Genomic DNA, 113,056 nt, shown 5'->3' with positions numbered 1-113,056 from the left:
ATTCTTTATAAGATAGACTCTCTTGCTCAAAAACAACCGCAGCGGTATCTTCCTTTAAAGAAACTTGTTCTTTAAATAAATCGATAATTGTTTTATTTATGTTCATAATATACTTGCGCTATTAAATTCAGTTAGTATTTTAGTTTTTTCAGTATCTGATAAAATTTCTATGTCTTTCAATAATAGTTCTGCATCATCTGATATATTATCTATAATTCGAATAAAGTAAGAGGCAAAACGTTCAATACTGTCTTTTATAAATAAGTCTGTGTTATAGTCAAAAAGAAAAATATGCCTATTATCTTCTTCAACTATCTTAATCGTCAAATCAAATTTTGATTCTATAGAAGGGTATTCTATTTTTGAAAAAATAGTATCTTGTTTTTTTAATTTGGACCAGTCAAATGCATAATACTCAAACATTATATTAAACAAAGGACTATTACTCTGAGTTGGCTTTAGTTCTAAATCATCTACTAAATTTCCATAGGTATATTCTTGTTTAGATAAACAATCAAGAACATTTTCATTAACTTCTTTAAGAAAACTTGAAAAACTAATATCTCCTTTTGGAAAATTACGTAATGCTAATAAGTTTGTAAACACTCCCATTATGTTTTCCATATCTTTATACCATCTCCCTGTTGTTGAAGAACCAATAACAATATCTTCTTGATACGTTATTTTATAAAGAAAAGAATAATACACAGTTAGTAAAAGAGTAAACATTGTCACTCTTTTTTCTTTACTTACTTCTATTAATTTCTTTCTTCTTTCTCCATCAATAACTATGCTTAAAGTATCATTATAAGCAACACTAGATTTCATTTTTTGAAAATCATAAGGTAGGCTCAACGGTTCAGGCATATCTTCAAATTGATTTAACCAAAACTCTTTTTGATTATTGAATTCAACTCCTAAAGTGAATTTTTTATGCCATTCTGAAAAATCTTTATATTGAAGTTTTAATTGCGGTAATTCCTCCATTTTATATAACGCATAAAACTCTTTAAATAGAATATCAAACGAAGCTCCATCAGATACAATATGATGAATATCTAAAATAAGTTTGTTTTGTTTTTCTAAAAAGAAAACTCTAAACAAAAGCGGTTCTTCTAAATTGAATGGTTTTATACATTTCTTTAATAGTTTATCAAAACCTTCTTCTACCATTTCGATATTTTGTATAGAAAAGTTAACAGTATCATGTACTTTTTGAATCAATTCGTTATTGTAAACATGAAATGAGGTTCTTAGTATTTCATGACGCTCAATAATTTTTTTAAAAATATTCTCACATAGTTGAACATCTATTTGATCATTAAAAGATAACACAACTGGTGTATTGTATGCTATAGATAATGAATCCATCTGATAATTAACAAATAACCTTTTTTGTATCTTAGAAATTGGATAATATGATTTTTTTGTAGAAACCTTAATCTCTTCTATAGGTCTAATGAATGAGTTTTCAATTAATTTTACTTGATCTTTAAAATCAATAGCAATAAACAACTCTCTAATATCTATATGAACTCCAAATTTTTCTTGAATTTTTGACACTAAAACCCCTAAACCGATAGAACTACCTCCTAAGTAGAAAAAATTATCCGTTACTCCTACTTCATCTATTCCAAAATAATCTTTCCAAATATTCGCTAATTTCTTTTCAACCTCAGTCTTTGGAACAACATAAGAATCCTTTTTTAAGTTATTTTCGTATTTAAAAAATACTTTTATAAACTCATTATAATCTCCATTAATATATCTTTCTCTTAAAACGTATCTTTGAATTTTCCCACTTGTAGTTCTAGGTATTTTTTTAACAGCTATCACCTTTTTTACAACAAGCCCGATTCGTTCACTAATTATTTTTTTTATTGCATCTGATATTACTAAAAAATCTTCAACTTCTCCTATATAATTTACAAATACAAATAGTTCATCTTTGTATTTTTCATTATTAAAAACGTTACATGAAATTGCTTGTTGAAATTTAATAGAGGCTAGCTCTTCAATAACATTATCTATATCATTAGGAAAATAGTTTTGCCCATTAATTATAATCATCTCTTTCTCTCTACCTGTTATAATTAAATGTCCTTTATGAGTAAACCCTATATCTCCTGTATTAAACCAACCACTTTTTGATATTAATTTATCGGTCATTTCTTGATCATTATAATATCCAGATGTAATTGCTGTACTTTTAAGTTGAATGATCCCTAAAGTATCATCTGACAAGCATTCTTCCTTTTCATTAATTATTTTTATTTCAGTCCCCTCAAAAGCCCCTAAATCTGCGAAAGAAGAAGTATTAGCAGATTTTGATTCTTTAAATTCAACTTTATTTCCTATTTTTAATTTATTTCGATTTAGAAAAAACTCTTTAAAACCATTTTCTTTATTACATAAAGACACTATTAATACCGCTTCAGCTAAACCATACCCTGGAGTCATACATTTTTCTTTAAAACCATACGGTTTTAATATTTCCACCAACTTTCTACAAACCTCAATAGAAACTGGTTCAGCTCCATTTGCCATTAACTTTATTGTATCAAAAGACAATTCTTCTAATTTTTCTTTCTTTATATTTTCAAGAACATGAACATATCCGAAATTAGGAGACCCTGAAATCGTTATTTTTTGTTTAGATAAATTTTCTAACCATATTTCAGGGTTAGAAAGAAACAACATCGAAGGCATTAAAAACTGTGAAACATTTCCTAACAATGGTAATAAGTGAAAGAAAACTAATCCCATATCATGTGTTAAAGGCATCCAACCTAAAAACCTATCAGACTCCTGAATATCACACATTTTTAATGACAGGTTTATATTATATATAATACTTTCTTGAGTGTTTATTACCCCTTTTGGATTTCCAGTAGATCCTGATGAAAATTGAATGAAAACTATATCTGAAGATTCTCCAGGAACAGAAGAAGCTTTCTGTGTATACGCTAATTCATCATAGCTAATATATTTAGATATAACATTATTTATCTTTAGGTTTTTTTCTTGACCATAGTCTTTAATAATTGTTTTTAAAGAAGAAAAATCTGTTATTATATATGGGTTTTTTAATTTCCTCCACACTCCTATAATTTTACTAATTATATCTGAAGTAGTTCCTAACACTATAGGTACTGGTATAAAATTACCTAATACACAAGCCCAAAAAGTAATAATAAGATTTTTATTTGATTGAAACTGAAACACTACCTCATTACCAGGTTTTATTCCTCTTTCTTGTAGAGCATATAATTTATAACTAGCTTCTAGATAAAGTTTTTTATATGATAAATACTGAACATCACCACTTCCTTCAATAAAAGTAATGCCAGATTCTTTTTTAGAATTGATATTTTTTAAAAATATTTCTTGTATTGTTTGACCTTTTAATTCCATAAATCTTTACAAGTTTTTAAATTTTAACCCCCTCTAAATCAAATCCTTCCACAACTTTATTTATCACCATCGTTGACAATTGATTTACAGACGGTAAAGCCAACAGTTCCATTGAAGTCATTTTTAAAGAAAACTTGTTATTTATAATTCTTAACAACTCAACAGACAGTATAGAATCAATTCCTAAGAAACCAATTCCTTTATCAGATTGAATTTTATCTTTCGGTAGTTTTAACATCTTCGACAAAGCTTCTTTTAAAAATAATTTAACAAACTCGTACTGAACTTGTGTTTCTAATGATAACATCTCATTTAAAAACTCACTTTGTTCATTACTTAATTCGCTATTAGAATTTACATTATCTTTTATCAGTTCTTGAAAAATAGATAATCCACTACCCTGTAAATTATTACTTAAAACTTCCCAATTCAAATCAAAAAAGCCTACTTGTGTTGGTTTTTCTCTTAATATTTTTTCTAACCCAAGTAAAACCTGTTCATTTGTAAAACTTCGAATTCCTACCCCTTGTAAAATCATTTCTAAATTTTCACTTCTTGAAACAACACCTGACTCTGCAAGAACTCCAAGATTAATTGTTGTAGCTGGTAACCCCATGCTTTTACGAAGATTTGCAAATGAATCTAATAATGCATTTGCAACTATATAATTAGCTTGACCTACATTTCCAATTAGAGATGAAATTGAAGAAAACAACACAAAATTATCTAGATTCAAACCTTTGCTTAAGTGATGAATATTCGTTGCTCCATTAACTTTTGGTCTTAAAACTTTTCTAAATCTATCTTCATTCATATCTATTAAAAAACCATCGTCTAAAACCATAGCACAATGAAAAATACTTACAATCTCAGGAAGCTCTTTTTTTATTTGAGAAAATACTTTAGCCATTTGATCTAATTCAGATACATCTACGGAATACACCTTAACGTTTACTCCTCTTTCTTTCATTTGATTAACTTCCTTCTTTGTATGAGAATCTTTGAGTCCGCTTCTACTTAACAGAGCTAAATTCTTTACTCCATTATCAACTAACCATTTTCCTATTTCTAACCCTAATCCTTTTGTTCCTCCAGTAATTAGATATGTTTTATCTGTTTTAAAAAGTACATCTTCTTCTTTTATTTCTATAAACTGATTTTTGAAGTTTATGATAACATTACCAATATTAGTAGTGCTTTCAACTAATTCAAATGCCTTTGAAATTTCTTTTGGCGTAAACACCTTATTTGGAATAGGTTGCAAAACACCAGATTCTAAATTCCTTAATAAATCTTTAAATAATATTGATATTACTTCTTGTTTATCTTTTAAAACTTGATCAATATCTACAGAAATGTATGAAATGTTTTTGTTAAAAAAACTCATAGAAAGTAAAGTATTATCAATAATGTCTTTTTTCCCTATTTCTAAATATCTTCCATAAGGTGCCAAAATGGACATACTTTGATGTAAAGTTTCCTTCGGTAAATCACTAAGAATAACATCTACTCCTTTTCCTTTAGTTGACACTAAAATTTCTTTAGAAAAATCAAGACTCTTAAAATTATATATATTACTTACTCCAATTGATTTAAGGTAATTCTGTTTTTCTTCAGTATCTACTGTAGCGTATACTTCAGCCCCTATCATATTTGCGTAATTAATAGCAGCCAATCCTACTCCTTCAGTTGCATTATGAATTAAAATCTTTTCTCCTTTTGTAAGGCTTGCTTTCTCTTTTAAGCTATATAAAGTAATTAGATAGTTTAGAGCAATATTTGCATCCGTTCCTTTCAATTTTTCAGGACATTTTATTGCTAAATTTTCAGAAGTAATTGTAAAAGATTGAAAAGTTCCAGCTGCTATTGCTATAACTTTATCACCAACATTAAACTTAGTCACTTCTGAACCTATCTTGGTAATAATTCCAACACAATCTAACCCTAATGAGTTTTCACCATAAGTACCTTCAATAATTTCTGATGAAACTTTATTTGATATTTTTAAGTAATCCTTAAAACTAATAGCTGAACTCTCTATTAAAATTTCTATCTCATCTGCCTTGGGTACTCTTCTTTCAGTTCTTCCGAAATATAAATTTTCAATATCATTATAATCAGGAGGCATCAATTTAAGTGCTCTATTTTTAAATTGTATAGACTCTATATTTGATTTAGTATTCTTTTCTTCCCACTCCTTCATTCCTTTTCTATAAACCTTATCTTCTCTAACTGCAATTTCTTCAAATGGTTTTGTTGAATTATACATTTTATTCAAAACATTTCCCCATTCACTCTCAGAGATTCGTGAGCAATTATTAGCTTCGAAATCAATCAACCTAATTTTCCATTTTGATAATTCATTACCTATTAACCTCCCTAACCCATGGACTACTGTAGATTCTATTGATAAAATTTTATCGTTTTTTGTAACCACCTGAGTTCCTTTAGTTATCAAGTTGAGTGTAAATTTATTTTCTGATTTTCTAGAGAAAAACTGTACTACTTCTAATAATGGATTTATTTGCTTCAAACACTTCTCGCTTACTATTGACACCTCTTTAAGTGTATCATTTTTTAACATATATATTAATGTCAAATCTGACTTTAAATCGTTTCCTAAAAACTTTGATATGCTATCTAAATTCTCAATATCAATTATATAATGATCTTCACTTAATTCTTTAAAACTAGATCCAGGCTGTAATACTGTAACCTTACCTTCTAATTTTTCTATAAGTTGTATACAAGAAGAATAATCATCAGCAAAAATGTATGTAATACCAGAAGTATTAGGATTTTTTTCAATATTTACATTTTCTTCAAACCAATCATTCTCATACAAGCAATTATGAATAAAATTATTGGTATCTAATTGACTTGTTACTAACGACTGGCATTTAAAATCTTTTATTTCTATTGCAACATTTCCTTCACTATCACATATTTTCATATCAATTATTACGGCGTTAGCTGTACGTGATATTAAATTTGCGTAGCAAATCAACTCTTCTCCTGGAGTAAAGTAAAAATACATTTTACCTACTGAAACAGGTACAAATTCAGAACTATCAAAAGCTATTGTTGATTGAAAACAAGCATCTAATAAAATTGGATGAATAAAATATTCTTCAGACATTTCTTTAACAATTGGATGTCCAATTATTTTAGCAACTATTTCATTTCCTTCATACTTAATTTCTTTTATAGCTCTAAAATAAGGACCATACTCTAATTTAGCTTTGCTCAATTTTGCATACACTTCTTCTTCGGAAAAACTCCCCTTTAACCGAGTCAATATTGATTTAACATCAATTGATGAAGCTGATTTTGTATAATTCCCTACAATAAACTTACCTGTAGATCTTTTTATCCATTGTGTGTCATTACCTACATCATTACTATGAATACTAAAATGATTACTTTTTGAATCATATGAAGTATATAAATCTTGAATTTTATGATCATCTATTACTAGTAATTGATGAAACTTAATATTCTCTAACCCAAAAGGAATTTGTTTACTTATTTCTTCCTGATACAGTGCAATACCAGCTGCTATATAACCAGCTCCCGGAAATACTACATTATCCTGAACAATATGATCGTTCATAAATGGGAAAAAATATTTATTAAGCTCTACACTATATGTTAATTGTGGAGAATGGATTTTTTCATTAAGAAACACACTTCTCTCTCCACCTATTCGATCCTGTATTGACTGATCAGACTCTCTCCAGTAATTTTCTTTCTGCCATGGATAAGACGGTAAAGACAAATGAGGTAATTTAGCTACCCAACGTTCCCAATTTATTTGGTAACCAAGTGTAAAAAGAGTTGATATATTTTCAAAAAAGTTTAGCTGTTCAGTTACCTTTCTATTTAAAGTTTGTAATAATTGAAAAGAATCTTGATTTTTAATACACTCTTTCATTGAGTTTTTTAAAACAGGATGTGGTCCTATTTCAATAAAAACCTTATATTTATCTCTTACTAAAGAATCCATTGTTTTAGAAAACCTAACAGGCTCTCGAACATTTTTCCACCAATATTTATTATTAATATTTTCTCCTGAAATTTTATCTGCTGTTACAGTAGAATACAGATCTATATTTGTTTCTTTTCCCTTAAGACTATTAAGACAATCCAAAAGGTTCTCTTTAATTGGTTCCATCATTGGGCTATGATAGGGAACAGTTACCTCTAACAAACGGTGAAATACCCCCATGGTTTCGTAATACTCCTCTAACTCTTCTAAACTTTCTTTTTTACCAGCCAAAGTAACCGAACCAGGACTATTAATAGCTGCTATAGAAACATCTTTATAGTTTTTCAATGAATCTTTTACATCAAATTCAGAAAGCCCAACCGCTAACATTGTTCCAGTTCCTGCAGTTTTATGCTGCAACCTACTTCTTTGATAGCTTACTAGTAAAGCTTCTTTAAGAGACAATGCTCCAGAGATATAAGTAGAAGCTACTTCTCCTACACTATGCCCAACAACTGCATTTGGTACTACTCCATAATGTTCGAGTAAACGTGTTAAAGCAATTTGAATAATTAAATTAGCTGGTTGTGCTATATAAGTTTCTTTAATTTTAGAAATCTCTTCTGGCTTTTTCATTTCTTTCATGATTGACCACCCAGATATTTTTTCAAATTCAATATCACATTCTTTAACAGCTTTATAAAAAACAGGTTCTGTCTCCATTAATTCAAGCCCCATTTTCCACCATTGTGGTCCCATTCCTGTATACACAAAAACAACTTCTGGATTCTTAGCTTGTACATTTCCTTTTACTACCCCTTTAACTAAAATATCTTCTTCAAAAGCTTCTATTTTCTCTAATAACTCATCTTTGGAAGATGCTACAATAGCTAGTCTATCTGAATGATGTGATCGTCTATAAATAGCATTACTAATTACTTGAGGAAAGTTTTCATTTCCATTTTGAAGATAATTTTTATATTTTGTTACTAATTCTTTTAAAGCTTCATTACTTCTAGCACAAATAGGAAAAATAAAATGATCTTCTTTTTCTAAATTATATGTTTTTTTACTAGTATTAAGAGGCACTTGTTTTAATACCGCATGGGCATTTGTTCCTCCATATCCAAATGAATTAATAGAAGCGTACGATATTAAATTTTGTGGTAATTTTTCTAACGAAGTGGGTACCTTTAAAATACTTTCTTCATAATTTAACGCTGGATTTGGGGTGTTAAAATGTAAATTAGCTGGAACTGAATTTTTATTTAAACATAGCGCTGTTTTTATTAAACCAGCAACTCCTGAAGCTGCTTCCAAATGGCCAATATTTGTCTTAACAGAGCCTACTAAACATTTAGATTTTGGATCTCTTTCTTCAGACAGTGCCTCATTCAAAACACTAAACTCTATTGGATCACCAACTGGAGTACCTGTTCCATGAGCCTCAACATAATGAATATCTTCTTTATTAACACCATTTTCTTCATACACTTTTCTAATTAATTTTTTTTGTGCTTCTTTACTTGGAACCGTTATACCATTGGTATGTCCATCCTGATTAACACCCGTTCCTTTAATCAAAGCATATACCCTATCCCCATCTTTTAACGCATCTTCATAGGGTTTTAAAATAACTGCTCCCCCTCCTTCTCCTCTAACATATCCACCTGCATCACTATCAAATGTTTTACAACGAGAATGCTTAGAAAGAAACTGACCTTTACTCATAAACAGAGATACTTCTGGCCTTAGCAATGCGTTAACTCCTCCAACCAAAGCCATTGAAGATTCTCCTCTCCAAATACTCTGGCAAGCATAATGTGTAGCCACTAAAGATGATGAACAAGCTGTATCTATAGTTATTGAAGGTCCTTTTAAATCAAAGAAATAGGATAATCTATTTGAAAGCATAGTCATTGACAATCCCACTGCTGTATGTGAATTTATTAAATGTCTATTTTCTTTTGATGTTTGTATAGAATAATTATCTAAAGTAAAGCCTCCCATAAATACACCTGTATTAGATCCTTTTATTTTATCTAAAGAAACTCCTGCATCTTCAAATGCTTCATAAGCTACTTCTAGCAAGATTCTTTCTTGTGGATCTAATGATTCTGCTTCTACTGGTGAAATACCAAAAAACAATGGATCAAAATCTTTTATTTTTTCTTTTAGAAAACCACCTTGTTTTGCCCTAATTTTCCCTGGTTTATTTTCATTTTCATCGTAAAACCGTCTATTATCCCACCTATCTGATGGTACATCAATTATACCGTCTGTTTCATTTAATAACATCTTCCAAAATTTCTCTGGAGAAGAACTAGAACCTGGGAATCGACATCCCATTCCCACAATAGCTATAGGTTTATTTTGATTTTTCATAATTAAGAATAAAAGAAATAATTAGTAGTATAATTTTGTATGACCATAAACTTATTCTTAATAAGCATTGATTAACCTAATAGCTATACCTAAATAAGAATTTTTTTTTAAAAAAGTTTATGGATTTAAAAGAAGAACTTATGCTTCTTTAATGTACTCTTATGACTGAAGTGAAAAGAGTTTTATTAGAAAATATTAGAAAATATTATTATCTTCTATATTTTATTCATTATTGATAGCGTTAATAGGGTTTTCACGAGAAGCAAACCATATTTTCCCACTTATTGAAATTAAAACAATAAAAAAAGTTATCAGAATTACGTTTAAAAAAACTAATGGTGTAACACCAACACTATATGGAAATATTTCAGAAAACTGTAGTACCCCAAAATAAGTTAAAATTAAACTTAAAGATGTTGCTATAACATATAAAACCACATACTCTTTTAAAATAAGTGTAAATAATTTTTTTGTACTTGCTCCTAAAATTTTACGAATAGCAATCATCTTCTTTTGAGTTTTTAAAGAAAATGAGATTAAGCTATATAAACCAATAACTACTAATAAAATTGATATCACAGAAAATAAAATAAATATTTTCATTACATTTTCTAATGCACTCATGTATCCTTTGTCAAATCCATCTTCCAAAAACCTAAATTCAACAGGATCATTTGTAAAACTTGAATTAAAAACTTCGTTAATTTCTCTTTTAGTTTCTACCCTATTATTATTATTTATTTTAATGCTTACAACTGCATATGCTTTATCTTCAGCAGTCATTGTAAACATTATTGGAGGTATTTTTTGAAATAATGAAAATTGATTAAAATCTTTAACAACTCCTATAATTTTTAGTCGCCCATTATCAATTGTTTTTCCTATTGGATCTTTTAACCCCATAAGTAAAACAGTAGTTTCATTAACAATACATGAATTGGTTACATCTGTTGAATATTCTTTCGAAAACCATCTCCCTTTTACTAAATTCATTTTAAATGTTTCAAGAAAATCATAATCTACAGCATATGAAGACAATCGAATTTTTTCATTATTTACACTTCCTTCCCATCCCATCTTTTTATTTCCTCCAGAACTAAAAAAAGGTGCTCCTTCAGATATTGTATAATTAAGAATATTTGGGTTTTGGAGTAAGGTGTTTTTTATAACTTTAAGATGTTCAGTTGATTCTTCATTTGGTGTTTTTATCCAGGTCATTAATAAATTTTCTTTTTTAAAACCTAAATCTTTCTCATTTAAATAATCAATTTGTGATATTATATAAATAGATAAAAATATTAATGGTATAGTAATAAACAGTTGAAATAAAACGAGGCCCTTTCTTAAATAACTTCTACGTTTAATGGATGTATTTCCTTGAAGAAAAGAAGTAATTTTTAAAGAAGCTAAATAAAATACAGGATATAATCCTCCGATACAACCTAACACTAAACTTATAAAAACTATTTTTAAGAAAAACCAATTACTCCCTTTAAATGACAATGAAAGATCTCTACCTACAACTTCACTAAAAAATGGCAATATAAAAACAACAAGTACACTAGAGAGAAGAATAATACTAAAAATCATAAACAATGATTCAATAATAAATTGAAACTGTAATTGATTTTTTGAAATACCTAACACTTTTTTCATTCCTATTTCTAGCTCTCTATTAACCAACTGCGTAGTTGTTAAATTTATATAATTAACGGTAGTTACAAAAGCTGTAAAAAAAACAACTATAAGAAATAAATAAATTACAATTACATTATTTCTTACTCCACCAACGGCGTCATTTCTTACATCAAGTGAATTCAAGTATACATCAGTAATTGGTCTAATACTTAATAACTCTGTACTTCCATCTTCAAACGTTACATGATCATCTAACAGATTTTTTAATTTATCAGATAATTTATCTACTTGAACACCATTACCAAGTAAAATGTATGTACACGAATAATTCGTATCCCATCCTTTTTCGTGTTTGATTCCAAACAATTCCTTATAAGAATTATACGAAATAATGTACTCCATACTAAAATGAGAATCTTGTGGATAATCTTTAAATACACCTGTAACAGTTACAAACGATTTCTTATTTACTTTAATAATTTTACCAATAACTTCTCCCTCTGGAAACAGTTTATTAGCCAGTGTTTCAGATAATACTATACTCTTTGGCTCAACCAATGCGTTATTTTGACTCCCACTTATAAAATGAAAACTAAACATTTTTAAAAAAGAATTATCAGCTATCAACCCTTCTTCTCTTGGGTATACTTCATTATCTATAGATAAATAATTCTTTGTTGTTCTAACACTAGAAGCATTTACAATCTCAGGAAAAGACACTTTTACTTTCTTGGCAAGTTCATAAGGTGTAGTATCAAATTTTTGATGCTCAATTTTATCATTAACTGTTCTTTCTATTCGAAATAACTTACCATGATTTTCATTAAAACTATCATAATTTCCTTCATAAGATATATAAAGAGCCATTAAAACAATTGAGGTAAAACCAATTGATGAACCGATTAAATTTACAAGAAAAGATTTTTTATCTTTCCTTAACTGTCGCAAAACGAGTAAAAAATTAAGTTTTAACATATTCTCTAATATTTTTATTACACATGAAACATTACAATTAATACTGGCTAGATAATGTAGTTAGTTCTTTATTTAAAACTGAAATTTTTCCCATATCCATTTTATAAATATTATCAGCTAAATTAAAATACTTGTCATCATGTGAAATAATAATTAATATTTTCCCCTCTGCTCTCATTTTCACAAGTAACTCGTTGTAAAAAAAGTCTCTAAACTCAGGATCTAAGTCAGCTGCCACCTCATCGAAAAAATAAACAGGTCTATCTTCTAAATATGACTTTAATATTGCCAAACGTTTGCGTTGACCTTTAGATAAATCTATTGTACTAAAGGCTCCTTCTTCAATTTTAACCTTTTCTGATAATTGAAGTACTTTTAACCATTCATAAACTTGATTAAGACGATCTTCTTTAATATCATATAACTTTTTAAATAAATAAAAATCACTATAAATAACTGAAAAACACTCACTTAAACTTCTATTTGTTACGTTTTCATCATTAATTAGGATACTACCTGAAGTCGGCTCATATAGCCCTACTAACAACTTAAGTAATGTGGTCTTACCACTTCCATTTCCACCAACTATAAAAACTAATTCACTTTCATTTACTTCAAAAGAGATTGGTCCTATACCATAGGTTAAAGTGTTTTCTTCACCCTCATAATTAAAACAAACATTTTTTACTGTTATTTTACCCACTTTAGGAATGGTAGTTTTCCCAACACTATCATTAACTGTAACCTCCTCAATTTCATCATCTCCTAAAAAAGCTTTAATTCTTTTCCAAGATACTTGAACGTTTATAATATGAGGAGCTGTATTAATTAGCATACCAACTGGACCCCATAAAAATAAAACCGCAATGACATAAGCTGTTGTAATATCTTTATCTGCTGGAAAAAGTAATGGGAAGAGTAGACAAGTCACACCTATTGCGGTAGTAAAAGAAAGTTCAGAGAACAAAGAAGAATCTATTTCTAAATTAACATTAGATTTACGAGCTTCGAAAGCACTTTTACTTGATTTTTCTATGTCTGTATAAAATCTATCTCTTTTTATTTTATGCAAGACTAGTTCTTTAAACCCATTAACCAATCCTGATACTAAATTATTAAAAAACTCTCTTTTAATTAGTACTTTTTGCCCTGCTTTTTTAAGAGGCTTAGACAAAAGAAAAAATATACTAAATATAAAAAGTGTTGCTCCTAAAAACATTAAAGAACTTATGATATTTAAAGTAAACATGTAAACTACAACTAAGATTGTAGTAACTGCCGCTATGTACATATTTACTGCATCTTGTGAAAAATAGAAAATCGCATTTACATCATCATTCAACATGGTATAAATTTTACCATTTTGTATTTTTTCATATTTTTGGTATGTACTTTTTAGCATTTTTTTAATAATTGTCATATTTACTTTATGAGCAATTAAAATTCCAAGATTTGCAGTTTGTCTTTTACTTATTCTAACTGTTACAATGTAAGTAAAGGTAGTTACTATGAAAAAAAACAAAAGATATCCAGCATTAACATCCTCCGAAACAAACTTACTTATAATCATCACATTAACAGCACTGGCTACTCCTGGAAATAAACTCAACAATAACAATTGTGGTGTTACATTAAAATAATGATTTTTATGTGGCATAAAGACAGAGAGTCTTACAACGGTATAAAAAGCTATAATCATAGCTCCAATAGATATTATTGATGTTTGTAATTCTAAATTTTCTAATTTTGTGCTTGACCAAAAATTTTGATCATAAAAAGCTACAGGAAAAAAATATATCGATACAATTATAGGTGCAAGTATTACAAATCCTAAAAAATAATTAACAATTTTTTTAAAGGAAAAATCTATCTTTCTTTCTTTTTTAAATATTTGATATAGTACGGTTCCGAAATACAATATTCCTAAAAAAGCTATGATTCCGCTTAATATGAATAATTTATTAGTTATATTTTCCATTGTATTAATTGGTTTTATTTTTTAATATGCTATAATATTTATTATGTTTTTTCTCTCTTTCAAATAAAATCTTATAAAGATTTATTGATGCTACTTTTAAGTAATCATTTCTTGTGGTTGTCCCATTGTGGTTAATGTAGTTCGCTCTCCTTCAAACGGACGTCTTCCATGTGAAAACATCATATTATCAAGTAGTAAGAAATCATCCTTTTCCCATTTAAAAACTATAGAATTTTCTTTATAGAAATCTATAAATTCTTTTATTACTTCTGGTTCAATTTCAGTTCCATCCCCATAATAAGTAGCAAAAGGTAAACTCTCCTCTTCAAAATATTCTAAAATAGCAGGATCGTATAAACACTTTAATCCAAAAAACATATGATTAAACCACATCTCATCATTAGTAATCGGATGTCGCTGTATCGCAGGAAGAGTCCATTTAACTCTCAAGTGACCTTCATTTACCCATTCAAACTCATGACCAAATGATGTAAGAATTTTAGCTACTTCATTTTTATCATTTGTTTGATAAATTGTTTGCCAACTTAATCCAATTCCAGGCATACTATTTCTAACATACTGAATTCCTTTTTCTCTAAATTTTTTTATAGTTTCATTTTTTAAACAAGCCAGAAGCTTTCTTTCATCTGCAATAGGTGTTTCTCCACCTTTTAAAGCAGGCACTAACGAGTAAAAAGCTATTATTCTATTATATAAATTAGAATAAGAATTTTCTGTATGCATATGAATAGTTTGATCACTTGGATGACTTGTAGAAGTATAAACATTATTATATACACGATCTCTAGGTGATGTTCTATTCTTATACTCTATTCCCTTGCCAGAAATAATTGAAAACAACTTATTAAAGTTTTTGGCTCCATCTATTTTAAACCCTCTTAAAAGTAGTGCTCCATGATCTAGAAGCATCTTATTTAATTCATCTTTGTACTGTTTTGCCCATATGAAAACATCTATATCTTCTTTTAATTTTATTGTTAGCGGGTTATTATTTGATGAAGTCTTTATATCAACATTTCTCCCTAGTTCAATTCCTTGTATCGTTTGTGACTCGGTAAATATTTCCATTTTGTAAATTTTATTTTTTGCCTATTCTCTAAAGGTTAAAGCTCAGTTTTTAAAAAAATCCTTTCTGAGCGTGAATTCTATTTTTCAGTTTCATTACAAAGAATAGACTTAAGTATATTATTCATAATAAAACTATTACTTCTTGATTTATTATCATTAAAAAATAATTAATCAATAAAGTATTTGGATTTACTTCTAAACAATCACTTACATCTAATTCCCCTTCTTTGTAAGTTAAAATCTCTTATGCTTCCAATAAAACACCTTTATTTAATTCTATAGCAGTATTTAAATAATTATTAGCAATTGCCATATCAAAAACAGCCATCCCCATAGGATTAAACATTATAGGTTGATTCTTTTTTAAAGTTTTAAAAAAACCATTTAAAACATCTTGCATAAGCTTTACTTGACTACTTTCTAAATGATTGACCTTATGAAACATTTCTATATCAGTATTTTCCCTACATACCTCATTCCAATCATCAACAATTATACTTTCAGCAAACCATGGAAACACGTCTGTCTTATAATCTCTTAAAGAAACATTTAAATGAAGAGAAGAATCTTTAGGCTTTTTATTTATATAAGGTTCTTTTGATACTGTACATGTAATAAATATATCGGCATCTGTATATGCTTCTTCCCAACTTCCAACTATATTAACTTTGTCTTTTAAAGGATAAGCAATTTCATCTTTAGAAATATTTTTCAAATCAAATAAAAGTACCTCTTCTAATGAATCACCAAGTAATTCATTACACATATTTAAATGATATTGTCCAATTGGGCCAAAGCCTATTAAACCTACTTTTACTTTTTTATGTCGCTTTAGTTCTAAAAATTTCTTTATGATTAAACCACTAACTGAAGCCGTACGGATTGCCGATATAGAACCACTATTTATTACACTAACAGGTTTGCCTGTTTCTGCTTCGTTCAAGACAATAACACTATGTGCCCTCGCAATTCCTTTTTGAGGATTTTCAGGAAAACTAGCAATCCACTTTATTCCAGATCTATTTATATCCCCACCAACAAAAGCTGGCATTGCAATAATTCTATTTTTGGGATTTCTATACCTTAAATAAGGTTTTATAGGTTGGGAAATATCTTCTGACTCAATACATCTAGTTGCCAATTCTATTGCTTTAATGTTTTGCTCCCAGTCTAATTTTAAATTCTTAATATTTTTATCTCCTAAGTATATCATTTTTTTATTAATTTTTATTTTTATATTGCTACAGCCTCTGAATAAACATTTTGATCATTATACTCTCTCACCATTTCACACCATTCATCATTATAAATAGTACTCATATACCTCTCTCCTCTATCTGCAAATACACACATGATATTAACTTTAGAGTCTACCTTATTTTTTTTAAAATATTTTTTAATCCCAGCATATACAGAACCTGATGAACCACCAGCATATAAATTATGTCTCTCCAACAACTCTCTACAAGAATTTATTGTTTCGTCTTCATTCACATACACTACATCATCAATTTTTGCGTGTTTTATTATTTCAGGCCTCATACTAGAACCTATTCCTGGAATAAATCTCTTCTGTGATTTCCCTCCAAAAATCACAGAACCGTTTACATCTACTGCAATAACTTTTGCATTAGGGTAGTTCTTTTTGACCCTTTGAGAAACCCCTGTAATTGTTCCCCCGGAACTAATTCCCATAAATAAGTAATCAACTTTTTGTCTAGGTGCCTCTAAACAAATTTCGGTCCCTAAAGAATTATAGTACGCCTGCGCATTTAATGGATTTGCATATTGATTTACCCAATAAATATTATCTGTTTTATTTAGTATTTCTTTTATTTTTTTTATTCTATTTAACAAATACCCCCCATGAGCATCAGGCTCTGTTATACGAATAACTTCAGCTCCTTGTAACCGAATTAACATCTCATTTACTGGCAAAGTAGTTTTATCAATTACACAAGTAAATTTTAAACCATTATGTTTAGCATAAGCAGAAAGTGCTACACCAAAATTACCAGAAGATGATTCAATTAATGTTGTGTTTTTATTTATCGTTCCTTCACTTAATAAACGATTTATAATATAACAGGCTGCTCTATCTTTTACACTTCCCGTAGGATTATAGAATTCTAATTTTGCAAAAACATTTAGATTTGGTTCGTTTGCTATCGGAAGAGATGCCATTGGAGTATTTCCAATTTTATTTAATATATTGTTTACCATGATTTCTGTAATTTAAAAGCTTGTTATTTTTTTATAAAGCATTAGAATAGATATACTACCAACATTTATAGTTTGGTAATTTTTATTTCAACTAAATAAATATTTAGTAGATGTATTGTATAAAATGAAAGTAAATCGTGTAGCTTATGAAGTCACGATCATTTTGATAATTTCCGATAGTAGAAAGCAAATTGATTATTGCATTATCGAAAATAAATTATATTAAACAGAAGCGGCTAATTCCTTATTTTCTTTAATATTCGCTCTGCTTTCAAAAGCTATCTTTCCATCTAAAAGATGAATAACTCTATCAGCATATTTGGCATCCCTATCTGAATGAGTTACCATGATAATGGTAGCTCCTTCTTTATTTAACTCACTAAGTAAATTCATTACTTCAATTCCATTTTTGGAATCAAGATTACCTGTAGGCTCATCAGCTAAAATTAGCTTTGGGTTAGTTACCACTGCTCTTGAAATTGCTACACGTTGCTGTTGCCCTCCTGATAATTGTTTCGGGAAATGTTTTGATCTATGATCAATTTGCATCCTTTTTAAAACCTTTTTCACTCGATTTCTTCTTTCTTTTTTACTTATATTAAGGTAGATTAAAGGCAATTCTACATTTTCAAAAACAGTTAACTCATCAATCAAATTGAATTTTTGAAAAACAAATCCAATATTACTTTTTCTAAGTTCAGCAAATTCTTTTTCATTGAACTTACCTATTTCTTGCCCATTGAATATATAGCTACCTGAATCTCCACTATCTAACATACCTATAATATTCAATAAAGTTGACTTACCACAACCAGAAGGTCCCATTATAGCAGTAAACTCTCCTTTTTTAACATTAAAACTGACATTATTAAGAGCCAAGGTTTTAACATCTTCTGTTATAAAACTTTTATTTAAATTTCCAATTTTAATCATTTTTAACAAATTTTAGTTATTAATTTACTGAGACTAACCCTTATTCAAGCGAATAGTTTTGCTCTTATTTATTTTAATATTATTTTTTCAACATCTCCGAAACTATCATAATTACTTATAATTACTTTTTCTCTAGGTTCTAACCCTTCAAGTACCTCATAATATTTAGAATTTTGTTTTCCCACACGTATATTACGTTTTACGGCTTCATTTCCATCAGGATTTAAAACAAAAATCCATTGTCCTCCAGTACTATGAAAAAAACTTCCTTTTGGTAAAAGAATTGCATCAGAAGATTCTCCTAGCTTTAACTTTAAATTATAACTTTGTCCTGTTCTAATAGTTTCTGGTTTATCATTCATGAAAACAAGATCTACCTTAAATTTCCCATTTCGAACTTCTGGATAAACTTTTCTTAAACGTAAAAAATAATTGGTTCCATTGCGTTCTAAAACACCTTGTAATTCTCTTTTTACTCGTTCAATATAATGTTCATCTATATTGGCTTCAATTTTAAAGTTTGTCAATACATTTATTTGACCTATGCGTTGACCTTGAGATATGTTTTGACCTATTTCAGCATCTAAAAAACCAAGCTGTCCATCAGCTGGAGCCCTTACATTTAAATAATCTAAACGCTTATACACCATCGCTAATGTTTTTCTCATCCTATTTAAATCAGTATCTAAGCCTGATAATGAAGTAGTTCTTAAATTATCATCATTATCTTTTTGTAATTTTATAATATTAAATTGTTCTAATGCCAATTCATAATCTTCTTTAGAAAGCAAATACTTTTCTTTAGAAATTAGTTCTTCTTTGTAAAGAGACTTATTTTGGGTAAAGTTTCTCTTTAATCTTTGAAGGTCTGTTTTTGCCGTTGCTAATGATCTTTTACCTTCTACTTGACGAGTATCAAATGTTAGCTTTGTAGATCTTAAATCATTTTGTTTTAAAGCTAAATTACTCTCACTAGCCATAATTTTTTCATAAAGATTCATATTTTCTAATTTCAGAATAATATCACCTTTTTTTACTGTTGCCCCTTCTTCAATCATTTTTTCACTAACTCTTCCCCCTTCATAAGCATCCATAAATATTGTTGTTATTGGAGCTACATTTCCATTTATTGTTATATAATCATCAAACTTTCCGTCTGTAACTTTAGCTATAGAAACCTTATCTCTTTCTATTCTATATGTAGAAATACTTGTTACAAAAACAAATTGATATCCTACAAAAAGAACTAACAAACAGAGGGCTATGTAGCCATAATGTTTTTTTCGAAATCCTTTTTTCTTTTTAATTTGTATATCCATAATTAAAAAAATATTGTTTATTTATAAATTTTATTATTATACACTTAAACCTTAGCTTCAAGTGTATTTGTATTAATTATTTTTATTTAGAGCCAATTGTAAAAACAGGTAATCCTTGGTAAAAATTTAATGTACTTCTATTCACTTCAAGTTTTAATTTCACCTGTAAATTCTGATTTTGAGAATTTGCAAAAAGGTTCTTAGCTGTAAAAAGTTCTATGGAACTAATCATTCCTTTCTCATACCTTTTCTGAGCAATAGTAAAAGCTAATCCCTGCACTTCTTCATTTTTAATAGTTTGCTTGTACTCAACTTGAAGGGCATGATATTCAAGCACCAACTCCTGAATAGTTTTATATAAAATTTGTTTTTGTATTAACAAATCATTTTTTGCGTCTAAAAAAGCGATTTTTTGTTGTTTTATATTAGAACGTGTTGCCCACCCTGTACTAATTGGAATATTCAGAGACAACCCTACAACTTGAAAAGCATTTTCTTTAATTTGTTTTCCAAAAGAAACAGTATTACCTAGATTATCCTTAATTGTTTCAGCATACGCTGTTCCATATCTTCCAAATAAAGATAAAGAAGGATATAATTTACCTTTTTCTATTGCTAATTGCTTTTTAACTGCTTCAATTTTAAACTCATGAGCCTTAATTGTTGGTATAAAATCTTTTGCTTTCTTAAAAATGGAGTCAGACTGTACTTTAGTAAGTTTTAACTCGTCTTTTTTAGTTATTTCTTCTACTAAAAAAATATCAGTAGCTTCCTCAAGATTCATTTCTTGAATCAAGACTAATTTTGCAGCTGCTAACCTATTAAATGTTGTTGTTACATTTAGCTTCTCTGTTAATAAAATTGATTCAGCCTCATAAAGATCCGCTCCAGCTCCAACGCCTAATTCTATTTTCCTTTTCACCAAATCATAATTAGCCTGAGATACTTTTGTTTGTTCTTCAGCTATATTTAAGGCACCTTTAAGAAACTGAACATCGTAAAATGCTTGCATAACTCTTAAAGCCAACAAATACTTTTGCTGTAAAGTTTCTTTTTCAGTTGTTTTGTAAATAAGATTAGAAGCTTTTATAGCGTTCAACTTCTGAAACCCTTTAAATAAATCTACAGTTGCTTCTAAAGAATAATTATTTATAAAAAAACTTGTATCAGAAATACTATTATCATTCGGATCAACTGAACGCCCAAAACGAGTAGCATAATCAGAAGTAGCGATTACAGATGGTAATAAACTTCTATATGATTGTTTATATTTTTCCCTATTAGATTCATTTTTGTATTTATTCTTCTTAATCTGTAAATTATGTTCAATAGCATACTCTACACATTTATTTAACGTCCAGCGCTCTTGCCCAACGCTCATCTTTGAGATCATCAAAAATGTTATTATAAATATTTGAAAATTGATTTTCATGGTTTTTATTTAAATAGCTAGTTTCTAATTCTACATACGGTACGCACTCAATAGAGCTTGGTTTTATTAAATTCATGCTTCTTATTAATTAATGGTTAATTTCTAGTTCGTATGTTTTTCATTTTAATGCTGTATTAAACCTGCTCCACCTCCTTGAAAGTAATGCAATGGCACAGTAGCTGATATATTTTGATGTAAAGAATTTATCCAAACATTAATTTTATGATTTTCATTTATTCTATAAACTTCACATTCTACTCCTGATAATTTTCCTTTTTCAATTTTAAGTTTATCCCCTATTTTTGGTAGTTTAACATTCGTTTCTACCTCTGTAATTTCTTTATCCTCAGTTAAAATTTTCATTTGTTTGATTTCCTTTTCAGAAACCCTCCCATATTCGTCTCCAAAACGGATATATGACCTTACAGAATCTACAGAAAGAGCTGTATGAAAATCTAGTTTAGATTTTATATTAACAAAAACATAACTAGGAAATAAAGGTGTATAAATTTTCTTTTTTCGATCACTCCATTGTCTTATTGTTAATCCCATTGGAAGAAATGATTCAACACCTAATCTTTTTAAATCATTATGCGCTTTTTTCTCATTATTAAACTTTACATGAAGCACGTGCCACCCTATATTATTTTTCATTTTTCCTGTTTTTTTTATCGACTGGATATGGCTTCGCCATTCCATGTCACATGGTTATTTCATTTAAAAAAGTTAGAGTAATCATTTTAATCAATACAATTTAGTACTGATTGTAAACATTGCGTTGTCAATTAAAGTTTAAAATATTTTTAAACGAGTTCTCTTGGCACACTCATCAAAAGAAGTTTTTTTAACTATCAACAAATCAATGAACTTATCTTTTACTTATTCTTTATTCAAATTTAAAGCACAACTCTTATTATTTAACTACACCAAAAGGTAGTTACATCGTTACAACTTAATTACTACACTTTTAGGTAGTTTCAATCTAATTTTTAAAATGACTTAATTAGTTACTACATGTTGTATTATTTTTCTTCTTAAGTTATTTTTATCGACTAAACATGGCTTCGCCATTCCATGTCACATGGTTGTTTAATTAAAAAATTAGAGTAATCATTTTAATCAATACAATTTAGTACTGACTACAAACATTGTTTTGTTAATCTAAGTTTAAAGTATTTTTAAACAAACTCTTTTAATATCCCTATTAAAAGAAGACTTTAACTATTAACAATTCAATGAACTTATCTTTTGCTTACTGTTTATTCAAATTTAAAGTACTTATGTAACTTTTTTGCTACACCATAAGGTAGTTACATTATTACACCTTAATTACTATACTTTTAGGTAGTGATATTAAAAATTGAACATTCTTAATATTCAAAAAAATTAACGGGACTTCAATACAAAACACTTCTATCATTAAAAAATGGAATTCTATGTTTTGTCAAAATTCTTAAAAGCTACTTATAGTTTTCAAAGTATTAATTAGAAATATATAATCCATCTAATTCACTTGTAAAACTCCTTTCAATATTTTCATTACTTAAATTCTTTAATGGTAATATGTTTATCACTTTTTATATCACAAAATATTAAGTAAAACTTAATATAATAAATTTATACTACGTCATTAAATAATACATTGACTTTTGGTAATTCATTAAAATCTTTTGATTCACTAATCAAATACTTATTCCCTTCATAAAAATTAATTAATCCATCATAAGACATACTTACTGGAACGGTTTCAGATCCCAAATAATTAATAGACTCTCCCACTACTTTGGTTTCAATTCCCATAAGTGACATAACACGTAGTAATTTAGCATCACATTCAGCAAAAGCAATGTTTCCTTTATTCATACAAACAGGCATAATTGCACAAACCATTAATTTTTTTAATAAATTAATATCACGTACTCCTTGTTTTATAGCAAATCTTCCAATATGCCATATCTCATTTATAGAACTCCCATTAGTACACATTAATGGATTTATTCCAAACATTTTTTGTATTGGAAGCATACTAATATAATCCCATTTTAAAACTCTTATAGTCCCTAGTATACTTTCGCTATTTTCTTTAATTACAAATATTTTTGAATTGTTCGAATAACTAACTTCTTCTTCATATACTGAACTAATTTCATTCTTATAATTTGTTGAAGAATTATTACCTGTATGATGCTTAAAATTCTCTGTAACGATAAATTTAGACATGTTTAAGAATTCATTTTTGCTTACTTTTGGTTGTTGATTTTGAACTAGCATAGTGGTTTTTGTTTTAGCTAAAATTATTACAACCAACATCCCAACACGCTACACAAAAGTTTAGTTATCAGGCAAATAACCAAAAACTACCCTTATAGGTAGTTTTTGGTTATTTATTAAAATATCATTTATAGGATAAATAAAACAACCAAAAACTAGTATAGTTTGGCTTCTTTTTAAATGTTAAAAAAAAACACTACTTTTAGGTTCCAAAAAAAATAGTACTATGCCAAATGAAAATGACTTTTTTACATCTCGTAACACTGTCAATGAAATTTCTGAGAATGAAATAAAACAAAATATGAACTATGTAGAAGCAATTAAGGCTTTCGCAAGAACTACATATAAGAGTATTTATGTTATTGATTATGAAAAAAAAGGATTTGAATATGTTTCTGAAAATCCATTATTTTTATGTGGACACACAGCTTCTGAAGTTCAAGAAATGGGCTATGCTTTTTATTTTAAATATGTCATTAAAGATGATTTAGACTTATTATTAAAAATCAATACTATTGGTTTTGATTTCTTTGAAAACATACCAGTTGAACAACGTATATACCACACTATTAGTTATGATTTTCATTTAAAAAACCCTGATGGAAAAAAAATTTTAATTAATCAAAAACTAACTCCAGTATACTTAACACAGTCTGGAAAAATCTGGAAAGCCATCTGTATTATTTCTTTATCATCAGAAAAACAATCTGGAAATATTAAGATCTATAAAAAAGGAGATAATAAAGTACTTAAATATGATCTGGAAGGTAACTTCTGGAAGACAATGGATAAAATAAAATTAACTGATCGAGAAAAAGAAGTTTTACAATTCTCTATAAGAGGTTATACTATTGGTGAAATAGCAGATGCTATTTTTGTTTCTCCCGATACAGTTAAATTTCATAGAAGAAAATTATTTACAAAATTAGAAGTAGCTAATATTTCAGAAGCTATTTCTTCAGCTACAAATAATAAATTAATTTAATTACTATAAAGCATCATCTATTACCTTTGACAAATAGAATTCCGGGAATTTTTTAAACTTTTTACCTGTTGCAATATTATAAAGTAAATGTGTACACATTGCTGCTACTGACCACGATGCAATTGACAGTTGTGGAGGAGATAATGTACCTTCTTCTTTTCTATATTTTTCTATAACATCGTCAATCCATTGTTGAGGGTTACCCCAAAATTTTAAATAACTTGAAGCGTACTCTACCATAACAACCTCGTTAAAATCTTGATCAGGTTTAGATAAAGTATCTAATGATAATCCATCTTTTGTTATAACGGTAACCAAACTACCCCAACCAATGTTATATGGATGTAAAACTGGGATATTTAACTTCTGGCAAGTTGTATCAAAAATCAAAGGCACTGGAGAAGAAAAATCCAAAGCATTTATTGCTGCTTTATGCCCTTCTATATGTTCTTTAACATTTTCAACAGTTAGAAAAAAATCTACGCATTTAATTTTTGCATTTTTATTAATTGATAATAAACGTTTCTTTAATGCATTCACTTTATTATCAGTAACATCAGCTTCAGTATAATTTTGACGATTCAAATTAGATTTCTCAACTTGATCTCCATCAACAACAGTAATTGTCTCAAAACCAAAACGTAATGCACATTCTGCTATAACACTTCCTATTCCTCCGCCCGCAAGTAATATTGGAAAATCTCTTATTATCTTTTGTTCCTCTTCATTCAAGTATATTCTATTCCTTATATATCTATCTTCCATTGTTATGTTTTATTATATCAAAAGTAAAGCAATCTAGATAATGTAATTTACACTAAAGGGTAGTTTTTAAATTTTAACTCTTTTATATTAGATATCTTACTTTAAACTATTATTAAATAATTTCAATGTATTGCAAAAAAAAACCTCTCAATAAATTGAAAGGTTTTATAAAATAGTAGCGGGAACTGGACTCGAACCAGTGACCTTCGGGTTATGAGCCCGACGAGCTACCTACTGCTCTATCCCGCGATTTTCGGTTGCAAATATACGTCTTTTTTATCTTTATAAACAAATAAAAAGCATCTTTTTATTCGCAAAAAACATAACCACTACAATTACAGACCATTAAAAATCCTTTTTGTTTTTAAAAACCATGTATCTTTGCCTCATGGTACACAAAGCAGGATTTGTAAATATTATTGGTAATCCAAACGTTGGTAAATCAACTTTAATGAACGCCTTCGTTGGTGAAAAACTTTCTATAATTACTTCTAAAGCACAAACTACTAGACATCGTATTTTAGGAATTGTGAATAATGATAATTATCAAGTTGTTTTTTCTGATACACCTGGTATTATAAAACCAGCTTATGAGCTACAAGAATCTATGATGGATTTTGTAAAAGCAGCTTTTGAAGATGCTGATGTGCTCATATACATGGTAGAAATGGGGGAAAAAGAGCTAAAAAACGAAGCTTTTTTCAATAAAATAATTCACAGTAAAATACCAGTAATTTTATTGTTAAATAAAATAGATAAATCTAGTCAAGAGGAAGTAGAAGATAAAATTAACTACTGGAAAAATAAAGTTCCAAATTCATTTGTTTATATAATATCTGCTCTTGAAAAATTCAATGTTGAAAATGTTTTTCAAAAAATCATAGAACTTTTACCTGAAGGCCCAGCTTTTTACCCTAAAGATCAATTAACAGATAAACCTGAACGCTTTTTTGTTAATGAAAAAATTAGAGAAAAAATACTACAACATTATAAAAAAGAAATTCCATATTCTGTTGAAATAGAAACAGAAAGTTTTACTGAAGAAGAAGATATTATAAAAATTCGCTCAGTAATTATGGTTGAACGTGATACTCAAAAAGGTATTATAATTGGTCATAAAGGAAGTGCAATTAAACGGGTTGGTACAGAAGCTCGTAAAGATTTACAGCGTTTTTTTGATAAAAAAGTTTTTCTTGATTTATATGTAAAAGTTAACAAAAACTGGCGTTCTAATGATAAACAATTAAAACGTTTTGGATATAAAGATTAACTTTATTTAATATTTTTTAAAATCTGCTTAGTAAATTCTTTAAGTTCATCCATCTGCTTTTTCCCAGTTGATTTACCTATACTTCCTATGACATAGAGTACAATCCATAGTAAAGGTAAAACGACAAGCATTACTATAGGAAAAAATCCACTTTTTTTTAAAGACCAATTACTATATGCAACTACAGCAAAAATTAAAAATGCAGTAGCAACACCAAAGTGTATAAACATAAACAATGTCCAAACCTGAGGCTTAGGACCAAACAACCCTTTAATTTTACTTGTATATTCAGTTAACTCTTCAATTTCTATTTGTAATTGCGGTGACCAATAATGGTTTTCTTTCTCAGGCACATCAACTATAATATGATTATCAACAACCTTCATTTTAAACTTCTGGTTTTCGTCTATGTTAGTTTTTATTTTTTCAAGTAATAAATCGGCTTTCATTTCAAAATCTATTTGAAACCTTGGCTTTAAAAAAATTTGATTGTATAATGTATTATCCATTACCTAGCTAATTGATTTTATCAAATTTACAATTTTAAAACAATTATTAACTAATCATAACAAATACTTACACTTACACTAACTTTTAGTTAAAAAAGAACTTACAGCTTTGCCTGAAATATAAAAACCATGAAAAATTTAGCACAAAGTATTATTGCATTATCTTTTTTATTCATTGCAAGTTGTAATGATGACTCTCCAGCTCCTGCCCTTGAAAACACTAATGTGAATTTTAAACATAAAACAACAATTAAAGTAGGCGGTGAAGGTGCTTCAGAAATAACTGCTTATGATGCGAAAACTAAAAAAATATTTATTGTAAATGTTGAAAAAAAAGAAATCTCAATTTATGACATAACAAATTTAAATACACCTGTAAAAAAGACACCAATAACAATAACAAGTGGATCACCTAATAGCGTTAGTATATACAATGGTAAATTAGCTGTAGCTATTGAAAATAACAATAAACAAAGTAATGGGAAAATTGCGCTTTACAATACAGATGATCAATCATTAGAAGCTTCTTTTACTGTAGGGGCATTACCTGACATGGTCACTTTTTCTAAAGATGGGAAAATGATTGTTTGCGCAAACGAAGGTGAACCTAATAAAGACTATACTAATGACCCTTTAGGAAGTGTTAGCATTATTTCTATTGAAAACAAACAAATAACTACTCTTGATTTTTCTTCGTTTAACTCTCAAGAGGCTGAATTAGAAAGTAAAGGTTTCAGAGTATTTGGCCCCAATGCTACTTTAGCTAAAGATGTTGAACCAGAATACATAACTATTTCAGATGATTCAAAAACTGCTTGGGTTTCACTTCAAGAAAACAACGGAATTGCCAAAATAAATTTGATTACAAAAACAATAGAAACTATTTATCCTTTAGGTTTTAAAGACTATAGCATAGCTAAAAACTCAATTGACCCAAGTAATAAAGACGGTAAAAAAGAATTACGACAAGTACCAGTTTACGGAATGTATCAACCTGATGCTATAACTCATGTTACTATAAAAGGAGTTGGTTATGTTATCTCAGCAAATGAAGGTGACGCTAGAGAGTATGATGGAACTCCTGGATTTGTTAATGAAGAAAGAATTAAAAAAATAAAATTAGACCCAACTGTTTTTCCTTCTATAAATGATTATCAAAATGAAGCTAATTTAGGAAGATTAAAAATTGCTTTAGATATAGGCGATACAGATAATGACGGAGATTATGATAAATTATATTCTTATGGTGCACGCTCTTTTAGTATTTGGTCTGAAAATGGAAATTTAATTTACGACAGTGGAAATACAATTGCTAAAGAACTACTAGCAACTACTTCTGATAAATTTAATGATGACGATAAAAGAAGTGACGATAAAGGTGCCGAACCTGAAAGCGTAGAAGTTTTAAATATAGCTAATCAACGTTATATTCTATTTGTTGGCCTTGAACGAACTGACCAAGTATTAGTATATGATATTTCTAATCCTGCTGCTCCAATATTTTTAACTATTCTATCTCATAATGGTGATGAAGCTCCAGAAGGATTATTAGCTATTCCTTCAAAGGATAGCCCTAATGGTAAAGATTTACTTATTGTATCTAATGAAGATAGTGGAACTGTTAGTATTTATGAAAATTTAAAATAAAACTAAAAAAAATGCAACTACACAACTATTGGTGAGCAATCAATAGTTGTTTTGTTTTATAGAAACACTACCTTTGCAAAATGAGTAATATTATAGCAATAGTAGGAAGACCAAACGTAGGTAAATCTACCTTATTTAACCGTTTAGTTCAACGTAGAGAAGCAATAGTTGATTCTGTAAGTGGTGTTACAAGAGACAGGCACTATGGAAAATCAGAATGGAACGGTAAAGAATTTTCTGTAATTGATACAGGAGGATATGTAGTTGGGTCAGATGATATCTTTGAAGGTGAAATTAGAAAACAGGTACAATTAGCTATTGATGAAGCTGATATTATAGTATTTGTGGTAGATGTAGAGCAAGGAATTACTCCTATGGATGATGCTGTAGCTAAAATATTACGCCAAGTTAAAAAGCCTCTTTTTATGGCTGTAAACAAGGTAGATAACGCCATGAGAGATGCTGATGCTGTAGAGTTTTACAATCTTGGATTAGGTGATTATTATACTATATCTTCTATAAATGGTAGTGGTACTGGAGAATTATTAGATGCTGTAGTTGAGGCTATTCCTGAACCAGATCAAGAAGAAGAAGAAAGTGAACTACCTCGTTTTGCTATAGTTGGAAGACCTAATGCTGGAAAATCATCTTTTATCAATGCTTTAATTGGAGAAGACAGAAACATTGTTACCAATATTGCTGGTACAACTAGAGATTCTATAGATACAAAATATAATAGATTTGGTTTTGAATTCAATTTAGTAGATACAGCTGGAATTAGAAAAAAATCAAAAGTTAAAGAAGATTTAGAGTTCTATTCTGTAATGAGAGCTGTAAGAGCAATTGAACATTGTGATGTTGCTGTTCTAGTAATTGATGCAACAAGAGATTTTGAAGGTCAAGATGAAAAAATATTTTGGTTAGCTGAGAAAAACAGAAAAGGAGTTGTTATTCTAGTTAATAAATGGGATTTAGTTGAAAAACAAACCAATACTATGCGTGATTTTGAAGCGCAGATACGTAAAAAAATAGCTCCTTTTACTGATGTACCAATTGTATTTACTTCTGTACTTACAAAACAACGTATATTCAAAGCTATTGAAACTGCTGTTGAAGTATTTGAAAACAGAAAACGTCGTATTCAAACTAGTAAGTTAAATGAAACTATGCTAGAAATTATACAACATAATCCACCACCAGCAACTAAAGGTAAATATATCAAAATTAAATACTGTATGCAGTTACCTACGCATACTCCCCAATTTGCCTTCTTTGCTAATTTACCTCAATATATTAGAGATCCATATAGACGTTATATAGAAAATCAATTACGTGAACATTATAACTATACAGGTGTTCCTATAAGTATCTATTTTAGACAGAAATAAGTTTAACATTTTTTTAATGAAACGTTAGTAGTTTTTTCTCGTCTTTTGTGCATTGAAATTTATATGTACAAAAACTATGAAAAAACTACTATATGCTTTTATATTTTTATTTAGCACCCATTTTTTTGCACAATCATACCCCTTTAAAATAACAGGGAAAATTCAAACAGAAAAAGAAAAAACAGCTATTGAAGCTGCGACAATTCACTTAGAAAAAATAAAAGATAGCTCAGTTGTTTCTTATACAATATCTGACGACAAAGGTTTTTTCTCTTTAGAAGGAAAATCATTTCATAAAAACCTTAAACTTTTTGTGTCTTTTGTTGGAATGAAAAATTACTCGAAATTAATTTCTCTTGACAAAAAATCATTATATAATCTTGGTAACATATCTCTAGATGAAGAAGGCACTCTTCTTAGTGAGGTTGTAATAAAATCAAGAGCGCCTATTACTGTTAAAAAAGATACTTTAGAGTTTAATGTAAAGTCTTTTAAAACAAAGAAAGATGCAAATGTTGAAGATTTATTAAAAAAACTTCCAGGTGTTGAAGTAGATGAAGCGGGTAAAATTACTGTAAATGGAAAACCTGTTAATAAGATTTTGGTAAATGGAAAACCTTTTTTTGGTAACGACCCCTCAATTACAACTAAAAATTTAACAAAAGAAATTATTGAAAAAGTTCAAATTACAGATACTAAATCTAAATCTGATGCTTTTAGTGGTGGTAAAGGAGATGCTAATAATAAAACAATAAACCTTACAATAAAAAAGGAAAATAACAAAGGATGGTTTGGAAGAATTTCAGCAGGTGCAGGAACTGATAAACGCTATGAAGGTGCCACAATGGTTAATCGTTTTAATAATGATAGAAGAATTAGTGTATTAGCTAGTACCAATAATATTAATTCTCCTGGATTTAGTTTTGGTGAAATTCAAAAAATGTTTGGAGGAGGTAACACATGGTTCAGTAGTAATGGATCTTTCAGTGTAAACGGAAGACGTTTTGGAGGCGGCCAAGGAATTATTAAATCTAAAACTGCAGGAGTTACTTATGCAGATACTTATAAAAAAGGTTTAGATGTTAATTTAAACTATTTTTATTCTGGTAGTTCTTCTAACAATGACTCTAAAAGAAATAGAGAAAATATTTTACCTGATGGTAGTCGTTATTTTTCTAACTCAAACTCTTCTACTTTTGATGAAAATGATAATCATAGTATAGATGCTGAATTTGATATAGAAATCGACTCAACATTTTTAATCAATGTTGCCCCTAGGTTTATAAAAAATGATAGAGAGGGAACTTATAACAATCTTCAAGAATCTTTTGATAAAGACAAAACATTAACCAATAAATCTTTTATCAACTCTCGATCTAAATCAAGTGCCAATAATTTTGAAAATGATATTGATATTACTAAACGATTAAATAGTAAAGGTTCTTTTATTAAAGCTTCTATTACCAATCAAATTGATAAAGCTAATACTGAAAATTACAATATTTCTAAAACAGAAATTTTTGGAACTTCACCTTCTGTAGAAAACAGAAATCAATTTAGTGATATTAAAAATAATTTAAATAGTTTCAGAACAAGTGTAAGCTATCGCTATGCAATAATTTCTAAAAAACTATTTTTAGATTTCGAATATCGTTATAGAAAAAATGAACGTGAAAATGTAAATAATACTTTTGACTTTAATAGTTCTTTAAATCAGTATACCGATTTCAATACAGATTTAAGCTCAAACTTTAAATCAGACGACATTACCAAAACCCCTTCTTTAGGTATTGCTTATAAAGTTAAAAAGTGGCGTTTTGACATTGAAGCTGGATATGTTAATAGAACTCTAAAAAACAATGATCAGTTAAGACCTAATTTAAACTTAAAGAAAGATTTTAATGCTTTAAAACTTAGAAGTACTTTTAGGTATCGTTTTGATTCAAAAGCATCAATATATTTCGATTATAATTTAGAAAATGATGCTCCTTCTATAACTCAATTGCAACCTTTTAAAAATGTTAGTAATCCACTAAATATAATAACTGGTAACCCTTCTTTAAAACCAATTAAAAGACATAGAGTATATCTTAACTTCAACAAATACAATTGGCAAAAAAGAACAGGAATGTTTATCTATGCTGGAGGTGATTTAGTAAATAACCAAGTAGTTTCTAAGAGTAGTATTGATGCTAACTTTGTTAGAACTACAACTTATGAAAATGTAAATGGCGGATACAACTTTTGGGGTGGCGGTAGCTACAGTAAACAAGTAAAACTAGATTCTATTACCACTATAAAACTAAGAATTGGAACTAATATTAACGGAAATAGAAGCATTAACTTCTTTAATGATATACAATATAAATCAACAACAACATCAATATCTCCTAATATTGGTTTTACGTTTGAATGGAATAAAATTATAAGTATTGAGCCTAGATATTCAGTATCGTTATCAAATACAACTTTTGATATTGATAATTTTAACAACTTAAACTTTACAAGACACAATTTAAATATTAGAACGAAAACAAACTTCCCTAAAAAATTAGAGTGGAGAAATGATATACGATATAGTTACAACCCCAATGTAGTAGGATTTAACAACTCTGCTTGGTTTTGGAACTCTACCTTAGCTTATTCTGTAATGAAAGATAAAGGAACAATCACTTTAAAAGCTTATGATTTATTAAAACAGAATAATAATGCCAGAAGAACATCAACATCTAACTATATTCAAGATTCTGAAAGTACTGTACTTCAACAATATTTTATGTTAGGGTTTAGCTGGAAATTTAATAGTTTAGGTAAGAAAGGAAAAATTCGAGACTACGGAAGTCATTTTTAATCAGCCTTAAAAACTCAATAAAAAGCCATTATATCCTATAATGGCTTTTTTTATTCACACAAATTCCTTTACAATGCAAGCTCACTTATCAAAAAACGACTATACCATTAGTATTTTGTAAATTTGCAAAAAGAAATTCACCCAACATGGAAATTAAAAGTATTACGGATATTCAAAACATAGAACTCCCTTTACAACTAAACATTAGTTTTAAAAGAGTTTTTGAAATATTTCAAAAGTATGCAGATAAAGCATCTAAGCAACATCCTTTCCATGAATCTGCTAAAGTAATGATCCGTGAAATTGAAAAAGCTCCTGAACTTATCAATGGTTTTTCAGATTTTTCATTATTAAAAAAACATGAAAACACAATCAACCATCTATTAGATGCCTTATTCCCTGAAATATTATCAAATAATGAAATTAAAGTAGCCACTATTCCTTTTTCTTTTACCACTTTTAAATACACTGAACGTTTTAAAAATATATTAGAAAATGCGGGTGATGACTACGAATTAAAAGTTCGGAATTTTGAAGATGATGTAATGTACATTTATGCTTGTACACTTATTTTAGGAACAGTATATAATTATCCTGTAGATTTAAAAAGACCTTTCTTTTTTGATATACCAGATAAAAAACTAGGAGTAACTAAGCATTATCGTGTTGCTTTCAATGGAGATTTCATGGATATTTCTCCATCTAAAAATGCTCCAGAAATCACGAAAGAAGACATCAAATTATTATTAGATAATTTTAATAATATTGATATTTGGAGAGAAAAATTTCCACCTAACTCATATATATTTAAAGGGTTTGGGATTATGAATCTTTTTGATGTTACAGCCGATGAAACACTAAGTGCTATTAGAACCAATTTACTTCAAAAAGATGACGGTAGTATAGTTGAGAAACTACAGAAAAATTTAAGTGAGTTTTACACTATTAAAGATTTAAAAGTAGGCTTTTCTGTATATGATGTTAGTAATATTGAAGTAGAACCTCCAAGAGTAAAAATTTCTGAAAGTATTTTAATTGAAAATGGAACAATAATTACCTGTAATGGTTTTTTCTGTGATCATATAATTTCTAAAATTTTCAATAAAAATGAAGAAGTAGTACTTTCTGATATTGAACAATATGGAATAAATTCAGGTGAAAATGATTTTTACCAAAAACTAAAAGAAAAAAATATAGGAAGCATTATATTAATTCCTATAAAAACATCTACCAACAGAGATCTTGTTTTACTTGAAATAGCTTCACCAAGACCTTATGAATTAAACTCAGTAAATAAACAAAAGTTAAAAGATATAATTCCAGTTTTTAAAGCTGCAGCAGAAAGAAATTCTGAAGAGTTTTTAAACACCTTAGAAGCTACTATCCAAGAACATTATACTTCTATTCACCCTTCGGTAAAATGGCGATTTTATGAAGCAGCTGAAAAATATCAAAACGCTTTATTTTCAAAGCAAGAAGAAGCAAAAATTGAACAAATTGTTTTTGAAAATGTATATCCATTATATGGTCAAATAGATGTTAAAGGATCTTCTATAGCTAGAAATACGGCTATTAAAGACGATTTAACAACTCAATTAACATTGGCAATTAATGTTTTAAATGAAGCTTGTAAAGCCGAAAATCTACCGATATATAATGAACTAACATTTAGAGTTAAAGAATATTTACACGAAGTAAAAAAGGGACTAAAAGCAGGTGACGAAATAGGCATTTTAGATTTTCTTAAGAAGGATATTTATCCAGTTTTTAACCATGTAAAAGAAATTAATCTTGAACTCACAGAGCTTGTAAAAACATATACTAACAGCTTAGATGCAAATTTACATGTAGTTTATGACAAACGTAAAGCCTATGAACAAAGCGTTACAAAGCTTAATGACAAGCTAGCAAAGTTTATTGACACTAAGCAAGAGGAAGCTCAAGAAATGTTTCCTCATTATTTTGAACGCTATAAAACTGATGGTGTTGAGTACAACATGTACATTGGGCAATCGTTAACAAGACAAAAAAAGTTTGATGAACTGTACCTCTATAACCTTCGTTTATGGCAATTACAAACCATGTGTAAAATGGAGAACCTTGCTAACACTACTAGAAAAACATTAACACATGATTTAGAAGTTGCTTCATTAATTTTAGTTCACAGTAATTCTTTAGCTATAAAGTTTAGAATGGATGAAAAACAATTTGATGTTGATGGAGCTTATAATATTCGTTATGAAATAATAAAAAAACGAATAGACAAAGCACATATAAAAAACACCAATGACAGATTAACTGTACCTGGTAAAATAGCTATTGTTTATTCACAAGATAAAGATGCTAGAGAATATCTTAAATACATAAAATATTTGCAGTCAAAAAATCAGCTTGGGAGCATAGAAAAATTAGAATTAGAAGACCTTCAAGGGGTTTCTGGTTTAAAAGCTTTACGAGTTGAAGTAATTTATCAAAATGATTTTACATCAGACAAAACAATAACTATAGACCAACTTTTACACGATTTCAAGCAATAGTATTTAGTGCAGTTACACTGCAGCCGCACCACTTTGCATATAAAAAGCTATTGCAAAAGATATTACACTTACTATAATTCCAATCATAAATACAGTATATGTTGTTCTTAATATACTGTATTTTCTATTTAACACTAATCCTAAGAAATATAAATCTTTAGTAAGTGAGCCGTATAAATAATCTCGATCTTTTAACATTTCATCCATTGCCCATTCAAATTCCGGCAAACTCATTTTATGAAAATTACCAAAAAATATTAAGTTTACTTTTTTGTTAGCAACATCTTCTTTTGAAAACTTCCCTTCAGTAACATTAGGCCGTGTAGCAAGAATAGATAGAATAATAGAAATTACTGTGAAAATTATAAAAATAATAGAAGGAACTAATAAGTAGCTATTTGATGGATTATCTAATTTAGGAATTAAAGTAGACAATGTCATGGAAATAATAATAGCATTTACCGATAATAAAATATTTGCTTTCGTATCTGCAATATCACTTAAAGTAATATGATTTCTAAGCGCTACTCTAAACATTGTTTCAATACCTCTTTCGGGTAAATCAATTTTATTTTTTTTAATAGCTAATTCTTCTTTTTTCTGCTTAATCTTAGCTAATTCTTGTTTGGTTTTCTTTAACCCTTTTAATAACTGTGCTAAGTTTTTACCTTTTTGCTTTTCCCAAGTTTTAATAGCTTTAACTGAATAATATTTATGATCTTGAGTTAAAAAATTAATATTATTAGTAAGCCAATCAATATCTGAAAACTCTAATCCTTTTGTTAATTCTAACTCTTTACGAAGTAATTCAGAGAACTCCTCATAATTCTTACTCCCTAAGTGAGAACAATCAGCATCTCTTACAATTTTTTCTAGTAAACTGTTAGGTACTACACCCATTTTTGTTGCTAAAATAATACGGGTAACCTCATCTATTATTTCTTCACCACCTTCTTTTTTTAAAAATTCAGAAGCTATTTTTACACTTTCCTCCTCATGATTATTTAAATCTACAGTGTACCCTGTATCATGAAACCAAGCAGCAGTAAGAAGTATTTCTGTATCTCTTTCATCAAGTAACTCTAACTCCGCTAATTCTTTTGACTTCTCTACTACTCGTTGCGTATGAGCTATATTATGATATACAAATTTCTTTTTTAAACCAGCGTTTAAAAAATTTATCACATAACTTTCTACTTTTTCTAATAAATTACTCATGAATTGGCTACTTTTAGAATGTAAAAATAACCAAACTTTAGCACAATTAATAATTGTAAGGAATTAGCCCCTGTACCGACTATTAATTACTTAAAAACATAGAATATGCTTACTTGGAAAAACATTATCAGTTTTACTACAAACGGAAATCCAATTCCAACGAAAAGAGTAGAAAAAACAAATGAAGAATGGAAGAAATTATTATCTTCAGAAGAATATACTATAACACGTTTAAAAGGAACCGAACGACCTTTTAGCGGAGAGCTTTGCTCATCTTTTACAGAAGGTAAATATAATTGTACTTGCTGTAATACTCCTTTATTTGATTCAAACATAAAATTTGATTCAAGTTCAGGATGGCCAAGTTTTACGCAGCCTGTAGAAAAAAACGCTGTTAAATATCATAAAGATACTACGCATGGAATGATACGAGTAGAAATTTTATGTAATACTTGTGATGCCCACTTGGGTCATATTTTTCCTGATGGACCAGAACCTAGCGGATTACGTTATTGTGTAAACTCATTAAGTATTAAATTAGAAAGTAATGAATAAACAGTTAGCAACATTAGGAGGTGGATGTTTTTGGTGTACTGAAGCTATTTTTCAAAAAATAAAAGGTGTAGAAAAAGTAGTTTCTGGATATGCCGGAGGTACTGTTCCAGGAAAGCCAACCTATAGAGAAATTTGTTCAGGATTGACTGGACATGCAGAAGTGATTCAATTTATGTTTGATGCAACAATAATTTCGTATGCAGAAATTATCACTATTTTTATGACCACTCATGATCCAACTTCTTTAAATAGACAAGGAGCTGATGTAGGAACTCAATATCGATCTGTTATTTTTTATCATAACTCAGAGCAAAAACAAATAGCCACTGAAGTAATACAACAGATACAACCTTATTTTGAAGAACCTATAGTCACTGAAATTAGTGAAATTCCTACTTTTTATGATGCTGGAGAGGATCATCAAGATTATTACAATCAAAATAGAGAACAAGGATATTGCAATTTTGTAATTACCCCAAAGTTAAGTAAACTCAGAAAACTATATGCTGACAAATTAAAATAAGCAATGATTATTAAATTATACGGAGCTCAAAGGTGTCATAAAACCATATATTACCAAGAATTTTTCCTTGCTAAGAATATTGATTTTATTTTTTTAGATGTTGAAAAAAATAGTGAGTATGCTCAAGAGCTCCGTAAATTATATGAAAATAAAAAATTGAATTTCCCTACTATTACAATTGGAAAAAAAAAACTCAGAAACCCTTCAGATAAAGAGTTAAATAAATGGATTGATAAATTTTCCATTAAATAAACAGCTAACTAGAAAAGAATACGTGATTTTAACTGGAAAAGAAATAAAAAATTATAGCATAGAGAAACTCATTGGTAAACCAATAAAGTTTTCTCTAAGAAAAATGAATACTATTGGTAGTCGTTCCTTTTTTGTTAAATCTATTAGTACTGAAAACAAAGAAATAAATGCTATTAAAATTAACACAAGATGCAATATTCAAAAATACACTAATGGAATTTTAATACGATTTAATTATTCAAACAAAATTTCAGTTATACCTGTTAATAATAATGACATTATTAAAATTAAACTCCAACGTGGAAAAGAAAAAATAACCCCATCTCTTTTTTCTTTATTTAATCTTTTAATTAAACTTAATGTACCTATAAGATATGCTAGATATCTAGCATGGAAAAAATATGAATATCAAATTTCAGAGACTACACTTTTATTAGAATTCAATGATGTAAAAATGAAACTCATAACCAATGGCTATAATTATGAAAATCAGCTATCTTTTATTGACTCTTTAAATTCAAAACTTAATGTATTTGAAAATCTTTTTGAATTACTTTGGCTTCAATCAAATAATGGAACTGAGTCTATAGAAAATATTTCAATATTATTACATGAGGTATCTAAAAATACTAATAACCCTAAAAAAACAATATTAAAACACTTTAAAATTCTTATAGACAAAGACATTATAAGATTAGTAAAAAATCAATCCTCTATTTTTGTTTTCACAGAAAAAGGAAGAAAAATCAAAACAATTAACAATATAGAAGAGCTAACAAATCATTACCATTATAGTAGTTTAAGAAACTTTTAATTAAAAAATTGCAATAAAAACTATATGAAGCTAGAAGATAAAAGAATAAAAAAACACCTAAAACAGCTACCTCTTGATCAATATACTGTTTATCATAGCCCTATAAAATCATGGTTTATTTTTATTTTTTTAATACTAATCATCATTAGTCCTTTTTCAATTTATTTTATAGGCTCATTATTCTCAACTTCTTTTAATATAATTATCATTTCTTTAATTATTTCATATTTCATTATATCATACGTTATCTCTGCCTATTACAACAATAGTTTTATTGTTTCTAACAATTATCTACTAGTTATAAACCCAAACTTTCCTTTTAAAACAATTAAAAAATATAATTTAAGCAGTATTAATGAAGTTATAATAGACAACGATAAAAGAACAGTAAATTCAATATTTTTATGGATCTTTTTCATAATTAATCGTAACCAAATTAAAATTAAACTGGGAAAAAAAATTGAAACTTTTTATTGTGTTAATTTAGATGTCGATTGCTGTGGTGAAAATTGGACTGAAAAGAATTTAGATGATTTTTATAACGATTTAAAATCAAAAAACATCAATGTCCACATGAAAATATAAAACTATGAAAAAACTATTTCTTGACGATATTAGAACTATTGAAATGATTTATGACAAATCAATGGAAAGTGAATTTGACATTGTTAGAACTTATGAAGACTTTGTAGCTTATATTACTACTAACGGACTCCCAAATTTTATTAGTTTTGACAATGACCTAGGTCTTGACGCTAATGGAAATATTGCACCCGATGGATTGGCTGCAGCTAAATGGCTTGTTTACAAATCTGGTTTAAACCTAAAAAACTTACAATTTAAAGTTCATTCAGCAAACCCAGTAGCAGCAGAACAAATTAGAGGGCTTTTAACAAATTATATTAACCATTTAAATAAACACACCACTTAAAACTATTTTAAAATAGTAAAAATTTCAAGCACTTCTTTTTTATGTCGTTGACTTAACGGAACTGTCATCTTATTTTTAAGAATAATATTATAATCTGCTGTATCAATCCTTTCTATTTGGTTTCTATTTACCAAATACCTTCTGTGAGTTTGAATAAATATATCTGTAAATTCTTCAGCAAAGCTTTTCAAAGTTTTTTGCACTAAAAATTGCGCATCTTTTGTATAAACATGGCAATATTTATCATCTACTTCTATATAATACACATCATTTTTAGATATTTTAAATAACGAATCTTTCTTTTTTATAAATAACTCTTCATTTACTTTTAGAACTGCCTCTTCTTTAGTAGATAATTGCCCTACTCCATTCACAAACTTTTCAAAAGCTAGTTCAATAGTAAATTTAATACCAAACGGATCTATAGGTTTTAACAAATAACTATGTGGGTTAGCGCTTTTTGCTGCTGTAAAACTAATTTTATCTTTAGCACTAGTTAAAAACAAAATGGGTATTGCTCTATTTTCATTAATATAAGTTGCAAACCTAGTTCCTTCTCGCTCTCCTTCTATAAAAATATCTAAAATTGCTAAATCAGGTTTGTGTAAATGATAAAAGGCAACAGCTTCATTATAGTTTGTAGCTACACCTACAACATCATAATGTTTAGACACTATATTTTCTACTATTTGTGCTTCTTCTTTACTATCCTCTAAAATTAAAATCTTAATTCTTTCCATACCTATTAGGCAATTATTTTATGAAGTATTGATATGTTTACTATCGTTCCTCCTTGGGGGTTATTTTCTATGCTTATCATTCCATCATTTAGTTCAATCATCGATTTTACTAGATGTAAACCTAAACCAGAACTTTTTCTTCCTTCTGTATCTTTTTGTGCTTTTTGAGCATCTAGCTCAAACAATGTTTTCAATACCGTTTCTGGTATACCAACTCCTGAATCTTGAATTCGTAATTTAAAAAACTCGCTCTCTACCACACCTGAAATCATAATAGTGCCACCAATTGGCGTAAATTTTATGGCATTATCTAAACAATTACGTAGTACAATTTTAAACAACTCCATGTCTCCAAAAATTAATACAGAATTTAAATCCTTACTAGTAAATTCTATCTTTTTTTCTTGTAATAATGATTGATATTGATGTTCTATTTGCTTTACAACCGGCAATAATGGAAACCAATCTTTTTGTACAAACAATAAATTTGATTGACTTAAGGACCAGTTCAACAAATTATCTAACAAAAAACTTAGTGAATCTATTACCGAAACTACATCTTTATTTATAGTTATCGTTTCTTTATTTTCTTTAGGCTCATAAACTTGAAATTTCTGTTTTAATAAAGCTACAGGACTTCGTAAATCATGAGCAACAATGCTAAATATTTGATTTTTTAATGCATTTACTTCTTTTAATTCTTCATTTAAAACACCTATTTGTTGATGCTTTTGTTGTAGTTTTTTGTAGAAAAAGTAAATTACTACTAACAGTAATAATGTAGCTATAGCTAAAACTATAAAAACATTACGTTGTGCAGTTCTTTTATCTATCTCAACTTGCTTTTTTTCAATATTGAATACTTCTTTTTGTTGTGCTACTTGCCAAATAGTGTTCTCTTTTTGAATTGAATCTTGAAAAACATTGTACTCTTTTAAATATTTAATAGCTTGTTTATGTTCTTTTAAAGCTTCAGATACAATGTATAGATTATGGCTAATATTACTTTTTATTCTAAGGTTTTTCAAAGGTTTAACTACAGTATAAGCAGTATCAAAATATTTCTTTGCTTTTTTATCTTGATATTGTTCAAAGTATAAATTACCTAAACTAGAAAAAATCCTTGCTAAAAAAAGACTATCATTATTTTTTTTACACTTCTTTAATAAAATTTTATAAGAAATTTCTGCTTTTCCAAACTGTCTTTTTGATAAATTAATATAAGCTAAACTTTCATGTACTTCATTTTCTAACTTATATGGAATAGTATTATATTTTAATATTTTTTTATAATACACAATAGCAGAGTCTTTATTTTTTTTCTCGTAAAAATCTGCCAGACTTTTCAAAATTAATAGATTATACTTTTCATTCTTCTTAAGAATAGAATCATTAAAATATTTTTTTACTTTATCATAAACACCTAACCTTAAAAATATATGACCCTGTAAAATATGTTTTTTTTCAATAAAACTATGCTTATCGCTTAATAGATAATAATTTGCTTTTTTATAATCTTTATTTTCAAAAGCAATATGTGCTTTATGCCAAGTAATTTTATCTTTATCTAATTTTTTTTGTTTAGCATTTAAACTTACACAGTAGTCACAATTATTAGAAAACCAATCATCTATATACCCTGTTTGAGAAAAACAGCCATAATGAAGAAAAACAAAAAAAACAGTATATCTTTTTATAGAAAACACATTTTACCTTTTAAGAAACAGTTTCAGATGAAGTTATTACTTTTGTACCTCTTCTTGGTTCATTAATAGATGGCCCTCCATTAAAATTGATATCAACTCTTACTTTATCAATCTCATTAAACTCCTTATCATGTATAGTGAATATAAAAGCTAATAAACATTGTTTTTCTGCTTTTGGATTAGTTTTCTTTTTAGGTTTGATTAACAATTCTAATTCTTTATTAAAAATAACTACATTAAAATCGAACTCTTCAACACCCCCCTCTATAACTTCTTCATCAAAAAAAGCAGTAACATATAAATAATTTAAACTACCAGTTTCTGTAATTCTTACAAAAGGACCTAAAGATGTATGCCCATCAATACTAATAGGGGTTTGATTTTTACTTATTTTTTGAATTTTAATTTCTTTAATTATAGAATATAATTCTAAGTTCTTTTTGTTTTCCATGATTAGTTAGTTTGATTATACTGCAAGATACTCTATTATGCAACAAACATCAACACATCAAACACTCAATTTCAAACGCTTACCTCCTTTTTTTTAACACTCACGTACTTTCTTAATTCACTCACTGAGATTAATCCATTAAAGTACTTGTTCAATTGTAATTTTACTATCAGAAACTTATTATTAGCGCTAAAAATAGTTTTCTAAAACCAAACAGAATAGAGTTCAGAAACTATATAACAACTTCAAAACCCTCAAATTGATAATTCTACTTGAGGGTTTTATATTTTTTTTAAATCTCTAAAAAAACTGGAATTTAAAAACTTAAATAAAATTTAGTATTATTTAGTAGGAGGAATAACCAATGTACCACGAGTAGGTTCTCTCAATAATTTATTTTTAATAGTTCCTTTTTGCGTATAAACGGCACTATTAAAATCTATAACTACATTAATTTTTTTAGTACCTGCCAGTTCTTTTTTATCTAATCCATATACTACTGACCATAACGATTGATTATTAGCATTAATATTAGTTTCTTCTTTCGCCGTAACAGTAATATTTAACATTCCGTTATTTATATAAGAAGTTACAGATAATTGATTTGAAAATGAGATTGCTTCATTATCGAAAAAAGCAGTGATATTAGCATAACTAACTCCTTCAAATTCATTTATAGTTACAAACGGCCCAATAATTCTATCTTTCCCTATCTGTAAAGGAGGTATATTGTTTTGTACTTTTTCAATATTTATCTTTTTAGTATTATCTAAAAGGATAACTTTATTTTCAGTAGCGTTTTTATTTTCAGTTTGAATATCTGCATCACTTCCACAATTTGAGCATAAGATACTTAAACAAAGTATTAATAGCATTTTTTTCATAAGTCATTGTTTTATAGATTATAATGCTAATGTAGTGTTTTTTCATGACAGAAAAAGAACTTACATTCCTTTACACTTTTTTTTTAATCATTCACGAATTTTTACTCTTCGTTTACGGCATACTTTCCTTTTAAAACTTATTAAATAAACAACTTTACTATCAGAAACTTATTATTAGCGCTAAAAAATAATTTTCTAAAACCAAACAAAGTAGAGTTCAGAAACTACAAAAACGAGGCGAATCCTGAAAAGCCTTACGAGTAAGGAATATTAAAACTATTTATTATGAGCAAATTATCAAACGGAGGACCAATTATTATTGACGAAACTAGAAAATTTAAGTTTAGTATTGTTGGAATACGTATAGAAGGAACAGCAAACATTAAAGTTTATGACAATAATGGTGGTTGTGCTGAATTTCACACTGATGTTTTTGTTAAAACCAATCGTGGTAGTGGAGGTAAAAGAGTTGTTTTAAAAGGAAATGAAACAAATACTTACCCAATAATGGGACCACTTTCTCTTGAAGTAACTATTTCTAAATGGCAATGTAATAATACTAAACTTAACTTCCACATTAAAGGAGTTGTAAAAGGTCCTTTCGGAATTAGAGAAACTATTATAAATACTGACCTTTCTGGTGATCGATTTAATCATGATTTATTAAATAAAGAACTAGAGTTATTACTTAATGAATCTGAAGTAGCATCTAAAGCATAAATTTTAAAATCTAAAAACCTCAGATTAGTTAAGCTAATCTGAGGTTTTTTATTTTTTATTAATACTCAGTTTATTTATTATAAGTGTAATAACTTTGTTAGTTGAAAAAAGAGAAGTAAAACCACACTCTAATGAAGCTACACCTAAATAATACTTTTAATAAAGAACTACCTGCAGATAAAGTTATAGAAAACACTCGCAGGCAAGTACTAGATGCTTGTTTTTCGTATGTAACGCCTAAAAAAACAGCTAATCCTTCATTAATTCATGTTTCTGAAGAAATGTTAGTTGAATTAGGTCTCACAAAAGATGATGCAAAAACGAACAAATTTCTAAGCATCTTTACGGGAAATGAGGTGTTAGAAAATACGCATCCGTATGCCATGTGCTATGGTGGTCATCAATTTGGGAATTGGGCTGGGCAATTAGGTGATGGTAGAGCTATTAATTTATTTGAAGTAGCTCACAGTAACAAACAATGGGCAGTGCAATTAAAAGGAGCTGGTGAAACACCTTACTCACGAACTGCTGATGGTTTAGCCGTTTTACGTTCCTCTATACGAGAATATTTATGTAGTGAAGCAATGCATCATTTAGGAGTTCCAACAACTAGAGCTTTGTCTTTAAGCTTATCTGGTGATGAAGTTTTACGAGATGTATTATACAACGGAAACCGAGCTTATGAAAAAGGAGCTATTGTTAGTCGAACTGCTCCTAGTTTTATTCGTTTTGGAAGTTTTGAAATTCTTTCTGCCAGGCAAAATCATACAGCTTTACAACAATTAACAGATTATACAATCAACCATTTCTACCCAGAAATAACTTCAACAGGAAAACAAAAATATCTTGATTTTTTAACCAAGGTTAGAGATAATACGATTGAAATGATAGTACATTGGCAACGCGTTGGTTTTGTACATGGTGTTATGAATACGGATAACATGTCTGTTTTAGGATTAACAATTGATTATGGTCCTTATGGATGGTTAGAAGGTTTTGATTTTGGATGGACGCCAAATACAACAGACGCTCAACATAAACGTTACCGATTCGGAAATCAATCCTATATTGGATTATGGAACCTATTTAAACTAGCGAATGCTTTATATCCACTTATTGAAGAAGCTGAACCTTTACAACATATTTTAGATGGGTACAATTCTCTTTTTAAAGAGCAATATGAAACTATGATGAAAAGTAAGTTAGGTTTAATTCAAAATAACGATACGGATTCTGAGCTTATTGGTAGACTAGAAGAAACGTTACATTTGATAGAAACGGATATGACTATATTTTTCAGAAACCTATCAAACATCACTAAAGAAGATTCTATTTCTATAGCCATTAAAAAAATAACAGAAGCTTTTTATAACCCACTAGAATTAAAAGACGAAATAAAAAAGCATTGGGAAACTTGGCTTACTCAATATATTGATAGATTACAACAAGAAACTCAAACTAATGAACAGCGTAAACAACATATGGATGGAGTGAACCCTAAATATGTATTACGTAATTACATGGCACAACTGGCAATTGATGATGCTAACAAGGGCGATTACAATTTAATTGAAGAATTTTATCAGTTATTAAAGCAACCGTATAGCGAACAACCTCAACATCATAAATGGTTTGCCAAGCGCCCTGAATGGGCACGTAATAAAGTAGGTTGTTCAATGCTTTCATGTAGTTCCTAAAAATTTGTACTTTTAAGGAAATGTTTTCTATTAATGACACACGAGTTTAAAGAAATTATTCAACAAGCTTTTCTTAATCAGCAAAAAGGAATCCAAAATGTATTGGCGACTGTTGTTGCTTTAGATGGTTCTTCCTATAGAAAGCCTGGTGTACAAATGTTGCTATCTTCTGCCGGAAAAATAACAGGAGCCGTAAGCGGTGGTTGTGTAGAAAAAGAAGTGCAACGAAGAGCTCAAACAGTTTTTAAAACAAGAACTCCAAAAGTTATAGCTTATGACGGTAGATATCGGTTAGGTTGTGAGGGCATTTTATATATTTTATTAGAATCCATTAATCTTACACCTGAATTTTTAAAAGAATTTTCTAGTAGTATCGAAAAAAGAATCCCTTTTAGTATAAACGCTCACTATAAAAAAGAAGATGAAATTGAAGGAAACTTCGGCACAGTAATTCAGTTTGGCAAAAAACCCTTCACCTTTTCTAATCATTTTAAACCTACGATAAATAATAAATCTTTAGTATTTACACAAACCATGCAACCGCTATTTCGTTTAGTTATCATTGGAGGAGAACATGATGCTGTAAAACTATGTAAACAAGCCACGTTATTAGGTTGGGAGGTTGAAGTCATAACTTCTATAAAAGACCCTAAACAATTATCAGATTTCCCAAGAGCAAAATCGGTAATTGCACAAACTCCAGAATTGGTTGAATTAACACACATAAATCAACATACTGCTATCGTTCTTATGAATCATAGTTTCACCTACGATTTACGATACATAATAAAACTACAAGAAACCAACCCTAGTTATATTGGAATATTGGGTGCTGCTAAGAGAAGAGAAAAACTATTCAATGAATTATTTGAACTATCTCCTGACGTTTCTGATAGCTTTTTAGATAAAATTCACACGCCTGCCGGGTTAAATATTGGCGCAATAACTCCAGAAGAAATTGCATTATCTATTGTTGCTGAAATATTATCAGTTATCAGAAATAAAGAAGTTTTTTCATTAAAAAAAATAACAGGTAAAATTCACACATAATTATAAATTCGGCATTGCGAAAGTAATGAAGCAATCTCTATATGGAATACTTTACTTCTTTAACAATAATTATTAAGAACAATGAATAAAACCGCTATCCTTATTCTTGCCGCTGGAAGTTCTTCTCGAATGGGAAGCTCTAAACAACTACTCCCTTTTAAACATACCAACTTATTAGGTTGGACGATAGAGCAAGTTTTAAATTTAAAAACAGGAACTGTTTATTGTGTTTTAGGAGCAAACTTTCAACTTATAAAAAAAGAAATTGAGCACTACCCTATCCAAATATTACATAATTATAACTATGAAAATGGATTAAGTTCAAGCATAGTAACTGGGATTAAATACATAGTCGACAAACAATACGATTCAGTAACGATACTTTTGGCTGATCAACCAAAAATTACTTCATTTTATATTCATGAAATGCTTCTTATGTCTAAAGAAAATCCTACAAAAATAATTGCTTCTAATTATGGTAAAAAAGTAGGTGTCCCAGCTATATTTCCGGCTACTTATTTTTCAGAATTGTTACAATTAAAAGGCGACAAAGGTGCTAAAGAGCTTCTTAAGAATGAAGAAGAAAATCTTGTAAAAATGACGCCTTTTAATTTGATAGATATTGATACTCCTGAAGACTATAATAAACTAACGAATTAATAGTATTTTTGTAATTCAATAAAACCACTTATGAACATTAGATTTTTCCTATATTTCATTGCCTTTATTTTTATAACTGGCTGTGCAACGTATAAAGCACAATATGCCAATAATAAAGCACCTAAAACAATTAAAGTTAATAAAGAGCTTTCTCACTCTTTTTATTTAATTGGAGATGCTGGTAATGCTGGCTTGGGTAAAAACTTACTTTCTTTAGAGTATTTTCAAAAAGATCTACAAACCTCAACAAAAAATAGTACAGCTCTTTTTTTAGGTGATAATATATATCCTATAGGAATGCCTAAAAAGAAAACTACTGAAAGAGCGTTAGCTGAACATAGATTACAAATTCAAATAGATGCTGTAAAAAACTTTAAAGGAAAAACTATTTTCACTCCTGGTAATCATGATTGGTATAATGGTTTAAAAGGTTTAAAACGCCAAGAAAAAATGGTAGAAAAGGCCTTGGGTAAAAATTCTTTTTTACCAGAAAAAGGATGTGGATTAAAAAAAGTAAACATCAATGATAACTTAACTCTTATTATTATTGACAGTAAATGGTTTATTACTGACTGGAATAATCACCCAACTATTAATGAGAATTGTGATATTAAAACACGTGAACATTTTATGGATGAACTATCTGGAATGTTTAAAAAAAATCGTTATAAAAATGTAGTAGTAGCTATGCATCACCCATTATATAGTAATGGACCTCATGGTGGTAGTTTTTCTTTTAAAGACCATATGAAGCCTATACCTGTTTTAGGTACTCTAAAAAATATGTTGCGTTCACATGCTGGTATTGAAACTGACAATTTTAACAAAAGTTACACAGATTTTATAGAACAAATAAAAACTATTGCTGATGACTTTAAAAATAACATTGTTTTTGTTGGTGGTCATGAACACAACCTTCAGTATATAGAAAATGATGGTTTCAAACAAGTAGTAAGTGGTTCAGGTTCTAAACAATCACCTGCTTTAGCTGGTTATAATGCTCCTTTCACCTATGGTAATCACGGATATGCTAAATTAAATTTTCATAAAGATGGTTCTGCTGTAATTGAATATTACGCTGCTAACACTACCGATAATAATAAGCTGCTATTTAGTAAAGAAATTATCGCTCCAAAAACAGTAAAGAAAGCTCCTGATTTTAGTGAATATAATGCTCATAAAAAAGTTATTGAAACTTCTATTTATCCTTCAGAAGCTACAAAAGTAAGTGGATTTCATAAATTTATGTGGGGAGACTTACACCGTGAAAAATATGGTAAAAAAATACAAGTACCTGTTTTAGAATTAGAGTCTGTTTTTGGTGGATTAAAGCCTATTAGACAAGGAGGAGGAAACCAAACAAATTCACTTCGTCTTGAAAATCCTGAAGGAAAACAATATGTACTACGTTCTATGTATAAAGATGGTAGTCGTATTATGGGAGGAATCTTAAAAGGGACTTTTTTAATTGACGTTGTACAAGATATTTTTACTATGTCGCACCCATATGCTGCATTTGTTATTCCTGATATGGCAGAAGCTGTGAATATTTACCATACAAATCCTAAGCTATACTATATGCCTAAACAACCAGCTTTAGGTAAATACAACACTATTTTTGGAGGTGGTTTATATTTATTAGAAGAACGTCCTGCTGGTAATAGAGAAGATGTAGATAGTTTTGGTAATTCAACGAACATTATAAATACTTTTGATGTTTTAGAAAAGATTCGTAAAAATGGAAAGCATACAGTAGATCAAGAATGGGCTATACGTTCTCGCTTGTTTGATATGGTAATTGGAGATTGGGATCGTCATGAAGATCAATGGCGTTGGGCTTCATTTAAAACCGATAATGGCAACACCTATTACCGACCTATACCTAGAGATAGAGATCAACCTTTTTCTAAATTCGACGGAGTTATGATTCCTTTATTTCAACAGTTTGCTCCTTTAGTTAAAAACATGCAAACTTTTGAAAATGATATTAAAAATATGAAATGGTATAACAATTACCCTCGTTTTTTTGATGCTGAATTTTTAAATGAATTAACTTTAAAAGATTGGTTAGCACAAGCGGATTATATTCAAAAACAATTAACAGATGATATTATTGAAGCTTCAATAAAAAAGTTACCTACCAAGATTTATGAACTAGACGGAAAAGAAACAATTGCAAAAATAAAATCACGAAGAGATAAATTAAAAAGCATTGCTCGTAGATACTATACAAAACAAGCTAAAACTGTATACATTCTAGGTACTGACAAAAAGGATATATTCTCAATAGAACGTATAAATAACACTGAAACTAGAGTTACTGTTACTCGTAAGAAAAATACAATCTATAAACGCACTTTTACGACCAAAGAAACGAATGAAATTCAAATCTATGGATTAAATAGTGATGATACTTTCACCATAACTGGAAAAGTTAAAAACGGTATTTTAGTTCGCTTAATAGGAGGACAAGATCATGATGTGTATACTGATGAGTCTTCAGTAGCTGGTTGGAGTAAGAAAACAAAAATCTACGATTATAAATCAAAGAAAAATACCGTAAACGGAAACAAGGAAACTGCCGATTTACGCTCAGACAATTACTATAGAAACACCTATAATCACCGAGATATAGATAACAACACTACTCTTGTTTTTCCTAGCTTAGGTAGTAATCCAGATGATGGTTTCTTTATTGGCGCCTCTGTAACCCATACACGACAAGGGTTTAAAAAACGTCCATTTGCAAGTCAACATTCTTTATCAGCAAACTATTTTTCAGCTATTAATGGTTTTGACATTGAATATAATGGTGAGTTTACTGAATTTATAGGAGATTGGAGTTTAGCAATACGCGCAAAAGCAACTAGTGATAATTATTCTATTAACTTTTTTGGATGGGGTAATAACAGTATAAACAATCAAAATTTTGATTTAGATTATTACCGTATTAAGAAAAGTGAATTAAGCTTTTCGCCAGCACTCTTAAAACGTTTTAGAGGTGGGTTTGCTGTTCAATTAGCTTCTTCTATAGAAGGTGTTCGTGTACAAAACACACCGAATAGAAACATTAGAAATCACAATCAAAGTGCTATTAATATTTTTGATACTAATTATTTTATAGGAAGTGAACTTGGTTTTACTCATAACAGAATTGACAATGTAAGCTTCCCCTCTAAAGGAATGAATTTTGAATTAGCAGTTGGAGCAAAATCAAAAATTAATGACTTTGAAAAGCGTTTTGGATATATTAAATCTTCTTTAGCTATTTATCAAAACTTGGTGCAAAATCGTTCATTAGTTTTTGCTTCTGAAGTTGGCACGCATATCAATATTGGTAATCGATTTGAAATATATCAAGCTGCTACTTTAGGTGGTGATAAAAGTTTACGTGGTTTTAACCGTCAGCGTTTTACAGGAACTCAAAGCTTTTATCATAGTAATGATTTACGATTGCGCTTTGGAGAAATTAAAACTTCATTTTTACCATTAAAAATGGGAGTTTCTGCTGGTTTTGACTACGGACGTGTTTGGAGTCCTAGAGAAGTTAAAAACTCAACTTGGCATACTAGCTATGGTGGTTCTGTTTGGTTAAGTGGAATTGATTTATTCACCTTAAATATTTCTTACTTCCAAGGAAACACTAACGAAAATAGAGTTGCTTTTGGTATTGGTTTTTCTTTTTAACACAATTTTTTAAAACAAATTATGACACAACAAACCATTTTATTTTTTGGAGCCATTTTTGGAATGCTAGCAGTTATTTTTGGTGCTTTTGGAGCCCATGCCTTAAAGAAAATTTTAACTGATGTTCAGTTAAAATCTTTTGAAACAGGAGTAAAATACCAAATGTACCATGCTATTGTTTTACTAACTATTGGTTTTAACTTCAAAATACCAAATCCATTATTAGGATGGAGCTTTATAATTGGAGTTTTGCTTTTCTCATTTAGTATTTACGGATTAGTTTTATCAGATGCCAAAGGCAAAAAACTACGTTTTCTTGGTCCAATTACTCCACTTGGTGGACTATTCTTAGTTTTTGGCTGGATCTTTTTATTTGTTGAAATTATTAACCTGTAGTTTATTCCAAGTATATTTTAACTTCATTAAGATTGAGGTCGAAAGAAGGAATCTATTAGTTATTCCTAAAAAATAAGTTGCATTTTTTGATAGCTAAGTATATAAATCAACTAATCTTTATTTTTTCCCAAGGGAAAACTCATATAACTTCCCTCCAGCTCCGTGAGATTGTTCATCAGTAATATAAAGTGTGTTATTATCTTTAAAAGTAATTCCTTCTTTTTGTGAAGTATGCCCTAAATCATGTTCAGTTACTACTCCACTGAAAAAATTATCATCAGTAAAGTCTGTAAAAATTAATACTTGATCATGAGTTAACAAGGCTACTTTTGTTTTATCAGGAGATATACATGCTGCAGTTACCCAACAGTGTATACTATTATTACAATTTTCAAACGTATCAATATATTCTGCAGTATATTTCCCTTTTGTGGTTGGTACTTTATATAAACTTGTTTTACCATACGCTCCTTTTACACGACTTTTAGTAAAAACATATAACCCTCCTTTAAAATACAATAATGATTCAGCATCAAAAAAACGTTTTTTCTTTTTGGGTGGAAATTTAGTTTGATTAGGATACTTAAATTTAATTTTTTTTGGTGTTATTATATTTTGAGACGCTAGCTCTTCTGCAGTTATTTTATAAATAACTAAATTTTTACGTTTGTTACCGTTATTCCCAAAATCAGCAATGTATAAATTACCTTCTTCATCTGAAGTAATGTCTTCCCAATCTTTATTTTTTGTAGTCAGTGCAATTGTTTGTTGTATTTCACCAAAAACATTTACACCATAAATATCAGCTTCATTTCCACCGTCATTATGCATCCATAAAATATCTGATCCTTTTATTTTTTCAACTCCAGACACCTCTTCTAGTTCATCTGGCACTGAGCCAACTATTTTTAATTGCCCATAATTTGTACAACTTGAAACTAAAAATATACTTAAAAAAAAATAGAATACCTTTTTCATTTTGAAGAATTACTTATAATAGTAAAGGTACTTAAAAAACAATTTCTAAGCCATACTATAAAGTTAGTTTATGTATAATATTAACTATCCAGTTATTCCTTAAATAACGCTATTGTATAATTTAACAATGAAGTATCTCCTTCATTACCATGCCCAGGTATCACCCATTTAGCATCTTTATATTTACCTTTTACTGCATTAACGGTATTTGACCACTCTTTAACATTAGCATCTGCTAAGTTCCCTTTTTTAGCCTTTAGTGTTTTTACTAAACAACCTCCAAACAATACCTTATCTTTAGAATAATATCCAATTATATTATCTTTCGTATGCCCTTCACCTAAAAACTCACAAGTAATCTTATTCTTACCTACTTTTAATTCAAAATTATTATGAAAGCCATGTTGTGGTATAATAGTACCCTGCTCTTTAGCTAATTTTATCGTTTTTAAACTAGCATATGATGGTATCTCTTTATGATGAAAAACTTGTAAACTTCCTAAACAATCAACATGAAAATGGGTAGGAATTACAGCTTTTATGGTTGCTTTTTTTTGGTTTTCTATCCAAGTAATTAATTCTTTCGCTACTTTATTTTCAGATGGTGTATCAAAAACCACTGCTTCATTATTATCTATAACTAACATACCATTACAAGCTACTTTACCCCAACTTTCTGTGTCTAAAAATGTAGTATGTACATACACATTATCGGTTAGCTGTTTTAATTTTAATGTTTCTGAAGAATATACTTCGTTAGATGCATCAATCTCTTTTTTACAACTAACAGTAATTAAAAATAGCAGTATAACACCTATACTATAGAAGTAGTTTTTCATAATAATTTATTTCTTACAAAGATACAATTATGAAAATACTTCTCTCAATTTACTTAGTATAAGCAACTCATTATTTTGAGAAATTTTCTAATTTAGATTTTATTATTCTGGGCATTTTCCAGCTATATTTTTCAAGTAAATCTTTATAAATCACTTTCCAAAACTCATCACTCTTTACTTCTTCTGATTGCAATTTACTTTTTAAGTATTTTTCTATTTCATACACTTGATGAAATGAATTATATGCATTTTCAGATTCAGAAAAAGCTAAAATAGCTCCTTCAATATCTTTATTTATCAATAATGTAAAACCTTCTAACTCTTTTTGTAGCGCCAATTTAAAGTTTTGAGGGTTTAGTTTTGTTATAATAGGAGATATAACACCTGTACCTTCTATCGTACTCTTTTTCAAAATTGCTTTTTCGCGTTCAATTTTCCCTTCTATAGTCGTTGTATCAGTTTTAGAAATAATTAAATCTTGTTTAGCTATTTCATTTTTATATTGCTTATCTAAAATATCATAATAGTCTTTCCATCCTTCTTTTAACTGACCAGACACTGTTACGTTTGAAAAAAACTCTGCTAATAATCTTCTCTCTGCTAACCCGTCAACCTTTGTTATTAATTCAACATATGTATTATATACTTTTATTTCTTCAACCCCTTGCTTTCGTTCATCCAAAATCCATGAAAAGAAAAAAGTTAATAATCCTATTACTACTGTATTTATAAACCATTTTATAAAATCTATTTTACTTTTTTCAGGAGCTTCTTTATTTTCCATTTTTCACTATTAATTAGTTAGAAACTAATATATAAACCATTAGTTTAATAATTTATTTTTTTTAATATTTTTTTTATAATCATAAAAAAACCACTGAAAAATCAGTGGTTTTATATTTGTATATTTTTTAAAACTGAAAAGTATTTTTATGTTACCATCCTCCAGTAGCACCACCTCCGCCAAAGCCTCCGCCTCCGAAGCCTCCTCCGAAACCGCCGCCACTAAATCCTCCACCAGAAGAACCTCCAAAGCCTCCGTTTCCGAAACCTCCTCTTCCAGAATTACTTAGTATGATAGTATCGAAGATATCTCTAGCTGGATCTGATCTTCTATATTTTCTTCCGCCGCCTCGACCTCCTCGGTTTCCGCGAGATATTATGATAAAGAATATAATAAGTATTATAATAAAAATAATAAAACTCGGGTCAAAACCATCTTTAGATCGCTTTCTTTCTCCTTTAAATTCTCCTTGAAGTACTTTAAATATCGAATTAATTCCACTATCTAAACCTGCATAGTAATTTCCTTTTTTGAAGTAAGGAATAATGTTGTATTCAATTATTTGACGTGAAACATAATCAGTCAATAAATGCTCAGTCCCATAACCAGTTCTAATAGTAATTTTTTTATCATCTTTAGCTAACAATATAAAAACACCATTATCTTCTTTCTCTTGACCTATTCCCCATTCATGTGCCCAATTTGTAGCTAAATAACCTATTTCTTCACCTTTCGTGGAATTAATAACAGCAAGTACTATTTGTGTAGAAGTAGTATCTGAATATTTAATTAATTTTTGTTCTAATGTAGTTTTCTCATGCGGAGTTAATAAACCTATATAATCAAATAAACTCGTCTGATCTTTTTCTTTTTTCGGCTTCTTTGGAATTTCAAAACCTTGAGAAAAGATATTAAAAACACTAAATAGTGAAAATATAAGGATTAAAGTAGAAATGGTCTTTTTCAATTTCATTTAGCCTTTTGATATTTCATTAGACAACTCATCTTCATCATTAGCCTGCCAAGGAAAATGTGCTTTTAGTTCTTCACCTGCTTTTAAAACACCATCAATAATCCCTTGCTTAAAATTGCCTTTTTTAAATTGCTCCTGCATGGTATTTTTAGTAGTGTCCCAAAAGTTTTTAGGTACTACAGTATCAATACCCTTATCACCATAAATTACAAACTTATGATCTTCAACAGCTACATAAATAAGTACTGCGTTTTCTTGCTTGGTATTATACATTTTTAAAGTACTAAATACTTCTAGTGCTCTATCATAATGAGAAAGTGTTGTACTCTTCTCAATATGTACTCTAATTTCACCAGAAGTATTTAGTTCAGCTTGCCTAATCGCAGAAACAATTTCTTGTTCTTCTTGAACAGAAAGAAAGTCTTCAACTTTAGACATCAATTAAAACTTAAAATCTACATTAGGAGCGTTTTCAGAACCTGCATCAGATTGGTATAATCTCATTTTAGTAAAACTTCTAAAAGAAGCAACTAAATTATTAGGAATTTTTTCAATAAATATATTATACTTCCCTGCCATTTTATTAAAACGGTCTCGAGCTATTTTTATTCGGTTTTCAGTACCTTCTAATTGACTTTGTAATTCTAAAAAATTCTTATTAGCCTTAATGTCTGGATAACGTTCAACTGACACTAATAATTTAGATAATGCACCAGTTAATCCTTGTTGAGCTTGCTGAAACTGTGCCATTTTTTCAGGAGTTAAATCTCCAGCGTTTATATTTACAGAAGTAGCCTTGGCACGGGCATTAATAACATCGGTAAGCGTAGATTTTTCAAAATCAGCAGCTCCTTGTACCGTTTTTACTAAATTACCTATTAAATCATTTCTTCGTTGATATGAACTCTCAACGTTAGCCCACTTTATTTCTGCTTCTCCTTTTAACTCTACAATCTCATTGTTAACTCCAATACCCCAACTTACTATAAAAAAACCGATAACAAGTATTATTATAGGCACTAACCATTTTTTCATAATTTTTGATTTTATAATTGATTTTTGATTTTTATTAATTCTGCTTTTACAGTTTCCAATCTACTAATTATTTCGTGATTGTTTACCACTTTATCTGGATTTCTCTTTAACTTTTGTTTAGCTCCTTCTAAAGTAAAGCCTCTTTCTTTAACTAAATTAAAAATAAGTTTAAAGTTTTCAATATCTACTTTTGTAAATAACCTATTCCCTTTTGCATTTTTTTTAGGTTTAATTACATCAAACTCTTTTTCCCAAAAACGGATCAAGGAAGTATTTACTCCGAAAGCATCAGCAACTTCGCCAATTTTATAGTATCTTTTTTCAGGTAACTCTACGTACATTTTTATTTTTTAATCATACGACTGCCCCTTTTGCTGAGACGCCTTTTGCATTGCTATAAATTCTTCAGGAGTTAAATCGCCATAATAAAAATAAATAGGATTTACTGGTCGTCCATTTTTATGAACTTCATAATGTAAGTGTGGCGCTGCAGAACGTCCTGTATTACCTACATACCCTATCAAATCTCCTCTTTTTACACTTTGTCCTTTCTTAGCCACCATTTTACTCATATGAGCATAAATTGTTTTATACCCATAGCCATGATCTATGTATACTACTTTTCCAAAAGTTGAACTTCTATGTGCTTTAATTACCTTTCCATTTCCTGATGCAAAAATTGGTGTTCCAGTAGGTGACGTAAAATCCATTCCATTATGCATACGCCAAGATTTTAAAATAGGATGTAATCGCATACCATACCCAGAAGCCATTCTTTTTAAATCTTCATTTTTCACAGGTTGTATTGCAGGAATAGAAGCTAGCATCTTTTCTTTTTCTTTAGCTAAATTGACTATTTCATCTAACGATTTTGATTGAACTACCATTTGTTTAGATAAAATATCTAACTCTTTGGTTACATTTTTAATCATGCTACTATTATCAAAACCATCAAGATGTTTGTATCTATTTACACCACCAAAACCTGCTCTACGTTGTTCTTCAGCAATTGGACTTGCCTCAAAATATGTTCTATAAATGTTGTTATCTCTTTCTTGTAATTCAGTTAAAACACCAGAGCTTTCGTCCATTCTTTTTGAAAGTAGTTCATAGTGTAACTTTAAGTTTTCTAGTTCTCTTTTTTGGGCTCTCTCTTTTGGTGTTAATAAAAACTGACTAAAACCTATGAATCCTAAAAAAGCGATTAATAATCCTCCTGTTACCACTAAAAAAGCTTTCTTATATTTTTCGGCTGATCTACTCTCTATTTTTCTATAAGATAACGTCTCTGGATCATAATAATATTTTACTTTCGCCATAATGCTAAATATACTATTTTTGTGCTCTTTAAACGAGCGCCTTTATTTAAGGGTTTATTGTTTGGAAACACACAAATTTACAAAATGTTTTAAAACTACTTATTTAAAGCGGTTTTTTAGTTAAAAATTAACAATTTTAAGATACTGGAGTGGTATGAAATCTCAAGAAGTTAGAGCTAAATTTTTAGATTTTTTTAAATCGAAACAACATGACATCGTTCCTTCTGCGCCTATGGTGCTAAAAAACGATCCTACCTTAATGTTTACCAACTCTGGTATGGCCCCGTTTAAGGAATACTTTTTAGGTAATGCCACACCAAAAAATAATAGAATTTCAGATTCTCAAAAATGTTTACGTGTTTCAGGAAAACATAATGATTTAGAAGAAGTTGGATATGATACCTATCATCATACTATGTTTGAGATGTTAGGAAACTGGAGTTTTGGTGATTATTTTAAAAAAGAAGCTATTGCTTGGGCTTGGGAATTATTAACCGAGGTTTTTAAAATAGATAAAGATATTTTATACGTAACTGTTTTTGAAGGTGATGAAAAAGACGGTACTAAAATGGATCAAGAAGCATACGATTTATGGAAGCAATATATTTCAGAAGATCGTATTTTAATGGGAAATAAAAAAGATAATTTCTGGGAAATGGGTGAGCAAGGTCCTTGTGGTCCATGTTCAGAAATTCATGTTGATATTCGTTCAGCCGAAGAAAAAGCTAAAGTAGATGGAAAATCATTAGTTAATGAAGATCACCCACAAGTTGTTGAAATTTGGAACTTAGTATTTATGCAATACAATCGTAAAGCTAACGGTTCTTTAGAAGGGCTTCCTTCTAAACATATTGATACAGGTATGGGGTTTGAACGTTTATGTATGGTTTTACAAGGAGTTCAATCTAATTACGATACTGATGTTTTTACACCTTTAATTCGTGAAGTTGAAACCATCACTGGGATTGAATATGGTAAAGATGAAAAAATAGATATTGCTATTCGTGTTATTGCTGACCACGTTCGTGCAGTTGCTTTTGCTATTGCTGATGGTCAATTACCAAGTAATAATGGTGCTGGTTATGTTATTCGTAGAATTTTACGTAGAGCTATTCGTTATGGGTTTACATTCTTAAATCAAAAAGAACCTTTTATTTATAAATTAGCAGAAACTTTATCACATCAAATGGGTGCTGCTTTTCCTGAAATTAAAAAGCAAGACACTTTAGTACATAATGTAATTAAAGAAGAAGAAGCCTCTTTTTTACGTACACTAGATCAAGGATTGTTATTATTAGATAAGGTTATAGAAGATACTAATGGAAAAACAGTATCTGGTAAAAAAGCTTTTGAATTATATGACACCTATGGTTTTCCTTTAGATTTAACTCAATTAATTGCTCGTGAAAAAGGATATGAGATTAATGAAGAGGAATTTAATGCTGGGATGAAAGCTCAAAAAGATCGTTCTCGTGCAGCTTCTGCAAGTGAAACTGGTGACTGGGTTACTTTAATAGAAGATGAAACTGAAGAATTTGTAGGATATGACACTTTAGAGGTTGATGTAAAATTAACACGTTACAGAAAAGTTACCACTAAAAAAGATGGTGACCAATATCAATTAGTATTTAACATGACTCCTTTTTATCCTGAAGGTGGTGGACAAGTTGGTGACAAAGGTGCCATTGAAACTCCAAATGGTGATGTTATATACATAACGGATACTAAAAAGGAAAATAATGTAATTATTCATTTTGCTAAAAACCTTCCTAAAAACTTAAATGACACGTTTAAAGCAGTAGTAAATGATGAGTTTAGACGATTATCCGCTAGCAATCACTCTGCTACTCACTTATTACACCAAGCATTACGTGCTATTTTAGGAACACATGTTGAGCAAAAAGGATCATTAGTAAGTCCAAAATACTTACGTTTTGATTTTTCTCATTTTTCAAAGGTTGACAAAGATCAGTTACAAGAAATTGAAGAATTTGTGAATGCTCGTATTCGTGAAAACCTTCCGTTAATAGAAAAAAGAAACATTCCAATGCAACAAGCTATTGACGAAGGAGCAATGGCATTGTTTGGTGAAAAATATGGTGATAGTGTTCGTGCTATTCGTTTTGGACAATCAACAGAATTATGTGGTGGAACTCATGTACAACAAACTGGTGATATTTGGTATTTCAAAATAAAATCAGAAGGAGCCGTTGCAGCTGGAATTCGTCGTATTGAAGCCATTACTAATATAGCCGTAGGTGATTACTTTGAAGATATTGAACGTAATTACACAGAAGTAAAACAAGTATTAAAAAACCCTAAAAACCTTACTAAATCGGTAGTTGCTTTACAAGATGAAAATGCTAATTTAAAAAAGCAATTAGAGCAATTATTAAAAGATAAAGCTAAAAACATGAAGGGTGACATCAAAAACCAATTACAAGAGGTTAATGGTGTTCACTTTGTAGCTACTAAAGTAGATTTAGATCCAACTAGTATTAAAACCTTACTATTTGAATTAGGTGGGGAAATAGATAATTTATTTATTCTATTTGCTTCTTCTGCTTCACCAGAAAAAGCAATGTTAACTTGTTATATTTCTAAAGAACTTGCAAACGAACGTGGGTATGATGCTGGTAAAGTAGTTAGAGAATTAGGAAAGTACATTCATGGTGGTGGTGGTGGACAAAATTTCTTTGCTACTGCTGGAGGTAAAAACCCAGGTGGAATTCCAAAAGTATTAGAAAAAGCAATTGAATACATCGGATAAAACAGATTAAAAATATTTTAAAAAAGGTTCAAAGTTTTCATTTACTTTGAACCTTTTTATATTTGTGAGAAAGAAATAAAGGTGAGCATTTTAAATTTAAGCACTAGAAAACTCTAATCTTGATTTCAAAAAAGACTTCCTTATATTATAATATCAAAGAGTTAATCATGAATTTACAAACTCAAATACCGTTAAAACCTCAACAGCATAATCAATTAGATTATCAATCGGAAGTTGTATTAATTGGTTCTTGCTTTTCTGAAAATATCGGAAATAAATTAACGTATTATAAATTTAAAACGCTACAAAATCCTTTTGGTATTTTATTTCATCCTAAAGCTATTGAAACAATAGTTAATAATGCAATTAACCAAAAAGAATATACTGAACAAGATATCTTTTTTCAGAATGAACGATGGCATACTTTTGATGCTCATTCTTCTTTAAGTTCTCCTAATAAAAACAAGCTATTAAATTGTTTAAATGAAGCAATAAACACAACTTCAAAACAGTTAAAAACTGCCTCACATATAGTTATTACATTAGGTACTTCTTGGGTATATCGATTTATAGAAAGTGACTCTATTGTGGCTAATTGCCATAAAATACCGCAAAAAAAATTTTTAAAAGAAATTTTATCTGTTGAAGAAATTTCAGAAAGTTTAGATGCTATTAATTCATTAATAAAATCAGTAAATAAAAATGCTTCAATACTATATACGGTATCACCTGTTCGTCATATTAAAGATGGTTTTATTGAAAACCAACGAAGTAAATCACATTTATTAACGGCTATTCATAGCATTATTGAGCCTCGAGATAAAACATATTATTTTCCTTCCTATGAAATAATGATGGATGAATTACGTGATTATCGTTTTTACACTGAAGATATGATTCACCCAAATACAACAGCTATAAATTATATTTGGGAAAAATTCAACCAAACTTGGTTTACAAACGATTCTTTACAAACAATGAATCAAATTGAAATTATTCAAAAAGGATTGGCACATAGGTCTTTTAACCCTAATTCAGAAGCACACCAGAAATTTATAATTAATCTTCAAGAAAAAATAAAAATCTTAAAAGACACACACACACATATTTCCTTTTAAAAACATCAACTTTATATTATATACAGGATAAAAAAAGGCAATCTGAGATATTATTTCAGATTGCCTTTTTTATTTTAAACAGTTTCTTAAAAGTAGTTTAAAGATGTTGATCTACATTTCCCCATGGACCACCGTTAATCACGTCAACTCCATGATTAGTTAAAAAATCAGTAGCCTGACCACTTCTTCCTCCACTTCTACAAACAGCAATTACAGGTTTACCCCATGATTTAATTATTTCTACATTTTCTGGTATTGTATTTAAAACAATATGCTTAGCACCTTCAGAATGTCCTTCATTCCATTCACCTAGAGTTCTAACATCTAATACAACTGCTCCTTTCTCTAAGTATTCTTTAATTTCGTTACTCATGTTTTTTTTTCTAAATAAATTAAATAATCCCATTTTATGCTTGTTGGTAATTGTTAAGCAAAAATAATCCGTTTTCTATTAATGTTTTGTAGCTTTTGTTACCTTTAAGTTTCTCCAAATATTCTTTTATGCTACTTTTTATTGAATATTCTTTATCAAAAGCTAACTCTAATAACTCTAACGGTAATAACCAATCGTTTTTAAATTGAGATTCTAGTTGTTCAAAAATATCTTTTATTTTAACTTCAGAAACCGTACCATTTTCCCTCATCTCTCTAACCGAATCATATAATGAATATAATTTCTCATCAGATTCTGAATATGCTATTTTATGAGTTTTGGTTTCTGACACTTTTCCTAAATCTTCAAAAGAGTTTACATCAGCTGGTCCTGCATAGGCAGAAACCACCTCAACACCAACAGCCATATCATATATACCCCAATCAGGATGGAATAATACTTTTTCTCCATATGTTACCGTACAATTTTTAAAAGAAATTAATAAAATCCTCCCTCTTAACTCTCTTGTACCAGTAATAACTTCTCCTTCTACTTTAACTCCTCCTTCAAACTCTAAAGAAACTTGTTTTCCTTCATAAATTCCATAAGCCTCTAAATCTCTAGGACTCATATTTTCAATTGGAATATTAATCCCTTTTAATTTTCCTATTGGACTTCCATACCCTTCAGCATGATAATTTATTCCATGTCCAATTAACTCTTTATCTCTATTTGATAATGCAGTACCTCCAGTTGTTTGAATATAAATAGGGCGATTTTTTTCATCAGATATTACATTTGTAAATACACCAGATATTTGGATACCTGTACTTAATTCAATAGTACCTAAATTATTAGAATCTATTAATTTTTCTACTCCTTTTAATCCACCTGTTCTTATTGCCATTTTATTAGCAAACTGTTCTAAGACTAAACTTAAATGTGCAAAATTTGGAGTTACAAATAATTGTGGTTGTGGTTTAGTGATATCAAAACTTACATCTGCAGCTTCAATTGAATAAGGTAATTTCTTAACCTCTTCCTGTAAACACCCCTTACTTTCACCAATTGAAGATAAAAGACCTGCTCCATAAATTTTTGGATCATCGACAGTACCTATTAATCCGTACTCAACAGTCCACCAGTGTAAATTTCTTATCTGGGCCATCTCAGACAATTCTCCCATATTATCTTGTAGCCATTCAACTTTCTTTTGTGCTTCTTCAATTGCTTCTTTTGAGGCATTAGGGTCTTCCTTTAATATTGATAGCAAACGAATGGCTTCATACATTTCAAAATCTTTAGAAGAAGAAATAGCTTTTGCACCAATTTCTCCAAAACGACGTAAATACTCAGCATATTCTGGATTTGCTATAATTGGAGCATGACCAGCTGCCTCATGAATAATATCTGGCGCAGGTGTATATTCTATATGACCAATTGTTCTCATATCAGAAGCAATAACCAATACATTATAAGCTTGAAATTCCATAAATGCATTAGGAGGTATAAAACCATCAACAGAAACAGCTGACCATCCTATTTCTTTTAATATACGATTCATCCCTTCCATTCTAGGAATATACTCTACTGAAATACCTGTTTTTTCAAGACCTTTTATGTATGATTTATGGGCAACCTTACCCAAATAATCTACATTCATTCTCATTACATAACGCCATACTGCTTGATTTTGCGCAGTATATTCATTATAAGGTTGTTTTACTATAAATTTATGTAAATGTTTAGGTAACTTTTTAGTTACTTCATTCAATTCAAAATGAGCCTCCATAGAATGGTATTTTAACTGCGTAAATTTAAGTTTTTTATGCTTCACAAAAAACTGATATCCGTTAAATTATATATTTTGTATATTTATAGCTAACACAAAAAATCAAAGCATAAAAATGAGAAATAGAGGCGGTTTTAAAATTCGTTTACTTATTGGACTAGTAATCGTTGCGTTTGCATATTTAAAAAAATGTAGTCAGCAAGAAGAAAATCCTTATACAGGAAAAACACAATCTATTAGTTTATCTCCAGAACAAGAAATTGCCATTGGTTTACAACAAGCTCCTTCTATGGCTCAACAACACGGTGGGTTATATCCTGACAACAGATATCAACAGATTGTTGATCAAATTGGTCAGAAATTAGTAAATAATACTGTAGCAAGAAAGTCTGGATACAAATATGATTTTCATTTATTAAAAGATCAAAGAGCTATTAATGCTTTTGCCTTACCTGGCGGTCAAATTTTTATTACTTATGCTTTATTTTCAAAATTAACAAATAGCAATGGTAGCTTGAATGAAAATATGCTTGCAGGGGTTTTAGGTCATGAAATTGGGCATGTTTTAGGCAAACATTCTAATGAAAGAATTACTGAAGCTAACTTTTGGAAACTCTTAACAATGGGAGCTTCTGTTGGTGCTGATTTAGGTCAACTTGCCAATAGTGTTGGTCAAAAAACTTTACTTAAAAATGGGCGTGGTGATGAACTAGAAAGTGACGAATTGGGTGTAAAACTTATGATTGATGCAGGTTACGACCCTCGCTACCTAATAAACGTAATGGAAATTTTAAAAGCTGCAGCTGGACCTAATCGTGTTCCTGAATTTCAAAGCACACATCCTGACCCTGAAAATAGAATTGAAAAAATTAAAGCTGCAATTAAAAAGTACAGCAAATAAAAACTTGCATAGCCATGAAGTAAAACAAATTTTACAGTTATACTTTTACTTTATGGCTATTTTAAAACACATTAAATAGAAACTGCAATTCCTTTAAACACCTCTCTTATTTCAGTAAAACTCCTACCCTGATATACAAATTTATTGATTTTACTTTTCAACTTCGTATTTATAACTAATTCGCTATTATCAATTTCTAATAAGATATTTTGTTTGTGCATTTCCTTAGTTATCTTTCCCATCAAATCGTTATTTTGATATGTATTTTTTAATTCTCTTAGTTTTATAGCGTCTTTGAGTGTTTTTCCGATATAAAAAGATTTCAAATATTTTCTAATCTCTTTTTCTATCCCGCTTTTACCTAATTCTTTTAATCTTAAAATTTTATGAAGACTATTATCTCCTACAACATTATCAAAATTTTCTTCATTTATTGATACTTCTTCCAACTTATCAAATAAAGAAACTCCATGAAGGTTTATATTCTTTATTTCACAAGAACTTTCAAAAGATGTATCAGCATTAAATCCACAAAAAATAAAATTATTAAAATTATTAATCTCACTATTTTTCAAATTCAGCCCACTAAAGTTTAATAATAATGTGAAGTTATCTGGAACATCCATTAAATAAAAGTTAGAGATAAAACTTCCTTCTTTATCTCCAAAAACAACTTTAATTAAATGATTAAAGTTTTCATTGCTATACTTCTCTTCATTAGAGTAATATTCACATAACAATAAAAACAAATTACTTATTGCCTTTTTATCAATAAACTTTAACTCTTCTCTATTTTGTTTTATATCATTAATTAACCCTCTTATAAAAACATAAAAATTATCTTTAGAAAAAGAATTATCTAAATTAACTTTATCAATAATACCTTTAGCTATGATAGAATTATAATTAGCTTCAAAAGCTAAAACTCTTATTAATTCATTACTAATTTCTATAAATGGTTCCTTTTTCAACAAGCTAAAAACACCAGTAACACAAAATTCAGATGCCAAAAATCGGTATATAAAAACATAATAATCATCTTGTTTTCTTATAAAAGGATGGTCTCTTAACCCTTTTGCTACTTTTTCAGAATTACTTATAAAATCAATTTGATTAACTATTTCTAATATTTCTTCTTCTCTTATTCTACCCATTTTTTCTATCGCCATAAGGGTAAAAAAAGCTACTTGACTATCAATACTTAAGTCATAACCATACTCATGTTTTTTTATCCCCTCCCTATTAAATGTTTGTTGAATAATAAAATCTAACCTATGGTTTGATAGTAAATAATTTGAATTAAACATCTCGGAATCAACCTCAAAATTCTCTTCAGAATTCATAAAATCAAGAACAACATCTAAAACAAAAGGAGGATATACATATTCATTACCCTTCTCTTTTTCCATTACAAATTCATGTAACAACGAAAGCCCCCTTTTTATTTTTGAAGGAGAAACCCCATTTAATGAAAAATATTTTTCGGCTAATTTTTTATTAAAAGGCATTAAATTATAAACAACAATAGCATTTCCATTACCATTAATTTTGTTTAAAAAAGTTTGAATATCTTTTACATATAAATCTCTACTGGTTAAGAGTATTTTCCCTTTTCCTATTTTCTCCCCTAATTCAGATAATTTAATTAAAAAAGAATCTAAGTTAAAACTTGTAATTGTTGACACTATTTCATCTACACCATCAATTATCATTAAAATATTTCCATAGTTAAAGTTATTATAAAACAACTGCTCATCTATGCTATTCCCTTGACTATGGCATTTCTTAAAAATAGAATACAAATCATATTCAGTTTCATCTGAAAAATCAGTATTCTTAAAACTTTCAATAAAAGCATTAGCTTCTATAAAAAGAACCAAATGTTTATATTCATTTTCTTTATTAATTAATTCATCATGTATTTTTTCAACTAAAGTTGTTTTTCCAATTCCTCCAGGCGCTTCAATGATTCCTATAGAAGGTGAACGCTCTTCAACAATCCAATGTAAAATATCTACTAAATGAATACTATTTGTTTCATGTTTGATTACTGGCGATACAAAATCATCAATCCCTAAAATTGGTAATTGATTAATATCATTTAGTGTTTCTTCAAACAAAAATTCTCCAATATAATACACGTTTTCTATCCTTATCTTATCTTTAAAAGTATCTAATACTTTTCTAGTTTTATGATTAGGGTTTTGAGGTACTAAAAGATTAATGTTTTTAAGTGGATATTTTTTTGAAAGGCCTTTCACATAAGCTATTGTAGAAATAGTTGAAAAACCATTTTTTAAAACTATATAAATAATTTTAACATCCATTTTATTTATATAAAATAAAATGGTTTTTTGTTGATTATTCTCTAGAAGTATTTTATGTTCAAATCCTTTACGAATACTTATTAAACTCTCTTTTATGTTTTCTGTATCAACTTTAAGTTGAGATGTATTAGACGACATAAAATTAACCACTAGATTTTCTGAAAACTCTTGAATATTTTTTTTATCGGTATCTAAGTTATTATAAACCCTAAACCGTTTATTTTTAATTCTATTTAAATTATTAATATACGGATTGAACGCTAATGTTTTAGATTTATAATTGTTATGCAATAACGTTTTAAACAAAACACAGCTTTCTTCTTCTATTAAATTTTTTTGAATGTATTGATTAGATATAATAATTAAATAATGATTAATATGACTAATACTTTTAACATCCTTAACTAGCACCAAATAATCAAAAAAACGATGATCTTTTAATTCATCATATAACTTTTTAGATGTAATATAAATGTTAATTCCCTGTTTTAAAAGACTTGAAACAAGTGTGTGGACATTTTCCATTTCATCATTCTCAAATGAAATTCCCAAAGAAGCAAAACTAGAAATCTTATTAATTGGTAAAACACCTAAAACATTATCAATTATTTCGATAACTTTAAGTATTTTAGGAATATCTGGAGTATCAAAATATAACTTTTGATAGATAGCCTCATAATCAATAAAATCTTCTTTTACATTTAAACTAAGTCCTTTTGTTTCTAATAATTTAGAAATTTCATTTATAGTTCCTTTATTTAATGATTTCACATCTTTTAAAAAGAAAAACTTTAAGTGCTTATGGTTTTTATGTAAATCGTTTTTTAAATACTTATTTATAGTAGAGATTATTTTTATTTTACTAAAAGTTGAAGTAATTTGAAGCGCAATTTCATTTTCATTATCCAAAGCATCAACTGCTGCAAAATTTAATGATTCTTTATTAGCGTTTATAAATTTATATCCATAAACGGTGTTTAAAATTTCTATCGCTGTGTTCTCTAACAATACTTGTAACCCAAAATCATTAACCGCATTTTCTATTTTCATTTTAGATTTTAAAAGTCCAAAACGCGTACTCAAACTATTAAATAATGTAGGTAAATTCATTTATTTGAAATCATTAATTTTATATACATTTTTTAATCTATTGCCTTCTAATAAGAATAAATAAGAAACAATTTTTATCACATAAGTAGTCTTCTTATATTTTTATGTAATAGTCAAAATTCTTTTCACAACGATTAATAATTTATAAAAATAACTATTTTACAGTACCTCTTTTATTATTTATATAAATTTTTCCTGTTGATGCAGTAAAAATCTATTTTCAAATCCATTAATTCATCTCATTCATTTATACAAATACTAATTTCTTTCTTACATTTACCATTCAATTCTTAAAATAATGAACAAGAAAGTAATTTTAATGATACTTGATGGTTGGGGAATTACACAAGACCCTAAAGTATCTGCTATTTACAATGCCAAAACTCCTTTTATTAACTCATTATATGACCAATATCCGAATGCCGAACTACGGACAGATGGAGAACATGTAGGATTACCTGAAGGTCAAATGGGTAATTCAGAAGTTGGACATATGAATTTAGGGGCAGGTAGAATCGTATATCAAAATCTTGCTAAAATTAATAAAGCAATAACAGAAGGAACTTTAGCGAATGAGCCTGAGTTATTAAAAGCTTTTGAATATGCTAAAACAAATAATAAAAATGTTCATTTTTTAGGATTAGTATCTAATGGAGGAATACATTCTCACATTAATCATTTAAAAGGACTTTTAACAGCCGCAAACGACCATGATTTAAAAAACGTGTATTTACATGCTTTTACTGATGGGCGTGATTGCGATCCAAAATCAGGTAAGTTTTTCATCAATGACATTCAAGAACACATGAAACAAACCACTGGTGAATTAGCTTCTATAACTGGACGCTATTATGCAATGGATCGTGATAATCGTTGGGAACGTATTCAATTAGCTTATGATGCCTTGACTCATGGAGATGGTATAAAATCTTCTAATGCAGAAAAAAGCATTCTTACTAGTTATGAAAATGGAGTTACTGACGAATTCATAAAACCAATTATAATGGTTGATGAAAATAATAGCCCTAAAACTTGTATTAAAGACGATGATGTTATTATTTTCTTCAATTTTAGAACCGATAGAGGTCGTCAACTAACAAATGCTTTAAGTCAAAACAATTTCCCTGAACTTAACATGAAAAAGTTACCTCTATATTTTGTTACAATGACAAACTATGATGAAACTTTTACCAATATAAATGTAATTTACAATTCTAAAAATATAGAAAACACTTTAGGTGAAGTTTTAGAAAAAGCAAATAAAAAACAAATTAGAATTGCAGAAACAGAAAAGTATCCGCATGTTACTTTTTTCTTTTCTGGTGGGCAAGAAAAAAAGTTTGAAGGAGAAAAACGATTATTATGCCCATCGCCAAAGGTTGCCACTTATGATTTAAAGCCTGAAATGAGTGCTTATGAAATAAAAGATGCTATTGTTCCAGAATTAAAAAAAGGAGATGTAGATTTTGTTTGTTTGAATTTTGCAAATGGAGATATGGTAGGTCACACTGGTATTTTTGACGCTGCTGTTAAGGCTTGCGAATCCGTTGACCTTTGTGTAAAAGAAGTAATTACAACTGCATTAGAAAATGATTATACTACAATTTTAATTGCTGATCATGGTAATTGCGAAACGATGATTAATCCAGATGGAACACCACATACTGCTCATACAACAAACCCTGTTCCTATGATTTTAATTGACAAAGAATTAAAATCAATAAAGAATGGAATTTTAGGAGATATTGCCCCTACAATTTTACAATTAATAGGAATTAATAAACCTAAAGAAATGACACAACATTCTCTTATCTAAAAACATATCTTTTTTATGAAAAAAATACTTTTTATTTTATCCTTTATATTAATAAGTTCATGTGCTTCAGTCCCTAAAAAACCAGCGACTAAAGATAAAGACGGTAATTTAACTGGAATAGCAACTCGTAAAGACTTCCAACAAGAACCTTACGGAAGTGATTGGTTTAATGATTTCTATTCTTATTATGAAATTGAAAAAGCAACTGCTCAAAAGTTAGAAAAAAACTTAAATGGGATTAAAATAAAAGCATTTATGGGAACATGGTGTGGTGATAGTAAACGTGAAATCCCTAATTTTTACAAATTATTAGACGAAGCTAAATTTAATTATAAAAAGCTTGAAATGATCACTGTAAATCGTCAAAAAAAAGCAGACGGATTAGAAGATGGCTTTAATATAATTCGTGTTCCAACTTTTATCTTTTATAAAAACGGGAAAGAAATTGGTCGATTCGTAGAACATGCTCTTGATGGCTCAACGATTGAAGGTGATATTTTAAAAATAATATCAGGACAACCTTATAAACATCCATATCAAAAATAAACGTAAATTTGCGCTTCAATATTTTTCAACATGATCAAACCAAAAACTAGAGAAGAAATAGAAATAATGCGCGAAAGTGCTTTAGTTGTTTCAAAAACATTAGGTATGCTTGCTAAAGAAGTTAAACCTGGTGTAACCACATTACATTTGGATAAATTAGCTGAAGACTTTATTCGTGAGCAAGGCGCTATCCCTGGTTTTTTAGGTTTATATGATTTCCCTAACACACTTTGCATGAGCCCTAACTCTCAAGTAGTACATGGGATTCCTAATAACACTCCTCTTCAAGAAGGAGATATTATATCAATAGACTGCGGTGCTATAAAAAATGATTTTTATGGAGATCATGCTTACACTTTTCCTGTAGGTGAAATTGCTCCAGAAACTCAAAAATTACTAGATATAACTAAAGAAAGCTTATATGTTGGTATACGTGAATTAAAAGTTGGAAATAGAGTTGGAGATGTTGGTTTTGCTATACAAAATTTCACAGAAAAGCATGGTTACGGTGTTGTTAGAGAACTTGTAGGTCATGGTTTAGGTAAAAAAATGCACGAAGACCCTGAAATGCCAAATTATGGACGTAGAGGTCGAGGGAAAAAATTTATTGAAGGAATGGTTGTTGCTATTGAACCAATGACTAATTTAGGTACTCATAAAATCCGTCAACATAATGATGGTTGGACTATTACTACTTTAGATGACAAACCTAGTGCTCATTTTGAGCATGATGTAGCTATAGTAGATGGTAAACCAGAATTACTTTCTACTTTCAAATACATATATGATGCTTTAGGTATTGAAAGTAACGAAGAAGATGAGTTTAGACAAAAACCTTTAATATTATAATAAAAGTGTCTTTTTTTAAAGCTATTTTAAATACTATACCTAGACCTATTTTAATAAAAGCTAGTTACTGGGCAAAACCCATTATTTCTTGGTGGTTAAAGGGTGATAATTATACAGATCCTATTGACGGAAAATCTTTTCGAAAATTTTTACCCTACGGATATGGTGTACAACGAGAAAATGCTTTATCTCCTTCTACCTTATCATTAGAAAGACATCGTTTATTGTGGTTGTATTTACAAAATGAATCTACTTTTTTTTCTTCAAAAAAAAAGTTTAGAGTATTACATATTGCCCCAGAACAGTGTTTTTTAGACATTTTTAGAAAACAAAAAAACTTAGAATATATTACTTCTGATTTAGAATCACCGATAGCAGATGTAAAAGCTGATATCTGTAACTTACCATTTGAAAACAATTCATTTGATGTTATTTTTTGTAACCACGTTTTAGAACACATTCAAGATGACACAAAAGCCATGAACGAACTTTTCAGAGTTATGAAAACTGGTGGCTTTGGTATTTTTCAAATCCCTCAAGATCTAAATAGAGAAACTACTTTTGAAGACGATACCATTACCGACCCAAAAGAACGGGCTAAAATATTTGGTCAATACGATCATGTTCGTGTATATGGTCGTGATTATTTTAACAAACTTCGATCTATTGGTTTTCAAGTTGATGAAGTTGATTTTACAAAAAAAATCGCTCCAGAAAAACTAGAACGATTTGCTTTAATGAAAGGTGAAATTTTACCCGTTTGTTTTAAAAATTAATTTATAAACTCCTGTAACTTATTATTCTTATCATTGTATAATAAAACAACCTTCAATTCAGGATGCTTTAACAAAAATTCTTTTGTTTTATCTAAACCCATTGCTAAAAACGCAGTGGCATAAGCATCTACATCAGCGCAATCTCCTTTTAAACGAACTGAAACACTTAACAAATTACTTTCTTGCGCTAAACCAGTTTTTGGATTCACTGTGTGCACAATTTTCTCCCCTTCTTCATTCATTTTGTATTTTCTGTAGTTTCCTGAAGTAGCCATAGATTCATCATCCAATTCAATTATTTTTTGAAGTGATCGTATACCATCAACATTTGGTTTTTCGATAGCTACCTTCCATAATTTACCTTCCTTTTTACCTCTTGCTCTAATTTCACCTCCTATTTCTACTAAATAATTATTAATCTTTTTACTCTCCAAAAACCACCCAATAACATCAATACCATATCCTTTAGCAAAAGCGTTCACATTAAATTCTATATTAGAAGTTTCCCTAAATACCTTTCTATTCTCTAGTTTTACTTTATCAAAACCTACCCCCTTCATAAGTCCTGTAATTTCTTCTGAACTCAAATTCTTTTTCTCTTTTCCCGATCCAAAACCATACGCATCAATTAAACGACCTATCGTAGGATCAAAATACCCATTAGTTTCTTTATGAATTCGTTTAGCTTTTTCAAAAACATCTACAAACATATCATCTACCACTACCGTTGAGTCACCTTTATTTATTTTCGATATATCAGAAGTAGGCATATAGGTAGATAACGAATTATTAACTAAATTAAATAAACTATCAATCGATTTTTGGTAATTTGTCTTATCTAAATAGGTAATATGATAAGTAGTTCCAAAAACAACTCCTTCGAGCTTAACAATCTCTTTTTGCTTTTTTTCACTACATCCAAAAAGAACAAATAACACTAGTGTACTTAAATAAAAACTCTTTTTTAGCATCAGTTAAAATATTTAAGCACAAAAATAATAGTTTCAATCTTCATAAAAGATTGTTAATTATCTTTTTTGTATTCCCATTTTTATAACTTTGCTTTATAATATTCAATCAAAGTAAATTTAATTTAAGATGAAAAAAGCATTTCTATTATTTGTACTAACCATATTAATAGCTTCTTGTGCTTCTACTAAAGAAATGGAAGCTTTAAAAGCTAAACATGAAAAAACACAAGAAGAATTACTTGCTGTAAAAACAAATTTAACAAAGTGTTTGGTTGAAAAAGAACGTTTTCAAGAAAAATCAAGTATCCTACAAACCACTGTTAATGACTTACGTAAAGACAAAAGTGAAACTCTAAAACAAGTAGGAAATTTAACTGTTTTAACTCAAGGAGCAAATGATAACATTAAAGAAACTCTTGCTCAATTAAGTAAAAAAGACAAATACATTAATAGAATTAGAGCAGCTGCCTCTAAAAAAGATTCATTAAACTTAGTTGTTGCTTTCCATTTAAAGAAAGAATTACAGCAAGGAATTGATGATGAAGATATTGAAGTGAATGTTGAAAAAACAGTAGTTTTTATTTCAATTTCTGATAAGCTTTTATTTAAAAGCGGTAGTTATACTATAACTGATAAAGCTTCTAAAGTATTAGAAAAAGTAGCAACAGTTGTTAATGCTCAGCCTAAAATGGATGTAATGATAGAAGGTCATACTGATGATACTCCTATAAAAGGTTCTTCAGTTTTAAAAGACAACTGGGATTTAAGTGTTAGACGTTCAACTGCAATTGTACGCCAATTACAAAATAAATACAACGTAGCTCCTAGTAGATTAATTGCTGCAGGTAGAAGCAGTTACGCTCCTTTAACCACTAATGATTCAGCTGCAAACAAATCAAAAAACAGAAGAACAAAAATTATTATTCTTCCTCGTTTAAACCAATTCTTCGAATTATTAGAGCAAAAAGCTGAATAATAAACAAAACATATAAATAAAAAACTGCCTAATGGCAGTTTTTTTTGTTTTAATAAAATTCTCGTTCTTTGCAACTTTACATTTTAATAACTTCATGCTAACAAAACTATTACCTAAAAGATTTCAGCTAGCTAAAACATTTGTACTAACCATACTTTTTTTTGCTTTCGTAATTAGATGTTCATTATATTTTTTAACGCTAAATACAATTGATTTTTCTATTATTAATCTATTCAAAATATTGGTTATAGGAATATTTTATGATATTGGTGTACTATCATATGTATTACTACTTTACACTATATATCTATTAATAATACCTAAGAAGTTCCATGGAAGTAAACTTGATAAACTCATAACAAAATTCACCTACGGATTATTATTATTTGTTTTTATATTTTCTTTTTTAGCCGAAGTTCCTTTTTGGCAAGAATATCAAAGAAGATATAACTTTATTGCTGTCGATTATTTATTATACACCTATGAAGTAGTTGAAAACATACATCAATCATTTCCTATTCCTTTGTTAGTAGGAGTTATTGTTTTAATATTAATAATCAGCATAAGATTTGCTAAAAAAAGAAATGCATATAAACTTACATTTGAAAGTGATGATTCTTTTAATAAAAAAATAATCCCTGCATTTTTCGCTGTTCTAATTTTTTCATTATTCCATTTTAAAGTTAAAAATACCAATGCAGAAATTTTTGACAATATCAATGAAAGTGAATTAGCAAAGTCTGGTCTATTTTCTTTCTTTGCTGCTTACAAAAGTAATGAGCTTAATTATAAAGAATTTTACGACACTATTTCAAAAAAAGAAGTATACGGCATATTAAGAAAAAACATAAAAGCCTCAAATGATAGTCTTATAAATTATGAAGGCATTAAAAGACATACAATTAATTTAGGAGAAGAAAAAAAACCAAATATAATATTTATTGGTTTAGAAAGCTTGAACGCTAGATTCATGACCACTTTTGGTAACGATAAAGTATGGACACCAACATTAGATTCTTTAGTTGGAGAATCAATATTTTTCAACAACTTATATGCTACAGGAACTCGAACTATAAGAGGTATAGAAGCTATTAGTTTATCAATTCCACCTACACCAGGAAGAAGTATTGTAAAACGTGAAAACAACGAAAACCTTTTTACCATAGGGGAAGTATTTAAACAAAAAGGATACTCTCGATCATTTATCTATGGGGGTGATGGCCATTTTGATAATATGACCGATTATTTTAGTTATAATGGATTTGATATTGTTGACAGAAGAAAATTACATCGTTTAAAAAAGAATTTACCTACAAAAAGAACAAGAATTGAAGATAAAGAAACAACTTTTGAAAATGCTTGGGCTATTTGTGACGGTGACCTTTTTAATAAGGTTATAAAGGTAGCTGATAAACAACACAAAGAGCAACAACCTTTTTTCAATTTTGTAATGACAAGTTCTAATCACAAACCACATACATACCCTGAGAACATCATAGATTTGCCTCCAGGTGTAGATATAAGAGGGTCTATGAAATACTTAGATGAAAGTTTGAGACGATTTTTAGCAGAAGCAAAAACAAAACCATGGTTTAAAAACACAATTTTTGTTATCATGTCAGATCATTGTGCTTTTAGTGCTGGTAGAACAGAAATAAATGTAGAAAATCATCACATACCAGCTTTTATTTTCAACATGAAAGAAAATAAGCCAACTGTAATAAATAAGCTTTCATCACAAATAGACATCTTCCCAACCCTATTCGGATATTTAAACTGGAGCTATACTTCAAATCTTTATGGAAAAGATATTAATAAAATGAACCCAGAAGATGAGAGAGCACTAATAGGCAACCATAGAAAAGTAGGATTATTAAAACCTGGTAAATTATTATTACTTGAAACTCAAAGAGGTCATGTTTTTTACGACTGGAATAAATTGAAAAATGAAATTACACCTATTAAAACTGACTCTACATTTTTAAAAGAAACAATTTCATACTATCAAGCTGCTTATGAAATGTTTAAAAATGAAAAACTCAAATTAAACTAACCTACTATTTGTCAATCAAATAAATAATCGTACTTTTGCAGTCCTTTTTAAAGGAAAATTTATTATTATTAATCATTTGACAAAAACTAATCGTGTAATTATGAACACATTAAGTTACAAAACAGTATCAGCTAACAAAAACACTGTTAACAAAGAGTGGGTTTTGGTTGATGCGGACGGGCAAACGTTGGGTCGTCTAGCTTCTAAAGTAGCAAAACTAATTAGAGGTAAATACAAAACTAACTATACTCCTCACGTAGATTGTGGAGATAACGTAGTTATTATCAACGCAGAAAAAATTAACTTAACTGGTAAAAAGTGGACTGATAAATCTTATATCCGTCACACAGGTTATCCAGGGGGGCAAAGATCACTTACTGCTACAGAAATGTTCGAAAAAGATCCTACAAGACTTATCGAAAAAGCAGTAAAAGGAATGTTACCTAAAAACAAATTAGGTAGTGCATTATTCAGAAATTTATATGTATATGCAGGTACTGAGCACGGACAAAATGCTCAAAACCCTAAAGCTACTAACCTTAACGATCTTATATAATGGAAACTATACACAAAATAGGTAGAAGAAAAACAGCTGTTGCTCGTGTTTATGTTTCACAAGGAAGTGGAAACATTACAGTCAACAAAAAAGAATATAAAAACTACTTTACAACAGGTACTTTACAATATAAAGTACAACAACCTTTAATGTTAACTGACAATTTAGAGTCTTATGATATTAAAGTAAATGTTTATGGTGGTGGTGTTACTGGTCAAGCTGAAGCTATTCGTTTAGCTATCACTAGAGCTTTGGTTTCTATTAATGAAGATCATAGACTAGTATTAAAACCAGAAGGATTATTAACTCGTGACCCTAGAATGGTTGAACGTAAGAAATTCGGTCAGAAGAAAGCACGTAAGAAATTCCAGTTCTCTAAACGTTAATATTTTCATTGTTGCCTTCCAAAAAGGCTTTCAATGTTTATTTTCAAAAGAGACTGTTATTATATATCAATTTTTAACAGTTTAGTATCTAAATATTTCAGACTTAATAACTACTGAAATATTGCGAAAACAGAACGTAAACACATTTATTAAAATGGCAAACATTCAAGAATTATTAGAAAGTGGCGTACACTTTGGTCACTTAACAAGAAAATGGAACCCTAACATGGCTCCATATATTTATACAGAACGTAATGGTGTTCACATCATCGATTTGTATAAAACATCAGCTAAAATTGATGAAGCTTCTAAAGCTTTACAAAAAATAGCTAATTCAGGACGTAAAATCTTATTCGTTGCAACTAAAAAGCAAGCTAAAGATATCGTTGCTGAAAAAGCGAAAAATGTAAACATGCCTTACATTACTGAGCGTTGGCCAGGTGGTATGTTAACAAATTTTGTTACTATTAGAAAAGCTGTTAAAAAAATGGCTTCTATTGACAGAATGAAACAAGATGGATCTTTTGATGCTTTATCTAAAAGAGAAAAATTACAAATCAATCGTCAAAGAGCTAAATTAGAAAAGAATTTAGGTTCTATTTCTGATATGACTCGTTTACCTGGAGCTTTATTTGTAATTGATGTAAAGAAAGAGCACATTGCTATTGCTGAAGCGCAAAAATTAAACATTCCAATTTTTGCTATGGTAGATACAAACTCTGATCCAAGACCAGTTGATTTTGTTATACCTGCAAATGATGATGCTTCTAAATCTATTGATAAAGTATTATCTTATGTTACTGATTCAATTGCTGAAGGATTAGCTGACAGAAAAGCCGAAAAAGAAAAGGCTAAAACTGAAAAAGAGGTTAAAACTGAAGCACCAGCTGCTACAGAAAAACCAGCTACAACTGAAGAAACAAAATAATTTTAACTTAAAGGTTTCATTACATTGGAATCTTTAGGTTTTTATATCTTGTACAACAAAAATATTTACAACTAAAAATAACGATAGAAATGTCAGTAAAAATTAGCGCTGCAGACGTAAAGAAATTAAGAGAAACTACCGGAGCTGGAATGATGGATTGTAAAAATGCATTAGTAGAAGCTGAAGGTAATTTTGATAAAGCAATTGAAATTTTACGTAAAAAAGGACAAAAGATCGCTGCTAAAAGAGCAGATCGTGAATCTACTGAAGGTGTAGCTATTACTAAAATTAGCGATGACAACACATATGGAGTTGCTATTGTATTAGCATGTGAAACAGATTTCGTTTCTAAAAACGATTCATTTAAAGCTTTAGCATCTCAATTTGTAGATATCGCTTTTAACTACAATACTAAAGAAGAATTTTTAGCTGCTGATTTCGGTGGAGTTACTGTTGCTGAAAAACTGATTGAACAAACTGGTGTTATCGGTGAAAAAATCGATATTACATCTTTCGAAAAAATTGAAGCACCATATGTAGGAGCATATACTCACGTTGGTAAAATTGCTGCTATGGTAGGATTAACTTCTAGCGTAGATAATGCAGATGCTTTAACTAAAGATTTAGCTATGCAAGCTGCTTCTATGGGAGCTACAAGCTTATCGTATAAAGATTTTGACCCTGCATTTGTTACTGCTGAAACTGAAGCAAGAATTGCTGCTATTGTAAAAGATAATGAAGAATTAGTTCGTTTAGGTAAAACTCTTAAAAACGTTCCTCAATTCGTATCTAGGTTACAGTTAACTGATGAAGCTTTAGCCAAAGCTGAAGAAGCTGCTAAAGAGCAATTAAAAGCTGAAGGAAAACCAGAAAAAATTTGGGATAAAATTTTACCAGGAAAAATGGAAAGATTTATTTCTGATAACACAACTTTAGATCAAGAACAATGTTTATTAGATCAAAAGTTCATTAAAGATGAAAAGAAAACAGTAGCTGACTATGTTAAATCATACGGTGATGTTGATATTAAAAGTTTTGTTAGAGTTACTTTAGGGTAATTACCATAAAACATTTACATTATATAAAAGCCATTCTTTTTAAGAATGGTTTTTTTATGCTTCAAAAAAAATCATTAATTTTGCCCAACTTTCAATAAAATTATGCAATATAAAAGAATCCTTTTAAAATTAAGTGGTGAAGCTTTGATGGGTGAACGCCAATATGGGATAGATCCTAAAAGACTTAAAGAATACGCACAAGAAATAAAACAGGTTGTTGAAAAAGATATAGAGGTTGCAATTGTTATTGGTGGCGGAAATATTTTTAGGGGCGTTGCTGGTGCTAGTAATGGTATGGACAGAGTTCAGGGTGATCATATGGGAATGCTTGCTACTTGTATAAACGGTTTAGCGTTGCAAAGTGCTTTAGAAGATGAGGGTGTTCAAACTAGATTACAAACAGCAATCGAAATTAAAGAAATAGCTGAGCCTTACATTAAAAGAAGAGCTAATAGACATCTAGAAAAAGGACGTGTTGTTATATTTGGAGGTGGTACTGGAAATCCGTATTTTACAACAGATACAGCTGCTGTATTGAGAGCTATTGAAATTAATGCTGATGCAATACTAAAAGGTACTCGAGTAGATGGGATTTATAACTCCGATCCTGAAAAAAATAAAGATGCCATAAAATTTAATAATATTACCTTTAAAGATGTTATTGAGAAAGGCCTTAAGGTTATGGATATGACTGCTTTTACATTAAGTGAAGAAAACAAGCTTCCAATTATAGTTTTTGACATGAACACTAACGGAAACTTATTGAAGCTTATATCTGGAGAAAATATTGGAACAATAGTTGATAATCAATAAAATATAATAATCACCTCTAAATTAATAAAGAGGCATTAAAATACATACAAAATGAACGAAGAAATTGATTTTATTATAGATTCAGCCAAAGAAGGTATGAACAAAGCAATTGATCATTTAGTAAAAGAACTAAGAACAATTAGAGCAGGAAAAGCTTCTCCTGCTATGTTAGCAAATGTTCAAGTAGATTATTATGGTTCAGCTACACCTTTGGGTCAAGTAGCTAATGTTAATACACCTGATGCTCGTACCATTTCAATTCAACCATGGGAAAAAAACATGTTACAAGAAATTGAAAAAGCAATTATGAATGCTAACCTTGGTTTTAACCCAATGAATAATGGTGAAAACATTATTATTAATGTTCCTGCCTTAACAGAAGAACGTAGAAAAGATTTAGCAAAACAAGCTAAAGCTGAAGCAGAACATGCAAAAGTTGGAATTCGTAATGCTCGTAAAGAAGCAAATAACGACATAAAAAAAACTGATATTTCTGATGATATGAAAAAGATAGCTGAAGGAAATATTCAAGATTTGACTGATCAATTTACCAAAGACATTGATGATAAATTTACAGTAAAAGAAAAAGAAATTATGACTGTATAATTTCTTTTAAATAAGCTTTTTAAAGAGTGTTTTTTAAGACACTCTTTTTTTTATTTTTATTACACCCATTTAACTACCTTTGCTAAAATTTTTTTTGAATGACTTTTTGGACCAAGATCGCAGGTTTTATATTACGTAATCGTTACTTTGTTTTACTTTTTATTGCTGTTATTACTGGGCTTTTAGTCACTCAAATGAAATATATGCGCTTCTCTTACACTGAAGCTAATCTTCTACCTAGTGATCACGAAGCTAATCTTAAGTACAATAAATTTTTAGAAATTTTTGGAGAAGAGGGTAATCTTATTATTCTTGGTATAAAAGACAGTACCATTTTTTCTCCAGAAAAATTTAATGCTTGGAATAAACTAACGAAGTCTTTTGAGGAAATTTCACAAGTAGATTTCTCTGTTTCAATTTCTGATGTTAAACAATTAAAAGCAGACAGGAAAAACAGAAAGTTCGTAGTAGAACCTTTATTTAGTAAACCTCCATCTACTAAAGAAGAAATTGACAAAATAAAAATACAACTTTTCGAAAAACTACCATTTTACGAAAATTTATTATATAATGATAAAGGTGTTTTACAAACTGCTATTTATTTAAATAAAGATATAATAAATACTCCTGCAAGAGCAGATTTCATTACCGAAATACTTATTCCTAAAATAGAAAAATTTGAAGAATTACAAAAAATTGATGTCCGCATTTCTGGAATGCCATATATACGAACCTTAAATTCTTTAAATATTACTAAAGAAATGGGGATTTTTGTATTAGGAGCATTACTTATTACGGCCCTTATATTCTTTTTCTTTTTTCGTTCATTTAGAGCAACATTTATCACATTACTTGTAGTTGGAATTGGTGTTGTATGGGCTTTTGGTTTTATTGGTTGGTTTAGATATGAAATAACAGTTCTTTCTGCTCTTATTCCGCCTTTAATTATCGTAATTGGAGTTCCAAACGCAGTTTTCCTTATTAATAAATACCAACAAGAAGTAAAAAAACATGGAAATCAAGCTAAATCATTACAACGAGTAATATCAAAAATTGGTAATGCTACTTTAATGACAAACATTACTACTGCATCTGGTTTCGCTACATTTGTTTTTGTAAAAAGTCAGCTACTTCGTGAATTTGGTATTTTAGCTTCTGTTAACATTATAAGTATTTTTATTCTTGCACTATTAATTATACCTGTTATTTATAGCTTTATGCCACTTCCTGAGAAGAAACATTTAACTCATTTGGAAAGAAGATGGATAGAAGATGTTGTAAACTGGATGGAACATACTGTAAAAACTCAACGTATTACTATATACATTACAACTGTTGTTGTTATAATACTAAGTATGATCGGTTTATACCAAATACGAGTTTCAGGTAGTTTAATTGAAGACATGCCCAAAAGCAAACAATTTTATAAAGATATTAAGTTTTTTGAAAGTGAATTTGGTGGTATAATGCCTTTGGAAATTTTAGTAGACACTAAAAGAGAAAAAGGAGTAATGAAGCTTTCAACTTTAAAAAAGATTGAAAAGCTTAATGAAACAATAGAAACGTTTCCTGAGTTATCTAAACCTATTTCAATTACCAACCTTGTTAAATACTCGAAACAGGCTTATTATAAAGGAAATCCGAAATTTTACCAATTACCCACATCACAAGAAAAAAGCTATATTTTTTCTTACACAAAAAATTCAAGTAGTAATTCAGGAATGTTAAAAAACTTTGTTGATTCAACAGGTAGGTATGCTAGAATCACAACCTTTATGAAAGATATTGGTACCGATAAAATGGATATCATTCAAGATAGACTACATGCGGTTATCAAAAAACAATTTCCTGAAGAAAAATTCAATGTTTCTATGACAGGAAAAGCACTTGTATTTCTTAAAGGAACAAATTATTTAATCAAAAATTTAGTTATTTCATTATCATTAGCCATAGTTTTAATTTCAATTTTTATGGCTTGGATGTTTAGATCTCCACAAATGATATTAATTTCACTTATCCCAAACATGCTTCCCTTACTAATAACCGCAGGATTAATGGGGTTCTTTAATATTCCTATAAAACCTTCAACTATTTTAGTATTTAGCATTGCTTTTGGTATTTCCGTTGATGATACCATTCACTTTTTAGCAAAATATCGACAAGAACTCCTAGCAAATAACTGGAGAATAAAGCCTGCTGTATACTCAGCATTACGTGAAACTGGAGTAAGTATGTTTTATACTTCTATTGTATTATTTTTCGGTTTTTTAGTATTTACTATTTCAAGTTTTGGTGGTACTATAGCTTTAGGAGGCTTAGTTTCAGTAACTCTATTATTAGCAATGGTTTCAAACTTAGTACTGTTACCTTCTTTATTAATTTCATTTGAGAAGAAAATTGCAAACAAAAAAGTACTAAAAGAAACTAATTTTAAAATTTTACCTCCAAAAGAAGAGGATAAATAAACTGTTTTTAAGCACTCTATTTCTTATATTCAAAATATCATTGCTCATCTTATTGCAAAAAAGTATATTTGCTTGTTTTTATACAAGAATTTAAGAAATAATGAACAGAAGTAGCGTAAAAGAACTATTACAGTCGGATAAGTTTTTACATGAAGTACATGTAAAAGGATGGGTTAGAACCTTTAGAAGCAATCGTTTTATTGCTTTAAATGATGGTTCTACTATAAATAATATTCAATGTGTAGTAGATTTTGAAAATACTAATGAGGCTTTATTAAAAAGAATTACTACAAGTGCTGCCGTTAGTATAACTGGTACTCTTGTTGAAAGCCAGGGTAAAGGACAAAAGGTTGAAATTAATGTAACTAATTTAGAAATTCTTGGAGATTCTAATCCTGATGAATACCCTATTCAACCTAAAAAACATAGTTTAGAGTTTTTACGTGAAAATGCACATTTACGTGTTAGAACCAACACATTTAGTGCTGTAATGAGAGTACGTTCTAAGCTATCTTTTGCAGTACATAAATATTTCCAAGACAACGGATTTAATTATGTTAACACACCAATCATTACAGGATCAGATGCTGAAGGTGCTGGAGAAATGTTTAAAGTAACAAATTTCGAAGCAAATAAAGCTCCTTTAAATGAAGAAGGACAAATAGATTATAAACAAGATTTTTTTGGTAAAGAAACTAACTTAACTGTATCTGGTCAGTTAGAAGCAGAAACTTACGCCATGGCTTTAGGTAAAGTATATACTTTTGGTCCTACATTTAGAGCTGAAAACTCAAATACTACACGTCATTTAGCTGAATTTTGGATGATTGAACCTGAAGTTGCTTTTATGGATTTAGATGGTAATATGGATTTATCTGAAGATTTCATTAAATCTGTTTTAGGGTATGTTCTAGAACACTGTGAAGATGATTTAGCATTTTTAGACCAACGACTAACTCAAGAAGAAAAAAGTAAGCCACAAGCTCAACGAAGCGATATGAGTTTACTAGAAAAATTAAGATTTGTTGTTGATAATAATTTCAAAAGAGTAAGCTATACAGAAGCTATTGATATTTTGCGTAACTCTAAACCTAATAAGAAAAAGAAATTCCAATTCCCAATAAATGAATGGGGTGCCGATTTACAATCTGAACATGAGCGTTTTTTAGTTGAAAAACACTTTAAATGTCCAGTGATTTTATTTGATTATCCTGCTGACATTAAAGCTTTTTATATGCGCTTAAATGAAGATGGAAAAACTGTTAGAGCTATGGATGTTCTTTTCCCTGGTATTGGAGAAATAGTTGGTGGAGCTCAGCGTGAAGAACGTTTAGACGTATTAAAAGAAAAAATGGCTGCATTAAATATTGATGAAAAAGAATTATGGTGGTATTTAGATACTCGTAAATTTGGTACTGCTGTTCACTCTGGATTTGGTTTAGGTTTTGAGCGTTTAGTTTTATTCACTACCGGAATGAGTAATATTAGAGATGTAATTCCTTTTCCAAGGACGCCACAGAACGCAGAATTTTAAAAAAATCATAAAACTTATATAAAACAATCGTCATTCCTCAAAGAATGGCGATTTTATTTTGCCTGAATTCATATATTTGTATTTATGCTAAAACAAAGTTTACATCACAAATTACTTCAAAAACTATCTCCTCAGCAAATTCAGCTGATGAAACTAATCCAATTACCTACTCAGGCATTTGAAGAACGTTTAAAACAAGAGATAGAAGAAAACCCTGCGTTAGATACGGGCAAAGAAGAGGTTGAAAATTTTGAAGACACACTTGCCAATGATACTGATTATGATGATGCTGGTAATGAAAAAATAGATGCTCAAGATATAAACATAGATGAGTATTTAAGTGATGATGAATACCCTAGTTACAAAACTCAAGCAAATAATTACTCATCAGACGATGAAGACAAACAAGTTCCTTATGCAGCAGGAACAACATTTCACCAATCTTTGAAAAATCAACTCAATACATTTAGAATTGATGAAGAGGAAAAAGCTATTGCTGAGTTTTTAGTTGGTAGTATAGATGATAGTGGTTATATAAGAAGAGAAATTATAGATTTGGTTGATGATTTAGCATTTACCCAAAACGTTTTTACTACTGAAGAAAAAGTAAACCACGTATTAATTAATGTTGTTCAAAAATTAGATCCTATTGGTGTAGGTGCTTTAAACTTAAAAGATTGTTTAGTTATCCAATTAAAGTCAAAAACAGAGAAAGAAAATAGAGATTTAGCTATTAAAATACTTGAAGATGCTTTTGATCACTTTGTTAAAAAGCATTATAAAAAACTTCTTGAAAAGTTTGATATTACTGAAGAAAAACTAAAAGATGTTATTACTGAAATTGGTAAATTAAATCCTAAACCTGGTAGTTCGTATGCTGGTAATAATAAAATTGCTGAGCAAATTGTTCCTGATTTCACAATTAGAATTATTGAAGGTATTTTGGAACTTACACTAAACTCTCGTAATGCTCCTGAACTACATGTATCTCGTGAGTACAATAACATGTTAAAAGGATATAGTGATTCTAAAGAAAAAAGTAAGGAACAAAAAGATGCAGTAATGTTTATCAAACAAAAACTTGATGCTGCAAAATGGTTTATTGATGCAATTAAACAACGTCAACAAACACTTTTAATAACTATGAGTTCTATTATGCATTATCAGGAAGAATATTTTTTAACTGGTGATGAAAGGAAATTGAAACCTATGATTTTAAAAGATATTGCTGATGAAATTAACATGGATGTTTCAACGGTATCAAGGGTAGCAAATAGTAAATATGTTACAACTCCTTACGGAACAAAATTAATTAAGGAGTTCTTTTCCGAATCTATGAAAAATGATCAAGGAGAAGATGTTTCAACTCGTGAAATAAAGAAAATTTTGGAGACTGTTATTGCTGAAGAAGAAAAAAGAAAGCCTCTTACTGATGAGAAACTATCTAAACTTCTTAAAGAAAAAGGATATCCGATAGCAAGAAGAACAGTTGCTAAATATAGAGAACAATTAGACATTCCTGTTGCTCGTTTACGAAAAGAAATTTAATGCGCTGGCACAAATTTATATCAACAATTTTACATCCAATAGTAATGCCTACTATTGGAATTCTATTGTATTTTATTTTTTCTCCAATTAATTTGAGCAGCCAGCAACAGTTAACTATACTCAGCATTGTCTTTATTTCAACTTATATTGTTCCGCTACTATTATTAGTGTTTCTAAAGGCAATAGGATATATAAAATCGTACCAAGTATTTAGTATTAAAGAAAGAAAGGTTCCTTTATTTTTTATGATAGCATTACTTTTCTTTTTAGCCGAATTATTTCAAAAACTAAATATTGTTAAAGATTTAAGTTACCTTTTTTACGGTATAGTATTAGGATTAACCATTACCTATTTTTTATTTTTTACACGTTTGAAATCTAGTTTACACTTACTTTCTATGGGAGGAGCTGTAGGTTATTTTTTAATATTTCAAGTAATACATGGTATTAATATACTACCAATAATTATCATTTTTATTATTCTTTCTGGGCTTTTAGCAACATCAAGACTGTATTTAAAAGCACATACCCCAAAAGAGGTGTATACAGGCTTCTTTTTAGGTTTTACCTCTCAATTTATTGTATACTTTTTATTATAACAGATAAAAACTTAATCCTAATTTAAATATTTTGGTGTTAATAGGTATATTATTTATCATAGTATCTTTAAAAATAGGAGTTAAACCGTAATACGCATAAAAATTAAATGTACCATACCCAGCAGAAATGGTAAGTCCTGTTTGCCATTTATTAAAGGAATCAATATTACTAAAATTAACAGTGGTACCGTTAGTAACATAACTAAACTTATTATTTAAATTGTATGTTATTTTAACACCTACATAAATTCTCCAAAAAGAATATTTATTAACCTCTGAAGATCGTATCCTAAACTGCAAAGGCATTTCAATATTATGAATTCGTAATTTATTATTAGGAATTGACTCAAGAAAGTCTTTTGAACTAACTTGTGATACTTTAACACCGTGATTAAAAGAATCAAAGCCATAACCTAGACCGACACCAAAAGCTAACTTTCCATTAGTAACAATAGGAATATCTTTTATATAACCTCCTGAAATTCCATAAGAAAACTTACTTGAACTTACTTCTTTTGGTTGTTTATACAATACATTATAACTAAGATTAATATACAATTGATCCTCTAAATACTTGTCTCCAATATCTAATGAATCCTTTTGACTATAAAGGTTATTACAAAGTATAAAAAATAGTATTATAAATATTTTTTTCATTTACTTAGAAATTATATGATAATAAAACTCTCATTTAATAAAAATCGTATAAATATAAAGCTATTGTATAAAAAAAGTGCAATCAGAATTGATTGCACTTTTGTATAATTATAAATAATTTACATTATTTTCTTATAGCACTTCCTTTGTGAGTAGATAAACTTAATTTAAGAGCATTAACATCTCTTAACTTTTCACGAATATCAGCTAACGTACCTACGCTAGATTCTTTATCAGCTTTAATTGAAGTTGTCATAAAAGGAACTTCAGCTTCAGAAACTTTACTTCTTTCATTAATTATAAAAGAAGGTACATCAGCAGCTGTAGATATCTTATCATTTAATTGAATTTTATCAAATCCAGTTCCATATTTAGTATCTTTAGCTTTACCAACATAAATAGTACTTACTAAACTCTTACGCTCTAATTTTTTAACCTCTGAAGCACTAGGTAAACGTGGTGCTTCAATCAGCAAGCTAGTTTCTCTCATAGTAGTTGTTACCATGAAAAAGAATAATAACATAAAAACAATATCTGGTAAAGATGCCGTTGACAAAGCTGGTAAGCCTTTTTTCTTTTTTCTAAATTTAGACATAATTCTTGCTTTTAATTACTATTGAACACTTGTTGGATCAGTATCAGAAATAACTTGAGGATAACTATTCTTAATATCCTTAACTTTTTTCCTTAATGATTCATCTTTTCTTGCACTATCTTTAAATGCTTTTTCAAGTTCAGTAAAGCTCATACCATATTTTTCTTGTGATAATCGATTACGTAATTCTGAATAAGCAGCTAACAATTCATTTTGTACAGAAACATAAGTACCATATTCCGTACCTCTATCACTCTCTACAGAAATAATAGCTTTGTTAGGATGATCAGAAGATTCTGGATCTCTTTCCCCTTTACAATATGTACAAGGACCAGTTTTCACACCATTTTCTTCTTTACCTTCTCCTCCACCATTATCTATAAAAGCTATTGTAGCCTTTCTAAGATCTTTTAACTCCATAATCTCTCCTTCTACAAAAAGATCGTTATTACGGTTTATACTAATCTCAAAAATATTTTTCTCCTTAATAATAGGTGGTTTAAAATCTATTGGAGGTTTTTCAGCTAATTTCTTAGAAACACCTGAATCAACATCCATCGTAGTTGTTACAAGGAAAAAGATAAGTAGCAAGAAGGCAATATCTGCCATCGAACCTGCATTAATTTCTGGGTTTTCTCTTCTTGCCATAGTATATTATGCTTTAATTAATCCTTTCAATAAATCCCAAACAAAAAACACTCCACCTACAACTAATAATATGTAGCTGAATATTAATCCTGTTCCTGACCACTTAGAAGTATCACCTTGAGGTGCTAATAATTCATTACTAGTTCCTATAACAGCCGCATCAGAAGAAGAAAAATAAGACACAGCAAATAAAACTCCTAATACTACAAGTCCTAATAATGTCTTTTTTAATGCTTCTGGATTACGTAGCAAACTTAAGATTGATAAAACAACAGAAATTACAACTGCTGCAATTAACAAGGTTAAAGAATAATCTACGATTGTCGATGTTGCAGAGCTCAAACTTTCTGAAGCTTCCTCTGCCATACCTACCATTACAAATAATACGATTCCTATTATTGCAATGATAGCTATTAATATATTTAATACTTTTCCGTTCATAAGAAAAATTATTTTTTGTACTTAGCTAACAAATCGATTAAAGAAATAGAAGCGTCTTCCATGTTGTTTACAATATTATCTACTTTAGAAACAATATAATTGTAAAAAATCTGTAAGATAATTGCTACTACTAATCCAAATACAGTTGTTAAAAGTGCTTGTTTAATACCAACAGCTACTACTGCAGGAGAAATATCATTCGATACAGCAATTGAATCAAATGCAGTAATCATTCCAATTACAGTTCCCATAAATCCTAACATCGGTGCTAAAGCTATAAATAAAGATAACCAAGAAATATTTTTCTCTAATAATCCCATTTGTACTCCACCATATCCAACAACAGCTTTTTCAGCAGCGTCAATACCTTCATCAGCTCTTTCTAAACCTTGATAAAAGATAGAAGCAACTGGCCCTTTAGTATTTCTACATACTTCTTTAGCAGCTTCAACTCCACCTGAACTTAATGCTTCATCAACATTAGCAACTAACTTTTTAGTATTAGTTGTAGCCATGTTTAAATAAATAATTCTTTCAATTGCAATTGCTAAACCTAAAATTAAAGCTACCAATACAATTCCCATAAACCCAGGATCTCCTTCAATAAAACGTTGTTTTAATTCTTGACGAAAACCTTCACTTTTTTTAGCTGCTTCCTGAGCTTGAGTTGATTGAATAGCTCCTAAAAACATAAATCCTGCAATAGTTAGGATATTTACTACTTTCTTCATTTTGTTATAATTAATTTTAAATAGTTAACGAGTTAAAAATACAAATTTTACTGTAATTTTAATATAAAAAAACTAATAAGTGGCATATTTAGTTACACTTATCGTATTTTTTCATTTTTAGAGTGGCAAGTAACAAAAAAATGTTGGTTCTTAAAAAAAAATTAACGGTTTTATATATTAACATTACCACTTTAGTCTTTTCACAAGGTATTCAGGCATTTATAGCAACAAAAAACATACCATTTTTGCTTATTTGTTAATTTCTCCTCTAAGTGGTAACTCAAAATATTCTTTAAATTGGTCTTTTGTTAAGTTTTCACCTAATAAATACATCATTTTTGCTACTGCAGTTTCAGTAGTTATATCCTTCCCGTCAATAACCCCTATTCTCTTTAAATCTGAACTTGTTTCATAATGTCCCAAAATAACACTTCCTCCTTCACACTGAGTTACATTTACAATATAAATTCCATTATTTACAAATTCTTCTAATAAATTCAGGAACCATTTTTGAGTTGGAGCATTACCAGAACCATAGGTTTCTAAAACTATACCTTTTAAACCGTCAATATGCTTATAGCTTTCAACAACTTTTTTAGTTATACCTGGAAATAATTTCAAAATAGCAATGTTATTATCTAACTTTTTTCTAAAAATCAACTTTTCTTCTTTATTCTTAGATCTTAATAAAATTGGATAATTAAAATTTAAGTGCACTCCACTTTCAACTAACGGAGGGTAATTCATAGAAGCAAATGCTTCAAATTGTTCTGCACTAATTTTTGTTGTTCTATTAGCTCTGTATAGTTTATACTCAAAATACAGCCCTACTTCTTGAATTACTGGTTCATTATTTTCTAATGTTGACGCAATTTGTATAGAAGTTATTAAATTCTCTTTAGCATCTGTTCTTAAATCTCCAATTGGCAACTGTGAACCAGTAAAAATCACAGGCTTCTGCAGGTTTTCTAACATAAAACTAATAGCTGAAGATGTATAAGACATAGTATCCGAGCCAGTTAAAACTACAAAACCATCAAATATCGAGTAATTATCTGCTATTATTTCAGCTATACTTACGTAATAATTTACGTTCATATTAGATGAATCTATAGGTTCATCAAACGATATAGTTTTTATATCACAATGTAACTGTTGTAATTCTGGTATCTTATTTGATATTTGACTAAAATCAAATGCTCTTAACGCTCCTGTTTTATAATCTTTAACCATACCAATGGTTCCACCTGTATAAACAATAAGTATTTTTGGTTTTTTTGTCATTTTGACATTTTATTATTAGTTATTATATTATGGAATAATTTATGCGGTAAATTTATTAACTTAAAAAGAATTAAATTACAAAAAACTTAAAATTATGGGTTTAGAATATTATATAATTATTGGAGTTATGGCTCTAGTAAGCTCGTTAATTAGCAATACGTTAAAACAAAAGTTTAAAAAATACTCAAAAGTTAGCTTGCGCAACGGAATGAGTGGTGCTGAAATTGCTCAAAAAATGTTGAATGATCATGGTGTTTTTGATGTTCAAGTTATATCAACTCCAGGAATGTTAACTGATCATTACAACCCTAAAAACAAAACAGTTAATTTAAGTGAAGGTGTATACAATCAACGTAACGCCGCTGCGGCCGCTGTTGCAGCTCACGAAGTAGGACACGCTGTACAACATGCAAAAGCATATAAATGGCTAGAAATGCGTTCAAATTTAGTACCAATGGTAACTGTATCTTCAAGATTCTCTCAATATTTAATCATGGGAGGATTAGTTTTGGGTGCTGCTTCAAGTTTAGGGTATTGGGTTTTAGCTGGTGGAGTTGTATTAATGGGAATGAGTACTTTATTTAGTTTTATTACCCTGCCTGTTGAGTATGATGCAAGTAATAGAGCTTTAGCTTGGTTAAAAGCCAAAAATATAGTCACTAGAGAAGAATTCGCTGGATCAAAAGATGCTTTAAAATGGGCGGCAAGAACTTATCTTGTAGCTGCCTTAGGCTCTTTAGCTATGCTTGCTTATTGGGCAATGAAATTAATGGCTGCTAGTAGAGACTAATAATTAACTTTTAAATTTTGTAAAAAACTTCGGGAATGCCGAAGTTTTTTTGCTTTAAGGCAACTATTTATAAAATTCATGTGTCTTTATTTTCATAGAATATGAATATCTGTTCATCGGAAAAATAACCTAATTCATCAGATTTCTATTTCAATACTTTAATTAACAACGCACTTTTGAAGTGTAAAAATGAAAAAAAGATTAACATGAAACTTTTAACTACTACTCTTTTATTATTCTTTATAATAACAACAACTTTTTCTCAACATAGCATTAGCGGTAAGGTAATTGATCAAAACAACACAACTGTTCCATTTGCTAACGTAATTTTAAAAGAAAAAAAAGGAAACAAAACTCCAAAAGGAACTGTTACTGATGAAAATGGTAACTATAAATTTGAAAACATCTCTTCTAATACTTATCAAATTGAAATTTCTGTTTTAGGTTTCAAAATAGAGAAATCTAAAGAGTTTAAACTTGACAGCAATAAAACTTTAAACTTCACTTTAAAAGAAGAAAGTCAAACATTAAATGAAGTAGTTATTAAATCTAAAAGACCAGTTATAAAACAAACTGCGGAAAAATTAATTGTAGATTTAGAAAAAACTGAAATGGTTAATTCTAGCTTACAGGATGTAATGCGAAAAGTTCCTGGAGTTTTAGTAACTAATAGTGGAATTACCATAGCTGGGAAAAGCGGCGTACGAATTCTTATTAATGGAAAAACAACTGAATACATGGATGTTGACACTTTATTACGTGATTTTCCTGCTGATAATATTTCTAAAGTAGAGGTCGTAGAACAACCCGGTGCCGAATACGATGCTTCTGGGTCAGGAGCTATTATAAATATTATTCTAAAGAAAAACGTTAGTTTAGGAACTCATGGTAGTGTAATGGGATGGATTGGTGAAGATGAAGGTTTTGAATATGGAACTAGAGCCTCGATAGCTAGTTATAAAAACAAACTAAACTGGCAAACTAGTATTAGTCATTCACAACCAACATGGAGAGATGATTTATTTTTAGTAAGAACCGTTGGAAATGAAACTTATGATCAAGCAACCAAAGAACCGTATAACCCTAATAGATTTACAGTTAGCGGTAGCTTAGATTATTATATTAATGATAAAAACTCTATAGGTATTGGTGGGCGATGGAATAACAGAAAATCAGACAGGATTGCCTCAAGTAAAACTATTATATCTAGAACTAATACCACTGATATATTATTTTCAGAAAATAGTTTTGATAGAGATAGAGTTGACTTTAACATCAACCCATATTACGAGTACAAATCAGACACAGACAAACTTTTAATCGATTTTAACTATATTGATTATAAAAACGATAATACAAACACGTTATCAGATGTTCCAGGAAGCACAATTCCTTTTCAAGACCGTAGGTATCTTCAAGATGGTAAATACACTATTAAAACGTATAGAATTGACTATAACAAAACCTTCTCTGATAACTTTAAATTAAGTATCGGTAGTAAATACGCTATGGTAAATACTGATAGTGATTTAAAATCATTTTTAGAAAACAACACTGGAACATTTGACTTTGATCAAACAAATAGTAGCCAATTTTTAGTTAATGAAAATATTTTCGCCATATATTCAAAAATTAATGCCAACTACGGAAAATGGTCTTTTTCTGGTGGCTTACGTTTTGAAGATAGTAACACTGATGGTACTTCAGTTTTTTTAAAAAATGGCCAAATGGTTACAGAATTAAAGAAAAGACCTATAAGTAAATTATTCCCTAGCGCTTCAATTAGTAGAAAAATTACTGAAGAAATAGGAAGTAGTTTATCTTATAGTTATAGAATTAGAAGACCTTCTTATAATAGTTTAAATTCATTCGCTACTTACCTAGACCCCTTTTCAGCTGGTGAAGGAAATCCAGCCTTAAAACCTGCCTTTACTAATAACTACCAATTTAATTTAACTTACAAAGGGCAACCTTTCTTTACAGTTGGTTACAGTAAAACCAATGATGTTATTTTTGATTTAATTAAACAAGATAATAGCAACGCACAGATTAGACAACAAGCAGTAAATGTTGAAAACTTCACCAATTGGAACTTTAGATTATTCGGTCCATTAAACTTTATTAAAGGAGTTGAAGGTTATACTGGTTTTATAGTTAACAAAAATAGCTACAACTCAATAATACATGGAGTAGATTTATCAAAGTGGAATTTGTTTTGGTTTATTCAAGCTAGCTACAAACTACCTTGGGATGTTAACTTTGAAATGAGTGGTAATTACGGAACTGGAGCTTTACAAGGACAAATTGATGTTGATTGGCTTGCTGGTTTAGATTTTTCACTTGGAAAAAAATTTTTAGATGATAAATTAAAAGTTAACCTAGGCTTTAATAAAATGTTAAACCGTGGTTTTAACGGAACAATTGATTACGGAAACGGAACTGCCAAAGTAGAAAGTAATGGTTCACGTCAGAACATTCAACTACGATTAACCTATAGTTTTGGATCTAAATTTGGAAAGAAAAAATCAAAGCGTAACTCTTCTAGAGATGAAGAAAACAGGATTCAAGATAATAATTAATACTTTCGTACAAAATGAACTTTAAACCTTTTTTTATTGCCGGATTACTTTTTGAAGCTATTGGTCAACTATTATTAGCTCAAGGTAATGAATTTGTATATGCCTTAAAACCTATAGACTTCGCTCATTGGTCATTATTCCTTGGGGTTACTTTATTAATACCTCAACTAGGGCAATTTCCTAAAAAAACATATAGTTACCTAGGAATTCCTGTTATTATTATTGGAATAGTTTCTATCATAGGAATGTGTGTATTGGATTTTATTTGGTGGAGCCAACCTACTCAAGAAATACGGAATGAATTCGCAGGGCATATTTCTAAATTTCCATCAATATGGAAACCATTTATAACCACTGGCCCTAACTTTTTAAATATTGGTTTATTACTTTTAGCTTTAAATTATTTAAAACAAAATAAACTAGGTGTAATACTTGTAGTAGTTGCAACTCTAATTGCATTTTTTGGTAGATTTATACCTTCAAGGTTAATCTATGTATATGTAATTACTGCTATTGGATATGCTATAATATTTTACAAAAACAAATCGATTAATGAATACCAAACTCAATAAATCAGATTTTATTCTTCTTAGTATATATTTCATTGTTTCATTTATTATGCAAGCAAGAGATTACTATTTAAGAGAAGCATTACTTCGAGAGTACCTTATTGATTTTCCTATAGAGATTTTCATGATTAGCTCTATTGTTTTCTTATATATTTTTTGGCTAATACCTAAGCTAATGATTAATAAACAATACTTCTTATTCACTTTATTTGGAGTTTTTATTCTTGTTTTTTTTTCAGGAATAGATTATATTATAGGGTATTGGTCTGGGAATAATGATTGGTCAAAATTCCCTAAGCCTGTCGATTTCTTTTTTAAGATGATAGATCGCGCAACATACTCTACAGCTTTTCCTTTTGCTCTTTTATTAACCAAAAAATTCTACGAAGGGCAAAGTCAAATATTAAAAATAGAAAAACAACAAAAAGAAAATGAGCTAAAGCTATTACGCTCACAAATAGACCCACATTTTCTGTTTAACAACTTAAACACATTAGATTCATTAATAGATTCTGACTCAGAAAAAGCAAAAGAATATATTAATCGCTTATCGTTAATCTATCGATATCTTATCCAAACAAAAGATGCAGAAGTTATGGAATTACGAAGTGAGATTCAATTTGCAGAAAACTATATTTTTTTAATTGAAACTCGCTTTGGTAACGACTATAAGTTTACTATTGAAAAAGAAGGCGATATTACAGATAAATTTATACCAACTGGAGCATTACAAGCACTATTAGAAAATGTAGTAAAGCATAATAAAGCTAGCAATAAAGTTATAAAAACTCAAATTAAAGTAACAAATGACTGGCTTACTGTTAATAACACAAAATCTAACACCTTAAACAAAGAAAGTTTAGGAACTGGATTACAAAATTTACAGACTCGTTATGAGTTGTTATCTGACAAAAAAGTAGATATCAAAAATGCCAATAGTCGTTTTGTTATATCTATTCCAATAATCAAATTGAGTGAAGAAAACTAACAACATGTTTTAAAATGAAAATACTAATTCTAGAAGACGAAATACCTGCATATCAAAAATTAGTAAATTACCTGAATGATACTTTTGAAGAAGAATTTGTTCATGATTTAGCACGTTCTAACTCAGAAGGAAAAAAATTACTAACTCAAAACAAGTATGATTTTATTTTATCCGACATCCAATTATTAGACGGAATATCCTTTGATTTATTTGATGAAGTAACTATAAAATGCCCTATTATTTTTTGTTCTGCACATGACGAATACTTATTCAAAGCTTTCAATACCAATGGAATTGCTTACATATTAAAGCCTTTTTCAAAATCTGATTTTAAAAAAGCAATAGAAAAATATCAAGCTTTATTCAACAAAGGAAGTTATAACAAACTTAACACTAACACAATATCAAACCTTAAATCTGCATTAAAAGAAGAGAACACTTCCTATAAAAAACGATTTGTTATTAAAAAAGCTAAAGGAATACAACTTTTAAACGTTACTAATGTAAGTTTAATAGAAGCCTCTGGTGACTTCTGTATAGCTACAGATAATATAGGAAAACGACATACAATATCTCAAAGCTTAGGTTCAATATTTCAACAATTAAACCCTAATAAGTTTTTCAAAATAAATAGAAGTCAAATTATTAGTATTGATTTTATAGAGAATATTGAAAATCATTTTAAAAACAGACTACTAATATCATACACTGGAGGAAAAGAAAAAGCAATGACAAGCTCATCTACAACCTCTGATTTTAGAAAATGGCTTGAGAAGTAAAAATCACTGCATAAAAAAGAAAATCTCAAAAACAAATGTTAGTGTTTTTGAGATTTTTAAACTAAATTATTTTTTAATCATTCAGTTTTAAGACAGCCATAAATGCTTCTTGTGGAATTTCTACGTTACCAACTTGACGCATTCTTTTCTTTCCTTTTTTCTGTTTCTCTAATAATTTACGTTTTCTAGAAATATCACCTCCATAACATTTCGCTGTTACATCTTTACGTAAAGCTTTTGTAGTTTCTCTTGCTATAACTTTTGCACCAATGGCAGCTTGAATAGGAATATCAAATTGTTGTCTTGGAATTAATGTTTTTAATTTCTCTACAATTTTCTTACCTATTGTGTAAGCATTATCTGCATGTAATAAAGCAGAAAGTGCATCTACTGGCTGAGCATTCAATAAAATATCTACACGAACCAATTTAGAAGACCTCATTCCTATTGGTGAATAATCAAAAGAAGCGTAACCTTTCGATACTGTTTTTAATCGATCATAAAAATCAAAAACAATTTCAGCTAAAGGCATGTCAAAAGTTAACTCAACTCTTTCTGTTGTTAAATATGTTTGATTAACTATTTCTCCTCTCTTTTCTATACATAAACTCATTACCTGACCTACAAAATCAGATTTTGTAATTATAGTTGCTTTAATAAAAGGCTCCTCTACTCTATCCAATCTTGACGGATCTGGTAAGTCAGTTGGATTATTCAATAATACAATTTCATCAGGATTTTTCTTTGTATATGCATGGTAAGAAACGTTAGGAACTGTAGTGATAACTGTCATATTGAACTCGCGTTCTAAACGTTCTTGAATTATTTCCATATGTAACATTCCTAAGAACCCACATCTAAAACCAAATCCTAATGCTGCTGAACTTTCTGGTTGAAATACTAACGAAGCATCATTTAGTTGTAATTTCTCCATTGAATTACGTAATTCTTCATAATCCTCAGTATCAACTGGATAAATACCAGCAAAAACCATTGGTTTTACATCCTCAAAACCATCTATAATATCTGTAGTTGGGTTTTCAAAATCTGTAATAGTATCTCCTACTTTAACTTCTTTTGCTGCTTTAATTCCTGTTATTAAATACCCAACATCTCCAGTATTAACTTCTTTTTTAACAACTTGTTCTAGTTTAAGAGTACCTACTTCATCAGCAGTATACTGTTTTCCTGTAGCTACAAACTTTATTTGCTGATTTTTTTTGATTGAACCATCAATAACTCTAAAATAAGTTTCAATACCTCTATAGGAATTATAAACACTATCGAAAATCAATGCCTTTAAAGGCGCATCAGGATTTCCTTCAGGTGCAGGAATTTTATCTATTATTGCTGATAAAATATTGTCTACACCAAAACCAGTTTTACCACTTGCATGAATTACATCTTCCGGATCACATCCTAATAAATCAACAATATCATCAGTTACCTCTTCTGGGTTTGCACTAGGTAAATCTACCTTATTAAGTACCGGTATAATTTCTAAATCATTTTCTAATGCTAAATATAAATTAGAAATTGTTTGAGCTTGAATACTTTGAGCAGCATCCACTATTAATAAAGCTCCTTCACATGCTGCAATAGAACGAGATACCTCATATGAGAAATCCACGTGCCCAGGAGTATCAATTAAATTTAAAACATAAGGCTCTCCATTATGAATATAATCCATTTGAATAGCATGTGATTTAATAGTTATACCACGCTCACGCTCTAAATCCATATTATCTAATAATTGATCTTGCTTTTCACGTTCAGTAACTGCTCCTGTATAATCTAACAATCTATCTGCTAATGTACTTTTCCCGTGATCTATGTGTGCAATGATGCAAAAATTTCTAATGTTTTTCATGTATCTAAATCTATATACTGATGACCGACAAAGATACGCTAATTACATGCTTAAGCAAATAAAAAATTAACAGTTAGTCCCCTATAAAAAGAGCTATTTAATTTTTTTTACATTTTGGTAAAAAATTTACTTATATTTATTCCAAGGAAAATAAAACCTTGAAAAGTAATTTTACAACTAAATAATAATTTATTCCATTAAAAAAATATGTTTTCTTTATCTCCTTCACCATTCTTTTTTCCTTTTCATAGGTATATTTTTCCCCCTCAACCACCATATCCATATATAACAGACTGACTTTTAGTTTATTTGTACCAAGACAAGATTTTTGAAAAAAATCAAAAATTATCACGTAACAAAAAAACTAATCATTTAAAATTCAGAATTCATGAAAAATCTCACTGCTTTTATTCTATTTTCTTTACTAACAATATCATTAACTAGCTGTTCTTCTTCAGAAGTACCGATAACTCCGCCTATTACAGAAGAAATTACTTATAGCAAAAATGTAAAAGTTATTATCGACAATAGTTGTGCAACCTCTGGATGTCATTCTGCTTCAAGTCCAGCAGCTGGATTATCTTTAACAAATTACACCCAAGTTAAAAACGCTGCTCAAAATGGTAATTTACACTTTAGAATAGACAATAACACCATGCCTCCTAGTAGTCCACTTGCTACTGACAAAAAAAACGTTATAGACAAATGGAAATCGGACGGATATATTGAATAAAAACAAGAACTCATGAGACTATTAATTATATTATTATTTATTGGACAAACCATTTTCGCCCAAAAATACTTTACTAGAACTGGAATAACCGAATTCAAAGCTTCAGTTGATGCTTTTGAACCAGTTGAAGCAATTAATAATAGTACTTCTGCTATACTTACTAAAAATGGCGATGTAGCTTCCCAACTTTTTGTAAGTGCCTTTAAATTTAAAGTTGCCTTGATGCAAGAACACTTCAATGAAAACTATATGGATTCAGACACTTACCCAAAAGCTGTTTTCAGAGGTAAAATTGAAAATTTTGAATTTGATAATCTTAATTCTGAAACTACTTATTCATTGAAAGGTAAATTAACTATTAGAGGTATTTCAAAAGAAGTTTCATTTCCTGTTTCATTAGATAAAATAAACGACAAAATTAAATTGACAGGAAATTTCAATGTAAGCCCTAAGGATTATAACATTGAAATACCTAGCATTATTAGAAAAAAAATAGCCAATAAAATAAACATTATCATTAATTATGAGCTTTCAGAAAAAAAGTAAGTGGATTTTATTAGCTATAAGCATTATTTTCATAGGTGGAGTAGTTATATACAAGCAAGTATATAAACCTCATAAAACTACAGAAGAAATTGAAGCAGTTTACACCGGAAGTTCTGAAAAATTCATTGAAGAACTCCAAAAAGGTTTTGATAAATGGAACACTAAAACAATTGAATTAGAAGGAACAATAACTTCTGTTGTAAATAACGGTTTCATTCTAGACGACTTTATTTTTTGTCAATTAAGAAAAGATGCTCGCTTAACAAAGAAACAACAAGATAAAATAACAGTAAAAGGAACTGTTATAGGATACGACGAATTACTAAACGAATTAAAACTCAACCAATGTATTATAAAATAAATGATCTAGGAAAAACACTACTATCTTTAACCTTTTTACTTGTTTCGTCTTTTACTTTATACGCACAAGATGATTTATTAGATGAATTGGATAAAGAATCAAATGCAGGAACTCAATTTAACTTACCAGCATTTAAAACATTAAAAATTGGAAACTTACAATCTACTAAAATTGCTGATAAAGGGGATCTTTACTTAATAGTTTCTCATAGATTTGGCCCTTTGAAAAATGGATTTGATAGTTTTTTTGGTTTAGATGATGCTTTTACCAAGATAGAACTTTTATATAGTTTCTGGGACGGTGTTCAATTCAGTATTAGTAGAGAGTCTTTTGAAAAAACTTTAGCTGCTTCTGCTAAAGTTCGAATTGCAAAACAATCTAATAAATTCCCCCTAAATCTAGTAGGGTATGCTACTATAAATAGAAATACAGAAATCAAAAATGCTTCTTTTTCAAATTACACATTGAAAGATGCAGATAGATATAGCTATTCACTACAACTATTAGCTTCTCGCAGATTTTCAAAAGAATTTTCATTCGAATTTGCTCCAACATACATACGTCAGAACTTACAAGTTTTAGATATTGTAAAGGAAGCTAATCATAATCAATTTGCTTTAGGCTTTGGAGGAAGATATAAATTAAGTAAAAGAATAAGCTTAAATGCTGAATATGTTCATAATTTAAACAGACATAAAGATTCGAATTATACGAATCCTTATACTTTCGGTGTTGACATAGAAACTGGTGGTCATGTATTTCAGTTATTATTTACAAACTCACAATCTAGTAATGAACCAGGATTCATAAGCAAAGCTAGTGGTGATTTAGTATTTGGATTTAATATCGTAAGAGTGTTTTAATCACTTATTTATATATTGTTACTTTTAAAAAGTTTCCTTTTCAGGAAACTTTTTTTACATCTTATATTTAAATAAGGTATGGAAAGAGAATATTGTATATTTGCCGCTGTAAAACATTGAATATTTTGGTTAAAATTGGCACTATAGAACTACCTGATTTCCCTCTATTACTAGCTCCTATGGAAGATGTAAGTGATCCTCCTTTTAGAGCTTTATGTAAAGAAAATGGTGCAGATGTAGTTTACACAGAATTTATTTCTTCAGAAGGTTTAATCCGTGATGCTGCTAAAAGTGTTATGAAATTAGATATTTATGAAAAAGAGAGACCAGTTGGTATTCAAATTTTTGGTGCCAATTTAGATTCAATGTTACGTTCTGTAGAAATTGTAGAGAAGACTAACCCTGATATTATTGACATTAATTTTGGGTGCCCTGTAAAAAAAGTAGTTTCTAAAGGAGCTGGAGCTGGTATTCTAAAAGATATCGATTTAATGGTTAAGTTAACTGAAGCTATGGTTAAGCACACTAAGTTACCTATTACTGTTAAAACACGTTTAGGCTGGGACCATGATTCAATTAAAATAGTTGAAGTTGCAGAACGTTTGCAAGATGTAGGCTGTAAAGCTATTTCAATTCATGGTCGAACTCGTGCCCAAATGTATAAAGGAAATGCAGACTGGACTCCAATAGCTGAAGTAAAAAACAACCCAAGAATGCATATTCCTGTGTTTGGTAACGGTGATGTTAATTCTCCTGAAAAAGCAATGGAAATGCGAGATAAATTTGGTTTAGATGGCTGTATGATAGGTAGAGCTTCTATCGGCTATCCTTGGTTTTTCAAAGAAGTTAAACATTTTTTTAAAACAGGAGAACATTTACCTACTCCTACTATTTTGGAGCGTACAGAAATGGCTCGTCGTCACTTAGAAATGGCTATTGATTGGAAAGGAGAACGCCTAGGGGTTGTTGAAACAAGAAGGCATTATACTAATTATTTTAAAGGCATTCCTCATTTTAAAGAATACCGTCTTAAAATGGTAACCATGGATGACCCAAAAGATGTTTTTGATACTTTTAATTTAGTGAAAGACAAATTTGGAGATTCTATACTATAACATATAGTTAATAGGAGCACTATTTCTCAATAAACTTAACAGAAATTCTAGAGCTTGCAATTTTAGCAGCTACATACCCAAGAATCGTGATTGTAGTTGCTACAACTAATAAATTCGTCCACCTAAATTCAACAGGATAAGGTAAATTATAGGCTATCATAAACACACCATAATGGAGCTGAATTAACACTAAACTTATACCTAAAACTAGACCAAAAATCATTCCTACCAGAACCAATAAAAAACCTTGATACACGAAAATATTTTTAACTTCTTTTATACTAGCTCCAAGACTTAATAAAGTTTTTAAATTTTTTCTTTTATCAATAATCATCATAATTATTGAACCTATTACATTAAACAAAGCAATTATTATTATTAATGTAAATATTAAATAAGATATAAAATTCTCTGTATTTACTACTTTATAATATAATGCATTTAACTGTTTTTTTGTTTTAACAACATAGTTGCTACCTAGAGCATTTTGTAATTCATCTCTAACATCGTCATTATTAAAAGAGTTTTTTAATTTTAACTCTAAACCAGTTACCGTATTTTCTGAATAATTTAGTAGTACTCTAGCCAAATCAATATTAGTATATACATATTTATTCTGAAACTCTTCAGAACCTGAATACACACCTATAACTTGAGTACTTACTGAAGTAAAAGCATTATTAGGATTTATAAATCCTTTACCAGGTTTTGGCACAAAAATCTGTAAAGGTTCTCCAAAATCTAAAACACCTAATGAAAGTTTGTAAAAAATACCATATCCAACAACTGCTGTATTTCTATATTCTTTATCTAACCATCTACCAACAGTTAAAGAGGAGTCTATAGTTACTATTTGATTATATAACTCATCAACACCCTTTATGTAAGCTATATGGTTTTTATTTTTATATTTTAAAGAAACTCGCTCTTCTATAACTTTTGAACTTACTTGAATTGCTTTATTACTTCTTATTACTTCATCAAGTTTTTCTGTATACACAAAAGTTTTCCCTTTAGCGGGTATAATTTTTATAGCAGGATCTGAAGCCTCTAACAAAGAATCACTAAAAGTACGAAGACCTGAAAATCCTGATAAAACCACAAACAACGCTATAGTACCAACCACAACACTAAAGGTTGCTATGAAAGTAATTATATTAATTGCATTTGTACCGCTTTTAGAAAACAAATATCTTTTAGCTATGTATAAAGAAAACTTCAATAGTTGATTATGCGTATTAGGATTTAATCTTTCAAATTTATGCGTTTTTTTTTAACTATTCTCTTTATATTTTTAATACTTAAAATATTTATAAATAAAAAAACTACTTGCAAAGACAAGTAGTTTATATTTCTATATAGTATATAAGAATGTTAACGTTTTTGACGTTTAGGTAAAACGTCTGGGTTTTTAATCGGATCAACATCATCTCCCTTTAAAGACTTATCTATTTCTTCAATATAATCCAGGCTATCATCTCCAAAAAACAACAACTCAGGCATTCTTCGTAATTGATTTTTTGTTCGTTGAGCCATTTCATGCCTTATTAATGGGGTATTAGATTTTACTCCATCAATAATTTCATCTCTTTTGTCAGATGGAAATACACTTAAGTATACTTTTGCCACTCCTAAATCTGAAGTTACTGATACTTTTGATACAGATATTATTACCCCTCTCATTCCATCTTGAGCAGCTCTTTGTAAAACATCTACTAAGTCTTGTTGCAATACACCTGCAATTTTACGCTGTCTATTTGTTTCTTCCATGCGGCAAATTTATGAAATATTTTCTTCCTAACAGTACTATTTTATGGTGTATACAGTTTATTTTTTATAGCATACATTACCAAGCCTACTCTATTTCTAACATCTAATTTGGTAAATAAACTATCTCTATACCCATCAATTGTTTTAGGGCTTAAGAACATTTTTTCAGCAATTTCCTTATACGTTAATTCAGAGCAAGCTAAACGCATAAATTTTAATTCATTTTCTTTAAAGCTAACTGTACTTCGTCCATTTTTACCAGAAACAGAATCTAACAATAAATTAGTAACTTCTTTAGTATGATAAAACCCATTCTCCATTAACTCTAACAAGGCTTTTTCTAAAACTCCTTTTTGAGTATCTTTTAATAAATACCCTACTGCTCCAGCTTTTAACATTTTTAAGATAGTACCATCAGCATCTTCAACTGACAATGCCATTACATGTACATTAGGATAATTCTCAACAATCCAATGAGTTGTTTCTATACCATTCATTACTGGCATGTTAACATCCATTAATACTATATCTGGAATATTTTTAGGTGATCCTAAAAACTTATCGGAAACTTCTTTTCCGTTTTTACAAGTATATAAAACTTTAAACTTATCAAAGGTATTCACCATCCCTTCAATAGCTTGCGACAATAGTGTATGGTCATCTACGACTACAACTGAATATTTCATAATATAGTAGAGTTAGGGTTATATTTAGACTTCTGCTTAGATATTGGGGAAAGCTTAAAAATAGTAATTAATTGTTAAAGTTGTACCTTTTTTAGGCTCAGATTTTAAAGTTGCTTTGGCTTTTATCAATTTTATTCTTGCTTTTATATTTTGTAAACCAATACCTTTTAAGGTAACTTTCTCTACCTCAAACCCTACTCCATTATCTTTAGCTACAATATCTAAAACATTGTTTCTATATTCTAAAACCACATCTAAATTAGTAGCTTTAGAATGCTTTATAGTATTAGAGAAAAATTCTTGTAACACTCTAAAAATTATAATTCCATGCTTTTGATTTACCTCTTTTGTTTCACCTAAAATAGTTAACCTAGCATTTATATAATTTAACCTATTAAAACGTTCAATTTCTAATTGTAAGGCATCAATAAATTTTATATTATTTATAAATTCAGGATTTATAGATTTTGAAAGTGCTCTAATTTCTGTTAAACTTTTCGTTATTGTTTCTGTAATTTCACCCATATTATCAGGTGATGCATGCTGTAATTGTATTTTTGCTAAAGTTAAAAGTTGCCCAATATTATCATGCAACTCCCAACTAATATTACGTAAAGTCTCTTCTCGTATTTCTATTTGTGTTTCTGCAATTTCTCTTTCAAACTGTTTTTTAATACTATTCCTTTCTTGTAATAATTTATTTTTTCTGCGCTGGAAAACTGTAAATAATATTATCAAAAAGACAACAATTACTACAATAATTAAAGTTGTTATAATTAATATTTCTCTTCCTTCTTGCTGCATAGTAAACCATAAATTATAAATGTGTTCATCAATATAATTAATATATATAACACAAAGAACAATCCTCTAGTATGCATAAAGTTCAACATACTAAAAAACGGAACAGAAGACAAATAAAAAATTAAAAAAGCAACTGAAACCCAAAATGGTAGTATCTTTTTATATACAAAAATCTTATCGGACATTAAAAGCTCTCTCAAATGTAATAAAGAAAACACTGCAATATTAATCGACCCCATTATTACAACTATATCAAATGCTTCTCTATCTTTAAAATAGTAAATCCAAAAAAAGAAAAACAAAGAAAACAAAAAGTACACTATCTTATTTTTTTTAAGCAAAAACTTAAACATTAACATAGAAAATACTCCTTGAAAAAAGACAAAAAAATAAGACATGTAATGACTATCTACATCCGTATAAATAAAATAAGTTCCAACTAATTCTACAACTGCTATTAAAACAATTAATGTTAAAAAAAATACATAGAATTTTTGATTCTTATACTTTTTATACAAGACAATGCATAGTACTGCAACTGTTACTTGTGAGAGTAGGGAAATTACTTGAAACATTCTTATTCTTTACATTTTTAATTATTACAATTATTTTTTTTATTCTTTTTAAGCATACGGAGGTTTTTTATGACTTAAATTTCCAGCTCCACTATCATCTCCATCCATATTAGTATTTCCTTCACCATTTCTCATACTAAAAGCAACCGTTTCTTTCTTTATTGATTGTAAGCTATAATTATAATCTTTTCTTTTTCCTTCTTTATATTCTCCCTCAGAATCATAAATCCAATTATAACCATGCTTAACTAACATTTCTTTAAACGTTACTAATTCACCACGTTTAGCACTTTGAACCGGATCAAATAAAACTTGTTTACCTCTAATAGTTGTAGATGGCATGTAAATTAAACTACCATATCCTTTTTCTTTTCCTTTATGGTTCGGTTTTGCTGTAGCTATAAAACTAATTCCTGTAATTTCAATTTTCACTTTTCTACTTAAGTTTTCTATATGCCCTAAGTATTTTTTAAACTGAATAAAATCAAATGTATTAATTCGAGAATCTTCATACCCTAAAGCTTTTTCAATAGGCTCTATTCTTGTCATATCATAACTCTTTAGCATTTCAATAATTTCTGAGTAGCTCAACATCTCTTTTGTTCTACCTTCATCCTTATAACAAAAAACACCATTTTCATTTGCACTTTCTATACACTCTTCATAGGTACATTCTTTGCAAAATATGCTTTTGAATATTCCAATTATTTTCTGAAATATATTCTTTTTATTCATAATATGTTTGGTTTTAATTCTAGTCAAATATACACTCTTGTTCTTTTGAAAAGCAAATCATTTTTACAAGTACCTAAGTAAATCAAGCTTTTACATAAAACAATCAGGAAAAACACCCTAAACCTAAAAGCTAATACCCTATTGGGTTTTCATGGGTTTTACTGTTGACTTTTTAAGTTTTAATTCATTAAAAATGTTATATCAAAACATATCTCTCATAAACAAACCTCATATCTTTTCACACAATTAATAAACTCTTTATTCAGGAGAAAACACCTTAAAAAACAAACGGGTTATCACATACTCTTTATAGTTGTTTTACTTACAAATACACTTCTAATTTAATTGAATTTTGCCATCAGTTATTTCGAAAGACTAAAAGGCGCTAACCGAAAAGCCTAATAATAAATAGAGTAGGTAAAAAATAAATATTATGCCAAATTTAGTTCCAGAATTGAATAGTTTAGATTTTAATGTGTATGTTGGTGGGCCTTTACAGGCTGCAATTCAAGCACAAACAGCTGCCTCAATGGCTACTGTAAACTTCATTAAAGAAGTTGGTTTTGAAAATGACAATGATCCTAACACAGTTGACCAATTACGTTATGTAGATTTTAAATACAAAAAATCAGTTCCTAATCCACATGTAGGTAAAACTGCCCAAGAATTAACAGATGAAGGCCTACCTCCTTCTACAAACACTACTAATAACTTTTTAGATAACGAAGTAGAAATTAAAGTACCTTTTTTAACAATGTTAACAATTCCTTCTATACGAATTGATGAAGTTAATATTGATTTTAATGCTAGGTTAAGCTCAACAGAAACTAGAAATGTTTCTTCTGAATTTGCTGCTAGTGCAGAACTAGGTATTAACTATAAAATAGTGAATTTTAAAGCTTCTGCTTCTTATAAGCGTAATACTTCACAAGGAGTAAAAGTTGATAAAACTTACAACTTAGGAGTAAAAGTAAAAGCTGTGAATGATGAATTACCTGAAGGTTTAAGCAGAATCTTAGACATGCTTGAAGACAGTATAGCTGCAGTTGCTTAACACTAACAAATAAAGAGGAACTATCTAAAAAATTATTTTTAACACCATTCCGAAAAATCTTCATTTCATTCGTAATGACCATTTTTTAGATAGCCTCTTTTTAAAAACTTATATTATGGTCAATTTAAATGAATACCTTGGAGGTATAGCCACTAGCATTTCAGAAGCCCGATTAATGTCGGATTTAAAATCTTTAGAAATTGCAGAAAAATTTGCAAAACACGATTTATTAAAACATTTTTCAATTCCTCGTTTTAAAGCTAAAAACATTGAACTTACAATTCCTGTAGCTATTGGTGAATTAGAAAATAGTTATGAAAAAGAATATCAACCTATAGATAATATTGGATTTAACTCTAAAACTTATACCATTTTAAAAGACGCTTCAAAAGCCACTTCTTTTGATAGAAAAACATCTATAAGCATACGGTCGGTTATTGCAAAAGAAACCGATGAACTTGAAAGAAATATAAAATCTACCGAAAACCAAGACCTTTCACTAAAACAATTTTCAGAAAGAGTTGCTGAAAAATTTGTTTCCGTTTCAAAAGAAAAACTAGACTATACTTCTTTAGTGAACAAATTAACTACTGATCTTAAATCTTCTATCAAAACTAGACAGTTGGTTAAACAAAACACAAAAGTTATTGTAGAGGCTCATAAATTGAATGAAATTAAACCCGAAAATATTGTTCAAATTAAAATGACATTAAACGAAGAAAGTATGGAATGGTATACTTCAGAGAATGAAAATGGAGAGAAAGAATCTAAATTACTACCTGAATAGCCATGAGGAAATCTATAACAAAAATAACTTCAAATATAAAAAAGCAACTTTCAGGAATTCACAACTTAGTAAATCAGTTAGAGAAAAAAAGCTCGCAAAGCATTAGAAGTATAAACGACTGGTTACTTAATACCGAAAAAATGCTTCAAGAACTTAACTTACCCGAGTCATCTAAATTTTCAGTAAAAAGAGGTGAGCTAACAGCTTTTATTCCAAGTACCAATGGAAACAAAAAAAAAGAATATGCACATCTTGCAGCAACAATATTAACACAAGCTCAACAAGATTTGTGGGAAACATTTTCTGCTTATTCTACAAAACTAGAAAACGCTTCAACTTTAATTAATCAATTATTAGGTGTAATATACCAAACAAAAGAATTTAAATACGACACAAATGAAAACTTTACTATTTTTTTAAACGAAGTATGGAGCTTTTGCTCTAATCACGAACAATTAAAAGGCATTACTGCTCAAATATTATCGCTAATTAACAGGTCGGATGTGATTATAATTATGGCTGAAAAAATAGATTTAGAAAACCTATAATATCAAACTATATTTTTTATTTTTATCCTATGAATAAAATAGAACATATTGGTATTGCCGTTAAAGATTTAGAAAAGTCAAATCAACTATTTGCTTCTTTATTTGGTGAACCTCATTATAAAGTTGAAGAAGTAGCTAGTGAGGGGGTTAAAACTTCATTTTTCAAATCTGGACCTAACAAAATAGAACTACTAGAAGCTACAAAAGAAGATAGTCCTATTGCTAAATTTATAGAAAAAAAAGGAGAAGGTGTTCATCATATTGCTTTTGCCGTTGATGATATTGAACAAGAAATTAATCGATTAGAGAAAGAAGGCTTTACTGTTTTAAATAAAGTTCCTAAAAAAGGAGCTGATAACAAACTAGTTGCTTTTTTACACCCAAAAACAACGAACGGGGTATTAATTGAACTTTGCCAAGAAATTAAAAACTCTAATGTGTAAATAATTATAATGCAATAACCGAGTTATTAAACGTTAATTATAATAATTATTAAATAATAATTCCTTATTGAGCATTGACTAGTATTTAGTATCTTGCAGGGTTTATAAACTGACTTATTAAAATGAATACATCTTTTGATTCTTTTCAAAAACGTCGCTTACAATCTTCTTACGTTTCTGTGGTTGTAAGTATTGCTTTGGTTCTTTTTATGATTGGTGTTCTTGGTTTAGTTTTACTAAAATCAACGAAAGTTGCTAATCACTTTAAAGAAAAAGTTGTGATGACTTTATTTTTAAAGGATGATGTTTCTAAAAAACAGTTAGATAAATTTAAAACTGCTATACAAAAAGAAGCTTACACAAAAAACTTAGCATACATAAGTAAAGCAGAAGCTGCCAAATCATATAAAAGAGATTTAGGTGAAGATTTCTTAAAATTTTTAGGTGACAACCCATTAAAAAACGGAATAGACATTTATTTAAATGCTACTTATGTTACTCCTGAAAAAATGCTAGAACTTGAAAAAAAATATATAAAAAACAACTATGTAGCTGAAGTAAACTACGATAAGCCTTTAGTTAAGTTATTAACAAAAAATATTAAACGCATGAGTTTTTGGCTACTAGTTTTAAGTGGTTTTTTTGGACTAGTTGCCATTATTTTAATAAATAGTTCTATTAGATTATCTATATATTCAAAACGTTTTAATATAAAAACTATGCAAATGGTAGGTGCAACTAAACGTTTTATTAGAAAACCTTTTATTTGGCAAAGTATTAAACTTGGATTACTAGGTGCTTTTATTGCATTTCTTGGTTTATCAATAGTAATTTACTATGTAGATAGCTATATACCAACACTTGAATTAATTAAAGATTATGTTTCGTTATGTTATGTTACTGGTGGTGTGCTATTCATTGCCTTTTTTATCACATGGATTAGTACATTTTTTGCTACTCAACGATTCTTAAATTTACAAACAAACGATTTGTATTATTAAATTATATACAGAGTGATTGATTTAAAGTTTATTCTTTCAATCACACACTAAAATTTACAGTAATGAAAAACGAAAACAACTCAAAACAACAATTTTTATTTGGTAAACGTAATTATATTATTATGCTTATTGGAATAGCTGTTATTGCACTTGGCTTTATATTAATGGCAGGTGGCGGTAGCGACGATCCTAAAGTTTTTAATCCTGATATTTATAGTTGGCGTAGAATTCGTTTAGCCCCTACCTTAGTTATTATTGGTCTTGGTATAGAAATTTATGCTATTTTTGCCAATCCTAAAAAATAAGCATGGATTTATTAGAAGCAATAATTCTTGGAATTATACAAGGGTTAACAGAATTTTTACCTGTTTCATCAAGTGGACATTTAGAATTAGCCAAAGCAATTTTTGGAGACACATCGGTACCAGAAGAAAGTTTAACTTTTACTGTAGTGTTACATGCTGCTACAGCTTTAAGTACTCTTGTTATTTTTAGAAAAGAAGTTTTAGAAATTTTTCAAGGTTTATTTCAGTTTAAGTGGAATGAACAAACTAAATTCTCTTTAAAAATTGTACTTTCTATGATTCCTGCAGTTATTATAGGATTATTGTTTGAAGAACAGTTAGAAAGTTTTTTTGGAGGAAAGATATTATTAGTAGGCTGCATGCTTTTAGTAACCGCCGCACTACTGTTACTTGCTGACAAAGCTAAAAACACTACTAAAAACGTATCCTTTTCAAATTCAATAATTATTGGTATTTCTCAAGCAATTGCAATGCTACCTGGTATATCTCGTTCAGGAGCAACAATTTCTACTTCTGTTTTATTAGGAGTTGATCGTACCAAAGCTGCTCGTTTTTCATTTTTAATGGTTGTTCCTTTAATTTTTGGAAAAGTAGCTAAAGATCTTTTAAGTGGTGACATTAACTTCCAAAGTTCTGAAGCACTTCCGCTTACAGCAGGATTTATAGCCGCTTTTGTTTCTGGTTTACTTGCTTGTAAATGGATGATTTCATTAGTTAAAAAAAGTAAATTATCATACTTTTCTTTATATTGTGCTATTGTAGGATTATTAGCTATTAGTTATTCTTTATTTTTTTAAATGACAGCAGAAGATTTCAAAAACGGACAGGTTTTATTAATTGATAAACCTTTAGAGTGGACTTCATTTCAAGTAGTAAATAAAATTCGCTGGCATATTCGCAAACAGTATAACATAAAAAAAATAAAAGTTGGGCATGCTGGAACTTTAGATCCTTTAGCTACTGGATTACTAATTTTATGTACTGGTAAACAAACTAAAAATATTGAAACTTACCAAGGTCAAATCAAAGAATACACGGGTACTTTCACAATTGGAGCGACTACTCCTAGTTATGATCTAGAAACAGAAATAGACAAAACATTTCCTATTGACCATATTACAGAAGATATATTACACAGTAAAACCAAAAAATTCATTGGTAAAATTCAGCAAAAACCACCTATTTTTTCAGCTATAAAAAAAGAAGGAAAACGTTTATATGAATTAGCACGAGCAGGTGAAACGACTGAAATAAAATCACGTGAGATTGAAATCGTTGAATTTGAGATTACGAATATCAATTTACCTAAAGTTGATTTTAGAGTTGTTTGTAGTAAAGGAACTTATATTCGCTCTTTAGCTTATGATTTTGGTTTAGCTATTAATTCTGGCGCTCACTTATCTGCTTTAAGGAGAACCAAAATTGGTGATTTCTCTGTAAATAAAGCTTTAAGTATTGATGGGTTTATCTCTTCTATAGAAAATTAATATGCTCCTTTAATTTCAAGTAACTTAATCTTAGTAACACTATCTTCCGGAAAAAGCTCTAAGGCTTTTTTATACTGAAATGCTGCATTTTTATAATGTCTTTTTAGCAACCATTTATCGCCATCTTCTATTAGATATAGATATTTTTTTCGATTTATTTTCAGTTGGTATAATTTATTTTGAGCTGTTCTTTCTTCATCTTTTTGATATTCCAAATAGACACCATATAAAAAAATACTACTAATTATCAATACGAATAATGTAAAACAAATTACTCTTAAATTTTCCTCTTTCCTAAATTTCAACCTAAGCTCTATTTTATACTTTTCTATCTCTGAGTTTGATAGTTTTTTAAATTTGAGCTTCTTATTATCACTTATTACATTTACTTTTCTTTCCCTTTTAAACATTCTTTTTTTACGTAAATAATTTCTATTATTACGTATAATAGTATTCATGGCCTGCATGCTACCTTCTCCTCCCATTTCTTTTTTTTTAAATTAGTCGTTTAAAATATATTTTCTGTTACAAAAACTATGGAATAATTTTTGAGTAATTACTCGAAAATTAATTCAACATGAAAAAACTACTACTTATCAGCCTAATAACATTAACAACTTCTTCATTCTCTC

At 29.1% G+C, this 113,056-nt stretch carries 100 protein-coding genes and 1 tRNA gene (1 of these 101 cut by a window edge); 56 read left to right on the top strand and 45 right to left on the bottom strand.

Translation table 11 applies throughout. The annotated features are described in order from the left end of the window. Window positions 1-102: 102 nt before the first annotated feature. The 12 genes from ACKTTQ_RS14410 to ACKTTQ_RS14355 form a co-directional block, all read right to left on the bottom strand. Entirely contained in the window at window positions 103-3,414 is a 3,312-nt protein-coding gene (locus ACKTTQ_RS14410) for a condensation domain-containing protein (protein WP_408049604.1), read from the bottom strand. A 16-nt stretch (window positions 3,415-3,430) separates the two neighbouring features. Next, window positions 3,431-9,787 carry an SDR family NAD(P)-dependent oxidoreductase gene (locus ACKTTQ_RS14405; protein WP_408049603.1) on the bottom strand — a complete coding sequence of 2,119 codons (6,357 nt, stop codon included), beginning with the start codon at window positions 9,785-9,787 and terminating at the stop codon, window positions 3,431-3,433. Window positions 9,788-10,009: 222 nt separating this feature from the next. After that, the gene (locus ACKTTQ_RS14400; RefSeq protein ID WP_408049602.1) at window positions 10,010-12,400 is read right to left on the bottom strand and encodes an ABC transporter permease; all 2,391 of its coding nucleotides are present in this window, start codon (window positions 12,398-12,400) and stop codon (window positions 10,010-10,012) included. Window positions 12,401-12,437: 37 nt separating this feature from the next. After that, complete coding sequence (locus ACKTTQ_RS14395; protein WP_408049601.1) at window positions 12,438-14,378, bottom strand: cyclic peptide export ABC transporter; 1,941 nt, start codon at window positions 14,376-14,378, stop codon at window positions 12,438-12,440. 96 nt (window positions 14,379-14,474) lie between these two features. Continuing rightward, on the bottom strand, window positions 14,475-15,467 hold the full coding sequence (locus ACKTTQ_RS14390) for a TauD/TfdA family dioxygenase (RefSeq protein WP_408049600.1): 993 nt from the start codon (window positions 15,465-15,467) through the stop codon (window positions 14,475-14,477). 244 nt (window positions 15,468-15,711) lie between these two features. Further along, window positions 15,712-16,680 carry a 2,3-diaminopropionate biosynthesis protein SbnB gene (locus ACKTTQ_RS14385; protein WP_408049599.1) on the bottom strand — a complete coding sequence of 323 codons (969 nt, stop codon included), beginning with the start codon at window positions 16,678-16,680 and terminating at the stop codon, window positions 15,712-15,714. Between the two features lie 20 nt (window positions 16,681-16,700). Then, window positions 16,701-17,690 (bottom strand): 2,3-diaminopropionate biosynthesis protein SbnA, encoded by a 990-nt coding sequence (gene sbnA / locus ACKTTQ_RS14380; protein WP_408049598.1) that lies wholly within the window; start codon window positions 17,688-17,690, stop codon window positions 16,701-16,703. Window positions 17,691-17,912: 222 nt separating this feature from the next. After that, entirely contained in the window at window positions 17,913-18,623 is a 711-nt protein-coding gene (locus tag ACKTTQ_RS14375; RefSeq protein WP_408049597.1) for an ABC transporter ATP-binding protein, read from the bottom strand. Between the two features lie 68 nt (window positions 18,624-18,691). Beyond that, complete coding sequence (locus tag ACKTTQ_RS14370) at window positions 18,692-19,942, bottom strand: efflux RND transporter periplasmic adaptor subunit (RefSeq protein ID WP_408049596.1); 1,251 nt, start codon at window positions 19,940-19,942, stop codon at window positions 18,692-18,694. 82 nt (window positions 19,943-20,024) lie between these two features. Next, window positions 20,025-21,323, bottom strand: coding sequence for a TolC family protein (locus tag ACKTTQ_RS14365; RefSeq protein WP_408049595.1), 1,299 nt, complete (start codon window positions 21,321-21,323; stop codon window positions 20,025-20,027). A gap of 174 nt (window positions 21,324-21,497) precedes the next feature. Continuing rightward, the gene (locus ACKTTQ_RS14360; RefSeq protein WP_408049594.1) at window positions 21,498-22,028 is read right to left on the bottom strand and encodes a UpxY family transcription antiterminator; all 531 of its coding nucleotides are present in this window, start codon (window positions 22,026-22,028) and stop codon (window positions 21,498-21,500) included. A 963-nt stretch (window positions 22,029-22,991) separates the two neighbouring features. Next, window positions 22,992-23,645: a hypothetical protein gene (locus ACKTTQ_RS14355; RefSeq protein ID WP_408049593.1), complete on the bottom strand. Its 654-nt coding sequence runs from the start codon at window positions 23,643-23,645 to the stop codon at window positions 22,992-22,994. A gap of 226 nt (window positions 23,646-23,871) precedes the next feature. On the opposite strand from ACKTTQ_RS14355, the gene ACKTTQ_RS14350 reads away from it, so the two are divergent. Continuing rightward, the gene (locus ACKTTQ_RS14350; RefSeq protein ID WP_408049592.1) at window positions 23,872-24,630 is read left to right on the top strand and encodes a response regulator transcription factor; all 759 of its coding nucleotides are present in this window, start codon (window positions 23,872-23,874) and stop codon (window positions 24,628-24,630) included. A gap of 3 nt (window positions 24,631-24,633) precedes the next feature. On the opposite strand, the gene ACKTTQ_RS14345 is transcribed toward ACKTTQ_RS14350, so the two are convergent. Further along, window positions 24,634-25,395 (bottom strand): ThiF family adenylyltransferase, encoded by a 762-nt coding sequence (locus tag ACKTTQ_RS14345; RefSeq protein WP_408049591.1) that lies wholly within the window; start codon window positions 25,393-25,395, stop codon window positions 24,634-24,636. A 176-nt stretch (window positions 25,396-25,571) separates the two neighbouring features. Further along, a tRNA-Met gene (locus ACKTTQ_RS14340) sits at window positions 25,572-25,644 on the bottom strand. A gap of 139 nt (window positions 25,645-25,783) precedes the next feature. On the opposite strand from ACKTTQ_RS14340, the gene era reads away from it, so the two are divergent. Then, window positions 25,784-26,665 carry a GTPase Era gene (gene era / locus ACKTTQ_RS14335; protein WP_093870190.1) on the top strand — a complete coding sequence of 294 codons (882 nt, stop codon included), beginning with the start codon at window positions 25,784-25,786 and terminating at the stop codon, window positions 26,663-26,665. A 2-nt stretch (window positions 26,666-26,667) separates the two neighbouring features. Here the strand turns inward: era and ACKTTQ_RS14330 are convergent, their stop codons facing one another. Further along, a complete protein-coding gene (locus ACKTTQ_RS14330) occupies window positions 26,668-27,174 on the bottom strand; it encodes an ATP-binding cassette domain-containing protein (RefSeq protein WP_113787528.1) in 507 nt (168 codons plus the stop codon). A gap of 129 nt (window positions 27,175-27,303) precedes the next feature. On the opposite strand from ACKTTQ_RS14330, the gene ACKTTQ_RS14325 reads away from it, so the two are divergent. The 4 genes from ACKTTQ_RS14325 (at window position 27,304) to ACKTTQ_RS14310 (ending at window position 35,597) form a co-directional block, all read left to right on the top strand. Next, window positions 27,304-28,821, top strand: coding sequence for a choice-of-anchor I family protein (locus ACKTTQ_RS14325; protein ID WP_408049590.1), 1,518 nt, complete (start codon window positions 27,304-27,306; stop codon window positions 28,819-28,821). Window positions 28,822-28,901: 80 nt separating this feature from the next. Next, window positions 28,902-30,209: a ribosome biogenesis GTPase Der gene (der, locus tag ACKTTQ_RS14320; protein WP_093870187.1), complete on the top strand. Its 1,308-nt coding sequence runs from the start codon at window positions 28,902-28,904 to the stop codon at window positions 30,207-30,209. 76 nt (window positions 30,210-30,285) lie between these two features. Further along, complete coding sequence (locus tag ACKTTQ_RS14315) at window positions 30,286-33,060, top strand: outer membrane beta-barrel protein (protein ID WP_093870186.1); 2,775 nt, start codon at window positions 30,286-30,288, stop codon at window positions 33,058-33,060. A 146-nt stretch (window positions 33,061-33,206) separates the two neighbouring features. Beyond that, window positions 33,207-35,597, top strand: coding sequence for a GAF domain-containing protein (locus tag ACKTTQ_RS14310; RefSeq protein WP_408049589.1), 2,391 nt, complete (start codon window positions 33,207-33,209; stop codon window positions 35,595-35,597). A 12-nt stretch (window positions 35,598-35,609) separates the two neighbouring features. Here ACKTTQ_RS14310 and ACKTTQ_RS14305 read toward each other — a convergent pair whose 3' ends face one another. Beyond that, complete coding sequence (locus ACKTTQ_RS14305) at window positions 35,610-36,815, bottom strand: Pycsar system effector family protein (RefSeq protein WP_093870184.1); 1,206 nt, start codon at window positions 36,813-36,815, stop codon at window positions 35,610-35,612. 105 nt (window positions 36,816-36,920) lie between these two features. Here ACKTTQ_RS14305 and msrB point away from each other — a divergent pair, with 105 nt between their 5' ends. From msrB to ACKTTQ_RS14275, 6 genes are read left to right on the top strand one after another with little or no spacing between them, the layout of a single operon-like run. Continuing rightward, window positions 36,921-37,370, top strand: coding sequence for a peptide-methionine (R)-S-oxide reductase MsrB (msrB, locus tag ACKTTQ_RS14300; protein WP_408049588.1), 450 nt, complete (start codon window positions 36,921-36,923; stop codon window positions 37,368-37,370). Continuing rightward, complete coding sequence (gene msrA / locus ACKTTQ_RS14295; protein WP_408049587.1) at window positions 37,363-37,893, top strand: peptide-methionine (S)-S-oxide reductase MsrA; 531 nt, start codon at window positions 37,363-37,365, stop codon at window positions 37,891-37,893. Before msrB ends, msrA begins: the two co-directional genes overlap by 8 nt. A 3-nt stretch (window positions 37,894-37,896) precedes the next feature. Continuing rightward, the gene (locus ACKTTQ_RS14290) at window positions 37,897-38,145 is read left to right on the top strand and encodes a glutaredoxin family protein (protein WP_408049586.1); all 249 of its coding nucleotides are present in this window, start codon (window positions 37,897-37,899) and stop codon (window positions 38,143-38,145) included. Continuing rightward, window positions 38,123-38,959, top strand: coding sequence for a hypothetical protein (locus tag ACKTTQ_RS14285; RefSeq protein WP_408049585.1), 837 nt, complete (start codon window positions 38,123-38,125; stop codon window positions 38,957-38,959). The genes ACKTTQ_RS14290 and ACKTTQ_RS14285 overlap by 23 nt, the downstream gene beginning before the upstream one ends. Before the next feature lie 24 nt (window positions 38,960-38,983). Next, window positions 38,984-39,544: a hypothetical protein gene (locus ACKTTQ_RS14280; RefSeq protein ID WP_408049584.1), complete on the top strand. Its 561-nt coding sequence runs from the start codon at window positions 38,984-38,986 to the stop codon at window positions 39,542-39,544. A 4-nt stretch (window positions 39,545-39,548) separates the two neighbouring features. After that, on the top strand, window positions 39,549-39,890 hold the full coding sequence (locus ACKTTQ_RS14275) for a cyclic-phosphate processing receiver domain-containing protein (protein WP_408049583.1): 342 nt from the start codon (window positions 39,549-39,551) through the stop codon (window positions 39,888-39,890). Between the two features lie 2 nt (window positions 39,891-39,892). Here ACKTTQ_RS14275 and ACKTTQ_RS14270 read toward each other — a convergent pair whose 3' ends face one another. The 4 genes from ACKTTQ_RS14270 to ACKTTQ_RS14255 form a co-directional block, all read right to left on the bottom strand. Continuing rightward, window positions 39,893-40,630, bottom strand: a complete 738-nt coding sequence (locus ACKTTQ_RS14270) for a LytR/AlgR family response regulator transcription factor (protein ID WP_299135430.1) — start codon at window positions 40,628-40,630, stop codon at window positions 39,893-39,895. 5 nt (window positions 40,631-40,635) lie between these two features. Continuing rightward, window positions 40,636-42,336, bottom strand: a complete 1,701-nt coding sequence (locus tag ACKTTQ_RS14265; protein WP_408049582.1) for a tetratricopeptide repeat-containing sensor histidine kinase — start codon at window positions 42,334-42,336, stop codon at window positions 40,636-40,638. 10 nt (window positions 42,337-42,346) lie between these two features. Further along, complete coding sequence (locus ACKTTQ_RS14260; RefSeq protein ID WP_408049581.1) at window positions 42,347-42,787, bottom strand: hypothetical protein; 441 nt, start codon at window positions 42,785-42,787, stop codon at window positions 42,347-42,349. Window positions 42,788-43,128: 341 nt separating this feature from the next. After that, window positions 43,129-43,671 carry a hypothetical protein gene (locus tag ACKTTQ_RS14255; RefSeq protein ID WP_408049580.1) on the bottom strand — a complete coding sequence of 181 codons (543 nt, stop codon included), beginning with the start codon at window positions 43,669-43,671 and terminating at the stop codon, window positions 43,129-43,131. A 285-nt stretch (window positions 43,672-43,956) separates the two neighbouring features. Between ACKTTQ_RS14255 and ACKTTQ_RS14250 the strand changes: the two genes are divergently transcribed. The 6 genes from ACKTTQ_RS14250 (at window position 43,957) to ACKTTQ_RS14225 (ending at window position 51,881) form a co-directional block, all read left to right on the top strand. Then, window positions 43,957-44,391, top strand: coding sequence for a hypothetical protein (locus tag ACKTTQ_RS14250; protein WP_408049579.1), 435 nt, complete (start codon window positions 43,957-43,959; stop codon window positions 44,389-44,391). 131 nt (window positions 44,392-44,522) lie between these two features. After that, window positions 44,523-46,088 (top strand): protein adenylyltransferase SelO, encoded by a 1,566-nt coding sequence (locus ACKTTQ_RS14245; RefSeq protein ID WP_408049578.1) that lies wholly within the window; start codon window positions 44,523-44,525, stop codon window positions 46,086-46,088. Window positions 46,089-46,121: 33 nt separating this feature from the next. Further along, window positions 46,122-47,138 carry an XdhC family protein gene (locus ACKTTQ_RS14240; protein ID WP_408049577.1) on the top strand — a complete coding sequence of 339 codons (1,017 nt, stop codon included), beginning with the start codon at window positions 46,122-46,124 and terminating at the stop codon, window positions 47,136-47,138. Window positions 47,139-47,219: 81 nt separating this feature from the next. Then, complete coding sequence (locus ACKTTQ_RS14235) at window positions 47,220-47,798, top strand: nucleotidyltransferase family protein (RefSeq protein WP_408049576.1); 579 nt, start codon at window positions 47,220-47,222, stop codon at window positions 47,796-47,798. 30 nt (window positions 47,799-47,828) lie between these two features. Beyond that, window positions 47,829-51,485 carry a ShlB/FhaC/HecB family hemolysin secretion/activation protein gene (locus ACKTTQ_RS14230; RefSeq protein WP_408049575.1) on the top strand — a complete coding sequence of 1,219 codons (3,657 nt, stop codon included), beginning with the start codon at window positions 47,829-47,831 and terminating at the stop codon, window positions 51,483-51,485. Between the two features lie 21 nt (window positions 51,486-51,506). Further along, window positions 51,507-51,881, top strand: a complete 375-nt coding sequence (locus tag ACKTTQ_RS14225) for a DUF423 domain-containing protein (RefSeq protein ID WP_408049574.1) — start codon at window positions 51,507-51,509, stop codon at window positions 51,879-51,881. 117 nt (window positions 51,882-51,998) lie between these two features. Here ACKTTQ_RS14225 and ACKTTQ_RS14220 read toward each other — a convergent pair whose 3' ends face one another. The 8 genes from ACKTTQ_RS14220 to ACKTTQ_RS14185 form a co-directional block, all read right to left on the bottom strand. Beyond that, entirely contained in the window at window positions 51,999-52,859 is an 861-nt protein-coding gene (locus ACKTTQ_RS14220) for a hypothetical protein (protein WP_408049573.1), read from the bottom strand. 92 nt (window positions 52,860-52,951) lie between these two features. Beyond that, a complete protein-coding gene (gene bla / locus ACKTTQ_RS14215; protein ID WP_408049572.1) occupies window positions 52,952-53,698 on the bottom strand; it encodes a subclass B1 metallo-beta-lactamase in 747 nt (248 codons plus the stop codon). A gap of 70 nt (window positions 53,699-53,768) precedes the next feature. Beyond that, window positions 53,769-54,482, bottom strand: a complete 714-nt coding sequence (locus tag ACKTTQ_RS14210; RefSeq protein WP_408049571.1) for a hypothetical protein — start codon at window positions 54,480-54,482, stop codon at window positions 53,769-53,771. A 151-nt stretch (window positions 54,483-54,633) separates the two neighbouring features. Further along, window positions 54,634-55,455: a TPM domain-containing protein gene (locus tag ACKTTQ_RS14205; RefSeq protein ID WP_408049570.1), complete on the bottom strand. Its 822-nt coding sequence runs from the start codon at window positions 55,453-55,455 to the stop codon at window positions 54,634-54,636. After that, entirely contained in the window at window positions 55,456-55,893 is a 438-nt protein-coding gene (locus ACKTTQ_RS14200; RefSeq protein WP_408049569.1) for a TPM domain-containing protein, read from the bottom strand. Between the two features lie 3 nt (window positions 55,894-55,896). Next, window positions 55,897-56,490 carry a LemA family protein gene (locus tag ACKTTQ_RS14195; protein WP_113787548.1) on the bottom strand — a complete coding sequence of 198 codons (594 nt, stop codon included), beginning with the start codon at window positions 56,488-56,490 and terminating at the stop codon, window positions 55,897-55,899. Window positions 56,491-56,501: 11 nt separating this feature from the next. Further along, the gene (locus ACKTTQ_RS14190; protein WP_093870165.1) at window positions 56,502-56,831 is read right to left on the bottom strand and encodes a MerR family transcriptional regulator; all 330 of its coding nucleotides are present in this window, start codon (window positions 56,829-56,831) and stop codon (window positions 56,502-56,504) included. 9 nt (window positions 56,832-56,840) lie between these two features. Next, entirely contained in the window at window positions 56,841-57,809 is a 969-nt protein-coding gene (locus tag ACKTTQ_RS14185) for a M23 family metallopeptidase (protein WP_113787549.1), read from the bottom strand. A gap of 154 nt (window positions 57,810-57,963) precedes the next feature. Here ACKTTQ_RS14185 and alaS point away from each other — a divergent pair, with 154 nt between their 5' ends. Together alaS and ACKTTQ_RS14175 are read left to right on the top strand one after the other, a co-directional pair. Then, the gene (gene alaS / locus ACKTTQ_RS14180; protein WP_299135441.1) at window positions 57,964-60,579 is read left to right on the top strand and encodes an alanine--tRNA ligase; all 2,616 of its coding nucleotides are present in this window, start codon (window positions 57,964-57,966) and stop codon (window positions 60,577-60,579) included. Window positions 60,580-60,746: 167 nt separating this feature from the next. Beyond that, window positions 60,747-61,697, top strand: coding sequence for a GSCFA domain-containing protein (locus tag ACKTTQ_RS14175; protein ID WP_408049568.1), 951 nt, complete (start codon window positions 60,747-60,749; stop codon window positions 61,695-61,697). A 97-nt stretch (window positions 61,698-61,794) separates the two neighbouring features. Here ACKTTQ_RS14175 and ACKTTQ_RS14170 read toward each other — a convergent pair whose 3' ends face one another. Together ACKTTQ_RS14170 and ACKTTQ_RS14165 are read right to left on the bottom strand one after the other, a co-directional pair. Continuing rightward, window positions 61,795-62,070, bottom strand: coding sequence for a rhodanese-like domain-containing protein (locus tag ACKTTQ_RS14170; RefSeq protein ID WP_113787609.1), 276 nt, complete (start codon window positions 62,068-62,070; stop codon window positions 61,795-61,797). Window positions 62,071-62,104: 34 nt separating this feature from the next. Then, on the bottom strand, window positions 62,105-63,862 hold the full coding sequence (locus ACKTTQ_RS14165) for an aromatic amino acid hydroxylase (protein WP_093870161.1): 1,758 nt from the start codon (window positions 63,860-63,862) through the stop codon (window positions 62,105-62,107). A gap of 115 nt (window positions 63,863-63,977) precedes the next feature. Between ACKTTQ_RS14165 and ACKTTQ_RS14160 the strand changes: the two genes are divergently transcribed. Then, window positions 63,978-64,763 (top strand): M48 family metalloprotease, encoded by a 786-nt coding sequence (locus ACKTTQ_RS14160; protein ID WP_299135444.1) that lies wholly within the window; start codon window positions 63,978-63,980, stop codon window positions 64,761-64,763. 71 nt (window positions 64,764-64,834) lie between these two features. Here ACKTTQ_RS14160 and ACKTTQ_RS14155 read toward each other — a convergent pair whose 3' ends face one another. Next, window positions 64,835-68,200, bottom strand: a complete 3,366-nt coding sequence (locus ACKTTQ_RS14155) for an SMEK domain-containing protein (protein WP_093870159.1) — start codon at window positions 68,198-68,200, stop codon at window positions 64,835-64,837. A gap of 298 nt (window positions 68,201-68,498) precedes the next feature. Here ACKTTQ_RS14155 and gpmI point away from each other — a divergent pair, with 298 nt between their 5' ends. From gpmI to ACKTTQ_RS14135, 4 genes are read left to right on the top strand one after another with little or no spacing between them, the layout of a single operon-like run. After that, window positions 68,499-70,016 carry a 2,3-bisphosphoglycerate-independent phosphoglycerate mutase gene (gene gpmI / locus ACKTTQ_RS14150; protein ID WP_408049567.1) on the top strand — a complete coding sequence of 506 codons (1,518 nt, stop codon included), beginning with the start codon at window positions 68,499-68,501 and terminating at the stop codon, window positions 70,014-70,016. A 15-nt stretch (window positions 70,017-70,031) separates the two neighbouring features. Next, window positions 70,032-70,562 carry a TlpA family protein disulfide reductase gene (locus tag ACKTTQ_RS14145; protein ID WP_408049566.1) on the top strand — a complete coding sequence of 177 codons (531 nt, stop codon included), beginning with the start codon at window positions 70,032-70,034 and terminating at the stop codon, window positions 70,560-70,562. A gap of 30 nt (window positions 70,563-70,592) precedes the next feature. Beyond that, window positions 70,593-71,411 (top strand): type I methionyl aminopeptidase, encoded by an 819-nt coding sequence (gene map / locus ACKTTQ_RS14140; protein WP_093870156.1) that lies wholly within the window; start codon window positions 70,593-70,595, stop codon window positions 71,409-71,411. 5 nt (window positions 71,412-71,416) lie between these two features. Further along, window positions 71,417-72,187: a class I SAM-dependent methyltransferase gene (locus ACKTTQ_RS14135; protein WP_093870155.1), complete on the top strand. Its 771-nt coding sequence runs from the start codon at window positions 71,417-71,419 to the stop codon at window positions 72,185-72,187. On the opposite strand, the gene ACKTTQ_RS14130 is transcribed toward ACKTTQ_RS14135, so the two are convergent. Further along, entirely contained in the window at window positions 72,184-73,158 is a 975-nt protein-coding gene (locus ACKTTQ_RS14130) for an FAD:protein FMN transferase (protein ID WP_408049565.1), read from the bottom strand. The two genes, ACKTTQ_RS14135 and ACKTTQ_RS14130, sit on opposite strands and share 4 nt — an antisense overlap. A gap of 127 nt (window positions 73,159-73,285) precedes the next feature. Here ACKTTQ_RS14130 and ACKTTQ_RS14125 point away from each other — a divergent pair, with 127 nt between their 5' ends. The 12 genes from ACKTTQ_RS14125 (at window position 73,286) to ACKTTQ_RS14070 (ending at window position 86,680) form a co-directional block, all read left to right on the top strand. Then, entirely contained in the window at window positions 73,286-74,134 is an 849-nt protein-coding gene (locus ACKTTQ_RS14125; protein ID WP_093870153.1) for an OmpA family protein, read from the top strand. Between the two features lie 31 nt (window positions 74,135-74,165). Continuing rightward, a complete protein-coding gene (locus tag ACKTTQ_RS14120) occupies window positions 74,166-76,187 on the top strand; it encodes an LTA synthase family protein (protein ID WP_408049564.1) in 2,022 nt (673 codons plus the stop codon). Window positions 76,188-76,287: 100 nt separating this feature from the next. Then, window positions 76,288-76,743, top strand: a complete 456-nt coding sequence (rplM, locus tag ACKTTQ_RS14115; RefSeq protein ID WP_093870151.1) for a 50S ribosomal protein L13 — start codon at window positions 76,288-76,290, stop codon at window positions 76,741-76,743. Then, complete coding sequence (gene rpsI / locus ACKTTQ_RS14110; RefSeq protein ID WP_093870150.1) at window positions 76,743-77,129, top strand: 30S ribosomal protein S9; 387 nt, start codon at window positions 76,743-76,745, stop codon at window positions 77,127-77,129. The genes rplM and rpsI overlap by 1 nt, the downstream gene beginning before the upstream one ends. 154 nt (window positions 77,130-77,283) lie before the next feature. After that, window positions 77,284-78,057: a 30S ribosomal protein S2 gene (gene rpsB, locus ACKTTQ_RS14105; protein ID WP_113787560.1), complete on the top strand. Its 774-nt coding sequence runs from the start codon at window positions 77,284-77,286 to the stop codon at window positions 78,055-78,057. 89 nt (window positions 78,058-78,146) lie between these two features. Beyond that, complete coding sequence (gene tsf, locus ACKTTQ_RS14100; RefSeq protein WP_093870148.1) at window positions 78,147-79,115, top strand: translation elongation factor Ts; 969 nt, start codon at window positions 78,147-78,149, stop codon at window positions 79,113-79,115. A gap of 102 nt (window positions 79,116-79,217) precedes the next feature. Beyond that, the gene (gene pyrH, locus ACKTTQ_RS14095) at window positions 79,218-79,928 is read left to right on the top strand and encodes a UMP kinase (RefSeq protein ID WP_113787561.1); all 711 of its coding nucleotides are present in this window, start codon (window positions 79,218-79,220) and stop codon (window positions 79,926-79,928) included. 51 nt (window positions 79,929-79,979) lie between these two features. Further along, window positions 79,980-80,534, top strand: a complete 555-nt coding sequence (gene frr, locus ACKTTQ_RS14090; protein WP_093870147.1) for a ribosome recycling factor — start codon at window positions 79,980-79,982, stop codon at window positions 80,532-80,534. A gap of 98 nt (window positions 80,535-80,632) precedes the next feature. After that, window positions 80,633-82,999, top strand: a complete 2,367-nt coding sequence (locus tag ACKTTQ_RS14085) for an efflux RND transporter permease subunit (protein WP_093870146.1) — start codon at window positions 80,633-80,635, stop codon at window positions 82,997-82,999. A 100-nt stretch (window positions 83,000-83,099) separates the two neighbouring features. Next, complete coding sequence (gene asnS / locus ACKTTQ_RS14080; protein WP_299135448.1) at window positions 83,100-84,533, top strand: asparagine--tRNA ligase; 1,434 nt, start codon at window positions 83,100-83,102, stop codon at window positions 84,531-84,533. Between the two features lie 84 nt (window positions 84,534-84,617). Beyond that, window positions 84,618-86,081: an RNA polymerase factor sigma-54 gene (gene rpoN, locus ACKTTQ_RS14075; RefSeq protein ID WP_408049563.1), complete on the top strand. Its 1,464-nt coding sequence runs from the start codon at window positions 84,618-84,620 to the stop codon at window positions 86,079-86,081. Next, window positions 86,081-86,680, top strand: coding sequence for a hypothetical protein (locus ACKTTQ_RS14070; RefSeq protein ID WP_408049562.1), 600 nt, complete (start codon window positions 86,081-86,083; stop codon window positions 86,678-86,680). Before rpoN ends, ACKTTQ_RS14070 begins: the two co-directional genes overlap by 1 nt. Here ACKTTQ_RS14070 and ACKTTQ_RS14065 read toward each other — a convergent pair. The 6 genes from ACKTTQ_RS14065 to ACKTTQ_RS14040 form a co-directional block, all read right to left on the bottom strand. Further along, on the bottom strand, window positions 86,675-87,337 hold the full coding sequence (locus tag ACKTTQ_RS14065; protein WP_408049561.1) for a porin family protein: 663 nt from the start codon (window positions 87,335-87,337) through the stop codon (window positions 86,675-86,677). The genes ACKTTQ_RS14070 and ACKTTQ_RS14065 overlap by 6 nt on opposite strands. A 124-nt stretch (window positions 87,338-87,461) precedes the next feature. Further along, on the bottom strand, window positions 87,462-87,932 hold the full coding sequence (locus ACKTTQ_RS14060) for an ExbD/TolR family protein (RefSeq protein WP_093870141.1): 471 nt from the start codon (window positions 87,930-87,932) through the stop codon (window positions 87,462-87,464). 18 nt (window positions 87,933-87,950) lie between these two features. After that, the gene (locus tag ACKTTQ_RS14055) at window positions 87,951-88,580 is read right to left on the bottom strand and encodes an ExbD/TolR family protein (RefSeq protein ID WP_093870140.1); all 630 of its coding nucleotides are present in this window, start codon (window positions 88,578-88,580) and stop codon (window positions 87,951-87,953) included. 6 nt (window positions 88,581-88,586) lie between these two features. Continuing rightward, window positions 88,587-89,021: a hypothetical protein gene (locus ACKTTQ_RS14050; RefSeq protein WP_093870139.1), complete on the bottom strand. Its 435-nt coding sequence runs from the start codon at window positions 89,019-89,021 to the stop codon at window positions 88,587-88,589. Window positions 89,022-89,029: 8 nt separating this feature from the next. Next, window positions 89,030-89,752 carry a MotA/TolQ/ExbB proton channel family protein gene (locus ACKTTQ_RS14045; protein ID WP_093870138.1) on the bottom strand — a complete coding sequence of 241 codons (723 nt, stop codon included), beginning with the start codon at window positions 89,750-89,752 and terminating at the stop codon, window positions 89,030-89,032. Between the two features lie 249 nt (window positions 89,753-90,001). Further along, on the bottom strand, window positions 90,002-91,036 hold the full coding sequence (locus ACKTTQ_RS14040) for an asparaginase (protein WP_093870137.1): 1,035 nt from the start codon (window positions 91,034-91,036) through the stop codon (window positions 90,002-90,004). A gap of 94 nt (window positions 91,037-91,130) precedes the next feature. Here ACKTTQ_RS14040 and ACKTTQ_RS14035 point away from each other — a divergent pair, with 94 nt between their 5' ends. From ACKTTQ_RS14035 to ACKTTQ_RS14015, 5 genes are all read left to right on the top strand, one after another. Beyond that, entirely contained in the window at window positions 91,131-91,826 is a 696-nt protein-coding gene (locus ACKTTQ_RS14035) for a zinc metallopeptidase (RefSeq protein ID WP_093870136.1), read from the top strand. Window positions 91,827-92,032: 206 nt separating this feature from the next. Then, a complete protein-coding gene (locus tag ACKTTQ_RS14030) occupies window positions 92,033-94,405 on the top strand; it encodes an outer membrane beta-barrel protein (protein ID WP_093870135.1) in 2,373 nt (790 codons plus the stop codon). Between the two features lie 14 nt (window positions 94,406-94,419). After that, window positions 94,420-94,977, top strand: coding sequence for a hypothetical protein (locus ACKTTQ_RS14025; RefSeq protein WP_093870134.1), 558 nt, complete (start codon window positions 94,420-94,422; stop codon window positions 94,975-94,977). Further along, on the top strand, window positions 94,958-95,962 hold the full coding sequence (locus ACKTTQ_RS14020; RefSeq protein WP_113787568.1) for a sensor histidine kinase: 1,005 nt from the start codon (window positions 94,958-94,960) through the stop codon (window positions 95,960-95,962). Before ACKTTQ_RS14025 ends, ACKTTQ_RS14020 begins: the two co-directional genes overlap by 20 nt. Window positions 95,963-95,976: 14 nt before the next feature. Further along, window positions 95,977-96,741: a LytR/AlgR family response regulator transcription factor gene (locus ACKTTQ_RS14015; protein WP_408049560.1), complete on the top strand. Its 765-nt coding sequence runs from the start codon at window positions 95,977-95,979 to the stop codon at window positions 96,739-96,741. Between the two features lie 73 nt (window positions 96,742-96,814). Here the strand turns inward: ACKTTQ_RS14015 and lepA are convergent, their stop codons facing one another. Then, window positions 96,815-98,611, bottom strand: coding sequence for a translation elongation factor 4 (lepA, locus tag ACKTTQ_RS14010; RefSeq protein WP_093870131.1), 1,797 nt, complete (start codon window positions 98,609-98,611; stop codon window positions 96,815-96,817). Window positions 98,612-98,999: 388 nt separating this feature from the next. On the opposite strand from lepA, the gene ACKTTQ_RS14005 reads away from it, so the two are divergent. The 5 genes from ACKTTQ_RS14005 to dusB all read left to right on the top strand — a co-directional run bounded on the left by ACKTTQ_RS14005 (window position 99,000) and on the right by dusB (window position 102,229). After that, entirely contained in the window at window positions 99,000-99,344 is a 345-nt protein-coding gene (locus ACKTTQ_RS14005) for a hypothetical protein (protein ID WP_093870129.1), read from the top strand. Window positions 99,345-99,356: 12 nt separating this feature from the next. After that, window positions 99,357-99,890, top strand: a complete 534-nt coding sequence (locus tag ACKTTQ_RS14000) for a YceI family protein (RefSeq protein WP_408049559.1) — start codon at window positions 99,357-99,359, stop codon at window positions 99,888-99,890. Then, entirely contained in the window at window positions 99,868-100,251 is a 384-nt protein-coding gene (locus ACKTTQ_RS13995; RefSeq protein ID WP_408049558.1) for a hypothetical protein, read from the top strand. The genes ACKTTQ_RS14000 and ACKTTQ_RS13995 overlap by 23 nt, the downstream gene beginning before the upstream one ends. Then, complete coding sequence (locus ACKTTQ_RS13990; RefSeq protein WP_408049557.1) at window positions 100,236-101,114, top strand: DUF5777 family beta-barrel protein; 879 nt, start codon at window positions 100,236-100,238, stop codon at window positions 101,112-101,114. Before ACKTTQ_RS13995 ends, ACKTTQ_RS13990 begins: the two co-directional genes overlap by 16 nt. A gap of 125 nt (window positions 101,115-101,239) precedes the next feature. Then, window positions 101,240-102,229 (top strand): tRNA dihydrouridine synthase DusB, encoded by a 990-nt coding sequence (dusB, locus tag ACKTTQ_RS13985; protein ID WP_408049605.1) that lies wholly within the window; start codon window positions 101,240-101,242, stop codon window positions 102,227-102,229. A gap of 19 nt (window positions 102,230-102,248) precedes the next feature. Here dusB and ACKTTQ_RS13980 read toward each other — a convergent pair whose 3' ends face one another. From ACKTTQ_RS13980 to ACKTTQ_RS13960, 5 genes are all read right to left on the bottom strand, one after another. Then, the gene (locus ACKTTQ_RS13980; protein WP_408049556.1) at window positions 102,249-103,451 is read right to left on the bottom strand and encodes an ABC transporter permease; all 1,203 of its coding nucleotides are present in this window, start codon (window positions 103,449-103,451) and stop codon (window positions 102,249-102,251) included. A 152-nt stretch (window positions 103,452-103,603) separates the two neighbouring features. Beyond that, entirely contained in the window at window positions 103,604-103,999 is a 396-nt protein-coding gene (gene rbfA, locus ACKTTQ_RS13975) for a 30S ribosome-binding factor RbfA (RefSeq protein WP_093870124.1), read from the bottom strand. Window positions 104,000-104,040: 41 nt separating this feature from the next. After that, window positions 104,041-104,688, bottom strand: a complete 648-nt coding sequence (locus ACKTTQ_RS13970; RefSeq protein ID WP_093870123.1) for a response regulator transcription factor — start codon at window positions 104,686-104,688, stop codon at window positions 104,041-104,043. A gap of 51 nt (window positions 104,689-104,739) precedes the next feature. Further along, entirely contained in the window at window positions 104,740-105,489 is a 750-nt protein-coding gene (locus ACKTTQ_RS13965; RefSeq protein ID WP_408049555.1) for a sensor histidine kinase, read from the bottom strand. A gap of 623 nt (window positions 105,490-106,112) precedes the next feature. Further along, window positions 106,113-106,799 (bottom strand): hypothetical protein, encoded by a 687-nt coding sequence (locus ACKTTQ_RS13960; protein ID WP_408049554.1) that lies wholly within the window; start codon window positions 106,797-106,799, stop codon window positions 106,113-106,115. Between the two features lie 433 nt (window positions 106,800-107,232). On the opposite strand from ACKTTQ_RS13960, the gene ACKTTQ_RS13955 reads away from it, so the two are divergent. The 8 genes from ACKTTQ_RS13955 (at window position 107,233) to truB (ending at window position 112,424) form a co-directional block, all read left to right on the top strand. Beyond that, complete coding sequence (locus tag ACKTTQ_RS13955) at window positions 107,233-107,853, top strand: DUF2589 domain-containing protein (RefSeq protein ID WP_093870118.1); 621 nt, start codon at window positions 107,233-107,235, stop codon at window positions 107,851-107,853. Window positions 107,854-107,968: 115 nt separating this feature from the next. After that, a complete protein-coding gene (locus tag ACKTTQ_RS13950; protein ID WP_113787580.1) occupies window positions 107,969-108,640 on the top strand; it encodes a hypothetical protein in 672 nt (223 codons plus the stop codon). A gap of 2 nt (window positions 108,641-108,642) precedes the next feature. Beyond that, the gene (locus ACKTTQ_RS13945) at window positions 108,643-109,188 is read left to right on the top strand and encodes a hypothetical protein (protein WP_408049553.1); all 546 of its coding nucleotides are present in this window, start codon (window positions 108,643-108,645) and stop codon (window positions 109,186-109,188) included. 29 nt (window positions 109,189-109,217) lie between these two features. After that, window positions 109,218-109,631 carry a methylmalonyl-CoA epimerase gene (gene mce / locus ACKTTQ_RS13940; RefSeq protein ID WP_113787582.1) on the top strand — a complete coding sequence of 138 codons (414 nt, stop codon included), beginning with the start codon at window positions 109,218-109,220 and terminating at the stop codon, window positions 109,629-109,631. Between the two features lie 122 nt (window positions 109,632-109,753). After that, on the top strand, window positions 109,754-110,632 hold the full coding sequence (locus ACKTTQ_RS13935; protein WP_408049552.1) for a cell division protein FtsX: 879 nt from the start codon (window positions 109,754-109,756) through the stop codon (window positions 110,630-110,632). A gap of 62 nt (window positions 110,633-110,694) precedes the next feature. Beyond that, window positions 110,695-110,937, top strand: coding sequence for a DUF3098 domain-containing protein (locus tag ACKTTQ_RS13930; protein WP_408049551.1), 243 nt, complete (start codon window positions 110,695-110,697; stop codon window positions 110,935-110,937). Window positions 110,938-110,939: 2 nt separating this feature from the next. After that, window positions 110,940-111,734, top strand: a complete 795-nt coding sequence (locus tag ACKTTQ_RS13925) for an undecaprenyl-diphosphate phosphatase (protein ID WP_093870112.1) — start codon at window positions 110,940-110,942, stop codon at window positions 111,732-111,734. Next, complete coding sequence (gene truB / locus ACKTTQ_RS13920; protein ID WP_093870111.1) at window positions 111,735-112,424, top strand: tRNA pseudouridine(55) synthase TruB; 690 nt, start codon at window positions 111,735-111,737, stop codon at window positions 112,422-112,424. On the opposite strand, the gene ACKTTQ_RS13915 is transcribed toward truB, so the two are convergent. Continuing rightward, window positions 112,421-112,909: a hypothetical protein gene (locus ACKTTQ_RS13915; RefSeq protein ID WP_408049550.1), complete on the bottom strand. Its 489-nt coding sequence runs from the start codon at window positions 112,907-112,909 to the stop codon at window positions 112,421-112,423. The genes truB and ACKTTQ_RS13915 overlap by 4 nt on opposite strands. Before the next feature lie 92 nt (window positions 112,910-113,001). Here ACKTTQ_RS13915 and ACKTTQ_RS13910 point away from each other — a divergent pair, with 92 nt between their 5' ends. Next, window positions 113,002-113,056 carry the 5' portion of a hypothetical protein gene (locus ACKTTQ_RS13910; protein ID WP_408049549.1) on the top strand. 479 nt of this gene lie beyond the right edge of the window, so 55 of the gene's 534 nt are visible here — the first part of the coding sequence; the start codon lies at window positions 113,002-113,004; its stop codon lies beyond the right edge, outside the window.

This window comes from Tenacibaculum halocynthiae (assembly GCF_964512825.1).
GTDB lineage: Bacteria > Bacteroidota > Bacteroidia > Flavobacteriales > Flavobacteriaceae > Polaribacter > Polaribacter halocynthiae.
This window is presented reverse-complemented; position numbering and strand designations above follow the sequence as displayed.

Bases quoted from the DNA above. Each gene is read 5' to 3' on its own strand.
- ACKTTQ_RS14000 (WP_408049559.1), top strand. From the start codon at position 99,357: ATGAGACTATTAATTATATTATTATTTATTGGACAAACCATTTTCGCC.
- ACKTTQ_RS14310 (WP_408049589.1), top strand. From the start codon at position 33,207: ATGGAAATTAAAAGTATTACGGATATTCAAAACATAGAACTCCCTTTA.
- ACKTTQ_RS14400 (WP_408049602.1), bottom strand. From the start codon at position 12,400: ATGTTAAAACTTAATTTTTTACTCGTTTTGCGACAGTTAAGGAAAGAT.
- ACKTTQ_RS14045 (WP_093870138.1), bottom strand. From the start codon at position 89,752: ATGAAGAAAGTAGTAAATATCCTAACTATTGCAGGATTTATGTTTTTA.
- ACKTTQ_RS14065 (WP_408049561.1), bottom strand. From the start codon at position 87,337: ATGAAAAAAATATTTATAATACTATTTTTTATACTTTGTAATAACCTT.
- ACKTTQ_RS14170 (WP_113787609.1), bottom strand. From the start codon at position 62,070: ATGAGTAACGAAATTAAAGAATACTTAGAGAAAGGAGCAGTTGTATTA.
- ACKTTQ_RS14235 (WP_408049576.1), top strand. From the start codon at position 47,220: ATGAATAAAACCGCTATCCTTATTCTTGCCGCTGGAAGTTCTTCTCGA.
- ACKTTQ_RS13945 (WP_408049553.1), top strand. From the start codon at position 108,643: ATGAGGAAATCTATAACAAAAATAACTTCAAATATAAAAAAGCAACTT.
- ACKTTQ_RS14315 (WP_093870186.1), top strand. From the start codon at position 30,286: ATGAAAAAACTACTATATGCTTTTATATTTTTATTTAGCACCCATTTT.
- ACKTTQ_RS14260 (WP_408049581.1), bottom strand. From the start codon at position 42,787: ATGGAAAACAAAAAGAACTTAGAATTATATTCTATAATTAAAGAAATT.
- ACKTTQ_RS14345 (WP_408049591.1), bottom strand. From the start codon at position 25,395: ATGGAAGATAGATATATAAGGAATAGAATATACTTGAATGAAGAGGAA.
- ACKTTQ_RS14390 (WP_408049600.1), bottom strand. From the start codon at position 15,467: ATGGAAATATTTACCGAGTCACAAACGATACAAGGAATTGAACTAGGG.
- ACKTTQ_RS14190 (WP_093870165.1), bottom strand. From the start codon at position 56,831: ATGTACGTAGAGTTACCTGAAAAAAGATACTATAAAATTGGCGAAGTT.
- rplM (WP_093870151.1), top strand. From the start codon at position 76,288: ATGAACACATTAAGTTACAAAACAGTATCAGCTAACAAAAACACTGTT.
- ACKTTQ_RS14395 (WP_408049601.1), bottom strand. From the start codon at position 14,378: ATGGAAAATATAACTAATAAATTATTCATATTAAGCGGAATCATAGCT.
- ACKTTQ_RS14015 (WP_408049560.1), top strand. From the start codon at position 95,977: ATGAAAATACTAATTCTAGAAGACGAAATACCTGCATATCAAAAATTA.
- ACKTTQ_RS14275 (WP_408049583.1), top strand. From the start codon at position 39,549: ATGAAAAAACTATTTCTTGACGATATTAGAACTATTGAAATGATTTAT.
- ACKTTQ_RS14185 (WP_113787549.1), bottom strand. From the start codon at position 57,809: ATGGCGAAAGTAAAATATTATTATGATCCAGAGACGTTATCTTATAGA.
- ACKTTQ_RS14255 (WP_408049580.1), bottom strand. From the start codon at position 43,671: ATGAAAAAAATGCTATTAATACTTTGTTTAAGTATCTTATGCTCAAAT.
- ACKTTQ_RS13995 (WP_408049558.1), top strand. From the start codon at position 99,868: ATGAGCTTTCAGAAAAAAAGTAAGTGGATTTTATTAGCTATAAGCATT.
- frr (WP_093870147.1), top strand. From the start codon at position 79,980: ATGAACGAAGAAATTGATTTTATTATAGATTCAGCCAAAGAAGGTATG.
- ACKTTQ_RS14040 (WP_093870137.1), bottom strand. From the start codon at position 91,036: ATGACAAAAAAACCAAAAATACTTATTGTTTATACAGGTGGAACCATT.
- alaS (WP_299135441.1), top strand. From the start codon at position 57,964: ATGAAATCTCAAGAAGTTAGAGCTAAATTTTTAGATTTTTTTAAATCG.
- ACKTTQ_RS14200 (WP_408049569.1), bottom strand. From the start codon at position 55,893: ATGTCTAAAGTTGAAGACTTTCTTTCTGTTCAAGAAGAACAAGAAATT.
- ACKTTQ_RS14325 (WP_408049590.1), top strand. From the start codon at position 27,304: ATGAAAAATTTAGCACAAAGTATTATTGCATTATCTTTTTTATTCATT.
- msrA (WP_408049587.1), top strand. From the start codon at position 37,363: ATGAATAAACAGTTAGCAACATTAGGAGGTGGATGTTTTTGGTGTACT.
- ACKTTQ_RS13965 (WP_408049555.1), bottom strand. From the start codon at position 105,489: ATGCAGCAAGAAGGAAGAGAAATATTAATTATAACAACTTTAATTATT.
- ACKTTQ_RS14365 (WP_408049595.1), bottom strand. From the start codon at position 21,323: ATGAGCGTTGGGCAAGAGCGCTGGACGTTAAATAAATGTGTAGAGTAT.
- ACKTTQ_RS14160 (WP_299135444.1), top strand. From the start codon at position 63,978: ATGAGAAATAGAGGCGGTTTTAAAATTCGTTTACTTATTGGACTAGTA.
- ACKTTQ_RS14245 (WP_408049578.1), top strand. From the start codon at position 44,523: ATGAAGCTACACCTAAATAATACTTTTAATAAAGAACTACCTGCAGAT.
- ACKTTQ_RS14145 (WP_408049566.1), top strand. From the start codon at position 70,032: ATGAAAAAAATACTTTTTATTTTATCCTTTATATTAATAAGTTCATGT.
- ACKTTQ_RS14360 (WP_408049594.1), bottom strand. From the start codon at position 22,028: ATGAAAAATAATATAGGGTGGCACGTGCTTCATGTAAAGTTTAATAAT.
- ACKTTQ_RS14030 (WP_093870135.1), top strand. From the start codon at position 92,033: ATGAAACTTTTAACTACTACTCTTTTATTATTCTTTATAATAACAACA.
- ACKTTQ_RS14350 (WP_408049592.1), top strand. From the start codon at position 23,872: ATGCCAAATGAAAATGACTTTTTTACATCTCGTAACACTGTCAATGAA.
- ACKTTQ_RS14005 (WP_093870129.1), top strand. From the start codon at position 99,000: ATGAAAAATCTCACTGCTTTTATTCTATTTTCTTTACTAACAATATCA.
- ACKTTQ_RS13915 (WP_408049550.1), bottom strand. From the start codon at position 112,909: ATGGGAGGAGAAGGTAGCATGCAGGCCATGAATACTATTATACGTAAT.
- rpoN (WP_408049563.1), top strand. From the start codon at position 84,618: ATGCTAAAACAAAGTTTACATCACAAATTACTTCAAAAACTATCTCCT.
- truB (WP_093870111.1), top strand. From the start codon at position 111,735: ATGACAGCAGAAGATTTCAAAAACGGACAGGTTTTATTAATTGATAAA.
- der (WP_093870187.1), top strand. From the start codon at position 28,902: ATGAGTAATATTATAGCAATAGTAGGAAGACCAAACGTAGGTAAATCT.
- ACKTTQ_RS14290 (WP_408049586.1), top strand. From the start codon at position 37,897: ATGATTATTAAATTATACGGAGCTCAAAGGTGTCATAAAACCATATAT.
- ACKTTQ_RS14210 (WP_408049571.1), bottom strand. From the start codon at position 54,482: ATGGAAAATAAAGAAGCTCCTGAAAAAAGTAAAATAGATTTTATAAAA.
- ACKTTQ_RS14050 (WP_093870139.1), bottom strand. From the start codon at position 89,021: ATGAACGGAAAAGTATTAAATATATTAATAGCTATCATTGCAATAATA.
- gpmI (WP_408049567.1), top strand. From the start codon at position 68,499: ATGAACAAGAAAGTAATTTTAATGATACTTGATGGTTGGGGAATTACA.
- ACKTTQ_RS14125 (WP_093870153.1), top strand. From the start codon at position 73,286: ATGAAAAAAGCATTTCTATTATTTGTACTAACCATATTAATAGCTTCT.
- msrB (WP_408049588.1), top strand. From the start codon at position 36,921: ATGCTTACTTGGAAAAACATTATCAGTTTTACTACAAACGGAAATCCA.
- ACKTTQ_RS14155 (WP_093870159.1), bottom strand. From the start codon at position 68,200: ATGAATTTACCTACATTATTTAATAGTTTGAGTACGCGTTTTGGACTT.
- map (WP_093870156.1), top strand. From the start codon at position 70,593: ATGATCAAACCAAAAACTAGAGAAGAAATAGAAATAATGCGCGAAAGT.
- ACKTTQ_RS14120 (WP_408049564.1), top strand. From the start codon at position 74,166: ATGGCAGTTTTTTTTGTTTTAATAAAATTCTCGTTCTTTGCAACTTTA.
- ACKTTQ_RS14070 (WP_408049562.1), top strand. From the start codon at position 86,081: ATGCGCTGGCACAAATTTATATCAACAATTTTACATCCAATAGTAATG.
- ACKTTQ_RS14195 (WP_113787548.1), bottom strand. From the start codon at position 56,490: ATGAAAAAATGGTTAGTGCCTATAATAATACTTGTTATCGGTTTTTTT.
- rbfA (WP_093870124.1), bottom strand. From the start codon at position 103,999: ATGGAAGAAACAAATAGACAGCGTAAAATTGCAGGTGTATTGCAACAA.
- ACKTTQ_RS14025 (WP_093870134.1), top strand. From the start codon at position 94,420: ATGAACTTTAAACCTTTTTTTATTGCCGGATTACTTTTTGAAGCTATT.
- ACKTTQ_RS13960 (WP_408049554.1), bottom strand. From the start codon at position 106,799: ATGAATAAAAAGAATATATTTCAGAAAATAATTGGAATATTCAAAAGC.
- ACKTTQ_RS13955 (WP_093870118.1), top strand. From the start codon at position 107,233: ATGCCAAATTTAGTTCCAGAATTGAATAGTTTAGATTTTAATGTGTAT.
- ACKTTQ_RS14175 (WP_408049568.1), top strand. From the start codon at position 60,747: ATGAATTTACAAACTCAAATACCGTTAAAACCTCAACAGCATAATCAA.
- ACKTTQ_RS14270 (WP_299135430.1), bottom strand. From the start codon at position 40,630: ATGGAAAGAATTAAGATTTTAATTTTAGAGGATAGTAAAGAAGAAGCA.
- ACKTTQ_RS14230 (WP_408049575.1), top strand. From the start codon at position 47,829: ATGAACATTAGATTTTTCCTATATTTCATTGCCTTTATTTTTATAACT.
- ACKTTQ_RS14410 (WP_408049604.1), bottom strand. From the start codon at position 3,414: ATGGAATTAAAAGGTCAAACAATACAAGAAATATTTTTAAAAAATATC.
- ACKTTQ_RS14405 (WP_408049603.1), bottom strand. From the start codon at position 9,787: ATGAAAAATCAAAATAAACCTATAGCTATTGTGGGAATGGGATGTCGA.
- ACKTTQ_RS14240 (WP_408049577.1), top strand. From the start codon at position 46,122: ATGACACACGAGTTTAAAGAAATTATTCAACAAGCTTTTCTTAATCAG.
- pyrH (WP_113787561.1), top strand. From the start codon at position 79,218: ATGCAATATAAAAGAATCCTTTTAAAATTAAGTGGTGAAGCTTTGATG.
- bla (WP_408049572.1), bottom strand. From the start codon at position 53,698: ATGAAAAACTACTTCTATAGTATAGGTGTTATACTGCTATTTTTAATT.
- ACKTTQ_RS14250 (WP_408049579.1), top strand. From the start codon at position 43,957: ATGAGCAAATTATCAAACGGAGGACCAATTATTATTGACGAAACTAGA.
- ACKTTQ_RS14060 (WP_093870141.1), bottom strand. From the start codon at position 87,932: ATGTCTAAATTTAGAAAAAAGAAAAAAGGCTTACCAGCTTTGTCAACG.
- ACKTTQ_RS14035 (WP_093870136.1), top strand. From the start codon at position 91,131: ATGGGTTTAGAATATTATATAATTATTGGAGTTATGGCTCTAGTAAGC.
- tsf (WP_093870148.1), top strand. From the start codon at position 78,147: ATGTCAGTAAAAATTAGCGCTGCAGACGTAAAGAAATTAAGAGAAACT.
- ACKTTQ_RS13990 (WP_408049557.1), top strand. From the start codon at position 100,236: ATGTATTATAAAATAAATGATCTAGGAAAAACACTACTATCTTTAACC.
- ACKTTQ_RS14020 (WP_113787568.1), top strand. From the start codon at position 94,958: ATGAATACCAAACTCAATAAATCAGATTTTATTCTTCTTAGTATATAT.
- ACKTTQ_RS14130 (WP_408049565.1), bottom strand. From the start codon at position 73,158: ATGCTAAAAAAGAGTTTTTATTTAAGTACACTAGTGTTATTTGTTCTT.
- era (WP_093870190.1), top strand. From the start codon at position 25,784: ATGGTACACAAAGCAGGATTTGTAAATATTATTGGTAATCCAAACGTT.
- ACKTTQ_RS14220 (WP_408049573.1), bottom strand. From the start codon at position 52,859: ATGAAAAAGGTATTCTATTTTTTTTTAAGTATATTTTTAGTTTCAAGT.
- asnS (WP_299135448.1), top strand. From the start codon at position 83,100: ATGAACAGAAGTAGCGTAAAAGAACTATTACAGTCGGATAAGTTTTTA.
- lepA (WP_093870131.1), bottom strand. From the start codon at position 98,611: ATGAAAAACATTAGAAATTTTTGCATCATTGCACACATAGATCACGGG.
- ACKTTQ_RS14085 (WP_093870146.1), top strand. From the start codon at position 80,633: ATGACTTTTTGGACCAAGATCGCAGGTTTTATATTACGTAATCGTTAC.
- ACKTTQ_RS14385 (WP_408049599.1), bottom strand. From the start codon at position 16,680: ATGATATACTTAGGAGATAAAAATATTAAGAATTTAAAATTAGACTGG.
- ACKTTQ_RS14355 (WP_408049593.1), bottom strand. From the start codon at position 23,645: ATGCTAGTTCAAAATCAACAACCAAAAGTAAGCAAAAATGAATTCTTA.
- ACKTTQ_RS14375 (WP_408049597.1), bottom strand. From the start codon at position 18,623: ATGATTAAAATTGGAAATTTAAATAAAAGTTTTATAACAGAAGATGTT.
- sbnA (WP_408049598.1), bottom strand. From the start codon at position 17,690: ATGGTAAACAATATATTAAATAAAATTGGAAATACTCCAATGGCATCT.
- rpsB (WP_113787560.1), top strand. From the start codon at position 77,284: ATGGCAAACATTCAAGAATTATTAGAAAGTGGCGTACACTTTGGTCAC.
- ACKTTQ_RS13935 (WP_408049552.1), top strand. From the start codon at position 109,754: ATGAATACATCTTTTGATTCTTTTCAAAAACGTCGCTTACAATCTTCT.
- ACKTTQ_RS13925 (WP_093870112.1), top strand. From the start codon at position 110,940: ATGGATTTATTAGAAGCAATAATTCTTGGAATTATACAAGGGTTAACA.
- ACKTTQ_RS14330 (WP_113787528.1), bottom strand. From the start codon at position 27,174: ATGGATAATACATTATACAATCAAATTTTTTTAAAGCCAAGGTTTCAA.
- ACKTTQ_RS14305 (WP_093870184.1), bottom strand. From the start codon at position 36,815: ATGAGTAATTTATTAGAAAAAGTAGAAAGTTATGTGATAAATTTTTTA.
- ACKTTQ_RS14205 (WP_408049570.1), bottom strand. From the start codon at position 55,455: ATGAAATTGAAAAAGACCATTTCTACTTTAATCCTTATATTTTCACTA.
- ACKTTQ_RS14165 (WP_093870161.1), bottom strand. From the start codon at position 63,862: ATGGAGGCTCATTTTGAATTGAATGAAGTAACTAAAAAGTTACCTAAA.
- ACKTTQ_RS14055 (WP_093870140.1), bottom strand. From the start codon at position 88,580: ATGGCAAGAAGAGAAAACCCAGAAATTAATGCAGGTTCGATGGCAGAT.
- ACKTTQ_RS14225 (WP_408049574.1), top strand. From the start codon at position 51,507: ATGACACAACAAACCATTTTATTTTTTGGAGCCATTTTTGGAATGCTA.
- ACKTTQ_RS13930 (WP_408049551.1), top strand. From the start codon at position 110,695: ATGAAAAACGAAAACAACTCAAAACAACAATTTTTATTTGGTAAACGT.
- ACKTTQ_RS14370 (WP_408049596.1), bottom strand. From the start codon at position 19,942: ATGGATATACAAATTAAAAAGAAAAAAGGATTTCGAAAAAAACATTAT.
- mce (WP_113787582.1), top strand. From the start codon at position 109,218: ATGAATAAAATAGAACATATTGGTATTGCCGTTAAAGATTTAGAAAAG.
- rpsI (WP_093870150.1), top strand. From the start codon at position 76,743: ATGGAAACTATACACAAAATAGGTAGAAGAAAAACAGCTGTTGCTCGT.
- ACKTTQ_RS14280 (WP_408049584.1), top strand. From the start codon at position 38,984: ATGAAGCTAGAAGATAAAAGAATAAAAAAACACCTAAAACAGCTACCT.
- ACKTTQ_RS13950 (WP_113787580.1), top strand. From the start codon at position 107,969: ATGGTCAATTTAAATGAATACCTTGGAGGTATAGCCACTAGCATTTCA.